The sequence below is a fragment of the uncultured Methanobrevibacter sp. genome (genome assembly GCF_902771435.1).
In the GTDB taxonomy this organism is placed as follows: Archaea; Methanobacteriota; Methanobacteria; order Methanobacteriales; family Methanobacteriaceae; genus Methanocatella.
On the sequence record NZ_CACXXB010000010.1, the window covers coordinates 1 to 84380 of the forward strand.

Annotated in this window: 73 protein-coding genes and 1 pseudogene; 49 read left to right on the plus strand and 25 right to left on the minus strand. The window is 35.2% G+C overall.

Features of this window, described 5'->3' with window-relative positions; all coding sequences use genetic code 11:
* A partial coding sequence (locus QZU83_RS03775) for a Cna B-type domain-containing protein (protein ID WP_295609788.1) occupies positions 1 to 7772 on the minus strand: 7772 nt, incomplete at its 3' end.
* A 1113-nt stretch (positions 7773 to 8885) separates the two neighbouring features.
* On the opposite strand from QZU83_RS03775, the gene QZU83_RS03780 reads away from it, so the two are divergent.
* Positions 8886 to 9998 carry a radical SAM protein gene (locus tag QZU83_RS03780; RefSeq protein WP_295609790.1) on the plus strand — a complete coding sequence of 371 codons (1113 nt, stop codon included), beginning with the start codon at positions 8886 to 8888 and terminating at the stop codon, positions 9996 to 9998.
* Positions 9999 to 10160: 162 nt separating this feature from the next.
* Here QZU83_RS03780 and QZU83_RS03785 read toward each other — a convergent pair whose 3' ends face one another.
* The 3 genes from QZU83_RS03785 to QZU83_RS03795 all read right to left on the minus strand — a co-directional run bounded on the left by QZU83_RS03785 (position 10161) and on the right by QZU83_RS03795 (position 13195).
* Positions 10161 to 10715, minus strand: a complete 555-nt coding sequence (locus tag QZU83_RS03785) for an AAA family ATPase (protein WP_295609792.1) — start codon at positions 10713 to 10715, stop codon at positions 10161 to 10163.
* A complete protein-coding gene (locus QZU83_RS03790) occupies positions 10716 to 11495 on the minus strand; it encodes a ParA family protein (protein ID WP_295609793.1) in 780 nt (259 codons plus the stop codon).
* Between the two features lie 398 nt (positions 11496 to 11893).
* Positions 11894 to 13195, minus strand: a complete 1302-nt coding sequence (locus QZU83_RS03795; protein WP_295609795.1) for a TrpB-like pyridoxal phosphate-dependent enzyme — start codon at positions 13193 to 13195, stop codon at positions 11894 to 11896.
* A 91-nt stretch (positions 13196 to 13286) separates the two neighbouring features.
* Here QZU83_RS03795 and QZU83_RS03800 point away from each other — a divergent pair, with 91 nt between their 5' ends.
* Entirely contained in the window at positions 13287 to 14318 is a 1032-nt protein-coding gene (locus QZU83_RS03800; protein ID WP_295609796.1) for a DUF1786 domain-containing protein, read from the plus strand.
* A 1-nt stretch (position 14319) separates the two neighbouring features.
* A complete protein-coding gene (locus QZU83_RS03805) occupies positions 14320 to 14979 on the plus strand; it encodes a PHP domain-containing protein (RefSeq protein ID WP_295609798.1) in 660 nt (219 codons plus the stop codon).
* A 6-nt stretch (positions 14980 to 14985) separates the two neighbouring features.
* On the opposite strand, the gene albA is transcribed toward QZU83_RS03805, so the two are convergent.
* The 6 genes from albA to QZU83_RS03835 form a co-directional block, all read right to left on the minus strand.
* Entirely contained in the window at positions 14986 to 15261 is a 276-nt protein-coding gene (albA, locus tag QZU83_RS03810; RefSeq protein WP_295609800.1) for a DNA-binding protein Alba, read from the minus strand.
* Between the two features lie 209 nt (positions 15262 to 15470).
* Positions 15471 to 16994 carry a 2-isopropylmalate synthase gene (locus QZU83_RS03815; RefSeq protein WP_394350258.1) on the minus strand — a complete coding sequence of 508 codons (1524 nt, stop codon included), beginning with the start codon at positions 16992 to 16994 and terminating at the stop codon, positions 15471 to 15473.
* A gap of 85 nt (positions 16995 to 17079) precedes the next feature.
* The gene (locus QZU83_RS03820) at positions 17080 to 18285 is read right to left on the minus strand and encodes a PQQ-binding-like beta-propeller repeat protein (protein WP_295609803.1); all 1206 of its coding nucleotides are present in this window, start codon (positions 18283 to 18285) and stop codon (positions 17080 to 17082) included.
* A gap of 11 nt (positions 18286 to 18296) precedes the next feature.
* Positions 18297 to 19451: an ABC transporter permease gene (locus QZU83_RS03825; RefSeq protein ID WP_295609804.1), complete on the minus strand. Its 1155-nt coding sequence runs from the start codon at positions 19449 to 19451 to the stop codon at positions 18297 to 18299.
* Positions 19438 to 20487, minus strand: a complete 1050-nt coding sequence (locus QZU83_RS03830; protein WP_295609805.1) for an ATP-binding cassette domain-containing protein — start codon at positions 20485 to 20487, stop codon at positions 19438 to 19440. The genes QZU83_RS03825 and QZU83_RS03830 overlap by 14 nt, the downstream gene beginning before the upstream one ends.
* Positions 20471 to 20884, minus strand: a complete 414-nt coding sequence (locus QZU83_RS03835) for a PadR family transcriptional regulator (RefSeq protein ID WP_295609807.1) — start codon at positions 20882 to 20884, stop codon at positions 20471 to 20473. Before QZU83_RS03835 ends, QZU83_RS03830 begins: the two co-directional genes overlap by 17 nt.
* A 67-nt stretch (positions 20885 to 20951) precedes the next feature.
* Between QZU83_RS03835 and QZU83_RS03840 the strand changes: the two genes are divergently transcribed.
* Positions 20952 to 21665, plus strand: coding sequence for a sugar phosphate isomerase/epimerase (locus QZU83_RS03840; protein WP_295609809.1), 714 nt, complete (start codon positions 20952 to 20954; stop codon positions 21663 to 21665).
* A 75-nt stretch (positions 21666 to 21740) separates the two neighbouring features.
* Here QZU83_RS03840 and QZU83_RS03845 read toward each other — a convergent pair whose 3' ends face one another.
* On the minus strand, positions 21741 to 22535 hold the full coding sequence (locus tag QZU83_RS03845; RefSeq protein WP_295609811.1) for an HAD family hydrolase: 795 nt from the start codon (positions 22533 to 22535) through the stop codon (positions 21741 to 21743).
* Between the two features lie 191 nt (positions 22536 to 22726).
* Here QZU83_RS03845 and QZU83_RS03850 point away from each other — a divergent pair.
* The 3 genes and pseudogenes from QZU83_RS03850 to QZU83_RS03860 all read left to right on the plus strand — a co-directional run bounded on the left by QZU83_RS03850 (position 22727) and on the right by QZU83_RS03860 (position 26122).
* Positions 22727 to 24017: pseudogene (locus QZU83_RS03850) on the plus strand (amidase family protein).
* A 198-nt stretch (positions 24018 to 24215) separates the two neighbouring features.
* Positions 24216 to 25709: a cobyrinic acid a,c-diamide synthase gene (locus QZU83_RS03855; RefSeq protein WP_295609812.1), complete on the plus strand. Its 1494-nt coding sequence runs from the start codon at positions 24216 to 24218 to the stop codon at positions 25707 to 25709.
* Positions 25709 to 26122 carry a hypothetical protein gene (locus QZU83_RS03860; RefSeq protein WP_295609814.1) on the plus strand — a complete coding sequence of 138 codons (414 nt, stop codon included), beginning with the start codon at positions 25709 to 25711 and terminating at the stop codon, positions 26120 to 26122. The genes QZU83_RS03855 and QZU83_RS03860 overlap by 1 nt, the downstream gene beginning before the upstream one ends.
* On the opposite strand, the gene ribB is transcribed toward QZU83_RS03860, so the two are convergent.
* Positions 26123 to 26806 carry a 3,4-dihydroxy-2-butanone-4-phosphate synthase gene (gene ribB, locus QZU83_RS03865; protein WP_295609816.1) on the minus strand — a complete coding sequence of 228 codons (684 nt, stop codon included), beginning with the start codon at positions 26804 to 26806 and terminating at the stop codon, positions 26123 to 26125. It lies immediately after the preceding gene.
* Between the two features lie 146 nt (positions 26807 to 26952).
* Positions 26953 to 27327, minus strand: coding sequence for a CTP-dependent riboflavin kinase (locus tag QZU83_RS03870; protein WP_295609818.1), 375 nt, complete (start codon positions 27325 to 27327; stop codon positions 26953 to 26955).
* A gap of 227 nt (positions 27328 to 27554) precedes the next feature.
* Between QZU83_RS03870 and tfrA the strand changes: the two genes are divergently transcribed.
* Positions 27555 to 29198, plus strand: a complete 1644-nt coding sequence (gene tfrA / locus QZU83_RS03875) for a fumarate reductase (CoM/CoB) subunit TfrA (RefSeq protein ID WP_295609820.1) — start codon at positions 27555 to 27557, stop codon at positions 29196 to 29198.
* On the opposite strand, the gene QZU83_RS03880 is transcribed toward tfrA, so the two are convergent.
* Positions 29191 to 30495: an amidohydrolase family protein gene (locus QZU83_RS03880; protein ID WP_295609822.1), complete on the minus strand. Its 1305-nt coding sequence runs from the start codon at positions 30493 to 30495 to the stop codon at positions 29191 to 29193. The two genes, tfrA and QZU83_RS03880, sit on opposite strands and share 8 nt — an antisense overlap.
* Before the next feature lie 42 nt (positions 30496 to 30537).
* Positions 30538 to 30744 carry a histone family protein gene (locus tag QZU83_RS03885; protein ID WP_295609823.1) on the minus strand — a complete coding sequence of 69 codons (207 nt, stop codon included), beginning with the start codon at positions 30742 to 30744 and terminating at the stop codon, positions 30538 to 30540.
* A 212-nt stretch (positions 30745 to 30956) separates the two neighbouring features.
* Here QZU83_RS03885 and hisG point away from each other — a divergent pair, with 212 nt between their 5' ends.
* From hisG to pyrB, 3 genes are read left to right on the plus strand one after another with little or no spacing between them, the layout of a single operon-like run.
* Positions 30957 to 31817, plus strand: coding sequence for an ATP phosphoribosyltransferase (gene hisG / locus QZU83_RS03890; RefSeq protein WP_295609825.1), 861 nt, complete (start codon positions 30957 to 30959; stop codon positions 31815 to 31817).
* Positions 31814 to 32320, plus strand: coding sequence for a flavodoxin domain-containing protein (locus tag QZU83_RS03895; protein WP_295609827.1), 507 nt, complete (start codon positions 31814 to 31816; stop codon positions 32318 to 32320). The genes hisG and QZU83_RS03895 overlap by 4 nt, the downstream gene beginning before the upstream one ends.
* The gene (pyrB, locus tag QZU83_RS03900) at positions 32313 to 33248 is read left to right on the plus strand and encodes an aspartate carbamoyltransferase (RefSeq protein ID WP_295609828.1); all 936 of its coding nucleotides are present in this window, start codon (positions 32313 to 32315) and stop codon (positions 33246 to 33248) included. The genes QZU83_RS03895 and pyrB overlap by 8 nt, the downstream gene beginning before the upstream one ends.
* Here pyrB and QZU83_RS03905 read toward each other — a convergent pair.
* Together QZU83_RS03905 and QZU83_RS03910 are read right to left on the minus strand one after the other, a co-directional pair.
* Complete coding sequence (locus tag QZU83_RS03905) at positions 33241 to 34413, minus strand: Cdc6/Cdc18 family protein (protein ID WP_295609830.1); 1173 nt, start codon at positions 34411 to 34413, stop codon at positions 33241 to 33243. The two genes, pyrB and QZU83_RS03905, sit on opposite strands and share 8 nt — an antisense overlap.
* A gap of 639 nt (positions 34414 to 35052) precedes the next feature.
* A complete protein-coding gene (locus tag QZU83_RS03910; RefSeq protein ID WP_295609832.1) occupies positions 35053 to 35526 on the minus strand; it encodes a DUF2299 domain-containing protein in 474 nt (157 codons plus the stop codon).
* A gap of 67 nt (positions 35527 to 35593) precedes the next feature.
* Between QZU83_RS03910 and QZU83_RS03915 the strand changes: the two genes are divergently transcribed.
* Positions 35594 to 36571 (plus strand): cobalamin biosynthesis protein, encoded by a 978-nt coding sequence (locus tag QZU83_RS03915; protein WP_295609833.1) that lies wholly within the window; start codon positions 35594 to 35596, stop codon positions 36569 to 36571.
* Positions 36568 to 37575, plus strand: coding sequence for a cobalt-precorrin 5A hydrolase (locus QZU83_RS03920; RefSeq protein WP_295609834.1), 1008 nt, complete (start codon positions 36568 to 36570; stop codon positions 37573 to 37575). The genes QZU83_RS03915 and QZU83_RS03920 overlap by 4 nt, the downstream gene beginning before the upstream one ends.
* A 24-nt stretch (positions 37576 to 37599) precedes the next feature.
* Here the strand turns inward: QZU83_RS03920 and QZU83_RS03925 are convergent, their stop codons facing one another.
* Positions 37600 to 37848: a UPF0147 family protein gene (locus tag QZU83_RS03925; RefSeq protein WP_295609835.1), complete on the minus strand. Its 249-nt coding sequence runs from the start codon at positions 37846 to 37848 to the stop codon at positions 37600 to 37602.
* A gap of 144 nt (positions 37849 to 37992) precedes the next feature.
* On the opposite strand from QZU83_RS03925, the gene QZU83_RS03930 reads away from it, so the two are divergent.
* Positions 37993 to 38160 (plus strand): Met repressor, encoded by a 168-nt coding sequence (locus QZU83_RS03930; protein WP_295609837.1) that lies wholly within the window; start codon positions 37993 to 37995, stop codon positions 38158 to 38160.
* Here QZU83_RS03930 and QZU83_RS03935 read toward each other — a convergent pair.
* Both QZU83_RS03935 and QZU83_RS03940 read right to left on the minus strand, forming a co-directional pair.
* Positions 38157 to 38744, minus strand: a complete 588-nt coding sequence (locus QZU83_RS03935; protein WP_295609839.1) for a class II aldolase/adducin family protein — start codon at positions 38742 to 38744, stop codon at positions 38157 to 38159. The two genes, QZU83_RS03930 and QZU83_RS03935, sit on opposite strands and share 4 nt — an antisense overlap.
* 9 nt (positions 38745 to 38753) lie before the next feature.
* A complete protein-coding gene (locus QZU83_RS03940; protein ID WP_295609840.1) occupies positions 38754 to 40514 on the minus strand; it encodes a DNA-directed DNA polymerase II small subunit in 1761 nt (586 codons plus the stop codon).
* 188 nt (positions 40515 to 40702) lie between these two features.
* Between QZU83_RS03940 and QZU83_RS03945 the strand changes: the two genes are divergently transcribed.
* Genes QZU83_RS03945 through QZU83_RS03960 form a run of 4 tightly spaced genes read left to right on the plus strand, consistent with a single transcriptional unit; the run spans position 40703 to position 44191 of the window.
* Positions 40703 to 41200, plus strand: a complete 498-nt coding sequence (locus tag QZU83_RS03945) for a hypothetical protein (protein ID WP_295609842.1) — start codon at positions 40703 to 40705, stop codon at positions 41198 to 41200.
* A gap of 12 nt (positions 41201 to 41212) precedes the next feature.
* Positions 41213 to 42286 carry a precorrin-3B C(17)-methyltransferase gene (gene cobJ, locus QZU83_RS03950; protein ID WP_295609844.1) on the plus strand — a complete coding sequence of 358 codons (1074 nt, stop codon included), beginning with the start codon at positions 41213 to 41215 and terminating at the stop codon, positions 42284 to 42286.
* A 10-nt stretch (positions 42287 to 42296) separates the two neighbouring features.
* Positions 42297 to 42893: a potassium channel family protein gene (locus QZU83_RS03955; protein ID WP_295609845.1), complete on the plus strand. Its 597-nt coding sequence runs from the start codon at positions 42297 to 42299 to the stop codon at positions 42891 to 42893.
* 26 nt (positions 42894 to 42919) lie between these two features.
* Entirely contained in the window at positions 42920 to 44191 is a 1272-nt protein-coding gene (locus tag QZU83_RS03960; RefSeq protein WP_295609847.1) for a magnesium transporter, read from the plus strand.
* Here QZU83_RS03960 and QZU83_RS03965 read toward each other — a convergent pair.
* Both QZU83_RS03965 and QZU83_RS03970 read right to left on the minus strand, forming a co-directional pair.
* Complete coding sequence (locus tag QZU83_RS03965) at positions 44188 to 45057, minus strand: hypothetical protein (RefSeq protein WP_295609848.1); 870 nt, start codon at positions 45055 to 45057, stop codon at positions 44188 to 44190. The genes QZU83_RS03960 and QZU83_RS03965 overlap by 4 nt on opposite strands.
* Complete coding sequence (locus QZU83_RS03970; RefSeq protein ID WP_295609850.1) at positions 45044 to 45988, minus strand: hypothetical protein; 945 nt, start codon at positions 45986 to 45988, stop codon at positions 45044 to 45046. Before QZU83_RS03970 ends, QZU83_RS03965 begins: the two co-directional genes overlap by 14 nt.
* A gap of 169 nt (positions 45989 to 46157) precedes the next feature.
* Between QZU83_RS03970 and QZU83_RS03975 the strand changes: the two genes are divergently transcribed.
* From QZU83_RS03975 to amrS, 5 genes are all read left to right on the plus strand, one after another.
* Positions 46158 to 46556 (plus strand): Zn-ribbon domain-containing OB-fold protein, encoded by a 399-nt coding sequence (locus QZU83_RS03975; protein ID WP_295609851.1) that lies wholly within the window; start codon positions 46158 to 46160, stop codon positions 46554 to 46556.
* Positions 46528 to 47442: a sirohydrochlorin nickelochelatase gene (cfbA, locus tag QZU83_RS03980; protein WP_295609853.1), complete on the plus strand. Its 915-nt coding sequence runs from the start codon at positions 46528 to 46530 to the stop codon at positions 47440 to 47442. Before QZU83_RS03975 ends, cfbA (QZU83_RS03980) begins: the two co-directional genes overlap by 29 nt.
* A 96-nt stretch (positions 47443 to 47538) precedes the next feature.
* Complete coding sequence (cfbA, locus tag QZU83_RS03985) at positions 47539 to 48036, plus strand: sirohydrochlorin nickelochelatase (RefSeq protein WP_295609855.1); 498 nt, start codon at positions 47539 to 47541, stop codon at positions 48034 to 48036.
* 524 nt (positions 48037 to 48560) lie between these two features.
* Entirely contained in the window at positions 48561 to 49487 is a 927-nt protein-coding gene (gene thiL, locus QZU83_RS03990; protein WP_295609856.1) for a thiamine-phosphate kinase, read from the plus strand.
* Complete coding sequence (amrS, locus tag QZU83_RS03995; RefSeq protein ID WP_295609858.1) at positions 49474 to 50346, plus strand: AmmeMemoRadiSam system radical SAM enzyme; 873 nt, start codon at positions 49474 to 49476, stop codon at positions 50344 to 50346. Before thiL ends, amrS begins: the two co-directional genes overlap by 14 nt.
* A gap of 270 nt (positions 50347 to 50616) precedes the next feature.
* Here the strand turns inward: amrS and QZU83_RS04000 are convergent, their stop codons facing one another.
* A complete protein-coding gene (locus QZU83_RS04000) occupies positions 50617 to 51819 on the minus strand; it encodes a DUF2264 domain-containing protein (RefSeq protein WP_295609859.1) in 1203 nt (400 codons plus the stop codon).
* Positions 51820 to 51947: 128 nt separating this feature from the next.
* Here QZU83_RS04000 and hacA point away from each other — a divergent pair, with 128 nt between their 5' ends.
* The 5 genes from hacA to mmp11 all read left to right on the plus strand — a co-directional run bounded on the left by hacA (position 51948) and on the right by mmp11 (position 56164).
* Positions 51948 to 53192: a homoaconitase large subunit gene (gene hacA / locus QZU83_RS04005; protein ID WP_295609861.1), complete on the plus strand. Its 1245-nt coding sequence runs from the start codon at positions 51948 to 51950 to the stop codon at positions 53190 to 53192.
* 4 nt (positions 53193 to 53196) lie between these two features.
* Complete coding sequence (locus QZU83_RS04010) at positions 53197 to 53676, plus strand: 3-isopropylmalate dehydratase small subunit (protein ID WP_295609863.1); 480 nt, start codon at positions 53197 to 53199, stop codon at positions 53674 to 53676.
* Entirely contained in the window at positions 53651 to 54658 is a 1008-nt protein-coding gene (locus QZU83_RS04015; RefSeq protein ID WP_295609865.1) for an isocitrate/isopropylmalate family dehydrogenase, read from the plus strand. Before QZU83_RS04010 ends, QZU83_RS04015 begins: the two co-directional genes overlap by 26 nt.
* A 143-nt stretch (positions 54659 to 54801) precedes the next feature.
* The gene (gene ribH / locus QZU83_RS04020; RefSeq protein ID WP_292747010.1) at positions 54802 to 55218 is read left to right on the plus strand and encodes a 6,7-dimethyl-8-ribityllumazine synthase; all 417 of its coding nucleotides are present in this window, start codon (positions 54802 to 54804) and stop codon (positions 55216 to 55218) included.
* Between the two features lie 7 nt (positions 55219 to 55225).
* Positions 55226 to 56164 carry a methanogenesis marker protein 11 gene (gene mmp11 / locus QZU83_RS04025; RefSeq protein WP_295609867.1) on the plus strand — a complete coding sequence of 313 codons (939 nt, stop codon included), beginning with the start codon at positions 55226 to 55228 and terminating at the stop codon, positions 56162 to 56164.
* Between the two features lie 54 nt (positions 56165 to 56218).
* On the opposite strand, the gene QZU83_RS04030 is transcribed toward mmp11, so the two are convergent.
* On the minus strand, positions 56219 to 57934 hold the full coding sequence (locus tag QZU83_RS04030) for a glycosyltransferase (RefSeq protein ID WP_295609869.1): 1716 nt from the start codon (positions 57932 to 57934) through the stop codon (positions 56219 to 56221).
* 147 nt (positions 57935 to 58081) lie between these two features.
* On the opposite strand from QZU83_RS04030, the gene QZU83_RS04035 reads away from it, so the two are divergent.
* From QZU83_RS04035 to QZU83_RS04050, 4 genes are all read left to right on the plus strand, one after another.
* Positions 58082 to 60235, plus strand: a complete 2154-nt coding sequence (locus QZU83_RS04035; protein ID WP_295609871.1) for a Tex family protein — start codon at positions 58082 to 58084, stop codon at positions 60233 to 60235.
* A 53-nt stretch (positions 60236 to 60288) separates the two neighbouring features.
* Positions 60289 to 61314, plus strand: coding sequence for a 5-(carboxyamino)imidazole ribonucleotide mutase (gene purE, locus QZU83_RS04040; RefSeq protein ID WP_295609873.1), 1026 nt, complete (start codon positions 60289 to 60291; stop codon positions 61312 to 61314).
* Between the two features lie 8 nt (positions 61315 to 61322).
* Positions 61323 to 62576: a UbiD family decarboxylase gene (locus tag QZU83_RS04045; protein ID WP_295609875.1), complete on the plus strand. Its 1254-nt coding sequence runs from the start codon at positions 61323 to 61325 to the stop codon at positions 62574 to 62576.
* A 323-nt stretch (positions 62577 to 62899) separates the two neighbouring features.
* Entirely contained in the window at positions 62900 to 66406 is a 3507-nt protein-coding gene (locus QZU83_RS04050) for a C1 family peptidase (RefSeq protein WP_295609877.1), read from the plus strand.
* A gap of 95 nt (positions 66407 to 66501) precedes the next feature.
* Here the strand turns inward: QZU83_RS04050 and QZU83_RS04055 are convergent, their stop codons facing one another.
* A complete protein-coding gene (locus QZU83_RS04055) occupies positions 66502 to 67740 on the minus strand; it encodes a nucleotide sugar dehydrogenase (protein WP_295609879.1) in 1239 nt (412 codons plus the stop codon).
* A gap of 72 nt (positions 67741 to 67812) precedes the next feature.
* On the opposite strand from QZU83_RS04055, the gene rfbD reads away from it, so the two are divergent.
* From rfbD to QZU83_RS04140, 17 genes are all read left to right on the plus strand, one after another.
* Complete coding sequence (rfbD, locus tag QZU83_RS04060) at positions 67813 to 68652, plus strand: dTDP-4-dehydrorhamnose reductase (RefSeq protein ID WP_295609880.1); 840 nt, start codon at positions 67813 to 67815, stop codon at positions 68650 to 68652.
* The gene (locus QZU83_RS04065; RefSeq protein WP_295609882.1) at positions 68649 to 69098 is read left to right on the plus strand and encodes a ribonuclease domain-containing protein; all 450 of its coding nucleotides are present in this window, start codon (positions 68649 to 68651) and stop codon (positions 69096 to 69098) included. The genes rfbD and QZU83_RS04065 overlap by 4 nt, the downstream gene beginning before the upstream one ends.
* 1 nt (position 69099) lies before the next feature.
* Positions 69100 to 69330: a barstar family protein gene (locus QZU83_RS04070; protein ID WP_295609884.1), complete on the plus strand. Its 231-nt coding sequence runs from the start codon at positions 69100 to 69102 to the stop codon at positions 69328 to 69330.
* 175 nt (positions 69331 to 69505) lie between these two features.
* Complete coding sequence (gene rfbA / locus QZU83_RS04075; RefSeq protein WP_295609886.1) at positions 69506 to 70372, plus strand: glucose-1-phosphate thymidylyltransferase RfbA; 867 nt, start codon at positions 69506 to 69508, stop codon at positions 70370 to 70372.
* Positions 70373 to 70376: 4 nt separating this feature from the next.
* Positions 70377 to 70937 carry a dTDP-4-dehydrorhamnose 3,5-epimerase gene (rfbC, locus tag QZU83_RS04080; RefSeq protein WP_295609888.1) on the plus strand — a complete coding sequence of 187 codons (561 nt, stop codon included), beginning with the start codon at positions 70377 to 70379 and terminating at the stop codon, positions 70935 to 70937.
* A gap of 4 nt (positions 70938 to 70941) precedes the next feature.
* Entirely contained in the window at positions 70942 to 71949 is a 1008-nt protein-coding gene (rfbB, locus tag QZU83_RS04085) for a dTDP-glucose 4,6-dehydratase (RefSeq protein WP_295609890.1), read from the plus strand.
* Between the two features lie 242 nt (positions 71950 to 72191).
* Positions 72192 to 72458, plus strand: a complete 267-nt coding sequence (locus tag QZU83_RS04090; RefSeq protein WP_295609892.1) for a hypothetical protein — start codon at positions 72192 to 72194, stop codon at positions 72456 to 72458.
* 1 nt (position 72459) lies between these two features.
* The gene (locus QZU83_RS04095) at positions 72460 to 72741 is read left to right on the plus strand and encodes a hypothetical protein (protein WP_295609894.1); all 282 of its coding nucleotides are present in this window, start codon (positions 72460 to 72462) and stop codon (positions 72739 to 72741) included.
* Positions 72742 to 72773: 32 nt separating this feature from the next.
* Positions 72774 to 73865 carry a CDP-glycerol glycerophosphotransferase family protein gene (locus QZU83_RS04100; protein ID WP_295609896.1) on the plus strand — a complete coding sequence of 364 codons (1092 nt, stop codon included), beginning with the start codon at positions 72774 to 72776 and terminating at the stop codon, positions 73863 to 73865.
* A gap of 1 nt (position 73866) precedes the next feature.
* Positions 73867 to 74829, plus strand: coding sequence for a glycosyltransferase family A protein (locus QZU83_RS04105; protein ID WP_295609897.1), 963 nt, complete (start codon positions 73867 to 73869; stop codon positions 74827 to 74829).
* Position 74830: 1 nt separating this feature from the next.
* The gene (locus tag QZU83_RS04110) at positions 74831 to 75790 is read left to right on the plus strand and encodes a glycosyltransferase family 2 protein (RefSeq protein ID WP_295609898.1); all 960 of its coding nucleotides are present in this window, start codon (positions 74831 to 74833) and stop codon (positions 75788 to 75790) included.
* A 14-nt stretch (positions 75791 to 75804) separates the two neighbouring features.
* A complete protein-coding gene (locus QZU83_RS04115; protein WP_295609900.1) occupies positions 75805 to 76653 on the plus strand; it encodes a glycosyltransferase family 2 protein in 849 nt (282 codons plus the stop codon).
* 59 nt (positions 76654 to 76712) lie between these two features.
* Positions 76713 to 78116: an undecaprenyl-phosphate glucose phosphotransferase gene (locus QZU83_RS04120; RefSeq protein WP_295609902.1), complete on the plus strand. Its 1404-nt coding sequence runs from the start codon at positions 76713 to 76715 to the stop codon at positions 78114 to 78116.
* 160 nt (positions 78117 to 78276) lie between these two features.
* A complete protein-coding gene (locus tag QZU83_RS04125; RefSeq protein WP_295609904.1) occupies positions 78277 to 80919 on the plus strand; it encodes an OB-fold nucleic acid binding domain-containing protein in 2643 nt (880 codons plus the stop codon).
* Positions 80920 to 80946: 27 nt separating this feature from the next.
* Positions 80947 to 81882: a DNA repair and recombination protein RadA gene (radA, locus tag QZU83_RS04130; RefSeq protein ID WP_295609906.1), complete on the plus strand. Its 936-nt coding sequence runs from the start codon at positions 80947 to 80949 to the stop codon at positions 81880 to 81882.
* Between the two features lie 69 nt (positions 81883 to 81951).
* The gene (locus QZU83_RS04135; RefSeq protein ID WP_295609908.1) at positions 81952 to 82857 is read left to right on the plus strand and encodes an AEC family transporter; all 906 of its coding nucleotides are present in this window, start codon (positions 81952 to 81954) and stop codon (positions 82855 to 82857) included.
* 302 nt (positions 82858 to 83159) lie between these two features.
* Positions 83160 to 84380, plus strand: a 1221-nt coding sequence (locus QZU83_RS04140) for a CoB--CoM heterodisulfide reductase iron-sulfur subunit A family protein (protein ID WP_295609910.1), incomplete at its 3' end; no start/stop codon positions are given.

An 84380-nucleotide genomic window follows, 5' to 3' on the forward strand; every position in this document is an offset into this window, starting at 1 on the left:
ACAGTAATATTAGCAGGTCTAGTACCCCAAGCATTATTACCATCATTCCAAATCTTGGTCGCATTAACAACAGTAACCAAAGTGTTATTAACAGTCCAATTATAAGCAGTGCTATTACTAATCACACTTACATACTCAACAGAAATAACACCAGCAGGAACATTAGCAACAGTGACATTCAATTCCTCAATAGAATATTTAATAGGATCATTACCATTAAATGCAGTCAAATTAGTAAACTCATGATACCAATTATTAGCCTCATTCAAAGTAGCATTAGCAACCCTGACACCATCAGCTAATAAATAAACAGTAATATACGCAGGTCTAGTACCCCAAGCATTATCACCATCATTCCAAATCTTGGTAGCATTAACAACAGTAACCAAAGTGTTATTAACAGTCCAATTATAAGCAGTGCTATTACTAATCAAACTTACATAATCAACAGAAATAACACCAGCAGGAACATTAGTCATATTAACAGTGACATTATCTTCTTCAATAGTATATTTGATTTTTTCAGTACCATTGAAGACTGTTAAATTAGTGAAGGAATGATACCAATTATTAGACCGATTCAAAGTAGCATTAGCAATCCTAGTACCATCAGCTAATAAATAAACAGTAATATTAGCAGGTCTAGTATCCCAAGCATTATTACCATCATCCCAATATTTAGTAACATTTACACTAGTCATAGGAACATGAATGTTAGTAACAGTCACAAATGCAGTAGTTCCATTAGTACCATTAATTACAGTTAAGTAACCATCAATTGGCAATTCTCGAATTGTATAATTAATTACAGTATCATTTTCATCTGTAATATTTAAATTATCGAAAACATATGTCCAATTGTTAGTATCGTTTAAAACTACTTCACTTACTAAACCAGTGTCATTATACAATTGAATAGTAACATTATCAGGTCTGATACCATCATAATCGTCATAATCATCCCAAACCTTAGTTACATTGATTTCGGATACATCATAGATGATAATCCATGTCACGTTTGAAATCTCTGTGTAATAAGTAGTTCTAAGATAATTTGCATCGATTCTGTATCTTCCAACAGAATATCCTGTAAGATTTAAGCGTATACTACCTCTAATATCAGTTATATTGGAAGGATCTGGTTCTTCGCCAACACCGATTTTGGTTATAGTATAGAATATCTCTTGATTGTCTTCTAAATCATCAAGATAAACAAGATTACCATCACCACTGTTTTCCCAGCCAATGACCGGAGTTTGGTCAATAGCGTCTGTTGTTTTGGTAGTTCGGTTACCATGATTATAGAATTCATATGTAATATTATTTATAGTAACATTACTTTGAGCATCTTTACTATGGATACCGTTAGCGATATTGTCTCCACCTATATGCCAGATTTCTACAATTATCTCTTCACCTAAACGGTAAACTGTACCTTTTTTAGGAGATATTGGCAAGGCCCAAGAGTGTGCCAAGTTGTCATATAACCTTGTGTCATATACTTTCAAAGTAGAGTCTTCAACATAAATTGCGGATCCGTTTCCGAATTCTGCAGTATTGTTGTAGAAATTACCTTGAATGGTTGCATTGGCTGTACCTGATATGATGAATGCACCACCAATACCATCACCATCACTGATGTATCCTAACGCATGATTGCTTATGAATGTTGAGTTTTCAACATCTAAATCGTTAGAAGAAATGATGTTTGCAAAACCACCTTTTAGCGCAGTGTTATTAAATGCATAGATTTGGTTAAAGTTTAAACTTTCATCTTCACTGTATATTGCACCACCAGAGAGGGTAGCACGATTTGATGAAATGTTGTTGCTTGTGAAATTAGTAATTTCATAATCATAACCATAACCATAAATAAATACTGCACCACCCATAGAGGTAGCTTTATTAAATGTAATGTTGTTATCGGTAAATTCTGAACTTGATCCGTCTATATAGATTGCACCACCGAAGTTAGCTTCATTATAGGACATTTGGTTGTCTGAAAATTCAGAGCCATGTCCGGCAATATAAACTCCACCACCGGATTCTGCATCATTATATAAAATGTCATTATTTGTAAATGTGGCATTATCACCTTCAATATCTATTGCACCACCGGCCATAGCATGATTGTCTATGAAATCAGAATTGTTAACGGTAGCATTGATTCCGGAGATATATGTTGAACCACCGTAATATCCTGCAGTGTTGTTTGTGGATGTGACATTATCCAGAGATGTGAAATTACCATCAGTAAATATTGCACCACCATTTTCTTCAGCAATACAATTTGAAAGGCTTACATTTACAAACTTACAATCGTTACCATCAACATATACACCTCCACCAGTATAAGCGATATTATTGTTCAGGTTACAATTCATAATTGTAGTATTGTCACCATTAATGTAAGATGAACCACCGTGATATGCAGAGTTGTGAATGGAAGTAACATTATCGAAAACATCGTTGTTACCTTCAACGTAAACAGCACCACCAAATTGGGAAGCATTACAATTGGAAAGAGCCACGTTTTCAAAGGTACAGTTGTCACCAGAAACGTATAGTCCACCACCATTGTCAGTAGCACTATTATTGTCCAAGTTACAGTTCCTAACAATTACTTCATTACCCGCAATATATGAGGAACCACCTTCCACAGCAGTGTTGTGAATAGAAGTAACATTATCAAATAAGGCTTTATCACCTTCAACGTAAACAGCACCACCTAGAGTACCAGCCTCATTGTTGGATGCGCTAACGTTGATGATTTGAGAACCTATACCTCCACCAATGTTCAATGCTCCACCACGTAATTCAGCAGAGTTATTGTCAAGGTTGGAATTTTTAACTGTTATGTTACTACCACGGATGAATGTAGAACCACCAAGATAAGCAGTGTTGTTGTTTGATGTAATACCATCGACAAGAATATTGTTACCAACAATATCGAATGCACCACCTAAACCAGTATTATTAGTTCCATTGTTGATAGCTTTGTTGTTGTTCAACTCACCGTTTCTAACGATAATGTTGGTACCGTTAATGAATGCAGCACCACCACGTTGAGCAGTGTTGTTATCAGCAGTAATATTAGTAAATGTAGTACCATTTGAATTAACAAAAATACCACCACCTAGAGTACCAGCCCTATTGTTTGAAACACTAACGTTTTCAACAGTACAACCGTCACCAGCAATGTTAATACCACCACCACGTAAATCAGCAGAGTTATTGTCCAAGTTACAATTTTGAACAGTTATATTATTACCACGGATGAATGTAGAACCACCAAGTCTAGCAGTGTTGTTGTTAGAGTGAGTACCATTTACAAGAATATTGTCACCAACAATATCGAACGCACCACCTAAACCAGTATTTTCAGATCCATTGTAAATAGCTTTGTTGTTGTTCAACTCACCGCCTGTAACGATAATATTGGTACCGTTAATGAAAGCAGCACCACCACGTTGAGCAGTGTTGTTATCAGCAATAACATTAGTCACGTTAGTACCATTTGAATTAACATAAATAGCACCACCCATAAGGCCTGCTCTATTGTTGGATACGCTAACATTTTCAACTGTACAACCGTCACCAGCAATGTTAATACCACCACCACGTAAATCAGCAGAGTTGTTGTCCAAGTTACAATTTTGAACAGTTATATTATTACCACGGATGAATGTAGAACCACCACGATAAGCAGTGTTGTTGTTAGAGTGAGTACCATTTACAAGAATATTGTCACCAACAATATCGAACGCACCACCTAAACCGGTATTCTCAGATCCATTATAGATAGCTTTGTTGTTGTTCAACTCACCACCAGTAACTTTAATATTAGTACCGTTAATGAATGCAGCACCACCACGTTGAGCAGTGTTGTTATCAGCAGTAACATTAATCATTATAGTACCGTCTGAATCTACATAAAGAGCACCACCCATTTGGCCTGCCCTATTGTTGGATACGTCAACGTTTTCAATAGTACATCTGTCACCTGCAACATTTATACCACCACCACGTAAATCAGCAGTGTTGTTGTCCAGAGTACAGTTTGCTATATAGGTGTCGTTACCACGAACGAATGTTGAACCTCCACGGTAAGCAGTGTTGTTTATGGAAGTAATGTTGATGAATTTACAGTCATTACCTAAAACGTCAATTGCACCACCAATACCGGTAGTTTCAGGTTCGCTTGCATTGAAAATAGCTACGTTATTGTCAAATACTGAATGTTCAATGGTAATATTGTTTCCTTCAACGAATACAGCACCTCCACGCAGAGCGGTGTTGTTAGTAGAATCAATTCCATGAAGGGATAAATCACTGGATTTAATGTATATTGCTCCACCTTCTTTGTCTGCACGGTTATTGGACACCTCAAGGTCATGAACTTTACAGCCTGCACCAGCGAGGTCTAATCCTCCACCTCTACCAGATTCTTCAGTTCCATTGTAGATAGCTCTGTTATTGTCTAAAGTACAATTGGTAACTTCAGTATTGTTACCTATAATAAAAGTGGAACCTCCTCTGGCAGCAGTATTGTTAACGGATGTTACGTTTCTGAATGTAGCATCGTTACCTCTAACATATACAGCACCACCTTCGGCACCTGCATTGTTGTCGGATACATCAACATTATAAACTGTACAGTTTTCACCTAAAATGTTCAAACCTCCACCACGGAGAGTAGCATTGTTTCCATCAAAGATACAATCGTGAACAGTGATGTTGTCACCGTAAATGAATGTTGAACCACCAAGAGTAGCTGTGTTGTTGGTAGAGTTAATATAGTAAACATTTAAATTATTGGATTTGATGTATACTGCTCCACCTTCACCGCTAGCACGGTTATTGGACACTTCAAGAGTATTAACAGTACAGTTTGCACCAGCGAGGTCTAAACCTCCACCTCTACCGGAACCTTCAGTTCCATTGAAAATAGCTCTGTTATTGTCTAAAGTACAATTGATAACAGTAGTATGGTCTCCTTCAACAAAAGTGGAACCTCCTCTGGCAGCAGTATTGTTAATGGATGTTACGCGAGTAAATTTAGAATGGTCTCCTAAAACATATACAGCACCACCGTCGGTACCTGCATTGTTGTCGGACACTTCTACATCATGCACATCACAATAGTCACCGTAAACGTTTAGACCACCACCACGAAGGGTAGCATTGTTTCCGTCAAAGATACAATCGTGAACAGTGATGTTGTCACCGTAAATGAATGTTGAACCACCAAGAGTAGCTGTGTTGTTGGTAGAGTTAATATTGTAAATTTCTAAACCATCGGATTTGATGTATATTGCTCCACCTTCACCGCCAGCACGGTTATTGGACACTTCAAGGTCGTGAACTTCACAGTTTGCACCAGCGAGGTCCAGTGCACCACCTCTACCGGAACCTTCAGTTCCATTGTAGATAGCTCTGTTATTGTCTAAAACACCATTTATAACTTTTGTATGGTCTCCTTCAACAAAAGTGGAACCTCCTCTGGAAGCTGTATTGTTAATGGATGTTACATCTTCGAATGATGCGTAGTGACCTCTAACATATACAGCACCACCGTCGGTACCTGCATTGTTGTTGGACACTTCAACGTCTGTTGCGTTGAAATTGTTACCGTAAACGTCTAAACCTCCGCCTCTAAAGGTAGCGTTGTTATTGTCAAATGTTGAGTTTGTAACTTTTGTATTATTACCACGGATAAATCCGGCACCACCACGAGAAGCAGTGTTGTTGGTACAAGTAACAGTTAAAAGAGTACAATGGTCACCAATAACGTCAATAGCACCACCTACACCGGAGTCAGGATCTGCAGTGTTATTATTGAAGTTTGAATTGGCAATGTAGGTATTTTCACCTATAATATAAACTCCTGCACCATTGGTCGCAGTGTTATCTGTAAAGTTTGAATTGATAACTTTTGTATTTGGACCTTCGATGTATACTGTACCATTGACAGCAGAGTTACTACGTAAGGTTGAATTTTCAAAATGAGTGCCCCAACCATAAATGTAAACAGCACCACCATCATTTGAAGCATTATTGTTCTCAAAGACTGTATTGAAGACTTTGGTATCATTACCATACACATAAACAGCAGCTGCATTACCGCTTGCATTGAATGTCAAATCATCATCATGCTTCCAATACCATTCACCATTTTGATCTGGAATGTATTGACCATTTTCATATCTGTAAAGTGTTTGATTAGTATGTCCTCCATCCTCTACATTATGCCATCTGGCTATACAAAGTGAACTAGTTTGACCTTCAGTTTTTGCAACATTATTTATAAAGTTACAATTGTCAAGTGTAATATTATTTCCTTGAGTATTAAGACCCCAGAATCCGTCATGGTCGGGGTCAATCCCACCAACCATAACAGCGGAACCTTGTCCACCAGTGTTATTGATGAAATCACAGTTTCTTATAATTACATTGTTATGACTTATTCCAAGTGCACCACCATATTCGCCTGTTCCTGTACAATTAATAAACTTACAGTTATCAAGCACTTGAGGTCCTGAAATATAATAACCAGTCTCGGTGTAATTTCCATGTATATAGACTGCAAACCATCTAGAAGTAATATTGATAAAATTACAATCAATTAAACTACTTGCAACTTCTTGAGGACCACCACGATATTCGTCTGAAAGACAAAAAGCACCACCGTGATTAGCAGAGCTTGTATTAATAAAGTTACATCCAACCAGTTTGGCACCGAAGAGTACACCGAACTGACCGCTACCGTCATCAACACCATTATCACCAGGATAAGTTTGTTTACAGTTGGTGAAATTAACATTAGTCAGTGTTGTTGGCTGAGGATTACGAGCACCAGTAGAATCATAGGCACTTCCATATATGAAAAACATTTGCTGATTTGTCTCAATATTATTAAAAACAACATTTGTCAAAGATCCGCTACAGAATTCAAACATTCTCCCGGAAGACTTTAAATTTTCAAAAGTAACGTCCACTAAATCATAACCATTAGCAGTAGTATATTTCCCGTTTTGTTGAGCGCCTCTGAAGTCAAATACATTTCCATCACCACCCACTTCAAATGTAGCAACTTGAGATGGATCACTTTGACTTCCTCCAACAATCCTAACATTTTGAATAGTATGTCGCCCTGAAACAGTATGATAACTTCCAGTTCTATAGGTTCCACCATTTAGATATATTACATCTCCAGGTTGAGCATTTATAATTGCATTAAATATATCATTTATTGTGTCACCAGTATGAAAATTATATGTAGCACCAAGAACCGGTTCATCATTAACAGCAGCTAGCACAGAATCATCATTACTAGCACCAAGAACCTCTAAACCGTTCTCAGCACCAAAAAGAACTAAACCATCATTTTCTATTTCTAAATTACTAGCACCAAGAATATCCAAGGTATTCCCAGCACTACTTACTTTTAAAACATTATTATCTCTATATATTTCAGAATCATTACTAGAACGCAATAATTTTGTTCCATTATTAGTCAAACAATCGTCAGTTTTAATTTCATCTACTAATCCACCGGTTTTATCCGCTGAATTATCATTACTTTCATCTACAGAATTCACATTAACATTGTTCAAATTAGCATCGATTGGATTTAGATCAGACATCGATAGCGATTCAAGTTCACCAGCATTTTGTTCGTATGTTCCAATTTCACTTGCAGCTGCAAATGAAAGCGAAAAAATCGTCAATAATAGTATTAAAGTTAAAAACATATGTCGCTTAAAACGCATAAACATACTCCTTTTTAAACAATCTATATTGTTTAACTTTAATTTATAATGAAAAACTCTTTGCTTATATCAATAATATGAAATATAGTAAAAAAACTTCTATATTGTCTAACTTGTTTAATGAAAACTTTTTGCCTTTTAATAATACGAAATATAGTAAAAAAACGGAAATTCGATACAAAAAATACTAAATAAAATAGTATCCTAAGTATCAATTGATATATATATTTTCAACATATATAAATTTTTATATTTATATGTCATAAACAAAATTAAAAAACTCGAAGATAATTCATTGAAGTTGATAAAAAAAGTTAAAAAAATAAAAAAAATAACTAAATCAGCCATATAAAAACCAAACCTGATTGATTTAAAATAACTGATCCGACTCTAAAAGCCTGTACTATATCTGGATAACATAGCATAGTTATTGTGAAATTAATGATTACTTATATAGGATAAGTAAACCTACAAATCTTTCTATTTAATTATATTGGACCCTAACTAAATAGAAAGCAAATTGATCTTTTTTTTACTAGGTATGTGTCCTAAATTTAAATTGATCTTTTTTTACTAGGTATATGTCCTACAACTGAACCATAATTGCTCATGGTTAAGACATGTGTCAAAAGCCTTGCGACAGTTCCCCAAAATTAATCAGGAAGCCATCTAATTTCTGTTTTTTCAAATATTTAATACTATTTTCAAACAAATTTTTTCATTAACATACATGTCCTAATCATATCTGCTATAATCCAAACACATATGCATACTTATATATGATATATTGTATAATATAAAGATTACTATTTGAATTTTGTTTTAATACAATGAAACAAAATTTTATATAAATAAAAATACAAAAATTTAGTAAAAAAATTAAATAATTAAATATTAATTTTCAATTTTTATTAATTCTTTATAATTTTAATACCAATTTTTTTGTTTATTAGATTTAAGTATACAATATATTACACATTCAATTATTCATGTATAAAATATATTACATGTTCATTTTTCATGTAATAAATATTTTACAACATTGTCTACAATATAAAAGAAATTATACTTTAAAAAGAATTGTTATTTAATATAAATTACATAACTATTATCATGACTACATTGGAAAGGATGAAAATCCTAACGGATTCTGCGCAGTATGATCTCTGCGATTATGTCAGCCACAACAAAAGTTCACAGGTAAACCTGCCTGGAATATATGAGGCAACCGGACATAACGGATGTAAGATTCCGCTTTTTAAAACACTCCTGACTAACAGATGCAAAAACGACTGCAAGTATTGCATCAACCAGTCCAAAAGAAACTTCACAAGACTTGAACTAACACCGGAAGAGCTTGCAAAGGCATTTCTTGGATATTACAACAGAGGACTGGTAAACGGATTGTTTTTAAGTTCAGGCATTTCAGGTGATGTGGACTCTACAATGGAAAAGCAGATAGAAACCGTTCATCTTCTGAGAAACAAATATGGATATGATGATTATATACACCTTAAGGTAGTTCCGGGGGCAAGCAAGGATTCCATTGCAAGGGCAATGGCACTGGCCAATAGGGTAAGCATCAACATTGAAGCCGCCACCCCGTCAGGTCTGGCTGAACTATCATCTACCAAGGATTACAATAAAGACATTTTAAAAAGACTGTCCTGGATTAATTCCCTGCAGCATAAAAGTACAACATATCCGAATTCTACCCATACTACACAGCTGATTGTCGGTGCCAACGGTGAAAGTGACAAGGAAATACTGAGTAGAATGGAAAAAATATACAAAAAATCAGAACTGAAGAGGACATACTTTTCAGCATTTACACCAATCGCAGAAACAGAACTGGACAATAAGGAAGCATGCTCTACCGATAGGACTGCAAAATTATATAATGCTGACAGTCTGCTTAATGATTATCATTATAAGGTTAAGGAACTGGTATTTGATGAAAACGATAAGCTGTCCCTTACACAGGATCCAAAAATTTTAGCTGCAAAAAATATGGACATATTCCCTGTAGAAATTAATAGTGCACCGTTTATAGAATTGATAAGGGTTCCGGGAATCGGTACAAAATCAGCACGTCAGATAATATCTATTCGAAAAAAATTGCCATTCACCAATAAAGAACAGCTGAGAAAATTGGGCGTTGTTGTGGATAGGGCCGAACCATACATTAAAATAAGCGGACAATATCAAACCACATTCGATTTCTAGATTTTTAATCCAATTAAACCATTAACAAAGGAATTTGGTTTTTATTAAATTGTGCTTAAAACAAGTTAAAACAATAGAAAAAAATTTTTACAATATATTAATCTGAAAATATAGAAAGTATAATTTCAAGTGTTAAAATATATTCAATAGAAAAAAAGATTATCAGTATTCATCAAACAATTCCCATATTTCAGGGTATTTTTTAGAGACGGCCTCATCGATTAAAGTAGATGCCTCTTTTGATATACTGAATTCAGGTTCGGTTTTACGCAAATATCTGAATACCGCAGATGACCTTGCAGACCAAAGTGTAATCCTTGGATTCTTATCCACAATTTGTTTTACTTCCTCAACATGAGCAGGGTCTACTTGTATTTTTTGTGAAGTTTGTACGCTGTCTTCAGGGTTTTTATCGCCAGATATGACTTCGGATGTGACGCTGCTCTCTTCAACTCCTTCGTCTTGTGGTTCATCTGTTTTTTCTCCTTCTTCATTTTCATCTGAATCGGGAACAGGAGTATTTTCTTCTTCATTTTCTTCCTCTATCTCTTCGAATATATTTTTTTGTTCACTAGTAGACTTTTCTTCTTCAGGACCTTTTTCCTCAATATCATTCAATATATCTTCAAGAGATTGAGTAGAATTACTGTCAAAATCCTCATCATAAAAATTAGGAATTAAAGAATCCAGTCCTTTTCCAAGTCCTTTCCTTGGCATTTACTGATCCTCCCCATCTCTTTTTAGAATCTCTTTAGCCAATTTAAGATAAGCTTTAGTTCCTGTACTGTCCGGATCATAAATCAGACAAGGTTTACCGAAACTTGGAGCCTCCGCCAAACGAATATTTCTTGGAATGACTGTTTTGAAAAGTAAATCAGTTTCTGAAAAATAACTTTTAAGTTCCTTGTAAACATCCTTACTGAGTCTTGTTCTCTTATCATAGAGTGTGAGGAGAATTCCTTTGATTGGAGTAGGGCTTCTGAGTCTTCTTTCTACCAATTTAATTGTATTGATCAAATCTGCTACACCTTCTAAGGCGTAATACTCAGCCTGGATAGGTATTAGAACACTATCCGAAGCTACTAATGCATTGACAGTAAGTACGCCAAGGGAAGGAGGTAAATCTATGAATATATAATCAAATAATGGGACAACATCCTGAAGAGTTTCCTTCAAGATAATGTGATAATTTTCACGTTGAGAAAGCTCCATGCTGGCACCGCTAAGGGATATATTACTTGGGATAATAAACAAATTTTTAATAAACGTAGGAATTGTTGCTTTTTTTACACTTATATCCCCTATGATAGCCTCGTAGATAGAATTTTCCACTTTAGTCTTATCGATCCCAAAACTGGTTGTAGCATTAGCCTGAGGATCCATATCAACGACTAAAACAGATTTTCCCATTACCGCTAGGGATGTTGCAGTATTTACAACAGTAGTTGTCTTACCACAGCCCCCTTTTTGATTCATCACCGCAATTACTTCACTCATTAGAATTCTCCTATTATAAGTTTTAAGTTATCCGTTATGATTTATAACTTAAAAAGTTTCAGGTTTAAAGAATAACAACTAAGTTATCCAGTATAAGTTAAAAGGATTAAGTTATTACTTGTAAATGAAAACTTAAAGGAAATAACTTATAAGTTCCAACTTCTAAGGGATAGGAATTAAGGTTTAAGTTAAAACTTTGAAGTTATAAAAAATAAGTTTTAAGAAATAACTTATCATAACTAACTTTTAACAAATAAGTTATATTTTATAACTTCTTCCTTATAAAGTATTTGTTTTCACATATAACTTAACACTTAAAAATTATTAGTTATAAGTTATAACAAAAAATAATAAGTTATAAGTTATAAGTAAAATGAAACAAAAAAAATAAAGAAGGATTATTTAGCGTTTTGCATAGTTCCTTCAAAATAACTAGCATATCCTTTCAAGTCAAGCATTCCATGACCAGAGAAGTTTAAAACAATAGTCTTTTCTTCACCGGTTTGTTTGCATTTGATAGCTTCATCAATAGCAACTTTGATTGCATGTGTTGTTTCTGGAGCTGGTACAATACCCTGATTGCGTGCAAAGGTAATACCCGCATTGAAACAGTCCACTTGATGAGCTGATCTAGGCTCAATATAGCCTTCCTTGGTTAAAAGGGAAACGATAGGTGACATACCGTGATATCTTAAACCTCCTGCATGAACGGAAGGAGCAACAAAATCGTGACCTAAGGTAAACATCTTAAGCATAGGGGTAAACTCATTGGTATCTCCAAAGTCATACTCATAGGAACCTTCTGTTAATGTTGGACATGCACTAGGCTCTACTGCAATAAACTGAGTATCTGAATTTCCGTCAATCTTATCCTTAATGAACGGGAACAGGGATCCTGCCAGGTTACTACCACCGCCGGCACATGCAATCATTACGTCAGGTTCCTCTTCAGCAATTTCAAGCTGTGTCTTTAATTCCTGACCGATTACAGTCTGGTGAAGCATAACGTGGTTTAAAACACTTCCCAAAGAATATTTGACGTTTTCATTTTCCAAAGCCTCTTCCATAGCTTCGGAAATTGCTACACCTAAAGAACCTGGATGGTCAGGAGTATCGGCTAATATTCCACGGCCGACCTTGGTGTTTTCACTAGGTGAAGCGAAGATTGTGCTGTCATAAATGTGCATGATGTTTTTCCTGTCAGGCTTTTGGTTGAAAGAGACCTTAACCATATAAACAGTACATTCAATGTCAAGGAGGTTACATGCCAAGGACAATGCTGTACCCCACTGGCCTGCTCCGGTTTCAGTGGTTAATCTTTCAACACCTTCCTTTTTGGCAAAATATGCCTGAGGAATAGCAGAGTTTAACTTATGAGAACCTGTAGGTGAGGAATCTTCCCTTTTGAAATAAATTTTAGCAGGAGTATTCAAATATTCCTCGAGCTTATTTGCCCTCACCAAAGGAGAAGGTCTTCCCATTTCCATATACAGTTCGCGAACTTCTTTTGGTATAGAAATATAGCGGTCAGTAGCAAATTCCTGTTCTAAGGCCGCTTTTGTAAAAGCCAATTGTAAAGAAGAAATCTGATCCTTGCCTTCACTGTTTTTAGGAGCCGGCAGTTCAACTGGTAAATCGGCAAGCATATTATACCATTGTTTCGGCACTTCGTCTGATGATAATTCAATTTTATAAGTCATGATTATAGTTTAATATAATGTACTATTTAAAGCTTTGTTGTACAAAAATGTACACTGTAATTATTAATAGGATAAAAAACAATTAAAGAATATGAGAATTTTAGCTATTGATGTTGGAACCGGAACACAGGACATGATGATTTATGATACTCAAAAGGAACTGGAAAACTCAATAAAACTGGTTTTGCCATCTCCACACCTTTATATATCCCAAAAGATAAGGGAAATAGAAAATGACCTATATTTCGATGGAGAAATAATGGGTGGAGGAAAAATAAAAAAAAGCCTTTTGGAACATATGGAAAAGGGATATAAAGTAGTTATGGAACCGACATGCGCTAAAACAATCAGGGACAACATAGAACAGGTCAAGGCTATCGGAATAGAAATCGCCGATGAAACTAAGGACTACAAGGATTATACTAAAATAACACTTGGCGACATCAACATAACAAAGCTGTCCGAATTTCTGCTCGGATATGACCTGGAATTCGATTTCGACAAAATAGCCATTGCTGTCCAGGATCACGGATATAATGAAAATATGGGCGACAGGGATTTCAGATTTGAAAAAATAAGAGAAAAGGTAAATGAGCCTATTTCACCATTGGAATTTGGATTCAGTGATGATGTGCCTGAATATTTCACAAGAATGCAGGCGGTCAGAAGACAAATCAGAAACGAAGGCATAGAAGAGGTTCCTTTAGTGATGGATACCAAATTCGCTTCAATAGCCGGAATGTGTTTTGATGAGGAAGCGAAAAAATTAAACAGTTTTATAGCAATTGATATAGGAAACGGACACACCACAGCAGCATCAATAGAAAACGGCAAAATTCAGGGAGTGTTCGAGCATCACACTTCAAGCCTGACCGGTGAATCACTTGAAAGATACATCAAACGTTTGGCATCAGGAGAAATAACCCATGAGGAAGTCCATGAGGACCATGGTCATGGAGCGCACGTATTGAATCCAATATCAAAAATCGAAAAGGTTATTGTCAGCGGTCCCAAAAGGGAACTGATAGAAAAAACAGGACTTGACTGGCATCATGCAGCTCCCGGAGGAGATGTGATGATGACAGGTACTGTAGGATTAATAGAAACTGCACTGGGAAGATAAAATGTTTAAGATGGACTCACACATACACAGCGAGTATTCACCTGACTCACATTCAAAAATCGATGACATTATAAAAGTTGCACAGAAGAGAAACATTGACATAATTGCAATCAGTGATCACAATACAGTAGATGGAACCAGTGAAGTTGTGAAAAAAACAAGAAATACAGATATACTTGCCATACCATCTGTTGAAATTTCATCAAGTGAAGGCCATATTCTTGGTTTTGGGTGCGAGGAAAATGTACCCCGTGACCTGTCACCACAAGATACCATAGACAGAATTCATGATTTAGGAGGTCTTGCAATTATACCTCACCCTTACTGTTTTTACAGACACGGTCTGCTGCACAAGACAGACTATAAGACCCTAAAAATCGATGCCATCGAAACAAAAAATGCAAGATTCATTGTTGGTTATTGCAACAATAAAGCTAAAAAATTATCCAAAAATGAACATATTTCAGAACTAGGTGCAAGTGATGCACATTATTATAAATTCGTTGGCGATTGTTATAGTATGATACATTGTGAAAAAGATATCGACAGTGTATTGAAAGCAATAAAAAAAGGGAAAACTGAAGCTTGTGGAAAGGGAACATCAAATATTTTGCTTTCCAAATACCTGTTTGAGAAGAATATATTAAAGAAATTTGATTAAAAAGAGTTATTCGCTCTTTTCAATTAAAATTTCTATTATTGAGACATTAGTTTTTTCATTATTGTAATTTTCTATCTCTTCTGTTGAAATTCTAATGTCTGTAACATCGGCATCAGGTACGAACCTATTTCTTACAATTTCAGCAGCATCAACAGCACGACTAATAGCTTTTCCTCTAGCTCTAAGTAAAACGCTAGTTGAACCTTCATTAAACTGTGTGACGACAGCTAAAACATAATTCATAACAGGTTTGCTACCTACAAAAATTGTATTATTCTCCATTTTTAAGTCACCATATTAATATTTGTGGACGATGTATATAAAATTTTACATGCCTATAATTAAACAAAAAAAAATAAAATAATGAATATTTTATAATATTGAAACAAAATATGAAAGATATATTAGAAAAAATAATAAAACATGAAGATATAGGTAAAAATGAATTAAAAAAAATGAAAAATTAAATAAAAATATGAAAAAAGAGTATGTTATTGTGCTCTTTGGATAAGCAATAATTTATTTATGGAATCGAGAACGGCCAGAATACTTGCCATTACAATGTCCTGATTGGTTGACCTTCCCGTTGACTTGTTGCCGTGAGAATCTGAACTTATTACGAATACTTCGGCCAGCGCATCGGTACCTCCTGTAATAGCTTCCAAATTATATTCCTCCAGTTCTATATCCATAGTCCCCTGAATCAATTGCCTTATAGCATTTAATGCGGCATCGACAGGACCTACACCGGTGCTTGCGGTTTCACTTTCCTCACCATCAATTTCCAATTTTACTGTAGCGGTAGGGGAAACGTTTGCGCCCATTGAAATGCTCAATCCCTTAATTACAATCGGAGTTTCACGGGCGGAAGACAATTCAGTAATAGCTATAGCCACCAAATCATCATCAGTGACACATTTTCCGCTGTCGCCCAATGACTTGATTTCATCGAAGACCTTGCAGAACTGATCATCATCCAAATCAATGTGATATTCCTTAAGTTTGGACTTCAATGCATTGGCTCCAGTATGTTTTCCCAAAACAATGCGTCTTGAGTGTCCGACCATTTCAGGTGACATCGGTTCATAAGTAGAGGAATTGTTTAGAATTCCATGAACATGAATGCCTGATTCATGGGCAAAGGCATTGTCACCTACTATAGGCTTGTTGACAGGCATCTTAACACCAGTGAAACGACCGACAAGATTTGACAAGCTGTACAATCTTGTAGTGTCGAGACCCAAATCTATGCCGTAGGCTACCTTCAGAGTAACGACCAGCTCCTCCAGTGAACAGTTACCTGTACGCTCTCCCAGACCGTTGACAGTAACATGAGCCTGATTGGCACCGCATTCGATAGCTGTAAGAGTGTTTGCAGTTGCAAGTCCGAAATCATTGTGGAAATGCACACTAACAGGAGCATTAAAGTTATTTTTAATATCAGTGATTAGCTCACGGGTTAAAACAGGTGTCAGTACCCCTACAGTATCCGGAACATCCAGGAAATCTGCCTTTGCGCTTACAACCTCTCTGTAAATGTCAAACAGGAAGTCCCTTTCTGTTCTTGTGGCGTCTTCTGCTGAAAACTCAACAGTCAAACCGTGATCCTTGGCATATTCGACTGCATCAACGGCGGTTTGAATAACCTTTTGCCTGTCCATCTTGAGCTTGTAATCGCGATGCAATGGGGAAGTACCAATAAAAGTATGAACATATTCCAAATCGGCATCTAAAACTGCATCAATATCATTTTTTAGAGAACGTGCCAAACCGACAAGAGTGGAATCCAAATCCATGGACTTGATTTTTCGAGCGGATTCAACTTCTCCTTTGGAAGAAGCCGGAAAACCGACTTCAATCTTATCAACACCCAAATTATTGAGTTTTTGAGCAATCTGAATCTTTTCATCAACAGTCAAAGCAACACCCGGTGTCTGCTCGCCGTCCCTTAATGTTGTGTCAAAAATATAAATTTTTTCGGCCAAATTCATATCTTTCATTTTGAGATTTTCCATTTCATTCATAGTAATACTTCCCTTTTATGATTATTTAACAATGAAAATTAATAAATCTATTCAAAAAAAATAGAAAGGTAGAAAATTATTTCCTACCCCTAACCTTTCTTATAACGACAATAGCTATTACAATAACGATTATCAAAACAGCTAAAGACATGTACATCTGTGTTGAACCCGGCACCTCATGTTTGTCGATATTCAGGGAGTAGAGATTTCCTGAATCGTCACCGAAAAACAGGCTGTTGCCATTAATGACCGGTGAAGAGGTAATAGGTGAGTTAAATAAAACTGTACCCGGATTATAGGAGAATGCCTCCTGGCCGGTGTATTTATTCAACACGTACAGATATCCGTTGCTGCAACCAAATGCAATCAAATTGTCTTTTAAAGCGGGTGTGGACTGTATCTTATTTCCTAAGGAATTACTCCACTTTATAGTTCCGTCACGAATATCCAGACATGTTAGATTGCCTTCATCAGAGCCTATATAGACGCTGTTGTCATGCTCATCAATAGTTGGTGAAGATAGAATCTTATTGTTCAAATCCTCTTTCCAGATAAGATTGCCGTTTGATTCATTAAGACAATAAATGTTTCCGTCACTTGATCCGAAAATTACAGTATCGTTTACAAAGCCAGGAGAGGAAATGATTTCATCACCTGTAGTGAAATTCCAATTGGAATCGCCTTTGGTGTCCAGGCTATACATTTTGCAGTTTGTAGAACCGATATATACAGAATCATTCACCACAATTGGAGAGGATTTAAGCTCGCCGTCCAATTTTTTGTTTAATACTTCAGTGCCGTTATCCTTATCAAGACCATAGAGATGACCGTCATTGCTGCCGAAATATACTACGTCCTTATAGCAAAACGGAGATGAATCAACACAGTCACAATCAAATTTCCATTCAACCGTATGATTGTTAATGTTGATAGCCTTCAAGCCGTCTTCACATCCGACATATAGAATATCGGAATTGATTATTGGTGAGGAGTTGGTTTTGGATTCCAAATCAAAATCCCACTCTTCATCGCCTGTCTCCATATTAATGGCCTTTAAAATTCCGTCACTGGATACGGCATAAATATAGTCCTTATAAATCGCCGGAGATGAATGAATAGGAGACCCGACATTGAAAGTCCAGAGATTTGTCACAAAATCTGAACTATCATCCCTGTAAGCTGCATGGTCAACTCCACCTGCAAACGAATTCCAATCTTCTGCCGCAATCGGAGACAAACATAAAATACATATAACAAATCCTATCAATAATTTTTTATTCATTTTCAAACCTCCTATACATCCCTGTTAAATCGTTTTACACCAATTATAAAGAACAATAGAGTAAAACCTAATAGAATAACTAAATCCAACCACACATCGCCTAAATTTTGTCCTTTAAGCATTATTCCTCTCATGGCATCATTTAAGTATGTCAATGGGAATATATATGCCAGTTTCTGTAAAATCCATGGCATTGTTTCAATCGGGTAAAATACTCCTGAAACAAACATCATAGGCATTGAAAACGGAAGTGAAACCTGAGCGTAATCCTCCTGAGTGGAAGTTCTTGCCGAAAGCATGATTCCAAAACCGACAAAACACAAAGCACCAACCACTAAAACAATGAAAGTCTGGAGAAATCCTCCCTTAATGCTTACATTGAACAGTAACACTGCCATGAATATCAAAATCAAAGCCCTTACCAGTTCAATTAAAAGTTTGGCAGCAATCTTACCTCCAATTACAGTGGAAACAGAAGTTGGAGTCATGAACAGTCTTGCAAGTTCACCGGTTTCTCTTTCACCTGCTATTGTGGAACCCATTCCCATCATACAGCTCATCATTATTGTCATTCCCAGAATTGCAGGAACCAGGAAGTCAATGTATTTGATATTTCCGTAAATCCTGTTAATGTGCAGGCTAATGTCATCCTTGAAATTATTCAACGAATGGCCCAAAGACGGAGTGATATTTGCATTTTGAGTGGAAACACTGGTCTGTGAAGCCACCATATTTGAAAGCCTGTAAAATATTCCCTGAGTTGATGATTCAATAATCTGTGATGCCATCTGATCCGATGAATCCAGATAAAGCGTTACTCCCTTCTGTTGGGACGAATTGTCATCATAATCCGATGGCAGTATTATGGCTGCCTTTACTTCGCCGGAATCGACCCTATGTTTAGCATCACTTAAACTGTCCATAACCTCAACAACATGATATGTTTCGGTTGATTTGATAGTGTCGAGAGTCAAATCTGTCAAATCACCATCACTTTGAGAAACGACAACTATAGGCAAATCGGTCATTTCTCCACCCATTCCATATCCAAAAAGTAAAATCATGATTATAGGAAATGCCAATATAGACACAAGCCTGGCAGGGTGCCTTTTAAGAGAAATCAGTTCCTTTTTAATCATCCACCAAAATTTGTTAGGCTCTATCATCTTCAATCACCTCTGATGTGGATTTTATGAATACGTCTTCAAGGGAAGGCTCCTCAGTATAAATTGACTTGATGATGCCTCCGGAGGATATGATATCGTTCAAGACATTCTGAACGGCCATGTCATCAAAACTGTCAATCCTTAAATTGATACGGCCATTGTGAGCAATTTCTATAGATTTGACGTTGTTGGACAGTTTGATTGAATCGATTATGCTTTCATCCTGATTTTTTAACAGCACAGACATCTTTTTTAAACTGAGATTTTCCAAATCCTCTTTGGATGATGTGTTAAAGTCGCTTTCTTCGGAAATCTTACTTAATGCATCGGTCATTTCCTGCTTATTGCTTTCCAAAAGAGCATCTTTAAGACCCTGTGGAGTGTCATAAGCAACCAAATTGCCTGTGTTAATGATACCTACATTGTCACAAAGCATATCCACCTCATGCATATCATGAGAGCATAAAATTATAGTATGACCGTTGTCGTTCAATTCCCTAATCAGATCCCATAGTGTACGTTTTGTAGTAGGGTCAAGCCCGATGGTAGGCTCATCCAAAAATAGAATGTCCGGCCTGTGAACCAAGCTTGCCACAAGAGATGCCTTTTGCTTCTGACCTCCTGAAAGTTGGCCCACACGCTTATCTTTTGCATATTTGATGTCAACGAGTTCCATCAAATCTTCTATCCTTGAATCCCTCTCGTCTTTGGGAACGCCATAATAATCTGCGCACATCTGTGAATTTTCCATTACTGTCAAATCCTTATATAAGCTGACCTGCTGGGGAACCATGCCCAAAAGGTTTCTTACCTCATCTGGATTTTTTTGAACATCATAGCCGTCGACAAAAGCCTGACCGGAAGTGGGCTGTATCAGACATGTGAGCATTTTGATTGTTGTGGTTTTGCCTGCTCCGTTAGGACCCAACATTCCAAAAATTGTCTTATCAGGTATTTCCAGGTTAAGAGAATTAACGGCCGTGAAGTTGTTGTTGTAAATTTTCGTTAGATTTTTTGTTTCAATTGCGTTTTTCATAGCTAATCTCAACTCCCGCAATATCCTTATAAAACATTAACCATGACGGATTATCGGCTATAGACTTCATGACTCTGCCGATGTGGTCCAAAATCAATAAGCCTTCCTCTGTAATAGTATAATATTTTACTCGCTTATTGTTTTCATTAATATCCCACTCCCCAACTATCAATCCGTTGCTTTCCATTTTTCTTAAGATCGGATAGACTTTGCTGGAGGTGTTTTTGATGTCGCAGTCCAAATCGTCGAAATCAAAAAACTCGTCCAGCTTTTTCATTATTCCGTATCCATGGATTTTTTCCTTGGAAATGATCCATAATATCAAATTACGGGTTAGTCCGTTGGAGAAATGCTTTATTAATTTAGTTTGACTTTCATCAAAATTTTCATCTGTCATATTTCACCTTATGTCAAAATTTGATATATGTAAACACTTATTATATTTACATTACTAATATATAAATATGAAATTAGGTTTTACGACACTGGCTTTATTTATGGAACCTAACAATGACATCATCGATTTAGCTAAAAAACACGGATTTGAAATAATAGAAATTCTTGCAGAGGGGCCATTCTTTGAAAAGGACAACGGTGAATTCAAGGACTGTGGCATTGACATGAGAATGCATGCCGCTACGGTAGACATTAATATTGCAAGTCTCAACAAGGGAATAAGAAATGAAAGTGTTAAGCAAATGATACACTGTGGACAATATGCAGAAAGCATCAATGCAAACACAATAACAGTCCATCCCGGAATAATCGGAAGAAACGAACCTCACCTTAGAAAATGGGCACTGGAAATAGCTATTGAAAGCATTGGAGAAATCATCGACAACACCAATGTTGAAATTTCAGTTGAAAATATGCCGGTTAGGGGTAAATTCCTGGGAAATACCGTTGAAGAAATCGAAATGATTCAGGATGCAACCGGATGCAGTCTGACAATCGATACCGGTCACGGAAACACATGCGGAAACATAGCTGAAATGCTTGAACTGAAAAACATCAGCTACTGTCATCTCAACGATAATGATGGTGTTAAGGATCAGCACATTACCTTAGGTGAAGGTACACTGGACTTGAATTTACTAAAAAAGATTGATACTGCTATCATAGAGCTGAATAACTTTGATAACATCCTAAAAAGTAAGGAGGTCATTGATAACTTATAATTTATTAATTATTTTTTTATAAGTTATTAGTTATAAGTTATAACTTATAAGTTATACATTTCAAAAAAAATAAATCTAAAAGTCAATCATGGTGACCTCAAAAATGTCTTCAATGACATAATCTGTCTTGTCCATCATTTTAGGAGACACTTCCTCCTGTTGCTCAATAGTCAGGACACTGACATCGGCTTTTTTAAAAGCTAAAATATCATTAAGACCATCTCCAACCATCATGACCTTATAGCCGCTATCCTTCAAGATGGAAACCACTTCACACTTTCCTCTGGTTGAAACAGTACCGAAAGCATTGTCTTCGGGAACGTCAAGCATGTTTGCAAGTCTGTTGATGGCCCCTTTTCTGTCGCCTGAAGCTATAAAAATTTCGATTCCGCGGGATTTCAATGTTTCAACAGTTTCAAAAACCTTTGGGAAAAATCTGCCTGCAGAAGTTATTGTGTATGCAACAACCCCTAGGTCCATGTCGACTATCAAAGCCGAACCGTTGCATAGCTCCATTTCTGAGATCTTTTCTTTGAGAATTTCAAATCCGTCGGTAATGTCAGAAACTGTAGTGGATGTTTCATTGTCAAGAATATCCTTGACTTCAGCCTTTGAAACCTGTTTGGTAGAAAAGCTAATGTCAAAGTCAATACCATATTCTTTAATAACATCGGAAACAAGGGTATTTTGATTCAATTTTAAAAGCTTGTTGGTATTGAATTGTAAAACAACCAAAGCAAGGGCGTCTGCCTGGTCAATCAAATCCAGGGAATTGATATCAGTGAATATATTATCATTAATAACATCCTTAATGACCCTGTACCTTTCTATTAATGTTCCTGAGTTATCAAATACGACAGCCTTTTTCATGTTTAATAATTGAAATAAAAAAATATTTAAAATTTATGAAAAAAAGTTTCCAGAAATTTTCCCTCATAATACCATAGTGCATTTCAAAAATACATATTGTCTTGAGACATTTTGCATTGAAAAAAAACAACCTATATAAACATTGAAAAATAAACTAATAATATTATAATTTACGATTATTAGGTGTTTTAATGAACGTTATTGAAAAATTGAACTCCATTAAAAATGGAGAAATGACAGCTAAAGAAAATGTAGAAGGCTTCATTAAAGTTATTGATGAAAATAACGAAGAAATTAATGCATTCATTGAATTAAACTATGAAAATGCATTAAAACAAGCAGAAGCTATTGATGAAAAAATCGCTAACGGCGAAGATGTCGGCGCTTTAGCTGGTTTGGTATTCGGTATAAAAGCAAACATTAATGTTGAAGATAGAAGACGGAATAATCATCGGTATTTTAAATATGGATGAATTTGCAGCAGGAAGTTCTACTGAAACCTCCTACTACGGACCTACACAGAATCCGGCTGCTATGGGCAGAATTCCTGGAGGTTCTTCCGGAGGCTGTGCAGCGGCAATTGCAGCGGAAATGTGTGACATTTCAATCGGGTCCGACACTGGAGGATCCATCAGAAACCCTGCTTCACACTGTGGAGTTGTAGGATTCAAACCGACTTACGGTGCAGTTTCAAGACAAGGACTTCTGGACTTATCAATGAGTCTTGACCAAATCGGACCGTTGGCCAATGATGTCAGCGGTATTGCAGTAGCATTAAATACCATTGCAAAATACGATGAAACCGAATGTACCACACTTGACTGGGAAAAACCTGACTTTACCGAAGTATTGAAAGACACTTCCCTTGAAGGTATGAAAATAGCTGTGTGCAGTGAATTCATCGACGTTACTGACGATGAAATCAACAAAACCGTAAACAAGGCCATTCAAAAATTGGTCGACGCCGGTGCGGAACTTGTTGAAGTAAGCTTTGACTACATTGACTTATGTTTACCTACATATTACTTAATCAACTATGTCGAATTCTTCTCAGCTACAAGAAAATACGATGGTAGAGAGTACGGATCCAGAATCGAAGAAGTATGTGGAGAAGAAGTATTAAGAAGAATCAAAATAGGTTCCCATATTGCAGAAGCTGAATTCAGTGGTAAATACTACAAGCAAGCACTGAAAGCAAGATCTGTAATCAGAGGAGAAATTACCTCAATGCTTGAAAACGTTGATTTGATTGTAGGACCAACCGTTCCTAAACTTCCTCACGAAATCGGCACTGAACTTGAACCAATGGAAATGTATGCCTACGATATCCTGACAGTTATTGCTAACCTTGCCGGAATTCCAGCAGCAAGCATACCTGCAGGTGAAGTTGAAGGCATTCCTGTCGGACTGCAGATTCAGGCAAAACCATTGGATGATTTAAAAATTATTAAAGCTATGAGTGTTTTCGAAAACACTCAATAAACTCTTTTTTTTAACAACTCAATTTGAACATAATCAACATTTAAGTTGATGCATTGAATACAAAAAACAATAAATTCCATAACCGAAACCGTATTTGGTCATTATGAGAGAATGAAATTAACTTTTCTTTACACTTGAAACATACCTCTAAAATATATTATTAAAAAAATACAATAGATTATCAAGAGAGGTTACTTTATGACAAAGATTGGACTTGCATATTTGAACGGATCCGTTCCGGGATTTGAAGATTTTGGAAATCTGCCAACAGATATTGTTAAAGAAAATGGTCTTGTAAATGGTATGAAAGCTTCAGATGAGCTGGACGCACTTATTATTCCAGGTGGGACATTAATCGAATCGAACGACATTAATATGCCATTAAATACGGAAATCAGAAAAATGGCACGTGACGGAAAACCAATCATCGGAATCTGTGCCGGTTTTCAGCTACTTTCAAACCAAATCGACATCGGCAGAAAGTCACCTGTGCCTATCGTCAAGGATGGTCTCGGTTTGATTGATGTTAACTTTTCACCGCTGATTACCAGTGACCGTGTCAAGGCAAAAGTCTTCGACAACTCATTTTTAGTAAAAAACCAAAAAGAGGATGTTGACGGATTTCACACACATACCTACGGTAAGGTCGAGGGGGACGCAAAGCCTCTGTTCTATTCAAAAGTCCAAAGAATGAATTATGGAGATACCAACGAAAAAGGCGATTACAACATCTTTTCCGGAGCATGTAACGATGACGGCAATGTAATAGGTACCATGATTCATGGCATCCTGGATGAAAATCCTATTCTTGTTGAAAACCTGAAGGAACAAATAGACATAAAAGACCTCAATGACATCTACAATAGAAATCTCGAAGTGAAAAAATATCTGCAAAGTGAAGTTGGAATCAACACTGGAATTGAAATACCTGAAATTAAACCTCTCAAAAAACCGAAATACCTTATGATTGGAAGCAACGGGTCTGATTCCGGCAAGACATTTATCCTTACCGGCCTTGCAGGCGCTATCAGAAAAAGGGGTTACAAGGTTGCACTGCTGAAAGTGGGTCCCGACGTTCGTGATATCATACCGGGATTATATTTGACAAAAGGGAAGATGGAAGATTTCGCTTCAATAAAAATTGGCCATCTTGGCTGGGCTGACATTGAGTCTACAGTCGCAAAACTGAATGCATCCGACTATGATATCGTGCTTATCGAAGGGGTTATGAGTGTATTTACAGGTCTTTTAAATGAAAAAGTACCATATTCTGCTGCTGAAATTGCAATGTCATCAGACATTCCGATGATATTGGCTACAGGTGTGAACAAGGGCGGCATTGAATCTGCAGCAATAGATGTTGTTTCACATGCCAACATGCTTGAAAAATTTGGAGTTTCAGTAGAAGCTATTCTGCTCAACAAGGTATACAATGATAATATATTCGATAATGTTGTTCCGTATATCCGAAACAATACCAGTGTTGATAAGGTATTAAAGATTCCTAAACTAAAAAATGCAGATATGAGAGGATTCATTCCGGAAGTTGAAATCAGGTATGAACTGTTTACATCATATGCAATGGAATTAATAGAAAACAACTTAAATGTGGATGAAATAATAGGAATGGCACGTGAAGTTGAATTCAATAGAATCTACTCATTCGATGAAATTAAAAGTAAAGTGATATAATGGCTCTTAATTTAAGTCCCGAAAAAGGCGTTAAACTTACCAAAAAAGACAGGGGTCATGTTTTAAAGAAAATGAAACAGGGCTGGAAAGCAACCTGCCTTATTCCCGATTATATTTTTGATGAAAACGGCAATGTGCAAATCGGACTGGAAAAAAACCGCCGCATAGTAAGAATCGTTAAAATATTGGAAGATGGAATACACATTGAAAAGGCCCTGAAAACCAAAACACTGAGAATCAAATGGGAAAAAATAGCTTCAATAAACTCATCAAAAGAAATCAAAGATGGTTTAGAAATACAAATGCGTGACGGAAAATACGTAACCTTCAGCATTTATAATTCCTATAAAATTAAACAGAATACAGAATTTATAGCCAATTACATAGCTAAAAAGTCAAATGAGAGGAATTAATTATTCCTCTAAATATTTATTAATGATGTCTTCGCCTCTAAGCAAGACCAATCCGTTTTCTTCTGCGTATTTGCGAGCATCAGCAACTGATGTAGCCTGTCCAGTTTCACCATCCATCATTTCACAAACTACACAAACAGGGGTAACGCCTGCCAGTTCACATAAGGCAAGACCAATTTCTGTATGTCCCTGTCTATTTTTAACAAGTCCATCTGCTCCTCTTAAAAGACATACGTGACCAGGAGATCTGAATGTTGCTCCAAACTCATCAAACCTTTCTTCCTTCATCATGATTGCCATTTCACTGATTGTCATTGCTCTGTCATGATCTGTGATACCGGTGAAAGATTTTCTGTGATTTGTCCAGATTGAAAATGATGACCTTTCATCATATGGAATGTCATTTGGTGCAAGCTCTGCAAGTTCAGGATATTTTTCTGTTGCCGCTTTCATGATGTCCACCATAAATGGCAAGTGAATAGCATCACAGAAATCAGCATGCAAACAATTGCAGATTAAACCGCCTGCATCATTTCTCATGGTTGCAACTGATTTAGGGGTTACAAATTCAGAAGCGATAATCATGTCAACTTCCCCTTCCCTATCATCATCATCAAAAACAAGTACGAATTCACCATTTCTAATAGCTTCTAAAGCTTCATCTAAGTTTGTTTCTTGATTCATAGTAATATCTCCTTATTTACTAGAACCAGGGCTAAAAATAACTACAATCTATTACTTCTCTTCCATCCCGGTGGAGAATTTCACTCCGCCCTGAGAACGTATTATCAAATATATTTATCATGTATAAAATACTTTGCGGTAAAAATCTAAAATTCGAGAGAAATTATGTCTCCGTCATTAAGGTTCAATTCATCCCTTAATTTTTTTTCAGAAATAACTTCCAGATAATTAACTTCATGAGTGGTTTTTGCAGGAAATACAATAGCACCATCGATAATGCCATTTATTTTAGCTTCAACGTATTTCACGGCACCAAAATCTTCATCAGGTTCTATTATATTTTCACAGTTATCCTTAATCTCATTGATTTCATCAAGATGATCTTCACTTACCATTACATTCAAAGTTCCGGGAAATGGAACAAAACCCAGATTTTTTTTAAATTCGTTTGTGTAGAATTCCTGCGAGAGAAAAAATTCCGCCTTTCCCATACCGGATGCAACTTTACCCTCAATTTTCATTAAATAACCCCTAATTAAATTAAATGATACTAAATGTTAATGTAAAAATTTTAACTATATTTTTAATTTAATGATAGTATCTAAAATTATACTGAAATTTAAATTAAGAAATATAGATTCAATAATATAAGTTAAACATTTTATATTAATAAATATTTTTGAAGAAAATATATTTAAAAATCAAATTATAAAGTATTACTATAATAAAATTTTACAGGGTAATAGAAATGGAAATAAAAACTATCTCAGCAGACGTGTTAATTATAGGATCTGGTGGAGCGGGTTCAAGAGCAGCTATTGAAGTTGATGATGCAGGTTTAAAGCCACTAATTGTATCTAAAGGTCTTTCATTTAGGTCCGGCTGTACCGGAATGGCCGAAGGAGGATACAATGCCGTTTTCAAAACAGTCGACAAGGACGATTCAATAGAGGCTCACTTTAACGACACACTTAAAGGCGGAAGCTATCTTAACGATAAGAAACTTGTTGAAATTCTTGTAAACGAATCACCGAAAAGACTTATAGACCTTGAAAACTACGGTGCATTGTTCGACAGACAGGAATCCGGTGATATAGACCAAAGGCCTTTCGGTGGACAGACATACAGAAGAACCTGCTATCAGGGAGATAGAACCGGTGCAGAATTGCTGAATGCTCTTAAGGAGGAAATCATCAGAAGAGACATTGAATGCATTGAGGAAGTGATGATTACATCCTTAGTAACCGACGGCGATGAGGTGATCGGTGCAACCGGCCTGAACCTGAAGGACTCAAGTCTAATCTATTTCAAGGCAAAAGCGACCATCCTTGCAAGCGGAGGTGCTGGACAGCTATACCCTGTAACATCCAACACATTCCAAAAAAATGGAGACGGATTTGCAATATCCTATAGGGCAGGCGCAAATCTGGTAGATATGGAGCAGGTTCAGTTCCATCCAACAGGAATGGTGGCTCCGGAATCCAAAAAAGGAGTTTTGGTAACCGAAGCAGTTAGAGCAGAAGGTGGAAAACTCATAAACAAGGATGGAGAAAGGTTCATGAGCAAGTATTCACCTGAAAAAATGGAATTGTCAACACGTGATGTTGTTGCCCGTTCAATCTATCAGGAAATCATAGAAGGCAGAGGAACAGAAAATGGAGGAGTATACCTTGACATTTCCCATTTGGATGATGACTACATTGACGAAAAACTTGAAACAATGGTTTTGCAGTTTGAAAATGTGGGTGTGGACATCAAACACGGTCCTATTGAAGTAGCTCCAACCGCTCATCACTTTATGGGTGGTTTAAAAATAAATACCGACGGATCATCATCACTTAAAAATCTATTCGGAGCAGGAGAAGTCTGCGGAGGAGTTCATGGAGCAAACCGTTTGGGAGGAAATGCGCTGGCAGACACCCAGGTATTTGGAAAAATATCCGGAGAAAGCGCCTCCAAAGCCGCTGAAAATTCACAACTGAAATCCAATGAAGAACAGGTTAAAGAGGAAGCCTCAAGAATTGAAAGCCTAATTAAAAAAGGTACAATCAAACCTCATGAATTCAAAAACAACATCAAATCGTTAATGTGGGAAAAGGTAGCAATTGTACGTGATGAAAAAACATTGAATGAAGCATTAAAAGAACTGCTTGAAATGCAAAAAGAGCTGGAAAACCTTGATGTTAAAGACCAAAAGCAGTATAATACCGATTTGTTGACCGCTCTTGAAGTAATAAATATGGTGGAAATCTGTATTCTTGTTGTAAAATCAGCAATCATTCGTAGAGAAAGCAGAGGAGCACACTTCAGATCCGATTTCCCTGAAACTCTAGACGAGTGGAAAAAGAGTATTGTAATAAATAAAAATAAAATAGAATTTGAAGCTAGATAGCTTCTTTTAAATTCTTTATGGCTTGGCGAGCCTTATCATAAATTTCCTGTTCATCCAAAACAGTCAACTTTTTATTTTCCATCAATATTTTACCATTGCAGATAGTGGTATCAACATTTGAACCGTTTGCCGAATAGATTATATTGGATGTTAATGTAGAACTGTCCGGAACCATGTTGGCACTGTTGGTGTCAATCAGGATAATGTCAGCTTTTTTTCCGACCTCAATGGAACCAATCTCATCACCAAGGCCTAAAGCTTCAGCACCTTTGATGGTACCCATGGCAATAGCTTCATGAGAGTTGAGCACATTAGGATCAAGAGTGGAAACTTTTTGAAGCAAACTGGCTGTTTTCAGCTCTTCAATCAAATCCAGATTATTGTTTGAAGAAGCGCCGTCAGTACCTATTGAAACGCAAATGCCTTTTTCAATCAATTTGGAAACCGGAGCGATTCCTGAAGCAAGCTTCATATTGCTGCATGGATTATGGGAAATTTTAATGTCGTTTTTCTTGATTATTTCTATTTCTTCATCACTCAGCCATACGCTATGGGCTGCAACAACGTCGGGACCTAAAAATCCGATTTTGTCCAAGTATTCAAAAGGCCTTAATCCTTTTTCTTCACTTATATCATTAATTTCCTTTTGAGTTTCTGAAACGTGTATATGGATACCCATGTTGTATTCATCGGCCAGTTGGCGAACCTTGATGAGCAATTCCTCTGAAGCTGTATATGGGGAATGCGGACCGAAAAAGACTTTGATTCTTCCATCAGCCATGCCATTGCAATTTTCAAATAAAGTCATGTTTTCTTTTATTTCGGCTTCTCTTCTTTCTGCATCGCCAAAATCAATCATTCCATAGGAAAGAACTGCCCTTAAGCCTGCCTCATCCACGGCACGGGCCACATCTTCCATGTAAAAATACATATCTGAAAATGTGGTTGTTCCTGATTTAATAAGCTCAACAGCTCCCAAAAGAGCACCGATATAACAATAATCACCATTGAGATTAGCTTCCATTGGCCATATGTGATCATTCAACCAACTGTCCAAACTTAAATCATCAGCTAATCCTCTAAATAAAGTCATGGATAAATGAGTATGAGTATTTACAAATCCTGGAAGTAAAATTTTTCCTTCGCCGTCTATAATTTTATCAGCATTGCCTTCATCGATTTCATCTGAAATTTCAGCAATCAAATCGTTTTTAATTAAAAGAGATTGTTTTTTTTCTTCAAAATTATTAGGATTTAAAATTAATGCATTTTTAATCAATATAGTATTATCTGACATAATAACACCTTAAAAAAAATAAAAAAAGTTAAAAACTTAAATCTATAAGTTTTTAATAGCTAATTTAATATCATCAGCTTTAACAGTTTTACGTTTTGCAACTTTAGCAACTTTGTTAGCTTCTTTAGCAACATCACGAGCAACTTCTTCTAAGTATGCAGCTAATTCTTCTTTAGCATCTTCGCTAACTCTTTCTGCACCAGATTCTTTAATGATTCTAGCAATAGGAGCTTTTGGTATTTCAGACATACTTTTCACCTCACTATAAGTTTATTAAAACTTATTATTAATTGAGTTAATAATAAGCTATTATGACTATTGTAATGACTTAATATTTAAATATTTTGCAAAAAATAGCCTTTAAACAAAAATTAGAATACTAATAATTAAAAGTAATACTTAAAAGTATTTAACAAATGATTAATAATATAATATAGGTAAAAAAAATTTTGAGTGAAATGATGAAAATAAAAATTGCTGTTCCTTCAAAGGGAAGAATAAGTGAACCTTCCATAAACATTCTGGAAAAGGCAGGTTTAGGATTAATTGATAAAAACAACAGAAAATTAATTTCAAAGACTTTCAATGAAGATATAGAAGTCATGTTTGCAAGAGCATCCGATATTCCTGAATTTGTAAACGATGGAGTTGCAGATATGGGAATAACCGGTGTTGACTTGATACAGGAAAATGAAGCTGATGTCGAAGAGCTTCTGGATTTGAGATTTGGACAGACAAAACTTGTTCTCGCAGCTCCCGAAGATTCCGAAGTGAATTCAGTTAAAGACATCACAGAAGATATGAAGGTGGCTACTGAATTTCCGGTATTGACAAAAAAATATTTGGAAAAAAATGGTTTGGACTTAAAGATTGTCAAACTGAGCGGATCTACAGAAGCGGCACCTTTCATTGGAATAGCCGATTTAATTACAGACCTGACAAGCACCGGAACAACATTGAAAATGAATCATCTCGAAATTATTGATACAATTCTTGAAAGCACAATAAAAATCATAGCAAACAAGGACAGCTTAAAGGACAAGAAGGAACTGATAGAAGCAGTTACCACAAGCATCAGGGGTGTTCTTGATGCCGACAGGAAAAAACTGATTATGATGAACGTAAAAAGTGTCGACCTGGACAAAGTAAAGGAAGTAATGCCTTCAATGGGAGGTCTGACAATATCAGAGGTATTGTCCAGTGAAAAAACCGTGGCAGTTCAGGCTGTTATAGACGAAAAACAGGTATTTGAGCTTGTCAACGACCTAAGAAACGCCGGCGCAAAAGACATTCTTGTTGTGCCAATAGAAAGAATAATATGAAAATTGCAATAATATACTCCACATCAAGCAGAACAACAAAAAAAGCATGCAAAATATTATCAAGCAAAATAAATGCCAGTGTTCAGCTGATACCTATAGAAAAGGCAAAAACCGCATGTCTTCTGAAATACAATTATATCATACTTGCAGGTTCGGCCTATAACGGAAAGGTACAGAGCACTCTTAAAAGATACATTTCAAGAAATATGAAAACATTGAAAGAAAAACCTATAGCACTGGTATTGAATTGTGAAGAAGGAATAGACACAAAAGACAGGTTGAACAAGACATTTACCGAAGAACTGGTAAACACTTCACAGATTAATTCGAACTTCGGATATGAATTAAATCCCGACGAAGGAAATTTCATTGAAAAAAGGAAAATAAATAACATGATCGATGACTATAAAAAAAATGGAAAGGAGCTTCCCATGCTAAACATGGATGAAATCGATAAATTTGCCGATTATATTAATAACATGATTAATAAAAGGGTTGATTAAAATTTTTAAACTGAAAAACATAATTTCAATAAAGGATTTTGAAAGAGAAGATATTGAATACATCTTGGATGAAGCATCAAAACTGGAAGACGTTGCCAAATCAAAAGAAATATCTGAGGAATTGAAGGGTAAGCTACTTGGTTTGATGTTTTTTGAACCTTCAACAAGAACAAAAATATCATTTGAAACTGCAATGAAGCGTTTGGGAGGAGAATGCATAGGATTTGAAAACAGCGGATCAAGTTCTGTTTCCAAAGGTGAAAGTATTGCAGATACTGCAAAAATGTTTGAAGGCTATAGTGACGCTTTGGTAATCAGGCATGAGCTTGAAGGCGTATCCAAATTCATTTCTGATATTGTTGATGTTCCCGTTATTAATGCCGGTGACGGTGCAGGCCAGCACCCTACACAGACATTGCTTGATTTATACACAATCAAAAAAGAGATTGGTGATATTGACAATTTAAAAATAGCTTTAATAGGTGATTTGAAATTTGGCCGTACCGTGCACTCACTGTCAAATGCATTAGGATTATTCAATAATGTTAAAATTTATCTTGTGTCTCCTCCTGAGCTCAAAATGCCTCAGGAAGTTCTCCATGACATCAACAAAACCAACATTACCTGGCAGGAAGTCGATTCCATTGAAAAAATTATCGATGACGTTGATGTGCTGTATGTAACAAGAATCCAAAAAGAGCGCTTTGGAGATATTAATGATTATTTAAAAATAAAAGGTGCTTATATCGTGAACAAAAAAATGCTTGAAGGCAAGGATTTGATTGTAATGCATCCCTTACCTAGAATTGATGAAATCGCCACTGATGTCGATAACACAAAATACAACAAATACTTCACTCAGGCAGCAAATGCCGTTCCTGTAAGAATGGCAATCTTAAAAACATTAATAAAAAACAACCCTAAATAGTGTAAAGGGTTGTTTCAAGTAATGTTTCATCACATTGAAGCTTGATAATATTTGTTCTTCCTTTTCCACGACCGCGTGAAATTGTGTTAGTTGAAATTATACCCAATAATTCAAGTTCATTGATAAAGTCAAAGATTCTTCTGTAGGTTACTGCATCCTTTTTTGAGATTTCCTTGTACTCATCATATAATTTTCCGGAAGATATCTCTTCACCCTGTTTTGTTAAGTTTAAGATAGCTTCTAAAACCCTTTGCTGTTGTAGTGGTAATGTGGAAATAATTTCAATGACTTTGTTGTGTTCAATAGTATCTTTAGCTTTTCTTACATGTTCACTGGTAACCTTTTCTGATTCTTCATCAAAGGCCAGTTCACCTGCACTTTTAAGTAAATCAAGAGCGTATCTAGCATCACCCTCTTCTTTTGCAGCCATTGCGGAGCATAATGGAATTACATCATCATCCAAAACGCCTTCCTTGAAGGACAATTCTGCCCTTTCAGAGAGGATATCAGACAACTGATCTGCACCATAAGGAGGGAAAACAATCTCTTTATCATTTAAACTGCTTTTTACTCTGGCCTTAATCAGATTCTTAAAGTCCAAATAATTACTGATACATAAAACAGAAACATTGTCAGTTCTGGTTAATGTGTATAATATTCCGTCACCGTCCTTGTCAAGCAATATGTCGATTTCGTCCAAAATAACAATCAGCTGCAGCTTTTTGCCGTAGGTATTTCTTAATCTGAAGGTATCTCTAAATGTATTTACAACTTCAGCCTTGGTCCATCCACGATTAGGAACTGTACGTCCAAGCCTGTTACAAATTTCGGCAATTACCTGATATTCTGTAGTAAAATCAGTGCATCTGATATGTTCAACCTTTACAAAAACTTTCTTCTTATTTGCAATTTCAATCAGCTGTTCACGGGCAAACTTAGATGCGGCAGTTTTACCGGTTCCTGTTTTTCCATAAAGAGTAACATTTGAAGGGGTTACATCGCTTAATACATCAACCCAATATCTAGCAATCTGTTTTATTTGATCTTCACGGTGAACTAATTTATCAGGTAAATATCTGTGATCTAAGGGTTCTTTATCTTTAAATATGCTTGCAGATGAAAGTTTATCCCAGTCATTTTCCAATTCTTCAAAAACATTTGACATTATAGCCACCACATAAATTTAATAAAAAATTAATTAGTATAATTTCCAGTGTTAATAATATTTTGTACCTAATAAATAAAGGTTTTTATTACTATTTTAGAAAAAGTTAATAAAAATGGATGAAACTCGAAAAATAAAACTTCTTAAAATTATTAAAAATCAAAATAAATACCATAAAATCAATATTTAATTATTTAAACAAATTTAAATATATATTTTCAAAATAAACCTTTTTAAATCAATTTAAATTTAAAATATGAAATAAGACTATTTCCAATATAAAATAACAATTTCAAGTGTAAAAATCAGGAAAAAAGGATAAAAATAAGCCCTCAGATGGCTTGAATAAGACAATTTTTGAAAAAATTATCATGATTTATAATCCAGACAGAGAGGTCCGTTTCAAGTGTATATAATTTCATGCGAAAAGCAAAATTGAAGACATGTATTTCAAGTGTAACGAAAATGGAAATTAAAGATGAAAGTGTAAAATCATATTAAAAACATTATTTACATACTCAAATCGCAAAAACAAAGAAAAATAAGAGAGATAAATTTCAAGTGTTTACAGTTGAAATATACCCCTTCAGTCTTAATATACCTTCGTAAACGTTTCAGTTGAAATGCACCTCTCCCTCTCTAAATGAACATATCATTTTCATTGGTAGGTGCTGGAAGGGATCCGAATTTTTTGTCGATTAACCAGATGCAATGTAGTTTTGATTTGAAAACCCTTTTCATGGTTCTAATCATCATGTCTTTGGTTAATCCATCTTCAAATATTTGTTCTGTAATGACAAACTGCTGCAATATATCATTGTTTACCTGAAGTTCAAAATCAACAAGAAATGTGTTCAAGCCAAAGTTCAAATCCAAAATAAACTCTTTTTTAGTCCTGATGTCAGCTGATTGCATTAAGTTCTTATGTTGTGGAGCTACCTGAGTAGCGCATGCAATAATAAGGGAGTCCTTACCTTTTGGTTTTACAATGTCCATTATGTTTTCCTTAGGAAACTCAGCTATAAAATGAAAATCTGCATTTTCATCATATTTCATTTCTCTTAACAAATCTTCATCAAGCAACCATTTTTTAACTTGTTCTTCGATATTCATAATATCATCATTTATTTTTTAATTAAATAATAAAATATTTATTTTTTTATTATATATATTATAAAGTATGATTGAATTGTTTTATTTTATTTCTTTAGCATTGTTGCTTTCACTTGCAATAGACGTTGTATTCGGTGAACTTCCAACCAGAATACATCCTGTTGTTATTATGGGTTCAATCATTGGTTTTTTTAAAAACATTTTTATCAAAATTAGAAATAGAATTTCAGGACTGCTTTTGGTACTGTTCACATCAGTAGTTATTATTATATTAATTTATATTATATTATTTATTTGTTCATTTAATGAACTGTTATTGTTCATTGTGTTTTCAGTGTTGCTGTCATCGACATTTTCAGTAAATATGCTTTTAAAAACAGCTGTTGACGTTAAAACAGATCTTGATGAGAGTATTGAAAAGGCAAGAAAGTCAGTTTCATATCTTGTCAGCAGGGATACGGAAGAACTTACGGAAAGTTTCATTGTTTCGGCAGTTATAGAAAGTCTGACTGAAAACATAACAGATTCATTCATAGCTCCCATATTTTACTATTCAATATTCGGAATAATTATTATGATTAATCATTTTGACAATCAGATATTTTACCTGCTTGTGATACCTATGCTGTACAGGATGTTCAACACTCTCGATGCAATGGTCGGCTACCAGACTGATGAGCTTAATGATATAGGTTTTGTTCCCGCTAAAACTGATGATGTTTTAAATTACATCCCATCAAGGATAGCAGGCATCTATGTTGTCATTTCCGCTTATTTGCTTAAGTTGGATGGTAAAAACAGCTTTAAAATAATGATGAGGGATGCAAGGGAATGTCCGTCTCCAAACTCAGGATATACAATGGCAACAACAGCAGGAGCATTGAATATACAGCTGATTAAAAAGGATACATATGTTCTTGGAGACGCCAACAAAAAGATTGATAAGGACGATATTACAAAGGCTGTTAACCTGTCAAGAATGACAATAATATTATTTACTTTGACAGTATTGATATTATTAACATTGGTGAATGTGATATTATGAAAGTAGCGATTGTTTCTGTATCGGATAAGGGAAAAAATTTAGCAATATCAATTAAGGAAAAATTGAACAATGATTCAACAATAATTAAAGCTGATCTGTTTCATAAGAACGTTAAAAAATATTTGAAAATCGCTTTTTATGAATATGATGCTGTTATTGCTGTAATGGCAAGTGGCATCTTAATCAGGTCAATCGCACCATACATTGAATCAAAAACTTCAGATCCTGCAGTATTAAACATTGATGATAATGGAAACTTTGTAATATCAACATTATCTGGGCATTTGGGTGGTGCAAACAGCTTAACAAATAAAATCGCTGAATTAATTGGTGCAACACCTGTAATCACAACTTCTAGTGACATTAACAACAGGTTGGGAATTGATGTGCTTGCAAGGGATTTGTATTTGTCAATCGACAGGCCCAGGGAAATTTTATTTTTCAACAAGGCAATTCTGGAAGGTCATGAAATTACATTGACATCAAAATCAAAAAAGGAATATCTGATTGAATATTTAAGAAACAATACACTTGAAATTGATGTTTGCTTTAATTATTCAGACGATGTGGATGATGATGAAATCAGGGTTAGTTTAGATGGTCATGAACTTATTTTAAAGGAAAAGAAAATGGTTGTGGGAATAGGCTGCAGACGTGGCAAGGAATGTGAAAAGATTTATGAAGGGTTAATGAAATCCCTCAATGACATTAACATTGACAAATCAAGAATCAATCGCTTAGCATCAGCTGAAATCAAAAAGGATGAAAAAGGAATATTGGAATTGTCAGAAAAATTAGACATTCCCGTCAGCTTTATTGAAATTGAAAAATTAAAGCTATTCGAGTCAAATGATGTGCAAAAATCAGACTTTGTAAAATCAAAATTTGGAATCTATGGTGTTTGTGAGCCTTCAGCATTGATAATGGCAGGTTTTGATTCGAAATTGATATATAAAAAGACATCCTATGATGGTGTAACCATAGCTATCGCTGTTTCAAAATGAATATAAAAGAAAAAAAGAGTTAAATTAGATAGATTCTAATTTAGAGAGAACTTCCCAAATTAAAGTTCTTGCATGTACAGGGATGTTTGGATCATTACTGATTTCATCTAATTTTCCCAAAACAGTACTTATTCTTACGGATTGGTCCTGTTCTTCATCTTTTAATAAGTCGTTAGATTCACTTGCTGCTTCTCGAATGTTACGAGGTACAGTATTGTTTTCTGAAATATATTCAAGAATCTGACATACTTCCTCTATAGTTTGATTACTCATAAAAATCTCCCTCCAAAAATATAATTAAAAACAAGTTAAAATTATTAATTTATATATTTGTTTCTATACACTTTAAATATTTTTTGGTAAATCATGGATTTGTAATTAGAAAAATATATATTAAATTAAATTGAATTATTATACATGTCAGACGTAAGCAAAACAACTATAAATTTACCTAAGGATTTGAAAAAAGAATTAAAAAAAATAGCAATTGACGAAGATACCTCATTATCCGGATTAATCATTAAAATGATTGAAGAAGGAATGTCAAAAAGAAATAAAAATGATGTTGTTTCAGGTGAAGATTAAATTTCATCTTCAACTGAATTTAACATTAAACTTATAAATTGAGTTTTAGCACTTTCTTCAATAAAAATAGCTAAAGATTCTGCTTCTTTTAAATTTTCACCAACACAGATTACTCCATGTTTTTTTAGTACAAGTACATCACTGTTTCCAATGTTTTCACTGGCTTTTAATGCAAGTTCGTCTGTTCCAGGTTTTTCATAGTCGATTTCCGGCAGATACTGATTTTTTATTTCTCCAAAGCCTTCCAGCCTTCTAATTTTTTTATTTGAAAATGAAAACCCTGTGGCATATGGGGAATGGGTATGTACAATTCCGTTAATGTCGGGTCTTTTTTTATAAATTTCAAGATGCATGTTTATTTCGGATGAAGGCCTGCCGCTTGTCAACGGGTTTCCATCCAAATCAACCAGCACAATATCTTCCTGTTTTAAATTTGCTAGTGATGTCATTGTTGGAGTAATGGCAACTATATCTCCATTTGCGCTTTCAATTCTTTTGCTTATGTTTCCGGATTTACCTGAAACCAAACCTTTGTTAAAAATATTATTTCCTACATTGATAATTTCTTCAACATTTTTTTTCATAAAATCACTCTATAAAAATTTGAAATGTTTATATTTTCCTTTATGTATAACAGGCACTTCAGCAGGTGTCGGTTCGATATTGTGGATTTTCTGGAAGCTTGTTTGAGTCTGGAATGTACCTGAATTAATCAAATGAATACCATTGAATCTTCTGTAGGAATTCACGTGAATATGTCCTGTGTGGAAAATGTCGGGAACCTCATCGATGACAAGATAATCTTCAAGTTCTGAAGCCAATGGTGTTCGCTCACCGTATATAGGTGCTAAATGTCGTTTTTTAAGTAACTCTTCCATTAGATAGTCACTTTTTTCATAGGTAAAATCTTTAACGGCCATAACCAAATCGTCAAAACTGCGTCCGTGATAAATCAGGACATTAATGCCGTCTAGGGAAACTACTCCCGGATTTGAAATGAATTCAACATTATCAAGTTCATACAGTGCCTTTGCATATTCTTCAGGAACTGCAGGCTGCGGTTCAGCAACTCTTGATGCATCGTGGTTTCCAGGAGCAATGATAATTTTGATGTCGCTTCTGATGTTTCCTAAAAATCTGGCGGCCTCATTATACTGTTCTGTGATGTCTTTTATAACAAGCTCCTGATCCTGATTTGGATAAACACCAATTCCATCTACAATATCTCCTCCAATGATGAGATATTTAACGTCTTCAGCTACTCTTCTTTGCTCTTCAGTACCATAATCACAGTTTATCCAATCTATAAATCTTGAAAATGCATCTTCAAGGAATGTTAAACTGCCTATATGGACATCTGATAAAAAGACGATTCCGAAGTCCATATTTTTATCTGGAACTCTTAAAACACCAGGATATATAATCTGCTGGCCAAATGCGAATCCCCTGTCATCACTCTTGTTTGCAATAACGCCAACAACCTCATCCCTTACGAGCTTTTCGGCTTCCGCAAACAATTCCTCATTGTTTTGTGAAAACAGAATGGAAATATTTCCGGTATCATCTTCAAATTCTACTATTTTATGTCCGTTTTTACTTGATCTTATTTCACGAACCATTAAAATCAATGTTAAGCTATCCTGTGAATCGTCTATATCGGCAATTTTTGTATAATTTCTGAGTTCAGGTCTTTTAGAGAGGATATTTTCTAGTTTTTCATATCTGCTTTTAAAGTATGAAATCAGGTTTTCAAGCTCTCCGCTGGTGTATGATTTTTTACTGGTGTCCTGAATAATTTTAAAGTCATATTCGACATTTGTTTTTTGAAGATTACGCTTGAACTGAATCTTTTCATCCTTTACTGTTTCTGTCGCTTCGACAATCTCTTGATTGATATATTTTTCAGGCTTGTCTGAATCTTTTTTCAGATTTTCAATTGAAGTTTCTTTAACTTTTGCTTCTGGTGTTTCTGTTTCAGGTTTTTCAATTGAAGTTTCTTTAGCTTTCAGTTCTGGTTGCGGTATTTTGGTTTCTTGTTTGTCATCTGAAAATGTTTTAGGTGTTGTTTTTGTTTTGTTTTCTTCAATTTTCTGTTCTGTTTCAGTTTTAACATCGTCGATCAATGTTTTCTGATTGGTGGTGTCTGCTTTTTTAACATTACCTGTAATTTCATCAACGGTTTCTCCGCTAACAGAAACCAAATCTTTTGAGGAAAACTTATCACCTTTTAACTTAACTATTAAAGAAGATGCAAAATCTAGCGGGTTTTCTGCATTAATAACTTTATCATATGCTTCAGGTGATAGGTTGATTCCCTTTTTTGCAAATTTTAATAGAATTTTATTAGCTGACATACTGTTTAAAATTTTTATTTTTTATCTTAATTAAACTTTGAGAATTTTTGTTTGCAATATTTATTTTTCCCCATAGATTTAATATTTAAATTTGATTTTTATAGGTATCTTTATTATATATTAAAAACTAAATTTAAATCATTATAGTATATTGTTATTTAATAACAAAAATATTGATTGTGATAAAAATGGCGAATAAATTTGTTAGAATTATTTTAATAATTATATTATTTGTTGTATTTTTCGAATTAGGTCTTTTTGGCTCATACACCATTGTTACAGCTGAAGCGCCAAATGTTCAGGGATTAATAGAAATGCAGATTTCGAAGATATCCAGTTTTTTTAGTCCGGAAAAAGTCAACGATGTTTTAGTTAAAGACCCAACCCCTGTTACAATCATTAATAAGAAAGAGATAGCGCTTGAACTGGAAGACATGTCGAAGGTTGATGGAATCAACTATGACTCAATCAATGTAACAACCACTGAAGACACTGATGAAAAGAACTTCAACGTTACAATTGAGGCATTGGGTTATGCATCACCGAATTCCACTTCAGGTCAGATAATCATCAATCAGAATCCTTCATATAAGATTATTGCAAAAGGAATAGCTTCATATAAAGGAACAGGGTTAAGGGTAGATGAAAAATCAGTTACAATAAATTCTGTATTAAAACTATACTAAAGAGGATATAATATGATTAATGTAATTGGAATTGGTCAGAATAGAGATAATATGACTTTAGGGGCTGTTAGAGCCATCGAAGAGTCTGATGTAATTATCGGTTATAAAAAATACATTGAGCAGATTGAAGATTTGATAGCCGATAAGGAAATTGTCAAAAAGGGTATGGGCGATGAAATAGCCAGAGCCGAATTTGCTATTCAAAAAAGTTTAGAAGGCCAAACTGTTTCATTAATCAGTTCCGGAGATCCCGGCGTCTTTGGAATGGCAAACGTATTGTATCAAATAGTCAGCAAGTATGAGAATGTTGAAATAAAAGTTTATCCAGGTGTTTCTGCACTGAATTATGCATCCAGCCATTTGGGTGCTCCATTGCATGATTTTGCAGCAATCAGCTTAAGCAACATCCTGACCCCTTTATCTGAAATAGAAAAGAAATTGAGGTTTGCCCTTGAAGCCAATCTAATTGTAGCTATTTATAATCCATTGAGTAAGACCCGAAAAGAGCCTTTCAAAATATTCAGGGAATCTGTAATTGATATTAAAGGTGAAGATGCATTAATAGGTATTGTAGATAGTACTTTTACTCCTCCAAGGGAAACCATAGTTGAAGTTAAGGACTTGACTGAAGAGCTGGTAAACATGTCCTGTACACTAATTGTAGGCAATGACTTGACCTATGTTCAGGACGGAAAGCTTGTAACACCTAGAGGATACGTAATAAGATCTAAAATCCATCCTTTATCACAAGATCATTATGAAAAATTCATAAACGGCGAGATTCCACATGGACCTAACCGTGAATGTGACTATTATCCATGCCACTATGAAGGCCAATACTGTGATTTCTGCTATTGTCCGTTCTATCCGTGCGGTGATTCTTCAACCGGAGGAGAATGGATTAAAGGCAAAAACGTTTGGAACTGCAAGGAATGCATGTGGTTGCATGAAAAAGACGCAGTTGAATGTTTAAGGCCGCCTTTGGAAAATATTCTAGAAGATGTGGAAGATTTGAAGGCTAAGAAAAAAACTTTATTGAAGCTTAGAAGAGCATGTTTATTGAAAACTGACCCAAACAATCTTTAGGTGAATTTAATTGACAATCAAAAACTTATTAATTGAAATGAAAAATATGTCGGAGTTAATGGTTGATTTAGCTTACTCGGCTGTTTTATTCAACAGTAAAACTGCTGCTGAAGAAGTTATCACATTAGAAAATCAAGTTAACACGATGAATTATGAAATTAAGAAAGAATCGTTAGTTGCAGCCAGATCTTATGAAGATGCTGAAAAGTTAACAGCTTTAATTGAAATTGCTGAAGCTGCAGAAAGTATTGCTAATGCTGCAAAAGATTTAGCAGATTTAGTTATAAAAGGTTTTAAACCACATCCAGTATTTAAAATGGTTATGGAAGAATCAGATAAAAGTATTGTTAGAGTTGTAGTTGATGAATCTTCCGAATTGGCCAATAATACTTTAGGAGATTTACTTTTAGTAAATCGTACTGGTATGAAAGTAATTGCAATTAGGAGAGGTGTATCCTGGATTTACGGTCCGGATAAGAGAACCACTCTATTGCCAGAAGACACATTAATTTTAAAAGGAACTGACGAAGGTGCAGATTTGCTTGAAAAGCTTGCAGCCGGAACATGTTCTTTTGAAGATATTCCAGAAGAATTAGAAGATGAATAAAGAAGTGATAAAAATGATAGTAGGTAGTGATATTTGTGAAAGACAACCAGAAGAGGATTCGCAGTTCACTATCGAAATCAGCCTTTTCGGAATTTTATGAACTTCATAAAAGTTCCATAAAAGAAGGCTTAATTGCTCTTTTGATATGTGCGGTTGGAGATTTAATAGCCGGTATCATATTAGGTAAGATGACTTTTTTCCTTGAAGCATTTCCCGGTCTTTTGGTTGTTATTCCTGGAGCCATTGGAATGAGGGGAAACATTTTTGGATCATTTGCTTCAAGATTGTCAACAAACCTGCACATTGGTATAATATCTCCGGAATTTGAGTTTTCAGAGCAATTGAATTATAATATTTTTGCCTCATTTGTTTTGACATTAGTCTTATCCATATTTTTAGGCATTGTAGGTAAGATATTCTGTATTTTACTGCATTATCCTTCAATGGACTTAATTGACTTTATTTTGATTTGTACATTGGCGGGCATAATTTCCAACATAATCATGCTTCCAATAACAATGTTTGTTTCATTTAAAAGTTTTGAACATGGATGGGATCCGGATAACATCACAAGCCCGATTATAGCAGCATTCGGTGATTTATTCACATTGCCGGCTATCATCGTATCAATACTTATTTTAAATATTCTGAATGTTAATTTCATTGTAAAGGATGTTATACTTGCCATAATTTTAATTGGGGTTTTAATTGGCTTTGTTCACTGTTATAAATTATCATATGAGACAAAAACAATTTTGAAACAGTCAACACCAATATTGCTTGCATGTTCCTTTTTGGGAGGTTCAGCAGGTGGAATTTTAAACAGTTCTGTTGAAACATTGCTTACCAATCCAAGTCTGCTCACATTACTGCCGCTGTTTTCAGGGGAATGCGGAAGCCTGATAAGTATTTTAGGCGCCAAACTATCTTCAGGTCTTCACTCCGGTTTGGTTGAACCGCTGAGAATACCTAAAGGAAATACAATCCACAATTTTATAATCAGCTTTATTTTAGCTATTGTTGTATTCCCGTTCATAGGATTTTTAGCAGAATCCTCATCAATTATTCTTAAAACAGCAGGAGTCGGATTTTTAAACATATTGCTGATAAGTACCATTGCAGGAATTATTCTTGTTACAATTATGGTATTTTTGGTATATTACATTTCAACAATTTCCTACAACAAGAATCTGGATCCGGACAATATTGTAATTCCAATTTCAACAAGTATCACAGATTCAATTTCAAGTTTAACATTGATTTCTGTTTCATTAATAGTTTTAGGCATGTTAATCTAATACCATGCCTTTAAAATGAAATTGCAAGTGTTTTCTCTAAAATAATCATAATTTAAATCATGCATCTTAAAATTTTTAGGAACACTGACGAGTACCGCCTTTACATGGGGCTTGTTGAAGTGAATGAATACCACGGCACTGGAATCGTCATAAAAACTGATTTTATCGTTCAAATATATTTTATCCGAACCGGGATTTTGCCAATATCTTTGCTTGACAACCCTTGTAGTATCAATGATATATTTTAAATCTTTACTTTGCTCCGAGTCTATTAACAGATAGTAATCTGATTTTTTCAGGTTCACGGGAAATATTTTAAAGTAATTGCAGCTGTGCCTGTCCTGTGAATGCTTGTGGTTGCATTTGCCTTCATATTGGAAATCTTTAATGACAAATTTTTTATAAAAATCACATTTGACCAATCTGTTGGCTGAAAAAATGTCACCTTTTTCGTTGCTGTCTCCAATTTTTACACTTGAAATACTACTCTCCTGAGGAACAAGCTCCATTGAGGTCTTAATTTTTGAGCTGAACAGTTTTTTGTCAACCAGATTTTTATAGTTGTTTTTAAGTGCGATAAATTTTGAAAATGAAATGCTGTTTGAAATGGTTTTACCCTCTTCGTTTATTATCGCAAGACCTGGCATTCCCCTGCCGTATTTTTCCCAATTGTCGGGCACTCCTGGATTATTGACTAGATTATCCGCCATTTCTGAAATTAAAATTTCTGTATTTTCTGTTTCTTCTGATGTGATAGCCCTGTTTGTCAATAATTCGGAATAATTGAGCACAATTCCGCTAATCATCAGTGTTATTATCAATACTATAGCTATTTCAATTACTAAATTTCCCCTATTGTCCATCATCTTTATCCAACCCGTATTTTTTTCTGTGGGAACTGTCTAAAATTAAGCTGTTAATGTCAAACTTGTCGATTTTCTCACCCGTATAATGGTCATGGAAAACCACATGGTCGGAACAGGAAATCGAATCGTTCGTAAGTGGTGTGTGTGTCTGAATGAACACCTCAAAGCCATAATGGGGGCACGTTCCCTTGCCTTCCAGTCTGCATAGATAACAGCTTCCGTCCCTGCTTTCATGGAAATAGCCTTTTTTCAGGCAATCTTTCAAAACTCCCGGATCTCCATGATGGATGTAAGGGTCATAGGGACATTTTTTAATAGTCAATGGAGAGGTTGCAAATGCATATGAAAAGGGAGAGTCCAGGTTTCTGAGTTTGAGATATCTTGTAAGCGCATTTTTGTAATTGATCTTATCTCCTTCGATAAATATTCCGGAGGCGACTGACAGCTTTGCAACCGGCAGCGGGTCTCTAAGCCCCTCAACGGAAACGTTTTTTTCAATAATTTTATAAAATCTGTTGGAGTTCTTTTTCATGTTTAGCTTTACTTTAAACAGTACCTTCCAGGGGTCATCCGTCGGCTCAACAGACAACACCTCAGATGAAATTTTCATGCCATATTTCTCTTCGAATTCCTCATTTTTTTTAGCTAATTTCTTATTCAAGTTCTTTTTGATTTGGTCTTCACTATCTAAGAGTTTCAATGTTTTATAAACTTTATTGCACGCATCCTCTATTGAATCTCTTCCCAAAACCTCCAGATTATTTGAATAGTCATCTACAATATATTTGAAATTGTCATTTTCACCAGAGTCAATATTTTCGTTTTCAATATAATTTAAGGTTGTAAAAACAAAAATTGCAATCAGCAACAATGTTGTTATCAAAATGACAGCCGTACCAAGTATTAGATTTCCATTTGAATCGATTTTCATTATTAAAAATTTAACTTAAATTTATAAATTTATTTTTGAAGTGCGACTTTATGTTTTTTCATAAAAGTATTAAAAATCTTAAAAAAACGCAAAATAAGTAATAAAAAAAATACTTTTTTATATTACTAGATTTATAACTATACATATTGAAAATATATGGAGGATTTACATGTCAGATACTGTAAGAACATGGCGTCATATTCAACAAAGATATAATCTTATAGGTTCTAAATGTACCACCTGTGGAGAACTGTTCTTCCCGTCCAGGGTAGTTTGTCCTAACTGCAGGAGAAAAGGTAATCTTGAACCGTTCCAATTCAGTGGAAAAGGTAAAATTCACACATTTTCAATAATCAGGTCAGCTCCTGACGATTTCAAAAAAGCAGCTCCTTATGCAGTAGCTGTTATTGAACTTGAAGAAGGTGCTAAATTAACATCCCAACTTGTAGATTGTGATGTTGACGATATTGAAATTGGTGACGATGTAGAAATGGTATTTAGAAAAATCAGAGAGGATGGAAAAGACGGAGTTATATCCTATGGATACAAATTCAAAGTTATCAAATAATACTGCTGTCATTCTCGTAAGTCATGGAAGTACCTTGCCTTACGCAGAGGAAGTATTTACAGAAATCAAAGAAAAATTTATCAAAAAATCAGGATTAGCAACTGAAATAGGATACATGAAAGTATCAGAGCCTACAATAGCAGGTGCCGTTGAAATATTAAAGGAACAGGTCGATGATTTGGACAGAATCATTGCGCTTCCTGTATTTTTGGCTCCGGGTATTCACACCAATATTGATATTCCTCAGCTATTGGGTCTTGAACCTTTGGAAGTTGATCCGAGATGTCCTGATGGAAATTACCCGCCAGAACATTATTTGTCAATAGCAGACGACGTTGATTTCGATGGCGAGATTGAACTGTTAAGTTCAATCGGACCTCGCGATGAACTTTTGGATATAATTGATAAAAGAATTAATGAAGCTCTTGATGATTCAAAATTAGACGATGATGCAAAAACCGGAATTTTGCTTGTAACCCACGGTTCAAGGCTGAATTACAATAAGGAATTTGCAACTGAATTATATAATAAATTTGAAAAAACCTGCGAATTACCGTCAAGTTTCGGCTTTATGGAATTGTGCGGCCCAAGCATTCCTGAATCCATTAATAAATTAGTGGATGAGAATGATTTGGAAAGATTGGTAGTTGTTCCTGTGTTTATAGCTCCTGGAATGCACACCACTCATGATATTCCACATATTTTAGGATTTTTGGAAGACCATGAACATGAACATTCACACAACCACGGCCACGACCATGGACATGACCACACTCATGACCTGACTCCTGTTGAGTTTGATGGTGAAATCCTATATCCTGAGCCTATCAAGGCGGATGATATATTGATAGATATTCTGGTTTCAATGGTAGATGAAAAATTATAGTTTTTCATATATTTTTTTGAAAAATTTTGATTTCAAGATAACTTAAAAGAATTTAACTTAAAATTTAATTATAATCATATTAACGGATGATAAAACATGTCTGATAAAAAAACAGGAATCTTACTTTTAAGCCACGGTTCAAGACTTGACGATGGTGAAGAAGTAATTAAAGCTTATAAAGAAATGTATGCTGAAGAATTTCCAGAAATGCCTGTTGAATATGGATTTATGGAAATCAGAAAACCGGGCATTCCGGAAACAATCAAAAAATTAACTTCAGAAAACGATTTGGAAAAAATTATTGTTGTACCCGTATTTGTAGCTCACGGACTTCACACAAAAAGGGATATTCCGAAATTACTTGGAGTTGAAAGCGATTTTGATGAAGAATCAATATCCGGTCATCATCACCACCATCACGGACACGATGACCACGACCATGACCACCACGGTCACGGACATCATCATCACCACCATCATGACCATGATGACGAAAAAATTGAATTTGATGGTGAAATCGTATTGACAGATCCTTTAGGAATCGATACACGTCTATACGAAATTATTAAAGATAGAATTTCAGATAATTTATAGCAGAAATTCTTTTTTCAGATTTGAATTATATTAATTCATTTCTATTATTTTTTTTATATCTTACTGTTTTAACATCAAATGCTGTTTTTTTATTATAATTATTATATTAATAAGATCAAATAATTTCTGCCTATACTCATTTTTTTAAAAGTTATATTATAATTACCAAAAAATATACATTTTCTTTAAATTGTTTAATATTTTAGTGTGGAATATTTCTTTGTTTCAGGTGAAAAATCTCATCCTAAAAGTTAATGGAAAACATGAATTTCAAAGTTAACTTCAAGAACAGTGGATTTTCAGCTTTTAAAATAATCAAAATAAGTCAAATTTGTTATTTTTATTGGATATGCGGGTGATAAGACATATGAGGCTGCAAGCAAATCTGTAACTTTAACAGTCAAATAGTGAGATTTTATCTCTCACTATAAATTCTTTTTTTTTATTTTACCTATTTTTGCTCTTCAAACATTTTTTTTTAAAATTCTTAAAATTTATTAATTCTTAAGTAGATACTAATATTCATGACCTTAAAAGTCTCAGATATTGGTGAGAAAGAATTAGTTAGATACATAATTGCCAATTCAAATGATATAATTCCGGATGATACTGCCATTACTCAATTAAAGGATTCTAATTTGATTTCAACTTGTGACATGTTGATTCAATCCAGACATTTTCCCAAAAACATGTCTTATTTTGAGATGGGGTTCAAATCTGTCACCGTCAATGTCAGTGATCTTGCAGCAATGGGGGCGAACCCATTGGGATTTTTACTTTCCATTGCAATACCGAAGGATTTGCCTATTGACTCATTCAAACAAATCATAAAAGGTGTTGTTGATGCATGCAATTTTTATTCCATTCCATTAATCGGTGGAGATACAAATGAAGCATCTGAAATTATTATTTCAGGAACTGCATTAGGATTATGTGATAAGCCATTGATGAAAGATACATATGAAATAGATGACTTATTGGTTATTACAGGCGATATTGGTCATGCCGCATTAGGCTTAAATTTAGAATTAGGTGACAATATTTATGTAAATAAGGTACTAAAGCCAATAGCAAGACTAAATGAGGGCATTTTAATTAGTCAGGCGGGCGCAACTTCAGCAACAGACATCACTGATGGCCTTGCAAGTGAATTATATGAAATAAAAAAAGACGGCTTCGGATTTATAATTTATGAGGGAATGCTTGATATAACGGATGAGTACAAACAATTAACATCTAAATTAGGTCTTAATTATCTAGACTTAATACTTCATGTTGGTGAAGACTTTGAACTGCTTTTTACAATATCAGAATATAATTTAAAAAAATTAAGCATTGATTATAAGGTCATCGGCAAAGTTACAGATTCGGATAAAATAGAACTAATATTAGAAAATGGATTTTCAGAAGAAATAAAGAACAAAGGTTATGAGCATTATGTTAGTGAATAGCAATCTTTACAAGAAAAGCTCAAAATCACAAAAGATTAGATGTGAAATTTGCGCAAATTACTGTAAAATAGCTGAAGGTCATTTTGGAGTTTGTAGACAACATAAAAACGTCAACGGGGAGTTGTTTGATGAATCATATGGTATTGTTTCATCATTAAGTCCTGATCCTATTGAAAAAAAGCCACTTCATAACTTCATGCCTCATACTTTTACATATTCAATTGGCGGTTTTGGATGCAACATGACCTGTTTGCATTGTCAGAACTATACTATTTCACAAGAGTATGATAAGAATTCACGTTCAATTAAAATTAACCCAAAAACCATTGTAGATAATGCAATTCGCTATGGCTGCAAGTCGATTGCCTGGACATATAATGAACCTACGATACATTTGCCTTTTAATAAGGAAACTTCTCTTTTAGCGCAAAAGAATAATCTGAAAGTAATTTATGTGAGTAACGGATACTTTTCACAACAATCAATAAATGAAATTTTAGGTTTTGTCGATGCATTCAACATAGATTTAAAATCAATGTCAAAAGATTTCTATAAAAAAGTCTGTGGCGCAGATTTGGATGTTGTATTGGACAATTTAAGGAGAATACATATCGAAGGAAAACATTTGGAAATTACAAACTTAATTTTAAATGATTATAATGATTCTGTTGAGGAAATAAGTCAATTATGTGATTTTGTAGTAGATGAACTGTCTGCTGATGTTCCTCTTCACTTTTCAAGAGCTTTTCCATATTATAAAATGAACGATATTTCACCTACAAATCCTGAAATATTGTATAAGGCTAAAGAAATCGCACTCAATAAAGGAATTAAAAATGTTTATCTAGGAAATATTTAATAGTCTTTTTTTAATAAAAATTTTCACGATACACTAATTATTTTCGAAATAGCGGTGCAAGTGAAAATTCAACGTACTTTTGATATGTAATCGTGTTTTTTCATAGTTTTCATGTAGATGTCATAAAAATAGTCTTAGAAATTACTCATTAACATCAAAAAAATTAAAGGCATGATTTAGTAAAATAATAGAAATCATGTCACTATCAATTTAATTAATCATATAATTAATTATAAGCCTACTAAAAATAATGCTAAAAAAAGAAAAAAATTAAAAATCAATAGTTTGATCTTTTTGTATTGGTTGTCCGTTCCATGCCTGAATGCTTGTCCATTCGGCATACGGTTCTGTCCAGAATAAATCAGAAGCAGGCAAACCTAATGCTAAAAATATTGCACAGCAGAAATAAACACTGCCTGTATTAATATCACTTTCAGAAATATCCAATTGTGGACCGTTTAATCCGACAAGCAACCAACCATTGCTTGAAAAGTTTTGATTTTCACCAAATTGCTTTTTCAATACTGCAGTTAAAGCTGACCTGACCTGGGCAGGTTTGATATTTCTCGGTAAAATTTTCAATAAGGCCGCTTGAGATAGCAAATGGAAAACGCCGCAACGATATGCCAAACAACTGCCTAAAAGTGGATAGGTACCTTCCGGTGAGATTGTCCTTTCTAATTGTGATGATAATCTTGATGACCTCATCAGTTGAACATCTAAAAGTTCACCTTCGCTGATACCGTATTTTCTCATAACTTTTAAAATATCATTTAACATAGGGTGAATAACAATACTGTTGAAATATCCGGCGGTAAAGTCTTCTCCATCTGAATAAATTCCATCACCAATATAGAAGTCATCTCTGAATCTGCTAACTCCATAGCTTAAACGCTCTTTATCACATTCACCAGTAAATTCTAAAAGAGCAGCTTCAATCATGGATGTAAACAATAACCAATGATTTTCATATGGTGCAATAACACGTGTATTTTTAAGTTCACGGATAATCCTGGCCTGATCATCCATAGGTAAATTGAGCCAAATCTGATTTTTAGCTCTGAGTAATCCCTGAGCAAATAAAGCAACATCAACCAAAGATTGTTTAGGTTCAACTACAAAAATGTAATCGCTGTTGTTCGGATTGACTGCATTTGAAATGGCTTTCATTGTCAATCTGATATATTTTTCACGAACAGTTCCTTCTTCTGAGTCATCTGGTCCTAATTCTAACCATGGTGCAATTCCATTGAAGACACGAGCAAAAGCTTCAAGGTATGAAAATTTTTGACCTTCAGCACTGGTAGACTCATAAGGCATGTTTTTTCTAAGTGAACCCTTTGCAAGGTTATTTAGAACCGGATAAGTTATTTTTTGTAATATTGAGACCCAATGAATCCTATCTTCTATCTGAGGTTCATCTTCTATGATAGGTTCTTCTTTTTTCTTAAATCTATTCAAAAATGAGCTCATAATAATATTTAGGTAAACCTATTATATAAATTTTAGAATTTTTTCAAAAGTTGATTTTCATAAAAATAAAACGAACTTATATATTTTATGAAATATATATAATTATCATTATTAAGAGGTTTGAAAATATGCCGACAATGTCTGAAAAAATATTAGCTAGAGCATCTGGTAAAAACGAAGTTGAAGCTGGAGATATAGTTATAGCAAATATTGATGTAGCAATGACTCATGATTTAACTGGACCTCTTTCAGTAGAATCATTTGAAAAAATCGGAGCTGAAAAAGTCTGGGATGCATCTAAAATTGTCATTCCTTTTGACCATCAGGTTCCGGCTGACTCCATTGACTCAGCCAATAATCACATGCTGATGAGGGAGTTTGTCAAACAGCAGGGTATTGAGCATTTTTATGATGTTAATGCTGGTGTTTGCCATCAGATTCTTCCTGAATTAGGCCATGTTGTGCCTGGTGAGGTAATTGTAGGTGCAGATTCACATACCTGTACTCATGGGGCTTTAGGAGCATTTGCAACCGGAATAGGCTCAACTGATATGGCAATGGTATTTGCTGAAGGTAATTTATGGTTTAAAGTACCTGAAACCAATAGATTTGAAATAACTGGTAAATTGAAGGATAATGTCTATGCAAAAGACGTGATTTTACATATCATTGGTCAGGTAAGCGTTGACGGTTCAACATACAAGGCCTGTGAATTTGCCGGCGAAACCATTGGAGACATGAGCGTATCTGAAAGAATGGTTTTATGTAATATGGCTATTGAAATGGGTGGAAAAACCGGTTTGGTAGAACCTGATGAAAAAACTATAGAATATGTTGAAAATCATTCAAACAAACCGTATAAAGTTTATAAGACAGATTTGGATTCCCCATCTCTTAATATAATTGATATAGATGTAAGTGACTTGGAGCCGCAGGTTGCTTGCCCTCATAATGTTGATAATGTACGACCTGTAAGTGAGGTTGACCAGGAAATAGACCAGGTATTTTTAGGTTCCTGTACCAATGGGCGTCTCAGTGATTTAAGGGAGGCCGCTAAAATTATAAAAGGTAAAAAGGTTGCTAAAGGTACCAGAATGTTAGTGATTCCCGCTTCAAAAGAGGTTTACTCAAAAGCACTTGATGAAGGATTGCTGAAAATATTTGTTGATGCCGGAGCACTTGTATCAGCTCCTTGCTGCGGTCCATGTCTTGGAGGACACACAGGAATCATAGGACCCGGAGAAGTAAGTCTTTCTACTTCCAACAGAAACTTTAAAGGCAGACAGGGCTCACCGGACGGAAAGGTTTTCCTGGCTTCAGCAGCTGTTGCGGCAGCTTCAGCTATTGAAGGAAGAATTGTAGTGCCGGAGTGATATTGTGAAAGGAACCGCATGGAAATTTGGAGACGATATAGATACAGACATTATTGTTCCTGGAAGATATTTGATTTACACAGATGAAGAAAGATTGGCCCAGCATTGTATGGAAGGTTTGGATGCTGATTTTGACAAGAAATGCAAAAAGGGAGATTTCATTGTAGCAGGAAGGAATTTCGGCTGCGGATCATCCCGTGAACATGCACCGATTGCCCTTAAAGGTGTTGGAGTTGCAGCTGTAATAGCTGAATCCTTTGCGAGAATCTTTTATAGAAATGCTACAAATGTTGGTGTTCCGCTTTTGGAGGCTCCGGGAATTTGTGAACTTGTTGAAAATCAAGAAGAAATTGAAGTTGATATGGAAAAAGGATTAATAACCAATGAAAATGGAGATTCAATCGAATTTAAGAAATTGCCTCCATTCATGTTGGAAATATTGGAACAGGGTGGTTTAATTGAATACCTCAAAAACAAAAGATAAATATCAGATAGCTGTTGTTCCGGGAGACGGAATAGGAAAGGAAGTAATGGAAGCTACAATTTTTGTTCTTGATAGTTTAGATATTGATTTTGATTATGTTTACGCAGAAGCAGGAGATGAATGTCTTGAAAAAACTGGAAATGCCCTTCCAGGTGAGACTTTAGACATTATTCGCAATGCCGATGCTTGCTTGTTTGGTGCGGCTGGTGAAACCGCAGCTGATGTTATTGTCAAGATTCGTCAGGAAATGAAGATGTTTGCTAATTTAAGGCCGGTCAAGACTTATCCAAATACAGATTCCTTATTTGAAAACATTGATTTCATGATTGTTCGTGAAAACACTGAAGGAATGTATATTGCAGATGAGGAGTCTTACACTGACGACGGTGCAGTAGCAAGACGTATTATTACACGTGAAGCTGAAGAACGTATTATTGACTATGCATTTAATTATGCATTGGAAAATAATAAAACAAAGGTTACTGCCGTTCATAAGGCCAATGTATTGAAGAAAACCGATGGCTTGTTCAAGGAAATTTTCTATGACGTTGCAGAGAGATACCCTGACATTGCAACCGAGGACTTTTACGTGGATGCAACTGCAATGTATCTTATTACACAGCCTCAAAGCTTTGAAGTTATTGTAACAACAAACCTTTTCGGAGATATTCTGTCCGATGAAGGTGCAGGACTTGTTGGAGGCCTTGGTTTAATACCTTCAGCCAACATAGGTGAAGATGGAGCTTTATTTGAACCTGTTCACGGTTCAGCACCGGATATTGCCGGCCAGGGCAAGGCAAATCCAATTGCAATGATGCTTTCTGCAATAATGATGCTCAGATACATTGGCGAAAACGAAGCCGCTGACAGATTTGATGCGGCAATCTTGAAAGTATTGAATGATGCTAATATTTTGACTGCTGATTTGGGAGGCAATGCTTCCACAATGGAAGTCGCCCAGGCTGTTAAAAATAATTTATAAAAATTAATGGAGAATAAAAAATATGGATTTCAAAAAATTGACTAGAATGCAGATGGCTGCACTTTTTATCATATTCATTATGGTAGTTAGTGGGGTAGCTGGATTTCTTCTCATTATATTCGGATAATTAAGAGGTAGATAAAATGGTAAAATATGAAATTGCAGCGGTTGTTGCAGAATTTAATTATGATATAACTCAAATGATGTTAGAATTAGCTAAAGCAGAAGCAAAAAATAGAGATTGTGAAATTACAAAAGTTGTAGCAGTACCTGGTGTATTCGATATGCCTCTTGTAATTAAAAAATTATTACAAAAAGATGAATATGATGCAATCATCACTTTAGGTGCAGTAATAGAAGGTGCAACAGACCACGATCAAATTGTAGCACAGCATGCTTCTCGTAAAATCGCTGATTTGGCATTGGAATATGATACTCCTGTAGCACTTGGTATTACCGGTCCTGGAATGACCAGATTAGATGCTCACAGACGTGTTAAAAACGCAAAAAGTGCTGTCGAAGCAGCTATTAAAATGTGCGACAGATTAAAAGAAATCTAGTGATTAGATGGAAATTTTAAAGCCTAATGAATTAAGGGAAAAATTCCAAGACCCTTGGATAGCACCATATGAGAAAGTGCTGACAATGGTTGACGGGGATAAAGTTGAAATCGTTGAATACCACCCATGCATTTCCGGATCCCACTGGTTGTTGAACCAATACAGAAACAACTCTGAATTAATTGATTCAGCTTACCGTGATGGAAATAAGCATGTTTACTCCTGTCATGTCGGCAGTGCACCGCTTGATTTAAAGGCCAGTTTCAATGCTGCCGGAATCGATGAGATCGTTGTCGATGGCGATGAAGTGAAAGTGACTCATGCAGGCCTTGCAGGCGCCGGAGTAGGTGCAGGAATGTGCAGAGGAATGGGTGAAGGAGTGAAATATGTGGAACTCATCGAAGTTGGTGGAGGTTCAAAGGCTGGAAAAGCTACTGTCGTAACTCCTAAACTTGAAAAGGTTGTCATAGGTGTTGACGATACCGATACAAAGGATGCAGGTGCAACATGGACTATGGCTCATAATCTTGGTGTTGAGCTTGCAGGTGAAGGTTTTGAATATTTGGACCACATAATTGTCCAGCTATATCCGCATAACCCTCATAAAACTCAAAATTGTGTTTCCATCGCATTAACATTCGCAGTTGAAGAATCCAAAAAAGAAGATTTAATCAACAGAGTCATTGAGATTCTAAAAAGAGATACATTATCCGATAAAACCGCCATAGCTATTTTGGAAGGTTTAGATATTCCTGAAAAATTAAGAGAATATTCAATCGCAACCAAATCAGGAATGATGGATGTTGAAACTGCTGAAAGTGTTGCAGATGAATTAAATATTCCTTTGATTGCCGTTACAGGCCAGCAAGGAAAAGTTGGTGCTTTAGCTGCACTCGGTCTTTATGATGACGTTGAAGAGGCAGTGAAAGCATATGATAAAAAATAATCTAAGATTTAACTCTTAGATTTTTTACTATTTTTTTTAAAATTAGATTAATCATCAAATGTCAATGTTTAGGAAATAATTCTGGTTTTCTTTCAATAACTGTTTTATTGATGTGTTGTTGGTGGTTTCAAAGACTACTGTAATGTTATGTCCGTTATATGTAAATTCATTGACTTTATTGTCAAATGTGTTGTTGTTCAGGAAAGTAACCTGTTTTGCAGGTTCGCCGTTGACATTGATTATGTAGCTTGAGTTCTTTTGGAAAATTCCGTATGAAGTTGCTGCAGACATGTTGTCAATAAACACTTCGTATGAAGATGAAACTTTTGCCCTTGAGGTTATAACAAAGTTTTCTGAAATTGTTGAGTTTTCACCATTGTGCTTGTGAACTACTCCAACACCTTCAAAAATCTCTTTTAAACGGCTGTTTTGAATAACTGAATCTGTTTCTAAATCCAATGCTTTTTTAGCATCTAAAGGTAATCTCAACACATCCTGCTCGCCGGGTCTTGTTTCATTGATTATGTACTCTTCGTTTTTGATAACCATCGTGTCATTAACATCAACGCCCAGTGTCATCATTGCATCGGAAGGCATGCGTATTTGTCTGGACTCATTTTCGATTGCAGTGTCGACAGTATACGGGCCTCTGGCCGAAATAGTGCTTTCGGATTGTGAAGAATCGGCGTAAATGATTAAATTCCTTGAGTTTGGCTCTACGGACAGTACACCGTTTTCAAAATGAGCGGCTCCAAGGAAAGTTGATATCATCAAAAGAAGAATGATTATTGAAATAATCATCGGGAAATGTATTTTAATGAAAGACCTTATAATGCTTCTTCCGGGTGCCTTCTTAAACATGACAATGGATTGCACGATTACTTTTATTATGTAATAGATGGAAACTATAATTCCTATTATTGTTACAATTACTGCAACTGACAATGGAACGAATTTCACGAAAAATATTATGAATAATCCAAGAATAACAAGGGACAGGCCAACGATTGCCATCCGGATATAATATCCGATGTCGTCAATCAGGGTTACCCTACCGTATTTGTTCGCACGGTTGATAATTGTTCTTACAACTTCGTTTGCCATCAGATTTAAATCGGCAAGAGGGGACATGTCATGCTGTATCGCACCAATGTCCACTTCCAAAATACGTATTCCTAAAACATCAGCATCAATAACAATACCTACATCGACACCGTAGTCCTTTTCAAAATTAATTTTTTTCAATATTTCTTTACGGGCTGCAAACTGACCGCTTAACGGCTGTTCAAAGGAAATTTCAGGGAAAAAGAAATTCAGCAGCGGTTTTGCAGTAAGTTCAGTTACACGTCCACTTTCACGGGCAAATTTGGTTTTTGTAATTTCGGCCTTACCTTCAAGGATAGGTCTGATCATTGATTCAACTTTTTTTGAAGTTAAATTATAAATGTCCGCATCGATAAAAGCTATAATGTCACATTCAGCTTCTTTATAACCAGTATATAATGCTTCACCCTTTCCTTTATTGGTTTCATGAGTAATTACGATTGCACCGGCTTTTTCGGCTTCCTCGACGGTATTGTCACTTGATCCGTCGTTAACAACGATAATCTCATCTACGAACGACACCTTTTTTACCACTTCAACTACCTGGGCAACAGTGTCCTCCTCATTATATGCCGGAATAATCACTGAAACCTTTTGATATTTTTTTGGCTTTTCAGTTTTTATGCCGGCCAATAAGAAAGTAAGAATCACTAAAAACCAATACACTAGATTCACCGAAATTTATTTTATTCATTAATAAATATGTTATTAAAATAGATATAAAGTTTTTTGAAAATATGCCTAGTTCCTACAAAAAATTTTAAATTAGGAATCAGTCTAATAGTAATCTATAATATTCAGGTAGTAATTTTAATGATAGAGAATACTTTAGAAAAGGAATTGAATTTATCCGGCTGGCAAGTCAAAAAGGTAATAAATCTGATAGATGATGGGAATACGATACCGTTCATTGCCAGATACAGAAAGGATGTTACAGGCTCTCTAAATGATGAAACATTAAGGAAATTTGATGAGCGATTAAAATATCTTAGAAATTTAGAGGAAAAAAAGCAAAAGGTTTTAAAAAGAATCGAAGAGCTTGGAAAGCTGGATGATGATTTGAGAAATCGGATTATAAATGCCGCCACATTGGTTGAACTTGAAGATTTATACAGGCCATTTAAAAGCAAAAAACAAACAAGGGCCACTAAAGCAAAAGAAAAAGGGCTGGAGCCTCTCGCTGAGGTAATTCTTGCTCAGGAGGTAAAGGAACCCGTTAAAAAAATAGCTGAAAAATATGTCAATCCAGATAAGGATGTCAATACTCCACAGGATGCAATTGAAGGCGCCAAGGATATAATTGCAGAAATAATATCTGACAATTCTGATTTTAGAGGTAAAATTAGGAAAAATACCTTTTTTACAGGCCAAATCACTTCCAAAGCTAAGGACAAAGAGATTTCAACAGAATATGATGTTTACTATAATTACTCAGAGGACATTAAAAGAATTCCTCCACACAGGATATTGGCCATAAACAGGGCGGAAAATAAAGGTGTAATTAAGGCTAAGATAGAATGTGACAGCAAGGATGTTTTAAGGTATTTGGAAAGGCACATGTTAAAAAACATCTCTAAAATTCCCGAAAAAATTGAATACAACCGCTTTACCACTCCGGTCATAAAGGAAGCTATTGAAAATTCATATAAACGGCTGATATCACCGGCAATCGAGCGTGAAATCAGGAATTACTTAACTGAGAAGGCTGAAGAGAAATCCATTGAAGTGTTTGCCCAAAACTTGAATCAGGTTTTGATGGAATCTCCGCTTGTCGGCAAAACCATTTTAGGATGGGACCCGGCATTCAGAACAGGATGTAAGCTGGCTATCATTGACGAAACCGGAAAAGTTCTTGACACTGCACTGATTTATCCAACCGCCCCTCAAAATAAAGTTGCAGAATCAATTAAAACAGTCCGTGGTTTAATAGAGGAATATGACATTAACGTTATAGCTATTGGAAATGGAACTGCTTCAAGGGAATCAGAAGAGATTGTGGCTAAAATCATCAAGGGAACCAATGTTGAATACATCATTGTCAATGAAGCCGGAGCGTCAGTTTATTCAGCATCAAAACTTGCCGATGAAGAGTTCCCGGATTTCTCAGAAGGTGAGCGAAGTGCAGTTTCAATTGCAAGAAGACTTCAGGATCCGTTGGCCGAACTTGTAAAGATAGATCCTAAGTCAATCGGCGTGGGACAGTATCAGCATGACATGAATCAGAAGCAGCTTTCAGAGTCTTTGGACGGCGTTGTTGAAAAGGTGGTAAATGAGGTTGGGGTTGATTTGAATACGGCTTCTTACAGCCTTTTGAATCATGTTTCCGGAATTGGAAAAACAACCGCTCAAAACATAATAGAGTATAGGGATGAAAATGGAAGATTCACCAACAGAAAGGAGCTCCTGAATGTTAAAAAGTTGGGTAAAAAAACATTTGAACAGTGTGCGGGATTTGTAAAGATTGACAATCCAGAATATCCGCTGGACAACACTACAATACATCCCGAATCCTACGCAGCCACCATAAAATTGCTTGAAAACTTGAACTATACTGTCAATGACATCGGTTCCAATAATCTGAAATTGGATAATCTGGATTTAAATGCCATTTCCGATGAGCTGGATATTGGGCTCGAAACTTTGAAGGACATTATTAAGGAACTTAAAAAGCCCGGCCGTGACCCAAGGGAAGACATGCCAAAACCGATTTTACGAAAAAACGTATTGTCAATAGAAGACCTTGAGGAAGGGATGATAATGCAGGGGACAGTAAGAAACATCGTGGATTTTGGTGCTTTTGTCGATATTGGGGTTCACCAGGACGGATTGGTTCATATATCCCAATTGGTAGCTGACAGATATGTTAAACATCCGTTGGATATCGTCAGTGTTGGCGAAATTGTTGACGTTAGGGTTTTGGATGTTGACCTCAAGAGGAACAGGATTAATCTGTCTATGATACTTTAATATATTTTGAAGTCAATATTATATTGTATTAAATAATATTTAGAAGGGATTTAATGACACCAAAGATAATGATTATTCTTGGAAGCGGTTCGGATATTGCTATTGCAGAAAAGGCTATGGATGTTTTGGATAAATTGGAGATACCTTATAGTTTAAAAATTGCATCTGCTCACAGAACACCTAATCTTGTTCGTGAAATAGTTAGTCAGGGAACTGATGCCGGAATTGAAGTATTCATTGGTATTGCCGGTCTGGCTGCACACCTGCCTGGAGCTATTGCTGCCTATACTCCAAGGCCTGTTATTGGAGTTCCTGTAGATGTCAAAACCGGGGGTATCGACGCGCTGCAATCAGTAGTGCAGATGCCTTATCCTTCTCCAATCGCTACTGTTGGAATTGACCGGGGAGATAATGCTGCAATACTTGCTGCTCAATTCATGGCTCTTCATGATGATGAACTACGCCAGAAAGTAATTGATTTGAGAAAGGATTACGCTAAAAAAGTCTATGACAGTAATGAAGAGATTGTTCAGAAGATTGACAGGCCATTTATACAAAACGATTTTTTAAGAATTAAAAATCTTGAAGTGAAAAAAGTTAAAGTGGATGAAGATGCTGAATTAAAATGTAAAAACAAGGATGCGGAAGTAGCTATCATCGTTGGAAGGCAAACAGATTTACCAACTGCCAAAAAGGCAGGCGTAATATTGGACAGGCTTAAAATCAGCCATGACATCAAAGTCGTATGCCCAATCAGGTCAAATAAAAAATTCACAAATTATGTAAAATCAATGAAAAATGCTAAAGTGTTCATTGGAATTAGTTCAAACTCATCACAGGTTACAGGAGGTATTGTTGGTCTTACTGACAGGCCGGTAATTGGCGTGCCTTGTTCAAACGAAAACGGGAATGATTATTTATTAACTACCGTAAGCATGCCACCGGGCGTACCTGTTGCTACAGTTGGCATTAACAACGGTAAGAATGCGGCTGTGCTCACAGGTGAAATTCTTTCCATAAAGGACCCTAATACCATAGGACTTCTTGATAAATTAAAAGATAAAAAATTAAATTTATAGGGATTAACATGAAGATTGATGGCGAAAATATAATTGAAATAACAGAAGAGCTTTCAAGTGAATTTGAAGTAGCTAAAGTGCTTAGGAAATATCCAAAAGACACGGTCATTGTTAAAAATGTTAAGGGTTTTGACATTCCCGTAATTTCCGGAATTTGCAATACCAGAGATAAGATTGCCAAATCCATTAACTGCGAAGTCAGTGAAATAACAGAAAAAATCATTGAAGCTATGGAAAAACCGATTAAGGTCAATAAGTTCACAGACTTCAGTGAATATGACAATATGGAAGTTGATTTGGATAAGATTCCGATTTTAACTCATTACAAAAGGGATGGAGGAGCCTACATTACTGCAGGTGTCGTTTTTGCACGTGACCCTGAAACAGGCATTCAGAATGCATCAATTCACAGAATGATGGTTTTGGATAACAAAAGATTGGTTATCAGAATAGTTCCAAGAAATCTTTATACCTATTTCCAAAGGGCGCAGAAATTGGGTGAGGATTTGGATATTGCAATAGCTATTGGAATGGATCCTGCAATCCTGCTTGCAAGTACAACTTCAATTCCGATTGATTATGATGAAATGGATGTTGCCAATGCATTTAAGGGCGGCGAACTGGAATTGATTAAATGCGGCGATTTGAATGTTCCTCAGGCTGATATTATTCTTGAAGGTAAAATTTCAGTAACCGAAACTGTTGCCGAAGGTCCGTTTGTTGATTTGACTGACACTTATGATATTATTCGTGACCAGCCAATAATTAACCTTGAAACCATGCATATTAAAAAGGATGCAGTTTATCATGCAATTATTCCTGCAGGATTTGAACATAAGCTGTTACAAGGTCTTCCACAGGAACCAAGAATATTTAAAGCTGTTAAAAATGCTGTTCCTACAGTTGAAAATGTTGTTTTGACTGAAGGGGGCTGCTGCTGGTTACATGCTGTTGTATCTATCAGAAAACAGACTGAAGGGGACGGAAAAAATGCAATCATGGCAGCATTGTCTGCTCATCCGTCACTCAAGCATTGCGTTGTCGTTGACACAGACGTCAACGTATTTGATGCCGAAGATGTCGAATATGCGATATCAACACGTGTTAAAGGTGACAGGGACATAATGATTGTGCCTAATGTTCGTGGTTCATCTCTTGATCCTGTGGCTGAAAGTGATGGAACAACTACAAAAATAGGTGTGGATGCAACAAAATCATTAAAAACCTTGGAGAAATTCGAAAGAGTTAGTTTTGGGGAGTAAAATCCCTTTTCTTATTTTATTGATGTTAACTTTTTTTAACAATTTTAATAATTTGGCATGTTTTAATTAAGATTCTGTGCCGTTTAATTAAAGAAAATATTATTTAATTTATCTTATTTTTAAAATTATACTTTTTTTACAGTTATTTAATGTATTAGTCAATTATCCATTATGAAATTTCAAAGTAACACATATTTTTTTTGAAAAATATAACACATTTATATTAAAAAAATTCATATATAAATATTGTATAAAAATATGGAGTCGATATTTTGAAATTTTATAAGATAAGTGTCGTTTTTCTATTTTTATTGATAATGACGATGGGGGTCGTCTGTGCTGAAGATGCAAATCAGACAGCTCAGGACACTTTGCAAATAACAGACACACAAGATGTTATTTCAAATTCTTCCGAAAAGTCATATGATGATTTGTTTAAGATTATAGATGAATCAGATGATTCAATAACTTTAGAAAGCGATTATAAATATAAGGAAACAGACAGAATAAAGTTTATTTCATTTGAAAAAATTAACTATGTTATTGATGGAAATAATCATGCAATAGATGCGGACGGCAAAACATTAATGTTTAAAGTTGCCGGAGGTAATTTAACATTAAAAAATCTTGTATTTAAAAATACTAAGGACAGTGCAATTCAATTGGAAAGTGGTTTATTGAATACTGTCAATGTAACTTTCATCAATGCCAATTCTCAAGATTTTGGAGGTGCAGTATATGCCTCTAATGGTTATTATTACAGTACCAACGATAAATTCATTGACAATTCCGCTAAAGATGGGGGATCCGCAATATTTGGAAAAAATTCAGGAATATATATAAACAACGGAACATTTACTAGCAAAAATCCTGTACAATGGGGTTTGATTTATGGAAGCAAATGTGATATTGGCGTTTCAGACAGTATTTTTGCAAACACAACCTCAAAATATGCAACTGCAATATATAATACATTTTCTACAACTATCAAAAAATCAAAATTCGTTAACTTAACAGCAACTGCAACTGCAGGAGCTATTGCAGTAAAAAATCAAGATAAATCAGCAGCTGTTGGATTAATAATTTATGATAGTGAATTTACAAACATCACCGCTGCGAGAAATGGTGGTGCAATCTTTGCAGACACCCAGGCCGAGGATAATAAAAACGGATTTGTTAGAATACTTAGGTCTAAGTTTGACAGCAACAATGCGGAATTTGGAGCAGCAGTGCTTCAGCTTGGAGGAAACTTTTCTGCACATGACTCAGTATTCACAAACAATATTGCATCCGAAAGCGGTGGAGCAATCTTCACATCACATTCAATTGTAAACATTGAAGGAAGCACCTTTACAAACAACAAGGCACATGAAAGTGACGGCTGGGGAGGAGCAGTATACCTCGACTATGAAACCGCAACTATTGACAATTCCACATTTACAGACAATGTTGCAGGCAAAGGCGGAGCGATTTACAGTTTAGCCACATTATATAAAATCAAAAATTCACAGTTCAAAAACAATGACATATTCACCAGATTTGATGATGATGGAAGCAGTATAACAAACTGTGGAAACTATTCAGCCACAATAAATGACCAAGAAATAACCTACCTCAAAAGATACAGTGGTGAAGAAATCATTTTGAACCCACAGACCATTACAGGTTCAGCTAAAGATTCCTACTTCAATCTGAATAATTTGGGATTGGTAACTCCTGTTAAAGATCAAGGTAATATGGGTTCATGCTGGGCATTCGGAGCAGCAGGCGCATTTGAATCTTCATATTTAATTGCAACTGGAAAGGAAATTGACATTTCTGAAAACAATATTCAAAACCTCGGTTTACCTTATTCAGAATATGGACAAACCAAAGAAAATGAAGGTGGAACCATGAGCATGGCCGCATCATACTTTGTAAGCTGGCTGGGAGCAATCAACACTACAGGCGATTCATATGATGAACTTGGAAAAGTATCTGCCCTGCAATATGGTCCTAATGCAATCCGCACAGTAGATGCTGTTTATATTAACATACAAGACAAAAATGCGATTAAACAATTCTTAACAAAATATGGGGCAATGAACCTATTCGTATATGGTGCAAATTCACATGACAAATCCTACAGTAACAAGTACAAGTCAGTCTACAACTCCCGATACTATGGAAACCATTATGTTACCTTAGTCGGATGGGATGATAACTTTTCTAAAAACAAATTCTCAACTAAAGCTCCGGGCAACGGCGCCTGGATTTGTAAAAACAGTTGGGGAACCGGCTGGGGAGACGGAGGATTCTTCTATATTTCCTACTATGACAAATCATTAACATCAGATGCAGTAGGATTCACATTCGACAATGTGGAGCATTATGAGACACTTTATCAAAATGAAGTCAATGGATGGTTCTCCTATGACGATGAAGTTGATACATACGGACAGATATTCACAAGTGAAAGCGGAGACATAATTGCTGCTGTCGGAACATACTTTGAAAATGCAAAAACCAAATATACCATTTCAATATTCCTCAATAATAGTCTTGCTTACAGTCAAAGTGGAAAATCAACTCATGCTGGATATGAAACAGTAAAATTGAACAAGTATATTGCAGTTGATCCAAATTCCACATTTGAAATCAGAATAACTTCCAGTTCAGTACCAATCGTTGATAACACAAGAAGCATTTTTGTGAGCGGTGTCAATTATGTGTTCGATGGCAATAAAGTAATTGACCTTGCAAAACTTAATAAAATTGCTCCAATTAAGGCATACACTTATCACAGTCCGCTAATTACCAAGGGTGTTGAAAAACATTATGATCATAATGAAACCATATTCACCGTTTTCAATGTTACTGAAGCCGACAGCATTCCGGCTAGCTTCAACAATGCCAATTATACTATAGATATTGTTAATGGTACCGGAAGCATTTCATTAGGAGTTTTACCTGGTGGGGAATATCTTGTAACTGTAACCTACAAAAATCAAACTTTTTCAAGTCATGTAATTGTAAGACCAAGTATTCGTGTTGCCGACGAAAAAACTTTAGTATGGGCATATGGCGCATCAGGATCTGTACCTGTACAGTTCTTTGATTTAAACGAAAACCCTCTTAAAAATACCGTTGTATCTGCCAAATTCGACAATAAAATAATTTCTGATGCAAAAACCAATGAAAAGGGTATATTAACCATACCAATCAAGGCGAAAAATTCAATCGGAAAACACTACCTTGACTTTGTAAATCCAAATACTGGTGAAAAAGTAAGAATTACAGTCAATATTGTTTCCAGATTCGTTGGAAATGCAGATATTAACATGTACTATTTTGACGGACATAAATACAAAGTTCGTGTAAAAGATAACAATGGTAATTTTGTTGGTAAAAACCAGGTTGTAACTATCAAAATAGGTAAAAAGTCATTTAAAGTAAAAACCGATGCCAACGGATATGCAATATTGAAAATACCTTCCAAAATCACTCCGGGTAAATACAAAGTTTATGCAACATACAAAGGCCAGACTGTTAAAAATAAATTGACTGTTAAACAGGTATTGAAAACCACAAAAACAGTCAATGTCAAAAAGTCAGCCAAAAAACTTGTATTGAAAGCTACCCTCAAGAAAGGAAAAACAGCTATCAAAAGCAAAGTTGTCAAATTCAAGGTCAACGGCAAAACTTACAAGGCAAAAACCTCAAAGTATGGTATTGCTAAGGTAACCATTAAAAAGGCAGCTATCAATAAACTCAAAGTGGGTAAAAAATACGCAATTAAAGTAAGCTACCTGAGTGATGTTGTAAAAGCAACTTTAAAAGTTAGACGTTAGAGATTTAATCTCTAACCCCCTTATTTTTTTTAAAATATAGTTTTCGACAAAATTTTTTTAGTCTATTTTTGTAAAATTTAAGTCAAATATTGAATTTAGATGGTATAAAGATTACCATAATTATAAAGGGTAACGTCATCTGGAACTTTATGAATTATGTCTTTTGTATCAAATATTATAGGATTTTTCATTTTTTTACTAATTAATTCATAATCCGGATGTTTAAACTCATTATGGTCGCATAAAATAAGAATCAAATCAGCACCATCAATTGCATCAGCTAAACTGACAAGACCTTCCCGTTTTATGTGAGGGTCGTGTATGGCAATTTCATAGCCGTCATTTTCCAGTTCGGCTATTATTTCATATGCCGGACTTTCCCTGTCATCACCGGTATTTCCTTTATAGGAAATGCCTAAAACGGCAATTTTTCCGGTTGAAATTATTTTTCTCACGTATTTGCATACGAATTTAGGCATGGAATTGTTTGTATCACGGGCAAGCTTAATTATTTTTGCAGTTTCCGGCGCTTTAGCATAAATGAAGTATGGGTCAATCGCAAGGCAGTGGCCTCCAACGCCAGGTCCAGGGGAATGAAGGTTTACTCTTGGATGTTTGTTTGCCATTTTTATTACATCAAGTGCATTCACGCCAATTTCAGCACATATTTTTGTCAGTTCGTTTGCAAGTGCAATATTAACGTCTCTAAAAGTATTTTCCATACATTTTGATAGTTCAGCAGTTTTTGCTTCTGTAAGCATCAAATTTCCTTCAACAAACTGTCCATATACTTCACTTGCCTTGATTGAGCAATATGGTGTAACTCCTCCGATGATTCTGTCATTGTGAACAAGTTCCTCTAAAATTCTGCCCGGAAGAACCCTTTCAGGACAGTGTGCAAGATATAGATCTTCACCGATGGTAAAACCCGCCTTTTCAAAAATAGGCTTGATTGTTTCATCAGTTGACATTGGAGCTATTGTTGATTCGATAATGATTGTATTTCCCTTTTCCAGATAAGGTATTATTGTTTCACATGCTGTAACGACATAGCTCAAGTCACAGCTGTAGTTTTCAATGATATATGGAGTAGGCACTGTAATAATGAAAGCATCTGCTTTTTCGGGAGTTAATGAGGCTTTATATGTATTATTTTTCACAGATTTCTTGATAATGTCAGCTATCCCCGGCTCTTCAATGTGGATGATTCCCTTATTCAGATTTTCAATAATCTCTTCGTTAATGTCAACTCCAACTACTTCACAATGGCTTCTTGAAAAAAGAGCGGCGGTTGGAAGTCCGATATATCCTTGACCCATAATACATACTTTCATAATATTAACTCCTATTTTAAATATTTAAAATAATATATATCTAACTATATATTAAAGTTTTAAGGGATTATCATGAAAATTTTAATTACAGGATCCAACGGAATGTTGGGCCATGATTTGGAAAATGTTTTAAAAGACAAGCACGAATTAATCTTAACCACATCCAAAACGTTGGATATAACTGATAAAGATAAAACAATGGAAATTATAAAGGAAAACAATCCCGACATTGTTATAAATTCTGCGGCCTATACCGATGTTGACGGATGTGAAACCAACCAGGATTTGGCATATGCCGTAAACGGACAGGGCGTTGAAAACCTGGCTCTTGCATGCAGGCAAATCGACTGTCCTCTGGTTCATGTAAGTACTGATTATGTATTTGACGGAACTGCAAGAGATCCTATTCCTGAAGATGGTGAAATTGGTCCTATAAGCATTTATGGCAAAAGCAAACTTATGGGAGAGCAGGCCATTCAGGAAATTTTGGACAAATACTTTATTGTGCGTACAGCATGGCTATACGGTATCAACGGTAAAAATTTCCCTAAAACAATGCTTGAGCTGGCTGAAAATCATCCGGAAATAACAGTCGTTTATGATGAGGTTGGAACTCCGACATATACTCCTGATCTGGCCTATGGAATTTCTGAATTAATAGAAACTGATTTTTATGGAATTTACCATCTGACAAATTCAGGAAGCTGCTCCTGGTGTGAATTTGCAAGGTATATATTTGAAATTGCAGACCGTGACGTTAATGTGGTTCCGGTTACAGCATCCGAATTTTCAAGGCCGGCTCCAAGACCAAGCTATTCAGTACTGATGAATAAAAAATGGATTGAAAATGGATTTGAACCATTAAGAGATTATAAAGAGGCTATAAGTGAATATATTGAGTTGATTAAATGAATAAAAAGCTAATGTTTGTCCTTGCACTTGTCATCGCATTATTTACAATGGCATCTGTAAGTGCAGGATTTTTCGATTTTTTAAAATTTGGAGATGATTCTCCTTCCGGCAGTGTTGACGAAAATGGCCAGTACTGTACAGTAAATGAAGTTGCAGCTTATATTAAACAGTATCATAAGCTTCCAAGCAATTACATAACAAAAAAGGAAGCTCAGGAATTGGGATGGCACGGCGGACCCCTTAAAAGTTATGCTCCAGGAAAAAGCATAGGCGGGGACACATTCACCAACAGGCAGCACGTGCTTCCCGACAGCAATTCAAAATACATAGAATGTGACATTAACGCCAATGGAACAGCACGTGGAGCCGAAAGAATAGTCTACAATACAGGCAATTATAAGGTTTACTATACTGCAGACCATTATAATACATTTAAAGAGGTTTAAAATGCAATTGGATGGCAATTTAATTAAAGAAAATGGGCATGACTATTTGGCCGAAGCTTTGGATTTTCCGGATTATTACGGCAAAAACCTGGATGCCTTATATGACTGTCTAACCGAAATCAGCTGCGAAATCGAATTGGTCAATGCAAGTGCCGTTGACAAGGACATTATTGACACATTTAAAGATGCAGCTAGTGAAAATGAGCTTTTGAAATTAAAAATGTTCCCTTAAATGGGAATCTTTCTTCTTTTTTTTATTATCCGAAAATAATGGCTTATACATCAATCTGCAAATCTGCCGGAATTATTTCTTTTTTTTAAAGGTGAAAAAATATTTGCAACAATTCACATCTTAAACAAAACATTATATTAATCATTAAAAATAAATTTATTTTTTAGTGATTGTTATGAAAGGTATAGTACTTGCAGGCGGTTCCGGAACTCGTCTTTATCCGATTACCAAAGCAGTTTCCAAGCAATTATTGCCCTTATATGATAAACCGATGATTTATTATCCTATATCTGTATTGATGCTTGCAGGAATTCGTGAAATTTTAATTATATCCACTCCCCGTGACTTACCGATGTATAAAGATTTACTTGGTGACGGCAGCAGTTTCGGTGTTGAATTTTCATATGAAATTCAGGAAAATCCGAATGGGCTTGCAGAAGCATTCATTATAGGCGAAGAGTTCATCGGCGACGATAATGTAGCCTTGATTTTGGGAGACAATATCTTCCACGGTCACAGATTTACTGAAATTCTTGAAAGGGCAAAAAACCTGAAAGAAGGTGCTGTAATATTCGGATACTACACCAACAACCCTGAAGCCTTTGGTGTTGTTGAGTTTGACAATGACTGGAACGTTTTGTCAATTGAGGAAAAACCGGAAAAGCCTAAGTCAAATTATATTGTACCTGGTCTTTATTTTTATGATAATGATGTAATAGAAATAGCTAAAAACGTAAATCCTTCCGACAGGGGTGAAGTTGAAATTACATCAGTCAATGAAGAGTATCTAAAGCGTGGAAAGCTTAAGGTGGAACTTCTGGGAAGAGGTATGGCTTGGCTGGACACAGGTACTCATGAGGGGCTTTTGGAAGCTTCAAACTTTATAGAAACTATTCAAAAAAGGCAAGGATTATATATCGCATGTCTTGAGGAAATAGCTTATCTTAAAGGTTACATTAACGATGAAGAGTTGTTAAAAACAGCTAATGAACTTAGAAAAACTGATTATGGGCAATACTTATTTAATTTAGTTAAAAAGTGATTTTATGGGAAAATTTAAATTTACTGATTTAGATATTGAAGGGATGTTCATTGTTGAACCTACAGTCTTTGAGGACAACAGGGGATACTTCATGGAATCCTACAATGAAAATGATTTTAAACAGGCAGGTCATGATTTAACTTTCGTTCAGGATAACCAATCCAAATCATCAAAAGGCGTTTTAAGAGGATTGCATTTACAGGTCAATTATCCTCAGGGCAAACTCGTACGTGTCATTAAGGGGGAAGTGTTTGATGTTGGAGTTGATTTGAGAGCGGATTCTCCTACTTATGGAAAATGGGCTGGAGCAATCTTATCAGAAGAAAACAAAAAACAGTTATTCATTCCGCCTAAGTTTGCACACGGATTTGTTGTTTTGTCAGATGAAGCCGAATTCCAATATAAATGCACAGAATTTTATCATGGCGATGATGAAAGCGGCATAATGTGGGACGATGAGGATATTGCCATTGACTGGCCGATTGATGATATTGATGAGATCATATTGTCCGATAAGGATAAGCAATGGAAAACCCTAAAGGAATCCCAAATCAAATACGAGTGATAGCATGACCAAAATACTTGTTACTGGTGGAGCAGGATTTATTGGAAGCAATTTCGTCAGATATATGGTTAACAAATACTCAGAATATGAAATTGTCAATCTTGATGCTTTAACTTACTGCGGAAATCTTGAAAACTTGAAAGATGTTGAAGACATGGACAATTATTCCTTTGTTAAAGGAGATATCAGGGATAAAACCATTGTTGATGACTTGGTAAAGGAATGTGACTATGTAATTAATTTTGCAGCTGAAAGTCATGTTGACAGAAGTATAGAAGATCCGGAAATCTTCATTAAATCAAATGTTTTGGGAACACAGATTCTCCTGAATGCGGCTAAAGAGTTTGGCGTTGAAAAATACATTCAGATATCAACAGATGAGGTTTACGGGACTCTCGGAGCTGAAGGTTATTTTAGAGAAACCACTCCATTACAACCTAATAGTCCATATTCCGCTTCAAAAGCCGGTGGAGATTTAATTACAAGGGCATACGGTGAAACTTTTGATTTGCCAATCAACATTACACGCTGTTCAAACAATTACGGACCGTATCAGTTCCCGGAAAAATTAATTCCGTTGATGATTTCAAACACACTTGAAGATAAGAAATTGCCGATTTATGGTGATGGAAAAAATGTTCGTGACTGGCTGCATGTTTTAGACCACTGCAGAGCTATTGATCTGGTGATGCATGAAGGTGAACTTGGTGAAGTTTATAATATTGGCGGCAACAACGAAAAGCAAAACATTGAGATTGTCAGATTAATTCTAGACGAATTGGATAAGGACGAATCATTAATTGAATTTGTAACTGACAGGTTAGGTCATGACAGACGCTATGCAATTGATTCAACAAAAATTCAAAATGATCTGGGCTGGTCTCCGGAATATACCTTCGAAAAGGGTATAAAAGAAACAATCCAATGGTATTTGGACAATCAGGATTGGACCAACCAGATTAAAAGCGGAGATTATCAAAAATATTATGAAAAGATGTATGGCAATAGGTAAGTTTTACACTTGAAACATACCTCTTTTTTCTATTTTTTTATTATTTATAATTAATTTTTTTTAACACTTGTTTAAAAATTTTTAATTAAATTCTTAATTTTTGTATTATATTATTCAATTTTTGTTTCCAGTTTTTCGTTTAAATAAAGATAATTATATATATTATTATTCTTTAATATTCATTAGTGTAAATGTTAATTACAGTAAATTTTTTTTACTGCTTTAGGGGAGATGGTGATTTTATGTTTAAACAATATTTGCCGTTTATTGCATTAATTATATTTGGTAATATTGAAAATTTGGTGCTCTCTTCACAGGGAGTCGTTGCCGGTGTAAATCCGGTCAAATTGGGTATTGCAAGTATTTTATGTGTTTCAATGTGGATTATTATTGGAACTTTCGGTACTCAGATTCTTATTCAATATGTTGATTTCATCGAATTTATCGGTGGATTTGCAATATTTGTTTTAGGTTTGCAGGCAATGATTCAGTCTATAAGAGGTGAATAGAGTGGATCAGGGTTTGAAGAATTTTTCAATTTTGCTGATTTTTGGAAACATTGAAAACTTAATTTTGGCTGCACAGGGTGTTGCGGCTAGCGTAAATCCTCTTGGCTTGGCTTTACTGAGTTTAACCGCCGTTGTATGTTGGCTTTTAATAGGCACATTTGGTACAAAAATTGCCCTGAAATATGCAAGATATATTAACTTCATAGGCGGATTTGCAATATTTGTTTTAGGTGTTCAAGCAATGCTTAACGCAATTCCGGGTATGCTTGCATTTTTCCATTAAATTGATGTCTTTTAGTTTCTTTGTTGGTTTTTATGAAGTATCTTAAGCATAAAATCTATGGAATCATATTTAATTTATTTAAAATATTTCCCCTTAAAAAAAATAAAATCACGTTTATAGTCGATTCCAGGGAATCCTTTAAGGGCAATTTGGATTATATTAAAAAAGAATTTGAAAAAAGAGGCAATTTTGATTTTAACTTTTTTTATAAGGATAAACTCTCCATTAAAGGATTTAAAAATTTAGCTACTTCAAAATACGTATTTTTAAACGATAACTTTTTTCCTATAGCATTCATGAATTTTAAAGGCGAAACAGTTGTCACTCAGCTATGGCATGCTCCGGGAGCCTTTAAAAAATTTGGAGGTTCTGTAGCGGACGGGGATACCAGAGAGATGCTTTTGAAAATTTCAGACAATGTAGATTATTTGATTACATCCTCAAAGAATATTGAGGATTATTATAGTGAAGCATTTCAAATATCCCGCAATAAGATTAAGCCATTGGGTCTTCCAAGAGCTGATTATTACTTTGAAAGTCATGACGTCGATGATTTGAAATCTAAATTCTGCAATAGGTATGATATAGATTTTAATAAAAAAATAATTCTTTATGCTCCAACCTTTAGGGAAGAGGAGAAATATAATAACGTATTTAATTACCTGAATTTGGATGAATTTAATAGGGCATTGGGTGATGAGTATGTCCTGGCTTTAAGGCTGCATCCAAAAATCAAGGATTTCTATAGCGGCGACATCTCTACAAAAGGCAAATATATAGATTGCAGTGATTATAAATCAGAGCAGGAACTGTTGCTGATTAGTGATGTTTTAATCACGGATTATTCATCAATAATGGTGGAATTTGCAATTTTAAATAAGCCTATTGTATTTTTCGCTTATGATTTGGATAGCTATTTAAGCAATGAAAGGGGATTTTATTTTGATTTCGAATCAGGCGTTCCGGGGCCTGTTGTAAGCAATTCAAATCAATTGATTGATGTTATCGTTAATGAAGAATTTGATGAAAGCAAAATGTCAGACTTTTCTAAGACACAATTTGATGCAATTGATGGTAAAGCATCTAAAAGAGTTGTTGATTTTCTTTTAAAATATGAGGGTTAAAATGAATAATTTTAAGGTTAGTGTTATTATACCAGTTTATAATTGCGCTGAGTATATAGGTGCAACTCTCAAATCAGTAATTAATCAGGATTTTGATGATTATGAAATCATTGTCATTGATGACGGCTCAACAGACAACAGCCTGGAAGTAATCAATGAGACATTAAGGGACTGTGAAGTTCACAATAACATAATTCATCAGGAAAATGCGGGGGTCAGTGTTGCAAGAAACCGTGGTATTGACGTTTCCAGCGGACAATACTTGGTTTTTGTAGATGCTGATGACTATATTTCACAAAATCATTTGCTTGAACTCTACAACCCTGATTACGATTTCAGTTTGGTACAGTTTGCAAAAAAGGAGGGTGACTCAATTTCAGTTCCCAATAACTTTGATTTCACTGAAATTTCAACTGCTGAATTCATCAAAAAGGAGCTGAACATGGAAATATTATTCAATTTTTTCCAGATGTCCTATAATGCAGACATTATTAGGAAAAACAATGTTTGCTTTACTCCTGGCGTCGTTTACGGAGAGGACACGGAATTCGCACTTAAGGCTTTGAGCTATAGCGATAAAATTCATGTAAGCAATGAAGTAACCTACTATTATGTTCAGCGGTCAGATTCAGCCATTAAGACAACAGAATTCAAGCGATTTGATATTATTTCCATTTTTGAAGGCCTGGCCGATTTCTACAAATCACAGGATAAGAACGATTTGGCAAACATGATAATTCATTCCAGAGTTCCAAAAGCCATTTTTGGAAATATGAATTATTTCTTTCACAGCGGTTATGATTTTGAAGAGGTCATTAGGGAAATGAAGAAACGGGATTTATTTTCCAAATTGAAAAAATATGAGGGACCTGATAAGAAGTTCAAATTTAAGTTAAGATTATTTTTATTAAATCCAAAGATATATTATAAAATGTGGTTTAGATTTAAAAATTCCATTGATTAAAATGAAAGTTTCAGTTGTAACACCAAATTATAATGGAGAAAAGTTCTTGAAGACTTTCTTCGAATCACTTAACAATGACAGTGAGCTCATTGGGGAAGTAATTATCATAGATAACGGATCCAGTGACAACAGTAAAGATTACATTAACAATGCCACTTTCAATTTCCCGGTTAAGCTTATAGAAAATTCACAGAATATGGGTTTCGCCCCTGCAGTCAACCAGGGAATCTCAAATGCCAAACATGAATATATATTTTCTCTAAACAACGATACTGAAGTTAAAAAGGGTTCCATCAGGCACATGGTCGAATTGATTTCATCAGGAGAGGACATATTTTCCGTTCAGGCCAAAATGCTCCAATACAACAATAAGGATTTGATTGATGATGTTGGCGACGAGTATAATCTGCTTGCCTGGACTAAAAAGACAGGTGAAAATCACAGTTCTGATGAGTACACAGAAGTAAAGGAAATTTTTTCAAGCTGTGCAGGTGCCGCATTGTATAGAAAGTCATTGTTGAAGGAGCTGGGAATGTTTGACGATAACTTTTTTGCATATATGGAGGATGTTGACCTTGCGCTGCGATCCAGAATAAACGGTTATCGAAATATATTGTGTCCGCAGGCTGTCGTTTATCATATCGGAAGTGCAACCAGCGGAAGCAGACATAATGAGTTTAAGGTAAGGCTAGCAGCTCGAAACAACGTTTGGGTTGTTTATAAAAACATTCCAATCCCTTTAAAGATTACCAATTTCATATTTTTGTTTTTAGGATTTTTAATAAAATATCTGTTCTTTTTAAAGAAAGGATTCGGTTCAATTTATTTGTCTGGAATTAGGGAAGGTTTATCTACAAGAGATAAAATCAAAAAGACAGAATTCAAATCCGAAAATATAAAAAATTATTTAAAAATAGAATATAGATTAATTATTAACACTTTCAAATTTTTAAAAAGATAACCGGTTGATTTTTCATGAATTTATCTATTGTAATTGTAAACTATCGGACGTTTGAACTAACAAGGGATACCATCAACTCTGTTCTTGAATATGCCTATCCGTTCAATTATGAAATTATTGTAGTGGATAACGCATCCGGCGATGATAGCTTAATGAAATTACAGGATTATTTTAAAGACAAGGTCAAATTCATAGAATCCAAAGAGAACAAGGGGTTTGCGGCCGGAAACAATCTGGCTTTAAGACAGATTAAAAGTGATTATGTGCTGCTTTTAAATTCCGACACTGTTGTTTGGGAAAATACTCTGGAAAGTGTTTACAGCTACATGGAAGAACACACCGATGTCGGAGCCTGCGGCTGCAGGGTCAGGCTGGAAAGCGGCGAACTGGACAAGGCATGCAAAAGGACCTTTCCAAACGTTAAAAATTCTTTTTTCAGACTGTTCCATATTCCAAACAAAAGCCAGGATGACAATTACAATTTGACGGATTTGCCTGACGACGATGTCTATGAAATTGACTGCCTGACCGGGGCATTCATGTTCATAAGAGACAATGCTCTTGAAGATTCGGGACTGCTTGATGAGACATTTTTCATGTATGGCGAAGACATTGACCTGTGCTACCGCATTAAGCAGGCCGGCTGGAAAATCGTTTATTACGGCAAAAATTCTATAACCCATTTCAAAGGCGCCAGCAGTAAAAAACAGAAAAATAAACTGATTTATGAGTTTTATCATGCAATGTATATTTATTATAAAAAGCACCATGCAAAAGAATCCTCATTCATTGTAAACATCGTCGTTTACTTTGGGATGTCTGTTTTGTGCATTTTAAAGCTATTTTTGAATTTGTTCAAATAAAAAGTTAAATAAGATATTGGACAATATATATTATAAAGCTAGTTTTTTTGGTAATTGCTATGATAAAGGAAAATCAACGTTTGTTAAATATTAGTTTAGTTTTACTTGATGTATTAGTAATTACTTTATCTCTTATATGTTCATTTTGGTTAAGATTCAATACAACAATATTTGGCCCGATTGGAGGCCATTTAGGCTTTTATAGCTATACTCTGTTTTTAGTTTTCGCTGTTATTCCTACTTATCTTATACTTTATTTTGCTTTTGGATTATACAAGCCGCGCAGAACTTATAAAAACATATTTTCCGAAGCGACTCAAATAATCAAGGTAAACATCGTGGCATTTTTTGTTTTGGTGTCTATCCTGTTTATTATTAATCAGCCGGACTTTTCAAGAATCATGCTTTTCCTTATGGCGGTAATAAGCTCATTTTTCGGAATAATTGAAAGGTTTATTGTTAGAAGCATTTTAAGAAGAATCAGAATCAACAACAGGAATCTGAAACATATCCTCATTGTGGGGGACAATGATTTGGCTTTCTCATTTGCCCAAAAAATTAAGGATAATCCTTATTTGGGATATGTTGTCAGCGGTATTCTGGGAAGGTCCGAACACATAGGCAAGGAAATTTCCGGTACAAGAGTCATTGGAGCTTTTAAGGATTTGGATGTTGTTTTGGAAAAACACAGATATGACCGTGTCGTTTTGGCAATTCCTTTAAAGTATTATTACCGTATTAATGAACTGGTGGAAAGCTGTGAAAAATATGGAATCAAGGCGGAAATCATTCCGGATTATATAAGGTATTTCCCGGCTCAACCGTCAGTTGACATGATTGAAGACATTCCTATAATCAATATCCGCTATGTTCCATTGGATGACGAGTTCAATAAATTTTTAAAATACACTTCAGATTATATAATTTCAATTATAGCGATTATTATAACATCTCCTATAATGTTGATTACTGCAATAGCTATAAAATTAACATCTAAAGGACCTATTATATTTAAACAGGAAAGAATTGGCCATAATGCCGAGCCTTTCATGATGTATAAGTTCCGAAGTATGAAGGTTCAGGATCCGAATGAAGAGGAATCCGAATGGACAACAAGAGGCGATCCCCGTGTTACCTTTGTTGGAAACTTTATCAGAAGAACTAGTATAGATGAATTACCTCAATTTTTCAATGTTTTAAAAGGAGATATGAGTGTTGTTGGTCCAAGACCTGAAAGACCTTATTTTGTTGAGCAATTTAAGGAAAATGTTCCGAAATATATGGTCAAGCATCAGGTACGGCCGGGAATAACTGGTTGGGCTCAAATTCATGGATGCCGTGGAGACACTTCCATTAAAAAACGTATAGAATATGATATTGAGTACGTAGAAAACTGGCACATGGGATTAGACTTGGCAATAATGATTAAAACCGCTTTAAAGAAAAATCCTAATGCTTATTAGGTATCTGTGCATTTACACATTTGCACATAGGCACAGGTGGATTATATTTATAATAAATTTTTTTTATATGTTTAAATATTACTCATCAAATGCTCTCTCTAATACTTTATATAGAGTATAAACATAAAATAATAATTAACTTTTCCATGAGGGGTTTGGTATGCAAGAAGAAATTTTACAATTATACGAAAAAATAAAAGATAAACTTTCTGAAGAAGAGTTTACTGCTGAAATAGAAAAATTACGTGAAAATTACGGTGATGTAGATTTTATGAACGATTTGGACTTGGCACGCATGATTTTAGGAAATTATGGTGTGGAAGTTCCTGAAATTGTTACAAGTGAAGACTCTACTTCTGAAGATGAAAGCGATTCTACAGAAACTGACGAAGATACAGAATTCGTAATGACTGAAGAACTCCAGGAGTATTACGACAAGGTAAAAGACAAAATAACTCAGGATGAATTCTTTGAACGCATGAACGTATTCAAAAAAGAAAATGCGGATATCTCATTCATGGGCGATGCTGATTTTGCCAATATGGTTGTCAGTGAACTGCAAGATAAAGTAGAAGAAGTTGAAACAATATCAGAAAGACCGGAATACTCAGATAAATTTATAAAAGATTTGGAAGACGGCAGTAAGGACGTTAATGTTGCCGGTAGAGTAATATCCATTTCCAATAAAAGATCATTTAAAACCCGTAAAGGTAAGGAAGGTGAAGTCTGTAATGTGGAACTTCAGGATAATACAGGTACAATGAGATGTGTTTTCTGGACTCAAAACATGCCTCTTTTGAACAAATTCCATGAAGGGGACATTATTCAAATTAAAATGGTTGATATTAAAGAAGGCTATTCAGGTCTGGAAGCCAATCTAAGACCAAGATCATCTATTGCACACCTTGAGGAAGATTCTTCAAAATACCCGGTTTATGAAGAAACAATTACTGATATTGCTGATATTGAACCTGAAACCAAAGTCAATATCATTGCAAGAATTATCAGAATCCCTACTATCAGAAGCTATGAGAAAAATGGAAAACAAGGAAAAGTCGCATCACTTGAATTACAGGATGCAACAGGTAAAATTACCTATACTTTATGGAATAAAAATGTTGAATTGATTGAAGATTTAAAATTGGAGGATGGAGATACAGTAAAAATCCTCGCAGCACAATCCCGTGAAAGAATAAACAGGGACGGTGAATCTGAAATATCCTTGACTCACTGGGACGGAAGAATTATTAAAGGTGAATTTGATGTTCCTGAAATCGAACAGGAATTCGCTAAAATAGGTGATTTGTCAGAGCAAAAAGATGTTTCCATCAAAGGGGTTGTAGTCAGACTCCAGGATATCAGAACATTCCTTAGAAAAACAGACAATTCCGAAGGAAGGTTAAGAAACTTTGATGTTGGAGACAACACAGGTACCATCAGAGTCACAGTTTGGGGTGATGACACCGCTTTACCGATAAATAAAGGGGATATAGTTAAAATCATCGGTGGTGACGTTCGTTTTGATGACTATACCGAAAGCGGATATTCCATGAACACTAATTTCAATACCCAAATCACAATCAATCCTGAAAATTTAACTATCGAGGAATTGGATGAATTCGAAGCCATTAAAGAACAATTAAGACCAGTGCCTATTGGAAGCATCGCTGAAATTGATGATGAAGGTAAGGAAATTGACGTTGTTGGCAGAATTCTTTCCGTAAATGATGTTAACGAATTTCAACGTGATGACGGTTCTGTAGGCATTGTCAGATCAGTAATGTTTGCCGATGAGTCCGGTAAAGTTCAATTGTCCTTCTGGAATGAAAGGGCACAGGAAGAATATGTTGTCGGTGATGCATATCAGATTGAAAATGCAAGAACAAGACTTGGAATGATGAGTGTTGATTTAAACATTGGAAGCGGTTCTAGAGTTATAAAATTATCAGAAGAGCAGGCATCTGCAATGTTTATACCTGAATTGTCCACCCTGGAAAAAACAATTTACAATTATAAAAAAATTGAAGATTTGGATGAGGACGAAGAGGACACTATCATCATCGGTAGAATAATTGAAATCAATGATATACGTGAATTTGACAGAGATACAGGTGATAAAGGACATGTAAGAAATATTGAAATAGCAGATGATACCGGAGCTATTAGGGTTGCATTATGGGACAATGATGCACTTAAAGAAAGACAAATAGGCGATGGAATCAAATTGCAAAATCCACGTTTAGCATTAAATATGGATAATCGTCTTGAAGCTAATGTATCAAGAGCTACAACCCTTCTTGAACCTAGCGAAAGCGAATTAGAAAAATTACCTTCCATTGATGAATTGATGGCTGAAATTTACACTCCAAAAACTATCGAATCCTTATTGGAAGATGACACTAATGTCTGTGTCACCGGAACAATAAAAGATGTAAGCACTGATAGAGTACTTCTTAAAAGGTGTCCTAACTGTAACCAAAGTGTAGAAGAATCAGAAGATGAATACGTCTGTGATCACTGTGGATTAACCTTTGATGAACCTGAATATCTTCTCATGATTCCTACAAGAATAGAAGATGACACCGGAGATATCCAAGTTACATTCTTTGACAAGTTGGCAGAAGAATTAATTGGAATGAAAAAAGAAGAAATCATTAGTCTTATGGAAGATAACTATGGTATTGAAGATAAACTTGAAGATTTAAACGGTTTAACTGTAGAAATTATCGCTAATGTTAGTTTTGATGAATTTAATGAAGAAAATAGGTTAAGTCCTAAAAAGATTATAAACAAATATTTTTAAATTGAATAAGTAAAAGGAATGATTATTATGGTCGAATTAGCAGATTTGCCAGGTGTTGGAGAAAAAACAGCAGAAAAATTAAAAGATGCAGGTTTTGCTGATATGATGAGATTAGCTACTGCTACTCCAAAAGAATTATCAGTTAAAGCAGAAATCGGTGAAGGAGTTGCTGAAAAAGTTATTGAAGCTGCTCGTAGAGCTGAAAACATTGATTTTGAAACTGCTTTAGAAGTGGATGAAAGAAGAAAAGACGTAGGTCACATTACAGTAGGCAGTCAGGAATTCAATGACTTAATCGGTGGAGGTATTGAAACCCAATCAATCACTGAAGTATTCGGTGAATTCGGATCCGGTAAAAGTCAAATTTCCCATGAATTAGCTGTTACTGTACAATTACCTATAGAACAGGGAGGACTTGAAGGGGAATGTGTTTTTGTAGATACTGAGAATACCTTCCGTCCGGAAAGAGTAAGACAAATTGCTGAAGGTTTCGATTTGGACGTTGAGCAAGTATTAAGCAGAATTCATGTTGCCCGTGCATTTAATTCAGCTCATCAAATTTTAATGGTTGATAAAATTAATGAACTCATTCAAAACGGTACTAATGTAAAATTAGTCATTGTAGATTCATTAATGGCACATTTCAGAGCAGAATATGTTGGAAGGGAATCCCTTGCTGTAAGACAACAAAAATTAAATCAACATTTACACTCTCTTCAACAAATTGCAAACACCTACAATGTTGCTGTTTTCTTGACTAACCAAGTTCAAGCTAAACCTGATTCCTTCTTCGGAAGTCCTACAAAAGCTATTGGTGGACACGTATTGGGTCACGCTTCAACCTATAGGATTTGGCTCAAAAAAGGTCTTGCAGGTAAAAGAATTGCACGTTTAGTGGATTCTCCTCATTTGCCTGAAGGCGAATGTGTATTTAAAATTACTAGCGAAGGTATCGTTAGTTAATTTTAATCTTTTTCTTTTTTTTAATTTTTTATAATATTTATATGTTTTAAAATCAAACTATTAGTTTGTATGAACTCAATTGAAACGACTATTTTATCCATTATTTTGATGATTGGTTTAGGATATTTTCTTAAGCGAATCGATTTTTTATCTGAAAAGGACATTGATCCTTTTAATAAAATAGTAATGTACATTTTAATGCCCTGTATGATATTTCATGCAATTTTCACTGCTGATATATCATTAATTCCAAAATTGGGCATTTTGCCATTTATAATTTTGGCGTCATCCTTTGCCACCGGAATCATATCCTATTTTATTTTAAAACAGCTTAAATTGGATGATAAGAAATTATGGTCTGTATTGGTAACGGTAATGATAGCAAACACTGCATTTATGGGCTATCCTGTTACTTTAGGAATTTACGGTCAGACAGGTTTTTTAAGAGCAATCTTCTGTGATATGGCTACATTGTGTATATTCCTGCTTTTATCATTTGTTTTGATTTTAAAATTTGGAGGTACAATCAAAACGGCTTTAAAAAAGATTGCGCTTTTTCCTCCGGTATGGGCTGTAGTTTTGGGGTTATGCTTTAACTGGTTAAATATTCCAATAGGCTCTGTTTTAGACAATACCGTTAATTACTTGGGTCAGGGGGCCATTCCACTGATCATGGTCACATTAGGTTTGTCAATTGACTTTTCAGCATTGGCCAGAAGCAAATCCATGATTGCTTTTACTTCCATTATGAAATTGGTGTTTTTCCCTATGGTGGCATTTTTCATTGTGAATTATTTGGGCTTGGTTAATCTGGAATATCAGATATCGGTTGTTGAGGCGGCAATGCCTTCAGGAATGATGTCTCTTCTTTTGGCAATTACCTATAAATTGGATTATGAATTGACATCTGATTGTATACTGATCAACACTGTAATCTCTTTGATTACACTACCTGCAATTATCATGTTATTGTAGGTAAAAATTGCCGTTTTTATTTTAACCTAAAATTTTTATTTCTTAAAATAATGGTTATACTCTTTAATTTTAACCAAATAGCTTTATTTATCCTTTTTTAAATATTTAAAGCTATTTTAATCAATATTTTTTTTCATCATATATAAACTTTACTCTAAAAGTTCATAAGAAAGCTTTAAATATGTGTATTTACTACATATGTATATCTAATACTATGTAAAAATTCTATAGACTTTTTTTAAAAAATTGCAATTTTTATTATATATTAGATATTTTTCACGACTTGTACAAGGTGAATTAATATGGCAGAAGAAATAAATAATAACGAAGAATTAAGGATAGGTGTTTACGTCTGTCACTGTGGTGTTAACATTGGTGGAGTAGTCGACTGTCCTGAAGTAGCAGAGTATGCAAAGACATTACCAAATGTCGTATACGCAACCGACTATAAATACATGTGTTCCGACCCAGGTCAAGCAATGATCCAAGAGGACATCAAAGAGAAAAACTTAAACAGAATTGTTGTAGCAGCATGTTCTCCTCGTCTTCACGAACCTACTTTCCGTAGATGTGTAGAAGAAGCTGGATTAAACAAATTCTTATTTGAATTTGCAAACTTAAGAGAACAAGACTCCTGGGTACACATGGAATTACCAGAAGAAGCTACTGCAAAAGCTAAAGATTTAACACGTATGGCTGTTGCTAAAGCAAGATTACTCGAACCATTAGAAGCTACTAAAGTAGCAGTAAACAACACTGCATTAGTTATCGGTGGTGGAGTAGCTGGTATTCAAACTTCATTGGACTTAGCTGATATGGGCTTCAAAACCTACGTTGTAGAAAGAAACCCAACCATCGGTGGACGTATGGGACAATTAGACAAAACTTTCCCAACTCTCGACTGTTCAATGTGTATTTTAGCACCTAAGATGGTAGACTGTCAAAAACACGAAAACATCGAATTGATTTCCTATGCAGAAGTAACCGAAGTAGACGGATACATCGGAAACTTCAACGTAAAAGTAGAGAAAAAACCAAGATATGTTGATGAAGCATTATGTACTGGATGTGGATCCTGTCAAGAAGCTTGTCCTATCGAAATACCTAACTACTACGACGAAGGTGTCGGTATGGTTAAAGCAGCATTCATCCCATTCCCTCAAGCTGTACCATTATGTGCAACTATCGATAAAGACTACTGTATCGAATGTAACTTATGTGTACAAGCATGTGGACCAAATGCTATCGACCACAATCAACAACCTGAAATCATCGAATTAGAAGTTGGTACTATTGTAGCAGCTATCGGTTACGACCCATTCGACCCATCCGGAATTTACCAATACGGATACGGACGTTTCTCAAACGTTATTACCGCTATGGAAATTGAAAGAATGATTAACGCATCAGGTCCTACCGGTGGACACGTAATCAAACCTTCCGACGGTATCGAACCTAAACGTGTTGCATTCATCCACTGTGTCGGTTCCAGAGATGAACAAATCGGTAAACCATACTGTTCC

What these genes read in the sequence shown, in the direction of transcription:
- QZU83_RS03800 (WP_295609796.1), top strand. Translation starts at nt 13,287, where the DNA reads ATGAGAATTTTAGCTATTGATGTTGGAACCGGAACACAGGACATGATG.
- hacA (WP_295609861.1), top strand. Translation starts at nt 51,948, where the DNA reads ATGCCGACAATGTCTGAAAAAATATTAGCTAGAGCATCTGGTAAAAAC.
- QZU83_RS04120 (WP_295609902.1), top strand. Translation starts at nt 76,713, where the DNA reads ATGATAAAGGAAAATCAACGTTTGTTAAATATTAGTTTAGTTTTACTT.
- QZU83_RS04035 (WP_295609871.1), top strand. Translation starts at nt 58,082, where the DNA reads ATGATAGAGAATACTTTAGAAAAGGAATTGAATTTATCCGGCTGGCAA.
- rfbD (WP_295609880.1), top strand. Translation starts at nt 67,813, where the DNA reads ATGAAAATTTTAATTACAGGATCCAACGGAATGTTGGGCCATGATTTG.
- QZU83_RS04050 (WP_295609877.1), top strand. Translation starts at nt 62,900, where the DNA reads ATGGGGGTCGTCTGTGCTGAAGATGCAAATCAGACAGCTCAGGACACT.
- cfbA (WP_295609853.1), top strand. Translation starts at nt 46,528, where the DNA reads ATGGATACAAATTCAAAGTTATCAAATAATACTGCTGTCATTCTCGTA.
- tfrA (WP_295609820.1), top strand. Translation starts at nt 27,555, where the DNA reads ATGGAAATAAAAACTATCTCAGCAGACGTGTTAATTATAGGATCTGGT.
- QZU83_RS04125 (WP_295609904.1), top strand. Translation starts at nt 78,277, where the DNA reads ATGCAAGAAGAAATTTTACAATTATACGAAAAAATAAAAGATAAACTT.
- cobJ (WP_295609844.1), top strand. Translation starts at nt 41,213, where the DNA reads ATGATTAATGTAATTGGAATTGGTCAGAATAGAGATAATATGACTTTA.
- QZU83_RS03910 (WP_295609832.1), bottom strand. Translation starts at nt 35,526, where the DNA reads ATGAATATCGAAGAACAAGTTAAAAAATGGTTGCTTGATGAAGATTTG.
- QZU83_RS03860 (WP_295609814.1), top strand. Translation starts at nt 25,709, where the DNA reads ATGGCTCTTAATTTAAGTCCCGAAAAAGGCGTTAAACTTACCAAAAAA.
- purE (WP_295609873.1), top strand. Translation starts at nt 60,289, where the DNA reads ATGACACCAAAGATAATGATTATTCTTGGAAGCGGTTCGGATATTGCT.
- QZU83_RS04105 (WP_295609897.1), top strand. Translation starts at nt 73,867, where the DNA reads ATGAATAATTTTAAGGTTAGTGTTATTATACCAGTTTATAATTGCGCT.
- hisG (WP_295609825.1), top strand. Translation starts at nt 30,957, where the DNA reads ATGAAAATAAAAATTGCTGTTCCTTCAAAGGGAAGAATAAGTGAACCT.
- QZU83_RS04090 (WP_295609892.1), top strand. Translation starts at nt 72,192, where the DNA reads ATGTTTAAACAATATTTGCCGTTTATTGCATTAATTATATTTGGTAAT.
- QZU83_RS03970 (WP_295609850.1), bottom strand. Translation starts at nt 45,988, where the DNA reads ATGAAAATCGATTCAAATGGAAATCTAATACTTGGTACGGCTGTCATT.
- QZU83_RS03845 (WP_295609811.1), bottom strand. Translation starts at nt 22,535, where the DNA reads ATGAAAAAGGCTGTCGTATTTGATAACTCAGGAACATTAATAGAAAGG.
- mmp11 (WP_295609867.1), top strand. Translation starts at nt 55,226, where the DNA reads ATGGAAATTTTAAAGCCTAATGAATTAAGGGAAAAATTCCAAGACCCT.
- albA (WP_295609800.1), bottom strand. Translation starts at nt 15,261, where the DNA reads ATGGAGAATAATACAATTTTTGTAGGTAGCAAACCTGTTATGAATTAT.
- QZU83_RS03940 (WP_295609840.1), bottom strand. Translation starts at nt 40,514, where the DNA reads ATGTCAGCTAATAAAATTCTATTAAAATTTGCAAAAAAGGGAATCAAC.
- QZU83_RS03905 (WP_295609830.1), bottom strand. Translation starts at nt 34,413, where the DNA reads ATGTCAAATGTTTTTGAAGAATTGGAAAATGACTGGGATAAACTTTCA.
- QZU83_RS04055 (WP_295609879.1), bottom strand. Translation starts at nt 67,740, where the DNA reads ATGAAAGTATGTATTATGGGTCAAGGATATATCGGACTTCCAACCGCC.
- QZU83_RS04100 (WP_295609896.1), top strand. Translation starts at nt 72,774, where the DNA reads ATGAAGTATCTTAAGCATAAAATCTATGGAATCATATTTAATTTATTT.
- QZU83_RS03805 (WP_295609798.1), top strand. Translation starts at nt 14,320, where the DNA reads ATGTTTAAGATGGACTCACACATACACAGCGAGTATTCACCTGACTCA.
- ribB (WP_295609816.1), bottom strand. Translation starts at nt 26,806, where the DNA reads ATGAATCAAGAAACAAACTTAGATGAAGCTTTAGAAGCTATTAGAAAT.
- QZU83_RS04070 (WP_295609884.1), top strand. Translation starts at nt 69,100, where the DNA reads ATGCAATTGGATGGCAATTTAATTAAAGAAAATGGGCATGACTATTTG.
- thiL (WP_295609856.1), top strand. Translation starts at nt 48,561, where the DNA reads ATGACCTTAAAAGTCTCAGATATTGGTGAGAAAGAATTAGTTAGATAC.
- amrS (WP_295609858.1), top strand. Translation starts at nt 49,474, where the DNA reads ATGTTAGTGAATAGCAATCTTTACAAGAAAAGCTCAAAATCACAAAAG.
- QZU83_RS04110 (WP_295609898.1), top strand. Translation starts at nt 74,831, where the DNA reads ATGAAAGTTTCAGTTGTAACACCAAATTATAATGGAGAAAAGTTCTTG.
- QZU83_RS03925 (WP_295609835.1), bottom strand. Translation starts at nt 37,848, where the DNA reads ATGAGTAATCAAACTATAGAGGAAGTATGTCAGATTCTTGAATATATT.
- QZU83_RS04115 (WP_295609900.1), top strand. Translation starts at nt 75,805, where the DNA reads ATGAATTTATCTATTGTAATTGTAAACTATCGGACGTTTGAACTAACA.
- rfbC (WP_295609888.1), top strand. Translation starts at nt 70,377, where the DNA reads ATGGGAAAATTTAAATTTACTGATTTAGATATTGAAGGGATGTTCATT.
- QZU83_RS03830 (WP_295609805.1), bottom strand. Translation starts at nt 20,487, where the DNA reads ATGAAAAACGCAATTGAAACAAAAAATCTAACGAAAATTTACAACAAC.
- QZU83_RS03825 (WP_295609804.1), bottom strand. Translation starts at nt 19,451, where the DNA reads ATGATAGAGCCTAACAAATTTTGGTGGATGATTAAAAAGGAACTGATT.
- QZU83_RS03870 (WP_295609818.1), bottom strand. Translation starts at nt 27,327, where the DNA reads ATGAAAATTGAGGGTAAAGTTGCATCCGGTATGGGAAAGGCGGAATTT.
- QZU83_RS03780 (WP_295609790.1), top strand. Translation starts at nt 8,886, where the DNA reads ATGACTACATTGGAAAGGATGAAAATCCTAACGGATTCTGCGCAGTAT.
- QZU83_RS03975 (WP_295609851.1), top strand. Translation starts at nt 46,158, where the DNA reads ATGTCAGATACTGTAAGAACATGGCGTCATATTCAACAAAGATATAAT.
- QZU83_RS04000 (WP_295609859.1), bottom strand. Translation starts at nt 51,819, where the DNA reads ATGAGCTCATTTTTGAATAGATTTAAGAAAAAAGAAGAACCTATCATA.
- QZU83_RS04135 (WP_295609908.1), top strand. Translation starts at nt 81,952, where the DNA reads ATGAACTCAATTGAAACGACTATTTTATCCATTATTTTGATGATTGGT.
- QZU83_RS03835 (WP_295609807.1), bottom strand. Translation starts at nt 20,884, where the DNA reads ATGACAGATGAAAATTTTGATGAAAGTCAAACTAAATTAATAAAGCAT.
- QZU83_RS04065 (WP_295609882.1), top strand. Translation starts at nt 68,649, where the DNA reads ATGAATAAAAAGCTAATGTTTGTCCTTGCACTTGTCATCGCATTATTT.
- ribH (WP_292747010.1), top strand. Translation starts at nt 54,802, where the DNA reads ATGGTAAAATATGAAATTGCAGCGGTTGTTGCAGAATTTAATTATGAT.
- QZU83_RS03935 (WP_295609839.1), bottom strand. Translation starts at nt 38,744, where the DNA reads ATGAAAAAAAATGTTGAAGAAATTATCAATGTAGGAAATAATATTTTT.
- QZU83_RS03790 (WP_295609793.1), bottom strand. Translation starts at nt 11,495, where the DNA reads ATGAGTGAAGTAATTGCGGTGATGAATCAAAAAGGGGGCTGTGGTAAG.
- rfbB (WP_295609890.1), top strand. Translation starts at nt 70,942, where the DNA reads ATGACCAAAATACTTGTTACTGGTGGAGCAGGATTTATTGGAAGCAAT.
- rfbA (WP_295609886.1), top strand. Translation starts at nt 69,506, where the DNA reads ATGAAAGGTATAGTACTTGCAGGCGGTTCCGGAACTCGTCTTTATCCG.
- QZU83_RS03795 (WP_295609795.1), bottom strand. Translation starts at nt 13,195, where the DNA reads ATGACTTATAAAATTGAATTATCATCAGACGAAGTGCCGAAACAATGG.
- QZU83_RS03785 (WP_295609792.1), bottom strand. Translation starts at nt 10,715, where the DNA reads ATGCCAAGGAAAGGACTTGGAAAAGGACTGGATTCTTTAATTCCTAAT.
- QZU83_RS03930 (WP_295609837.1), top strand. Translation starts at nt 37,993, where the DNA reads ATGTCAGACGTAAGCAAAACAACTATAAATTTACCTAAGGATTTGAAA.
- radA (WP_295609906.1), top strand. Translation starts at nt 80,947, where the DNA reads ATGGTCGAATTAGCAGATTTGCCAGGTGTTGGAGAAAAAACAGCAGAA.
- QZU83_RS03965 (WP_295609848.1), bottom strand. Translation starts at nt 45,057, where the DNA reads ATGATGGACAATAGGGGAAATTTAGTAATTGAAATAGCTATAGTATTG.
- QZU83_RS03895 (WP_295609827.1), top strand. Translation starts at nt 31,814, where the DNA reads ATGAAAATTGCAATAATATACTCCACATCAAGCAGAACAACAAAAAAA.
- QZU83_RS03880 (WP_295609822.1), bottom strand. Translation starts at nt 30,495, where the DNA reads ATGTCAGATAATACTATATTGATTAAAAATGCATTAATTTTAAATCCT.
- QZU83_RS03840 (WP_295609809.1), top strand. Translation starts at nt 20,952, where the DNA reads ATGAAATTAGGTTTTACGACACTGGCTTTATTTATGGAACCTAACAAT.
- QZU83_RS03820 (WP_295609803.1), bottom strand. Translation starts at nt 18,285, where the DNA reads ATGAATAAAAAATTATTGATAGGATTTGTTATATGTATTTTATGTTTG.
- QZU83_RS04045 (WP_295609875.1), top strand. Translation starts at nt 61,323, where the DNA reads ATGAAGATTGATGGCGAAAATATAATTGAAATAACAGAAGAGCTTTCA.
- cfbA (WP_295609855.1), top strand. Translation starts at nt 47,539, where the DNA reads ATGTCTGATAAAAAAACAGGAATCTTACTTTTAAGCCACGGTTCAAGA.
- QZU83_RS03920 (WP_295609834.1), top strand. Translation starts at nt 36,568, where the DNA reads ATGAAAGTAGCGATTGTTTCTGTATCGGATAAGGGAAAAAATTTAGCA.
- QZU83_RS03855 (WP_295609812.1), top strand. Translation starts at nt 24,216, where the DNA reads ATGACAAAGATTGGACTTGCATATTTGAACGGATCCGTTCCGGGATTT.
- QZU83_RS03815 (WP_394350258.1), bottom strand. Translation starts at nt 16,994, where the DNA reads ATGGAAAATCTCAAAATGAAAGATATGAATTTGGCCGAAAAAATTTAT.
- QZU83_RS03885 (WP_295609823.1), bottom strand. Translation starts at nt 30,744, where the DNA reads ATGTCTGAAATACCAAAAGCTCCTATTGCTAGAATCATTAAAGAATCT.
- QZU83_RS03915 (WP_295609833.1), top strand. Translation starts at nt 35,594, where the DNA reads ATGATTGAATTGTTTTATTTTATTTCTTTAGCATTGTTGCTTTCACTT.
- QZU83_RS03945 (WP_295609842.1), top strand. Translation starts at nt 40,703, where the DNA reads ATGGCGAATAAATTTGTTAGAATTATTTTAATAATTATATTATTTGTT.